This is a genomic window from Rhizorhabdus histidinilytica, from assembly GCF_900167915.1.
Taxonomy (GTDB): domain Bacteria; phylum Pseudomonadota; class Alphaproteobacteria; order Sphingomonadales; family Sphingomonadaceae; genus Rhizorhabdus; species Rhizorhabdus histidinilytica.
Genome location: NZ_FUYM01000004.1, coordinates 222,823 through 336,004 on the forward strand (window position 1 = coordinate 222,823; position 113,182 = coordinate 336,004).

Annotated in this window: 102 protein-coding genes and 1 tRNA gene (2 of these 103 running past the window's edge); 35 read left to right on the plus strand and 68 right to left on the minus strand. The window is 66.1% G+C overall.

The annotated features are described in order from the left end of the window. The 5 genes in view from B5X82_RS10585 to B5X82_RS10605 are tightly spaced (at most 22 nt apart) and all read right to left on the minus strand, a layout consistent with a single transcriptional unit that may run on beyond the window. Positions 1-1,722 carry the 5' portion of a DUF1156 domain-containing protein gene (locus B5X82_RS10585; RefSeq protein ID WP_079648124.1) on the minus strand. Its footprint begins 1,080 nt before the window's first position, so only the first 1,722 of its 2,802 coding nucleotides appear in the window; the start codon lies at positions 1,720-1,722; the stop codon falls past the left edge of the window. Further along, positions 1,706-5,935 carry a sacsin N-terminal ATP-binding-like domain-containing protein gene (locus tag B5X82_RS10590; RefSeq protein ID WP_079648125.1) on the minus strand — a complete coding sequence of 1,410 codons (4,230 nt, stop codon included), beginning with the start codon at positions 5,933-5,935 and terminating at the stop codon, positions 1,706-1,708. The genes B5X82_RS10585 and B5X82_RS10590 overlap by 17 nt, the downstream gene beginning before the upstream one ends. Next, entirely contained in the window at positions 5,932-6,162 is a 231-nt protein-coding gene (locus tag B5X82_RS10595; RefSeq protein ID WP_176152528.1) for a hypothetical protein, read from the minus strand. The genes B5X82_RS10590 and B5X82_RS10595 overlap by 4 nt, the downstream gene beginning before the upstream one ends. Positions 6,163-6,170: 8 nt before the next feature. After that, positions 6,171-9,674, minus strand: coding sequence for a protein NO VEIN domain-containing protein (locus B5X82_RS10600; RefSeq protein WP_079648126.1), 3,504 nt, complete (start codon positions 9,672-9,674; stop codon positions 6,171-6,173). Between the two features lie 22 nt (positions 9,675-9,696). Further along, entirely contained in the window at positions 9,697-10,581 is an 885-nt protein-coding gene (locus B5X82_RS10605) for a WYL domain-containing transcriptional regulator (RefSeq protein WP_079648127.1), read from the minus strand. Positions 10,582-10,764: 183 nt separating this feature from the next. Between B5X82_RS10605 and B5X82_RS10610 the strand changes: the two genes are divergently transcribed. From B5X82_RS10610 to B5X82_RS10620, 3 genes are read left to right on the plus strand one after another with little or no spacing between them, the layout of a single operon-like run. Next, positions 10,765-13,419, plus strand: a complete 2,655-nt coding sequence (locus tag B5X82_RS10610; protein WP_079648128.1) for a PD-(D/E)XK nuclease family protein — start codon at positions 10,765-10,767, stop codon at positions 13,417-13,419. Positions 13,420-13,436: 17 nt separating this feature from the next. Beyond that, positions 13,437-16,811 (plus strand): UvrD-helicase domain-containing protein, encoded by a 3,375-nt coding sequence (locus B5X82_RS10615; protein ID WP_235862674.1) that lies wholly within the window; start codon positions 13,437-13,439, stop codon positions 16,809-16,811. A gap of 14 nt (positions 16,812-16,825) precedes the next feature. Then, complete coding sequence (locus B5X82_RS10620) at positions 16,826-20,167, plus strand: DEAD/DEAH box helicase (RefSeq protein WP_079648130.1); 3,342 nt, start codon at positions 16,826-16,828, stop codon at positions 20,165-20,167. 42 nt (positions 20,168-20,209) lie between these two features. Here the strand turns inward: B5X82_RS10620 and B5X82_RS10625 are convergent, their stop codons facing one another. From B5X82_RS10625 to B5X82_RS10640, 4 genes are all read right to left on the minus strand, one after another. Beyond that, positions 20,210-23,395, minus strand: coding sequence for a helicase-related protein (locus B5X82_RS10625; RefSeq protein ID WP_079648131.1), 3,186 nt, complete (start codon positions 23,393-23,395; stop codon positions 20,210-20,212). Continuing rightward, complete coding sequence (locus tag B5X82_RS10630; protein WP_079648132.1) at positions 23,392-25,245, minus strand: phospholipase D family protein; 1,854 nt, start codon at positions 25,243-25,245, stop codon at positions 23,392-23,394. Before B5X82_RS10630 ends, B5X82_RS10625 begins: the two co-directional genes overlap by 4 nt. Beyond that, positions 25,242-26,414 carry a DUF6361 family protein gene (locus tag B5X82_RS10635; RefSeq protein WP_217699577.1) on the minus strand — a complete coding sequence of 391 codons (1,173 nt, stop codon included), beginning with the start codon at positions 26,412-26,414 and terminating at the stop codon, positions 25,242-25,244. The genes B5X82_RS10630 and B5X82_RS10635 overlap by 4 nt, the downstream gene beginning before the upstream one ends. Positions 26,415-26,476: 62 nt before the next feature. Continuing rightward, positions 26,477-27,697, minus strand: coding sequence for an ATP-binding protein (locus B5X82_RS10640; RefSeq protein WP_079648134.1), 1,221 nt, complete (start codon positions 27,695-27,697; stop codon positions 26,477-26,479). Between the two features lie 489 nt (positions 27,698-28,186). Between B5X82_RS10640 and B5X82_RS10645 the strand changes: the two genes are divergently transcribed. Further along, a complete protein-coding gene (locus B5X82_RS10645; RefSeq protein ID WP_079648135.1) occupies positions 28,187-28,417 on the plus strand; it encodes a helix-turn-helix transcriptional regulator in 231 nt (76 codons plus the stop codon). A gap of 226 nt (positions 28,418-28,643) precedes the next feature. Here the strand turns inward: B5X82_RS10645 and B5X82_RS10650 are convergent, their stop codons facing one another. The 3 genes from B5X82_RS10650 to B5X82_RS10660 are packed head-to-tail and all read right to left on the minus strand — an operon-like array spanning position 28,644 to position 32,042. Beyond that, a complete protein-coding gene (locus tag B5X82_RS10650; protein ID WP_079648136.1) occupies positions 28,644-29,579 on the minus strand; it encodes a plasmid partitioning protein RepB C-terminal domain-containing protein in 936 nt (311 codons plus the stop codon). Continuing rightward, positions 29,572-30,480: a plasmid partitioning protein RepB C-terminal domain-containing protein gene (locus B5X82_RS10655; RefSeq protein ID WP_446692751.1), complete on the minus strand. Its 909-nt coding sequence runs from the start codon at positions 30,478-30,480 to the stop codon at positions 29,572-29,574. The genes B5X82_RS10650 and B5X82_RS10655 overlap by 8 nt, the downstream gene beginning before the upstream one ends. Continuing rightward, entirely contained in the window at positions 30,477-32,042 is a 1,566-nt protein-coding gene (locus tag B5X82_RS10660; protein WP_268878227.1) for a recombinase family protein, read from the minus strand. The genes B5X82_RS10655 and B5X82_RS10660 overlap by 4 nt, the downstream gene beginning before the upstream one ends. Positions 32,043-32,160: 118 nt before the next feature. Between B5X82_RS10660 and B5X82_RS10665 the strand changes: the two genes are divergently transcribed. From B5X82_RS10665 to B5X82_RS26360, 3 genes are all read left to right on the plus strand, one after another. Then, positions 32,161-32,811 (plus strand): Fic family protein, encoded by a 651-nt coding sequence (locus B5X82_RS10665; RefSeq protein WP_079648138.1) that lies wholly within the window; start codon positions 32,161-32,163, stop codon positions 32,809-32,811. A 189-nt stretch (positions 32,812-33,000) separates the two neighbouring features. Beyond that, positions 33,001-35,685, plus strand: coding sequence for a UvrD-helicase domain-containing protein (locus tag B5X82_RS10670; protein WP_079648139.1), 2,685 nt, complete (start codon positions 33,001-33,003; stop codon positions 35,683-35,685). Between the two features lie 123 nt (positions 35,686-35,808). After that, positions 35,809-36,090, plus strand: coding sequence for a JAB domain-containing protein (locus tag B5X82_RS26360; protein ID WP_235862675.1), 282 nt, complete (start codon positions 35,809-35,811; stop codon positions 36,088-36,090). A 49-nt stretch (positions 36,091-36,139) separates the two neighbouring features. On the opposite strand, the gene B5X82_RS10680 is transcribed toward B5X82_RS26360, so the two are convergent. Continuing rightward, the gene (locus B5X82_RS10680) at positions 36,140-36,730 is read right to left on the minus strand and encodes a hypothetical protein (RefSeq protein WP_079648140.1); all 591 of its coding nucleotides are present in this window, start codon (positions 36,728-36,730) and stop codon (positions 36,140-36,142) included. A 267-nt stretch (positions 36,731-36,997) separates the two neighbouring features. Between B5X82_RS10680 and purB the strand changes: the two genes are divergently transcribed. Together purB and B5X82_RS10690 are read left to right on the plus strand one after the other, a co-directional pair. Continuing rightward, entirely contained in the window at positions 36,998-38,296 is a 1,299-nt protein-coding gene (purB, locus tag B5X82_RS10685; RefSeq protein ID WP_079648141.1) for an adenylosuccinate lyase, read from the plus strand. A 91-nt stretch (positions 38,297-38,387) separates the two neighbouring features. Further along, positions 38,388-39,410: a glycosyltransferase family 2 protein gene (locus B5X82_RS10690; RefSeq protein ID WP_079648142.1), complete on the plus strand. Its 1,023-nt coding sequence runs from the start codon at positions 38,388-38,390 to the stop codon at positions 39,408-39,410. On the opposite strand, the gene proC is transcribed toward B5X82_RS10690, so the two are convergent. From proC to B5X82_RS10730, 9 genes are all read right to left on the minus strand, one after another. Further along, positions 39,407-40,213: a pyrroline-5-carboxylate reductase gene (gene proC / locus B5X82_RS10695; RefSeq protein ID WP_079648143.1), complete on the minus strand. Its 807-nt coding sequence runs from the start codon at positions 40,211-40,213 to the stop codon at positions 39,407-39,409. The two genes, B5X82_RS10690 and proC, sit on opposite strands and share 4 nt — an antisense overlap. A 4-nt stretch (positions 40,214-40,217) precedes the next feature. Continuing rightward, on the minus strand, positions 40,218-40,730 hold the full coding sequence (locus B5X82_RS10700; RefSeq protein WP_079648144.1) for a type III secretion system chaperone family protein: 513 nt from the start codon (positions 40,728-40,730) through the stop codon (positions 40,218-40,220). A 96-nt stretch (positions 40,731-40,826) separates the two neighbouring features. Beyond that, entirely contained in the window at positions 40,827-41,087 is a 261-nt protein-coding gene (locus tag B5X82_RS10705; RefSeq protein WP_079648145.1) for an accessory factor UbiK family protein, read from the minus strand. Between the two features lie 33 nt (positions 41,088-41,120). Beyond that, positions 41,121-41,678 (minus strand): TspO/MBR family protein, encoded by a 558-nt coding sequence (locus tag B5X82_RS10710; RefSeq protein WP_079648146.1) that lies wholly within the window; start codon positions 41,676-41,678, stop codon positions 41,121-41,123. Continuing rightward, the gene (locus tag B5X82_RS10715) at positions 41,675-42,436 is read right to left on the minus strand and encodes a TlyA family RNA methyltransferase (protein ID WP_079648147.1); all 762 of its coding nucleotides are present in this window, start codon (positions 42,434-42,436) and stop codon (positions 41,675-41,677) included. The genes B5X82_RS10710 and B5X82_RS10715 overlap by 4 nt, the downstream gene beginning before the upstream one ends. Positions 42,437-42,453: 17 nt before the next feature. Beyond that, a tRNA-Val gene (locus tag B5X82_RS10720) sits at positions 42,454-42,529 on the minus strand. 76 nt (positions 42,530-42,605) lie between these two features. After that, on the minus strand, positions 42,606-42,887 hold the full coding sequence (locus B5X82_RS10725; RefSeq protein WP_079648148.1) for a hypothetical protein: 282 nt from the start codon (positions 42,885-42,887) through the stop codon (positions 42,606-42,608). Continuing rightward, positions 42,884-44,149, minus strand: a complete 1,266-nt coding sequence (locus B5X82_RS26365; protein WP_139385085.1) for a phage head spike fiber domain-containing protein — start codon at positions 44,147-44,149, stop codon at positions 42,884-42,886. Before B5X82_RS26365 ends, B5X82_RS10725 begins: the two co-directional genes overlap by 4 nt. 202 nt (positions 44,150-44,351) lie before the next feature. Beyond that, positions 44,352-46,727, minus strand: a complete 2,376-nt coding sequence (locus tag B5X82_RS10730) for an HAD family hydrolase (protein ID WP_079648149.1) — start codon at positions 46,725-46,727, stop codon at positions 44,352-44,354. A gap of 184 nt (positions 46,728-46,911) precedes the next feature. On the opposite strand from B5X82_RS10730, the gene B5X82_RS10735 reads away from it, so the two are divergent. Then, on the plus strand, positions 46,912-48,804 hold the full coding sequence (locus tag B5X82_RS10735; RefSeq protein ID WP_079648150.1) for a hybrid sensor histidine kinase/response regulator: 1,893 nt from the start codon (positions 46,912-46,914) through the stop codon (positions 48,802-48,804). Here B5X82_RS10735 and B5X82_RS10740 read toward each other — a convergent pair. Continuing rightward, positions 48,770-49,264: an NUDIX domain-containing protein gene (locus B5X82_RS10740; protein WP_079648151.1), complete on the minus strand. Its 495-nt coding sequence runs from the start codon at positions 49,262-49,264 to the stop codon at positions 48,770-48,772. The two genes, B5X82_RS10735 and B5X82_RS10740, sit on opposite strands and share 35 nt — an antisense overlap. Positions 49,265-49,437: 173 nt before the next feature. Here B5X82_RS10740 and B5X82_RS10745 point away from each other — a divergent pair, with 173 nt between their 5' ends. Next, a complete protein-coding gene (locus B5X82_RS10745) occupies positions 49,438-51,153 on the plus strand; it encodes an ATP-binding protein (RefSeq protein ID WP_079648152.1) in 1,716 nt (571 codons plus the stop codon). 3 nt (positions 51,154-51,156) lie between these two features. Here the strand turns inward: B5X82_RS10745 and B5X82_RS10750 are convergent, their stop codons facing one another. Continuing rightward, positions 51,157-51,606 carry a DUF3617 domain-containing protein gene (locus B5X82_RS10750; RefSeq protein WP_079648153.1) on the minus strand — a complete coding sequence of 150 codons (450 nt, stop codon included), beginning with the start codon at positions 51,604-51,606 and terminating at the stop codon, positions 51,157-51,159. Between the two features lie 187 nt (positions 51,607-51,793). On the opposite strand from B5X82_RS10750, the gene B5X82_RS10755 reads away from it, so the two are divergent. Together B5X82_RS10755 and B5X82_RS10760 are read left to right on the plus strand one after the other, a co-directional pair. Beyond that, entirely contained in the window at positions 51,794-52,684 is an 891-nt protein-coding gene (locus tag B5X82_RS10755; RefSeq protein WP_079648154.1) for an iron-containing redox enzyme family protein, read from the plus strand. A gap of 166 nt (positions 52,685-52,850) precedes the next feature. After that, entirely contained in the window at positions 52,851-53,117 is a 267-nt protein-coding gene (locus B5X82_RS10760) for an SEL1-like repeat protein (protein ID WP_079648390.1), read from the plus strand. Between the two features lie 12 nt (positions 53,118-53,129). Here B5X82_RS10760 and B5X82_RS10765 read toward each other — a convergent pair whose 3' ends face one another. Continuing rightward, positions 53,130-53,372: a hypothetical protein gene (locus B5X82_RS10765; protein WP_079648155.1), complete on the minus strand. Its 243-nt coding sequence runs from the start codon at positions 53,370-53,372 to the stop codon at positions 53,130-53,132. A gap of 135 nt (positions 53,373-53,507) precedes the next feature. On the opposite strand from B5X82_RS10765, the gene B5X82_RS10770 reads away from it, so the two are divergent. After that, positions 53,508-55,313, plus strand: coding sequence for a gamma-glutamyltransferase family protein (locus B5X82_RS10770; protein ID WP_079648156.1), 1,806 nt, complete (start codon positions 53,508-53,510; stop codon positions 55,311-55,313). Here the strand turns inward: B5X82_RS10770 and B5X82_RS10775 are convergent. The 4 genes from B5X82_RS10775 to epsC all read right to left on the minus strand — a co-directional run bounded on the left by B5X82_RS10775 (position 55,307) and on the right by epsC (position 59,582). Then, positions 55,307-56,710, minus strand: coding sequence for an alanine/glycine:cation symporter family protein (locus B5X82_RS10775; protein WP_079648157.1), 1,404 nt, complete (start codon positions 56,708-56,710; stop codon positions 55,307-55,309). The two genes, B5X82_RS10770 and B5X82_RS10775, sit on opposite strands and share 7 nt — an antisense overlap. 117 nt (positions 56,711-56,827) lie before the next feature. Continuing rightward, the gene (locus B5X82_RS26370; RefSeq protein WP_125724851.1) at positions 56,828-57,313 is read right to left on the minus strand and encodes a hypothetical protein; all 486 of its coding nucleotides are present in this window, start codon (positions 57,311-57,313) and stop codon (positions 56,828-56,830) included. Positions 57,314-58,009: 696 nt separating this feature from the next. Continuing rightward, the gene (locus B5X82_RS10785; RefSeq protein WP_223811384.1) at positions 58,010-58,621 is read right to left on the minus strand and encodes an RBBP9/YdeN family alpha/beta hydrolase; all 612 of its coding nucleotides are present in this window, start codon (positions 58,619-58,621) and stop codon (positions 58,010-58,012) included. Beyond that, positions 58,608-59,582: a serine O-acetyltransferase EpsC gene (gene epsC / locus B5X82_RS10790; protein ID WP_079648160.1), complete on the minus strand. Its 975-nt coding sequence runs from the start codon at positions 59,580-59,582 to the stop codon at positions 58,608-58,610. Before epsC ends, B5X82_RS10785 begins: the two co-directional genes overlap by 14 nt. 130 nt (positions 59,583-59,712) lie before the next feature. On the opposite strand from epsC, the gene B5X82_RS10795 reads away from it, so the two are divergent. The 4 genes from B5X82_RS10795 to B5X82_RS10810 are packed head-to-tail and all read left to right on the plus strand — an operon-like array spanning position 59,713 to position 62,204. After that, a complete protein-coding gene (locus tag B5X82_RS10795) occupies positions 59,713-60,090 on the plus strand; it encodes a winged helix-turn-helix domain-containing protein (protein ID WP_079648161.1) in 378 nt (125 codons plus the stop codon). 60 nt (positions 60,091-60,150) lie between these two features. Beyond that, positions 60,151-60,903, plus strand: a complete 753-nt coding sequence (modA, locus tag B5X82_RS10800; protein WP_079648162.1) for a molybdate ABC transporter substrate-binding protein — start codon at positions 60,151-60,153, stop codon at positions 60,901-60,903. 3 nt (positions 60,904-60,906) lie between these two features. Next, positions 60,907-61,572: a molybdate ABC transporter permease subunit gene (gene modB, locus B5X82_RS10805; protein WP_079648163.1), complete on the plus strand. Its 666-nt coding sequence runs from the start codon at positions 60,907-60,909 to the stop codon at positions 61,570-61,572. Beyond that, positions 61,569-62,204: an ATP-binding cassette domain-containing protein gene (locus B5X82_RS10810; RefSeq protein ID WP_079648164.1), complete on the plus strand. Its 636-nt coding sequence runs from the start codon at positions 61,569-61,571 to the stop codon at positions 62,202-62,204. The genes modB and B5X82_RS10810 overlap by 4 nt, the downstream gene beginning before the upstream one ends. A 179-nt stretch (positions 62,205-62,383) precedes the next feature. On the opposite strand, the gene B5X82_RS26780 is transcribed toward B5X82_RS10810, so the two are convergent. Both B5X82_RS26780 and B5X82_RS10820 read right to left on the minus strand, forming a co-directional pair. Next, positions 62,384-62,614, minus strand: a complete 231-nt coding sequence (locus tag B5X82_RS26780) for a hypothetical protein (protein ID WP_176152529.1) — start codon at positions 62,612-62,614, stop codon at positions 62,384-62,386. A gap of 107 nt (positions 62,615-62,721) precedes the next feature. Next, the gene (locus tag B5X82_RS10820) at positions 62,722-64,395 is read right to left on the minus strand and encodes an MFS transporter (RefSeq protein WP_079648166.1); all 1,674 of its coding nucleotides are present in this window, start codon (positions 64,393-64,395) and stop codon (positions 62,722-62,724) included. Positions 64,396-64,648: 253 nt separating this feature from the next. On the opposite strand from B5X82_RS10820, the gene B5X82_RS10825 reads away from it, so the two are divergent. Both B5X82_RS10825 and B5X82_RS10830 read left to right on the plus strand, forming a co-directional pair. Continuing rightward, positions 64,649-65,158, plus strand: coding sequence for a PilZ domain-containing protein (locus B5X82_RS10825; protein WP_079648167.1), 510 nt, complete (start codon positions 64,649-64,651; stop codon positions 65,156-65,158). A 160-nt stretch (positions 65,159-65,318) separates the two neighbouring features. Then, the gene (locus B5X82_RS10830; RefSeq protein ID WP_079648168.1) at positions 65,319-65,684 is read left to right on the plus strand and encodes a PilZ domain-containing protein; all 366 of its coding nucleotides are present in this window, start codon (positions 65,319-65,321) and stop codon (positions 65,682-65,684) included. A gap of 18 nt (positions 65,685-65,702) precedes the next feature. Here B5X82_RS10830 and B5X82_RS10835 read toward each other — a convergent pair whose 3' ends face one another. After that, positions 65,703-67,127, minus strand: a complete 1,425-nt coding sequence (locus B5X82_RS10835) for an amino acid permease (RefSeq protein ID WP_079648169.1) — start codon at positions 67,125-67,127, stop codon at positions 65,703-65,705. Positions 67,128-67,129: 2 nt separating this feature from the next. Continuing rightward, positions 67,130-68,089 (minus strand): prolyl aminopeptidase, encoded by a 960-nt coding sequence (gene pip, locus B5X82_RS10840; protein ID WP_079648170.1) that lies wholly within the window; start codon positions 68,087-68,089, stop codon positions 67,130-67,132. A 22-nt stretch (positions 68,090-68,111) separates the two neighbouring features. On the opposite strand from pip, the gene B5X82_RS10845 reads away from it, so the two are divergent. The 4 genes from B5X82_RS10845 (at position 68,112) to B5X82_RS10860 (ending at position 73,258) form a co-directional block, all read left to right on the plus strand. After that, entirely contained in the window at positions 68,112-69,371 is a 1,260-nt protein-coding gene (locus tag B5X82_RS10845; protein ID WP_079648171.1) for a M24 family metallopeptidase, read from the plus strand. Positions 69,372-69,436: 65 nt separating this feature from the next. Continuing rightward, on the plus strand, positions 69,437-70,909 hold the full coding sequence (locus tag B5X82_RS10850; protein ID WP_079648172.1) for a CYTH and CHAD domain-containing protein: 1,473 nt from the start codon (positions 69,437-69,439) through the stop codon (positions 70,907-70,909). Positions 70,910-70,919: 10 nt separating this feature from the next. Beyond that, on the plus strand, positions 70,920-71,528 hold the full coding sequence (locus B5X82_RS10855) for a murein L,D-transpeptidase catalytic domain family protein (protein ID WP_079648391.1): 609 nt from the start codon (positions 70,920-70,922) through the stop codon (positions 71,526-71,528). Between the two features lie 131 nt (positions 71,529-71,659). Next, on the plus strand, positions 71,660-73,258 hold the full coding sequence (locus tag B5X82_RS10860; RefSeq protein WP_079648173.1) for an NAD(P)/FAD-dependent oxidoreductase: 1,599 nt from the start codon (positions 71,660-71,662) through the stop codon (positions 73,256-73,258). Here B5X82_RS10860 and B5X82_RS10865 read toward each other — a convergent pair. Together B5X82_RS10865 and B5X82_RS10870 are read right to left on the minus strand one after the other, a co-directional pair. Continuing rightward, entirely contained in the window at positions 73,242-73,463 is a 222-nt protein-coding gene (locus B5X82_RS10865; protein ID WP_079648174.1) for a DUF2093 domain-containing protein, read from the minus strand. The two genes, B5X82_RS10860 and B5X82_RS10865, sit on opposite strands and share 17 nt — an antisense overlap. Before the next feature lie 9 nt (positions 73,464-73,472). After that, positions 73,473-74,531: a potassium channel family protein gene (locus B5X82_RS10870; RefSeq protein WP_079648175.1), complete on the minus strand. Its 1,059-nt coding sequence runs from the start codon at positions 74,529-74,531 to the stop codon at positions 73,473-73,475. Positions 74,532-74,635: 104 nt separating this feature from the next. Here B5X82_RS10870 and B5X82_RS10875 point away from each other — a divergent pair, with 104 nt between their 5' ends. Continuing rightward, positions 74,636-75,571, plus strand: a complete 936-nt coding sequence (locus tag B5X82_RS10875; RefSeq protein WP_079648176.1) for a DUF808 domain-containing protein — start codon at positions 74,636-74,638, stop codon at positions 75,569-75,571. A 7-nt stretch (positions 75,572-75,578) separates the two neighbouring features. On the opposite strand, the gene B5X82_RS10880 is transcribed toward B5X82_RS10875, so the two are convergent. Continuing rightward, positions 75,579-76,574, minus strand: coding sequence for a GlxA family transcriptional regulator (locus B5X82_RS10880; RefSeq protein ID WP_079648177.1), 996 nt, complete (start codon positions 76,572-76,574; stop codon positions 75,579-75,581). Positions 76,575-76,701: 127 nt separating this feature from the next. On the opposite strand from B5X82_RS10880, the gene B5X82_RS10885 reads away from it, so the two are divergent. Both B5X82_RS10885 and B5X82_RS10890 read left to right on the plus strand, forming a co-directional pair. After that, on the plus strand, positions 76,702-77,529 hold the full coding sequence (locus B5X82_RS10885; RefSeq protein ID WP_079648178.1) for an alpha/beta fold hydrolase: 828 nt from the start codon (positions 76,702-76,704) through the stop codon (positions 77,527-77,529). A gap of 52 nt (positions 77,530-77,581) precedes the next feature. Continuing rightward, the gene (locus tag B5X82_RS10890) at positions 77,582-78,358 is read left to right on the plus strand and encodes an SDR family NAD(P)-dependent oxidoreductase (RefSeq protein WP_079648179.1); all 777 of its coding nucleotides are present in this window, start codon (positions 77,582-77,584) and stop codon (positions 78,356-78,358) included. A 7-nt stretch (positions 78,359-78,365) separates the two neighbouring features. Here the strand turns inward: B5X82_RS10890 and B5X82_RS10895 are convergent, their stop codons facing one another. From B5X82_RS10895 to bufA2, 3 genes are read right to left on the minus strand one after another with little or no spacing between them, the layout of a single operon-like run. Then, positions 78,366-79,112: an HvfC/BufC family peptide modification chaperone gene (locus tag B5X82_RS10895; RefSeq protein ID WP_079648180.1), complete on the minus strand. Its 747-nt coding sequence runs from the start codon at positions 79,110-79,112 to the stop codon at positions 78,366-78,368. Then, complete coding sequence (gene bufB / locus B5X82_RS10900) at positions 79,109-79,945, minus strand: MNIO family bufferin maturase (protein WP_079648181.1); 837 nt, start codon at positions 79,943-79,945, stop codon at positions 79,109-79,111. Before bufB ends, B5X82_RS10895 begins: the two co-directional genes overlap by 4 nt. Before the next feature lie 46 nt (positions 79,946-79,991). Further along, positions 79,992-80,267: a BufA2 family periplasmic bufferin-type metallophore gene (bufA2, locus tag B5X82_RS10905; RefSeq protein ID WP_079648182.1), complete on the minus strand. Its 276-nt coding sequence runs from the start codon at positions 80,265-80,267 to the stop codon at positions 79,992-79,994. Between the two features lie 221 nt (positions 80,268-80,488). Between bufA2 and B5X82_RS10910 the strand changes: the two genes are divergently transcribed. The 3 genes from B5X82_RS10910 (at position 80,489) to B5X82_RS10920 (ending at position 82,190) form a co-directional block, all read left to right on the plus strand. Beyond that, a complete protein-coding gene (locus tag B5X82_RS10910; RefSeq protein WP_079648183.1) occupies positions 80,489-80,872 on the plus strand; it encodes a response regulator in 384 nt (127 codons plus the stop codon). A gap of 10 nt (positions 80,873-80,882) precedes the next feature. Continuing rightward, positions 80,883-81,164 (plus strand): HNH endonuclease signature motif containing protein, encoded by a 282-nt coding sequence (locus tag B5X82_RS10915; RefSeq protein WP_079648184.1) that lies wholly within the window; start codon positions 80,883-80,885, stop codon positions 81,162-81,164. A 381-nt stretch (positions 81,165-81,545) separates the two neighbouring features. Continuing rightward, a complete protein-coding gene (locus B5X82_RS10920) occupies positions 81,546-82,190 on the plus strand; it encodes a GNAT family N-acetyltransferase (protein WP_235862656.1) in 645 nt (214 codons plus the stop codon). Here B5X82_RS10920 and B5X82_RS10925 read toward each other — a convergent pair. The 5 genes from B5X82_RS10925 to B5X82_RS10945 all read right to left on the minus strand — a co-directional run bounded on the left by B5X82_RS10925 (position 82,187) and on the right by B5X82_RS10945 (position 87,859). Then, complete coding sequence (locus tag B5X82_RS10925; protein ID WP_079648185.1) at positions 82,187-83,314, minus strand: PQQ-dependent sugar dehydrogenase; 1,128 nt, start codon at positions 83,312-83,314, stop codon at positions 82,187-82,189. The two genes, B5X82_RS10920 and B5X82_RS10925, sit on opposite strands and share 4 nt — an antisense overlap. Positions 83,315-83,336: 22 nt before the next feature. Further along, on the minus strand, positions 83,337-83,765 hold the full coding sequence (locus B5X82_RS10930; RefSeq protein ID WP_235862657.1) for a hypothetical protein: 429 nt from the start codon (positions 83,763-83,765) through the stop codon (positions 83,337-83,339). Positions 83,766-83,849: 84 nt separating this feature from the next. Then, positions 83,850-85,262: an amidase gene (locus B5X82_RS10935; protein WP_079648187.1), complete on the minus strand. Its 1,413-nt coding sequence runs from the start codon at positions 85,260-85,262 to the stop codon at positions 83,850-83,852. A 27-nt stretch (positions 85,263-85,289) separates the two neighbouring features. Then, positions 85,290-87,101, minus strand: a complete 1,812-nt coding sequence (locus B5X82_RS10940) for a DUF885 domain-containing protein (protein WP_079648188.1) — start codon at positions 87,099-87,101, stop codon at positions 85,290-85,292. 104 nt (positions 87,102-87,205) lie between these two features. After that, positions 87,206-87,859 carry a hypothetical protein gene (locus B5X82_RS10945; protein ID WP_079648189.1) on the minus strand — a complete coding sequence of 218 codons (654 nt, stop codon included), beginning with the start codon at positions 87,857-87,859 and terminating at the stop codon, positions 87,206-87,208. A gap of 111 nt (positions 87,860-87,970) precedes the next feature. Here B5X82_RS10945 and B5X82_RS10950 point away from each other — a divergent pair, with 111 nt between their 5' ends. The 3 genes from B5X82_RS10950 to B5X82_RS10965 all read left to right on the plus strand — a co-directional run bounded on the left by B5X82_RS10950 (position 87,971) and on the right by B5X82_RS10965 (position 89,656). After that, entirely contained in the window at positions 87,971-88,498 is a 528-nt protein-coding gene (locus B5X82_RS10950; RefSeq protein ID WP_079648190.1) for a hypothetical protein, read from the plus strand. Between the two features lie 658 nt (positions 88,499-89,156). Next, positions 89,157-89,423, plus strand: a complete 267-nt coding sequence (locus B5X82_RS10960; protein WP_079648192.1) for a hypothetical protein — start codon at positions 89,157-89,159, stop codon at positions 89,421-89,423. Next, positions 89,420-89,656: a hypothetical protein gene (locus B5X82_RS10965; RefSeq protein ID WP_079648193.1), complete on the plus strand. Its 237-nt coding sequence runs from the start codon at positions 89,420-89,422 to the stop codon at positions 89,654-89,656. The genes B5X82_RS10960 and B5X82_RS10965 overlap by 4 nt, the downstream gene beginning before the upstream one ends. 11 nt (positions 89,657-89,667) lie before the next feature. Here the strand turns inward: B5X82_RS10965 and B5X82_RS10970 are convergent, their stop codons facing one another. The 5 genes from B5X82_RS10970 to purT all read right to left on the minus strand — a co-directional run bounded on the left by B5X82_RS10970 (position 89,668) and on the right by purT (position 93,955). Continuing rightward, positions 89,668-90,462: a sulfite exporter TauE/SafE family protein gene (locus tag B5X82_RS10970; protein WP_079648194.1), complete on the minus strand. Its 795-nt coding sequence runs from the start codon at positions 90,460-90,462 to the stop codon at positions 89,668-89,670. 380 nt (positions 90,463-90,842) lie between these two features. After that, positions 90,843-91,157 carry a UrcA family protein gene (locus B5X82_RS10975; RefSeq protein ID WP_079648195.1) on the minus strand — a complete coding sequence of 105 codons (315 nt, stop codon included), beginning with the start codon at positions 91,155-91,157 and terminating at the stop codon, positions 90,843-90,845. A gap of 160 nt (positions 91,158-91,317) precedes the next feature. Further along, on the minus strand, positions 91,318-92,340 hold the full coding sequence (locus tag B5X82_RS10980; RefSeq protein WP_079648196.1) for an aldo/keto reductase: 1,023 nt from the start codon (positions 92,338-92,340) through the stop codon (positions 91,318-91,320). A 47-nt stretch (positions 92,341-92,387) separates the two neighbouring features. Next, positions 92,388-92,771, minus strand: a complete 384-nt coding sequence (locus B5X82_RS10985; protein ID WP_079648197.1) for a RidA family protein — start codon at positions 92,769-92,771, stop codon at positions 92,388-92,390. Then, on the minus strand, positions 92,768-93,955 hold the full coding sequence (gene purT / locus B5X82_RS10990; RefSeq protein WP_079648198.1) for a formate-dependent phosphoribosylglycinamide formyltransferase: 1,188 nt from the start codon (positions 93,953-93,955) through the stop codon (positions 92,768-92,770). The genes B5X82_RS10985 and purT overlap by 4 nt, the downstream gene beginning before the upstream one ends. A gap of 161 nt (positions 93,956-94,116) precedes the next feature. Here purT and B5X82_RS10995 point away from each other — a divergent pair, with 161 nt between their 5' ends. Next, positions 94,117-95,286: a GGDEF domain-containing protein gene (locus tag B5X82_RS10995; protein WP_079648199.1), complete on the plus strand. Its 1,170-nt coding sequence runs from the start codon at positions 94,117-94,119 to the stop codon at positions 95,284-95,286. Here the strand turns inward: B5X82_RS10995 and B5X82_RS11000 are convergent, their stop codons facing one another. From B5X82_RS11000 to B5X82_RS11075, 17 genes are all read right to left on the minus strand, one after another. Beyond that, positions 95,287-95,634, minus strand: coding sequence for an ArsC family reductase (locus B5X82_RS11000; RefSeq protein ID WP_079648200.1), 348 nt, complete (start codon positions 95,632-95,634; stop codon positions 95,287-95,289). 37 nt (positions 95,635-95,671) lie between these two features. Continuing rightward, positions 95,672-96,973, minus strand: a complete 1,302-nt coding sequence (gene hslU / locus B5X82_RS11005) for an ATP-dependent protease ATPase subunit HslU (protein WP_079648201.1) — start codon at positions 96,971-96,973, stop codon at positions 95,672-95,674. Between the two features lie 38 nt (positions 96,974-97,011). Next, positions 97,012-97,563, minus strand: coding sequence for an ATP-dependent protease subunit HslV (gene hslV, locus B5X82_RS11010; RefSeq protein ID WP_079648202.1), 552 nt, complete (start codon positions 97,561-97,563; stop codon positions 97,012-97,014). Positions 97,564-97,676: 113 nt separating this feature from the next. Further along, positions 97,677-98,012, minus strand: coding sequence for a DMT family protein (locus tag B5X82_RS11015; RefSeq protein ID WP_176152542.1), 336 nt, complete (start codon positions 98,010-98,012; stop codon positions 97,677-97,679). 46 nt (positions 98,013-98,058) lie between these two features. Further along, a complete protein-coding gene (locus B5X82_RS11020; RefSeq protein WP_079648204.1) occupies positions 98,059-98,775 on the minus strand; it encodes a cistern family PEP-CTERM protein in 717 nt (238 codons plus the stop codon). A gap of 127 nt (positions 98,776-98,902) precedes the next feature. Then, positions 98,903-99,220, minus strand: coding sequence for a hypothetical protein (locus B5X82_RS11025; RefSeq protein WP_235862658.1), 318 nt, complete (start codon positions 99,218-99,220; stop codon positions 98,903-98,905). Then, complete coding sequence (locus tag B5X82_RS11030) at positions 99,207-100,829, minus strand: AMP-binding protein (protein WP_079648206.1); 1,623 nt, start codon at positions 100,827-100,829, stop codon at positions 99,207-99,209. Before B5X82_RS11030 ends, B5X82_RS11025 begins: the two co-directional genes overlap by 14 nt. Then, the gene (locus B5X82_RS11035; RefSeq protein ID WP_079648207.1) at positions 100,826-102,412 is read right to left on the minus strand and encodes an AMP-binding protein; all 1,587 of its coding nucleotides are present in this window, start codon (positions 102,410-102,412) and stop codon (positions 100,826-100,828) included. Before B5X82_RS11035 ends, B5X82_RS11030 begins: the two co-directional genes overlap by 4 nt. Positions 102,413-102,414: 2 nt before the next feature. Continuing rightward, positions 102,415-103,818: an aldehyde dehydrogenase family protein gene (locus tag B5X82_RS11040; protein WP_079648392.1), complete on the minus strand. Its 1,404-nt coding sequence runs from the start codon at positions 103,816-103,818 to the stop codon at positions 102,415-102,417. A 50-nt stretch (positions 103,819-103,868) separates the two neighbouring features. After that, positions 103,869-106,118, minus strand: a complete 2,250-nt coding sequence (locus tag B5X82_RS11045) for a TonB-dependent receptor (RefSeq protein ID WP_079648208.1) — start codon at positions 106,116-106,118, stop codon at positions 103,869-103,871. Continuing rightward, the gene (locus B5X82_RS11050) at positions 106,115-106,591 is read right to left on the minus strand and encodes a c-type cytochrome (protein ID WP_223811388.1); all 477 of its coding nucleotides are present in this window, start codon (positions 106,589-106,591) and stop codon (positions 106,115-106,117) included. The genes B5X82_RS11045 and B5X82_RS11050 overlap by 4 nt, the downstream gene beginning before the upstream one ends. Positions 106,592-106,599: 8 nt before the next feature. Then, the gene (locus tag B5X82_RS27040) at positions 106,600-106,794 is read right to left on the minus strand and encodes a hypothetical protein (protein ID WP_235862659.1); all 195 of its coding nucleotides are present in this window, start codon (positions 106,792-106,794) and stop codon (positions 106,600-106,602) included. Positions 106,795-106,801: 7 nt separating this feature from the next. Next, complete coding sequence (locus B5X82_RS27045) at positions 106,802-107,071, minus strand: c-type cytochrome (protein WP_235862660.1); 270 nt, start codon at positions 107,069-107,071, stop codon at positions 106,802-106,804. Next, complete coding sequence (locus B5X82_RS11060; RefSeq protein WP_079648210.1) at positions 107,068-107,625, minus strand: methylamine dehydrogenase light chain; 558 nt, start codon at positions 107,623-107,625, stop codon at positions 107,068-107,070. Before B5X82_RS11060 ends, B5X82_RS27045 begins: the two co-directional genes overlap by 4 nt. A 26-nt stretch (positions 107,626-107,651) precedes the next feature. Further along, positions 107,652-108,245: a methylamine dehydrogenase accessory protein MauD gene (gene mauD, locus B5X82_RS11065; RefSeq protein WP_079648211.1), complete on the minus strand. Its 594-nt coding sequence runs from the start codon at positions 108,243-108,245 to the stop codon at positions 107,652-107,654. Further along, positions 108,242-108,742, minus strand: coding sequence for a MauE/DoxX family redox-associated membrane protein (locus B5X82_RS11070; protein ID WP_079648212.1), 501 nt, complete (start codon positions 108,740-108,742; stop codon positions 108,242-108,244). The genes mauD and B5X82_RS11070 overlap by 4 nt, the downstream gene beginning before the upstream one ends. Before the next feature lie 5 nt (positions 108,743-108,747). Continuing rightward, positions 108,748-109,911 (minus strand): amine dehydrogenase large subunit, encoded by a 1,164-nt coding sequence (locus B5X82_RS11075; protein WP_079648213.1) that lies wholly within the window; start codon positions 109,909-109,911, stop codon positions 108,748-108,750. Positions 109,912-110,070: 159 nt separating this feature from the next. Here B5X82_RS11075 and B5X82_RS11080 point away from each other — a divergent pair, with 159 nt between their 5' ends. Further along, positions 110,071-110,739 carry a TetR/AcrR family transcriptional regulator gene (locus B5X82_RS11080; protein WP_223811389.1) on the plus strand — a complete coding sequence of 223 codons (669 nt, stop codon included), beginning with the start codon at positions 110,071-110,073 and terminating at the stop codon, positions 110,737-110,739. A 12-nt stretch (positions 110,740-110,751) separates the two neighbouring features. Here B5X82_RS11080 and B5X82_RS11085 read toward each other — a convergent pair whose 3' ends face one another. After that, entirely contained in the window at positions 110,752-113,013 is a 2,262-nt protein-coding gene (locus tag B5X82_RS11085) for a N,N-dimethylformamidase beta subunit family domain-containing protein (RefSeq protein ID WP_079648215.1), read from the minus strand. Between the two features lie 4 nt (positions 113,014-113,017). Then, a protein-coding gene (locus tag B5X82_RS11090; RefSeq protein WP_079648216.1) for a hypothetical protein crosses the window boundary here: on the minus strand, positions 113,018-113,182 show its 3' portion. The gene runs 195 nt beyond the window's last position; the window shows 165 of its 360 coding nt (coding positions 196-360); its start codon lies beyond the right edge, outside the window — the gene reads right to left on this strand; the stop codon is at positions 113,018-113,020.

A 113,182-nucleotide genomic window follows, 5' to 3' on the forward strand; every position in this document is an offset into this window, starting at 1 on the left:
TGGAACAGAAATTGTGCTTCCGAGATCGGGGTATATATCTTTTATGTTTCTCCTAAGCCAAACATAGAAGTAATCGGACAGGTCAGCATAGGCAATATTATCGTAGTATGGCGGATCGGTTGAGACTACTGCGCCATCTGGCAAACGTACATTCTGCGCATCGTGCTGAATCTCAGTCCCGACAGAATTTGGTCCCAAGCCAGAAAGGGCTTTCCAGACCCAATCAACAGCGCCGAGAAAATTCCCTGTGCTATCACTGAAGACGTTACATTCAGCAAAATCCCAAGTCATCGGGATCGCCTGTCTAGCAAATGTGAAGCGAATAAACTCCGATGACGACCATGTGGCTATAGAGCTTCCAGCGTCGGCAAGCCGGTCAATCGCAAACGACAAGTATACACTGACCGCTTCAGCGTAGGCATTGGCGCCCTTGCCTCCGTCGCGCAACGGGGTGCGATCCGAAGAGAGACTATTGGCGAGCGCATCCGCCTCGATCTGCGATCGAACCTCATGCACCAGATCGCTGAAAGTATTCAGAGCCACTAACTGCCGGTCGGTGAACAAATCGCCGAAGGTCGTTAGACCGTAATCTACGGTCCAGAAATTCCGGGGATCATTCGGAAGCCCGGTTTGCGGTTTCCACACGGGGCTTGCCGACAGAGCAAGCGCTTCGTGCCCCTCCGGGGGCGCGACATAGGCCCGATTGCGATTTCCCTCCGCGACAATGGCGATCAGCGTCTGACCCATTTTGCCAGCACGCCCGCTGCTCTTCACGTAGTCTGGGGTGATGGCGGTATCGGACAATAGGCATCGGAAATTCGCGCCACGTCCAGCCTTGGTCCCCTCCTTGGCCGCCGCAATCTCCGCCTTGGTGCCGCCATATCTGATCCGATAGGTGATGGTCTTAGCCTGTTTGTCGACCATCGGCTCTACCCACGTTTCTTTCCCAGCCTTGGTGCTGAGCAAGAAGCTGGACGCGATCGGAACCGGCACGTCGGAGAACGCAGGATCGGGGCTGGGCACCGTTCGCGCCCAGATCCAGGCAATTACGGTTGCCTTGCCGCCACCATACTCCTTCGGCAGATCTACCTGCGGGTAGAGATGCCCGATGCGTTCCCACGCCTTCTCGCGCATCCATTCGCCATAGTATTTGACGTCCTCGGCCAAGCCCTCGGCGTTGCGGTAGAATTGCCGATCCTTCGCACCGGGATGGATCGGCTCCTTGTTCTTGAACTTCGGCGGGATCTCGATCATCGCCTTGCCGATCATCACCGCGACCGGATTCAGGTCGGATCCGTAGGCGGGCAGGCCCAAGCGCTGCGCCTCGAGCGGAATGGTCGCGCCGCCGGAGAACGGATCATACACCGGAGGCAGCACTCCGCCGCAGCTCTTGCGGATTTCGGCGCGAGCGCGCTCCAGCACCTCCTCATTGGTCGAGTTCTCCCACTTCACCAGTTCCTCGATGATGCCGAACAGGCGCTTGCGCTCAGCCTCCTGAGCCTCGTGCGTCGGGAATTTGTCGAGGTCGCTCGACGGGTCATCGACAAGCTGGGCGAACAGCACCGCGCGGCACGCCGCCAGCGGCCGGCGTGCCCACCACAGATGCAGCGTGGAGGGATGCCCATGCCGGATCGACTTTTCCCGCGCGGAAGCGGCGTTGATCGCTTCGAGGGGTATCGCAACCTCGATCAGCTTTTTCTTGGTGTTATTCGTCGAGGTCATAAACAAGCCTGTAGGTTGCAGGGTGAATGGTCAGCTCGCCGCCATCGCGCAGTGCGCGCAGGCGGGCGCCCGTCATCTCGACAGGATCACCCTGGGGGTTGATGAGAATGAACGAATAAAGGTCCGGCTTCTGGTCGAGCAGGCCCCAGACGTCGGCCTCTAGCTGGAGCGGTTCCTGCTCCAGGCAATGGTCCTTTGGATAGTAATGGCGCTGAACCTCGCCGCCCGCCGAGCGGCGCTCCCACGGAAAGCGCGCGCCGTTGCCGCGGCCGATCCAGCTCCCGTCCGCATGGAAAAAGCGATCCTCGCCGTCGGCCTTGTAGCCCTGGGCCAACGCAAAGCGCGCCATCACGCTCGGACGTGGTGGCTTCGGCGCGGCGCGGGGCTTGGTGGCCAACTCCGTTTCAATCAGCTCTTGATTCGACTTCCCTGTCTGCGGCGCGAGTTCGGGCTGCGGCGCGGGCTCATCCTCTTCCGCCGGACGAAGATCATCCATGTCGACCGGCTCGGCGTCGCTGCGCGCGTCTTCGGCAACCTGGTCAACGTCGCCATCACCGCCGGGAGCGGCGGCGGGCTGGACCTCGACGGTCTGCGCGGCGACGACATGGTCAGGGCCGAGCGTGAAATTCTCCTCGAGATAGTCCTTGATGTCCTCGGGCGAGCGCTCGAACGCGTAGGCCAGTGCCGCGCGAATATCGGCGCCCAAGCTCCTGCCGATCTCTTCCGGGACCCGCTTGGCGAGCTTGGCTTTGGACAGCGGGCTGACGAACAGCTTGCCGTCGAGCCACAGGATGTCGGTGAGCCTCGCCGTACCGGCGGGCACACCGTCGAGATAGGGAATGACCTCCAGCTTGGCGGTCTGGACCCAGCTTGTCGCCGCGATCGCCGCCGCCAGCGCCCGCACGCGCTCGGTTTCAGCGGCATCGGCAAGCTCGATCCGTCCGAGCTGGGTTCCAAACGCCGTCAGCCAGGCACGGCATTCTTCCATGCTCGCCAGCAGCGACGGCTGGTTGAAGCGTTCCTCGACGAGGTCCGACAAGGCCGGCAACGCCAAGAATGGCGGCGCCTGGACGGTTTCCCCCGACAGGCGCTGGAAGTCGGCAGTCTTGCGCTTGACCCATTCGTGCAGGTGGCTCCACCGGAACAGGGTCTGCATGCTCAGGCCATAGGCGAGCGTCTCGACCGGCGCCCATTCGCCGACGAGGTTCAGCCAGTGCCCACGCTCTTCCCAGATGCGGGTCGGGTATCGGACCAGCAAGGTGCGGACCCGCCGGGCGTCGTCAGCCGACAGCACCTTCCCAGAGGGAAGCGTCCCAAGCCATTGCAGCGCCAGATCCGCGGACGGGCGATCTGCGACACCGATACGATGCCACAGGCTGAGATCGAGCACGGACGCACGCACGACGGCGGCGCCGGGAACGTCCTCCTCGTCCCCGGCGAGGAAGATGCCGCCTGACATCACCCACGTCCCGTCCTGGGCGAGGATCAGCTTCTCGGCCTTGAAGGCGCCTTTTATGCTCTGCGCGTCCGCGGTCGAGCATCCGTCGAGCATCTGATCCAGGCGGCGATACCATTTCTCGACCTCATGCGCCGGAGCCTTGTCGGATTTCGCCAGGGCGCGCAGCCGGTCGAGCAAGCGGCCGGGACCGCTCGGCGTGCTGCGGACGCCGAGAAGATCAAGCAGCGGGCGCGTCGTTTCCCGATCGAGCAGTCCATGCACGAAGGGCTCGACGTCGATCAGCGCCTCCGTCTCCGGTGTCCTGCGCACCAGATCCGCCGGAAGCTGGATCATATTGCGGGTGTCGGGAAGGCACGGCTTGGCCCGCAGCTTCAACAGCCAGTCCGGCAGCAGCCGTTCTGACGTGACCGACCGCGTCGAACCCGTGGTCGCCACCTGCGAAAGGCGAGCGCCGACAGCGCGCGACCAGTAGGTATCGCGCTGATCCAGGATCTTGCCGACGATCTTCGCCCAAATGCCTGCGTCGGTCTTCGACAGACCCTCCCAATGCCGCCAATAGTCAGGGGCGAAATCCCAGTCCTCAATGACGAACTGGTTGGTGACATAAGGATAATAGAGCGCACTCCGCGCGCCACGCGCTTGCGCCTCCGCCATGAGTTGCTGTCGTCCGTAGATGGTCTGGCGCTTCTGAACCAACGGCGCCATCGTCTGGAGCCCCGAACGGCCCGACGACACCCAACGCAGCCAATCCTCCCGCGTGCAGGACTTGAAGCTCGCCACATAGTCGCGATGCAGGAGCTGCGTCTTTTGGGCAGCCTCGGGCAGCAGCTCTTCCAGCGAGCCGCTTTCATCGAAAAGCACGCCCTTGCCGATGGCCCGCAGCTTCAGATCGGCGCAGGCAAAGCGAAAGGCGTCGCCGACCGTCACGCCCAGCTTGGCCGCGATCTGAGCAAGTTGGACGCACTCGGCGAGCTTCGGCTGACCGGAGCCGAAATAGTCGGCGGCGACCCGCTCGATCACCGCGTTGACGTCGCTCGTCCCGTCGAGGCCGATCTCTTCCAGCACCGCGAAAGCCGCCTCGACCGGATCGTTGCGGCTTTCTCCCTCCGACTTGTCACGGCGCTGTTCGGCGAGGAACCGGGTCCAGTTCTGGTTGAGGACGATCAGATGGCCCGCGAGAAACTCCCAATCCTCCTCCGACTGAAGCAGCTTCTTCTCGCCGAGTCGCACGATCTCCGACGCCGCGTAGAGCACCTCCTTGCCTTGCACGGGCACGATCCGCAGGGCGTCGGCATCGTGACACTGCCAGCCTGTCACCTCGGGCGCGATATAGGCCCACAGGTTCAACAGATGCCGCCAGGTCGCAGGCCGAGGCAGGTGATTGCTGCGCAGGCGCTCGAGCAGATCGGACTTCGAGAACTCCTCGACCAGACGCCAGTTGACGAGCTTGGTCCGGTTCTTGGCGGAGACATGCTGGCACAGCGCCGGCCTGGACTTGGCGTCGAGCAGCGCCATGGCCTGGTCAGCGGGCCAGATGTCGAAGATCGGCCGGGGAACAGTGATCGCGGCCTTGGCGTCGACCAGTCGCCCCTCTTCGGTCAAAAGCATCGGCCGGCCTTCGATCGCCGCATCAAACGCCAGCTCGACGATCGCGCCGCACGCCCCCTCAAGCGTCGTCGCCTCGCGGTCGACATCGGGCAGCAGACCATAGGCGTCCGCGCGATCCCGCGCGCTGGTCCGCGTCTGCCCCAACCACTCCATCATGGCGCTAGCGGCCAATTCTCCGGCGCGGTTCAGGAGCCAGCGGTTGGTCGGCGAGGTCTCCGGGTCCTTGATCTTGAGACGCGCTGGGTCCTGGATGAAGGGCGCGTTGCAGGCGAATGGTAACGCCGTTTCGACGCCGGTCGGCAGCACGACATAGAGACGGCCTTTCGCGCCCAGCACGATCTCCACCCGGCAGGGCGGGAAATCACCGCTGTCCTCTGCCCCCAGCATCCGCTCCTTGCGGATTTCATCGAGCGCTTCGGCCGGGAAGGCTTGCTCGCCCGACCGGACGACCAGGAACGGGTCATCCGCTTTCTCATCCAAAGCCATCCATTCGCTCTCGGCGATGGGGCCAGGTCCGAGACTCTGCCAATGCACCTCGCTGTCGCCGATCCGGAGGCGGCGGATTGTCTTGAAGAACAACAGCGACACCGGACTCTTCAGCCACTCGTCGAGATTCTTCTCGACCTCCCGACGCAGCAGCGGGTTGGCGATCGCCACTTCGACGCGCGTGGTTCCGGATGTCAGGTGACGGGCGTCGATCCAGTGCGGCTCGGTGAACCGCGCGCGCTCGAAAGCGACCGCCAGGGTCGGCGTGAACAGCTCGACCCGATCGCCCAAGCTGAACGTGCTCTTGAATCCGATCCCCCGGAAGCCGATCGTGTGCAGCGCACGCTTGTTGGAATAGCCGAAGCGGCAGATCGAGGCGAAGTGGGCCTCGATGAAATCCTCGCCATTGTGCTCGAACACGAAGCGGTCGTTCTCGATCGACACCCGCGCTTCGCTGGCGCCGGCGTCGTCGGCGTTCTGGAGCAGTTCGGACAGGATATGGCGCGGACTCTGCACCTGCTTGAAGAGCTGGTGCCAAGGCCCGGCAAGCTCCGGGTCCGCCTCAAGCTGATCCCAGCGCCGGATCGCACGCTCCTGTATCGGCCGAAAGTAGCCGGGAGGATCGGTGATGATGGCGTCGATCTGGCGATCCGCGCTCATCGCGGCGGCTCCAGCGTCGACGGCGTGGCGGCCGGTTCGGTTTCGTGTGACGGATAGATCAGGACCGGTACGCGCCCGCCGCCGCGCAGTGCATCGACCTTGCGAAACCGCTCCCATTTGAGCGATCCGAAGGCGACGAAACCGGTGGCGGCGGCCATTGCCTGCCCCGATTGAAGGTGCTCGAGCGGCACAGGGGTAAGGATGGAAGAATCCGAAATGCCGGTCATCTCGCCCCCTATGCCGGCTCTTGCGCCCGCTCCAGCAGGCGTCGGAGGTCAAACTGGATCGCGGTTTCGAGGAACGACGGTTCCCGTTCCACGAGCGGGCCGCGCACATAGCGCGGCGTATGGGCAGAGCCCGCGGCAACCTGCACAATGGCCAGAATGAACTTCTCCGGCTCGTGCAGAGAGGTGATGATCTCCTGCCGCGTGACCATCACGCTGTCGGCGCCGTCGATGCGCCCCTTGACCTCGATGAAGCGCAGATGCCCCGACTTCGGATCGTGGGAAGCGATGTCGTAGCCGATCTTCTGGGCGGAGACGTCGGCCGGCTCATTGCCCAGCGCCCGCTCGGCCGCCATGACGGCCTCCATCGCCGCAAGCTCGATCGCCCGGCGCGCAGCCGGGTCTTCCGCGAAATGGTCCGGAACGCATGGCGCCTGCCGCGCCTCCAGCAGCCCACGCGGGACGACGACCATCCCGCCCCGCACGCGCGGCGGCTGCGATGAGATGAACCGCTCCTGTTCAAGCTGAGCCATGCGGCGCTTCTGCCGATCCGCCAGGTCTTCGGCCCGGCGCTGGGCGTTCTGCCAGTTCACCCGCGTCTTCTTGCCGGCGCGCTCCTCCTCCTTCAGCTCGAAGGCGCGCGAGTCCCAATAATTGATTTCCTTTTTGAGCCGGGCGCGCACTTCCTGCTCGACCTTCTCGATCTCGGGCAGGCGCCGCGCCTTGACCTCGGCGACGTGGCCCTGGGCCAGCTCCACCGTCGCGAACCGGATCGCGGCCTTCTCCAGATCGGTGGTTAGCCAGCTCTCATCCAGAAGGTCACGCACGCTGGCGACCTCCTCTGGCGTGGCGGGGCGCAGATTCAAATGCGGCGCGAGGCCGGCGTTGACGGTGTTGCCGGCCTTGTCGATGGCCGCGAACTGGAGCCGCTGCGAAATCACATGCGGCTTGCCGGCGCTGGTGACGCGACCGTCCTGGACCGTGTGCTCCAGCAGGAAGATCGCCGACAGCGCGTCGCCGGCGTCGGTGTCGTCCACCAGGATCGCGCCCTGCCGCATGATCTGCTCATACTGCTCGCGGATCAGGCTGATCACCGCTTCGAGCAGCGGATGGCCCGGGCAGACGAAGGCGGCGACCGGCTGCTGGTTGATCTTGTCCTTCTCGAAGCAAATCCGCTCATACTGCGTCTGGAGCGGCGCGCCGGTTCCGATCTGGCGATCCCGCTCACGGATGCGCACCGGGACGTGCGTGATCTCCCAACGCCCTTCTTCGCGGCGCTTGATCCGGCCGCCGAGATGCTGGAACGCCTCGACGAAGAAGCTCTGGATGTGGTGCGGCTGCAAGCGCAGCGCCTCGGCCCGCTCCATTTCGAGCCGCAGCTCCTCGACCTTCGCCTCCGGCATGGTGTCGTTGGTCAGCGCACGGCGGCGCAGCAGTTCGAGCAGATGTGCCTGGTCGACCGCGCCGTCGACCTGCTGGAAGAGGCGCGCCTTGACGTCCTCCTGCTCGCCATACTGGATCGCCTCGAACAGCAGATCCTTGAGCGCCACGCCGTCGAACAGTTCGCCGAGCACGTCATAGACACGGCCGCCCAGCGCCTCGCGCGCAGCCTCCAGCTTTTCGAGCAGCCGCGCGTAAACTTCGCCCTCGCGCGTATCGGCCGCGACGAGATTCCAGAGGTGGCAAACCTCGGTCTGGCCGATGCGATGGATACGGCCGAACCGCTGCTCGATCTTGTTCGGGTTCCACGGCAGGTCGTAGTTGACCATGAGGTGGCCGCGCTGAAGGTTCACGCCCTCGCCGGCCGCGTCGTTGGCGATCAGGACGAGCATGTCCCTGTCCTGCATGAAGCGTTCGACCACCTTGCGGCGCTCTTCGCGCGACACGCCGCCATGGATCACCTCCACGGCCTCGGGATTACCGAGCCGCGCCCGCACCTTGTCGAGCAGGTAGTGCAGCGTGTCCTTGGGCTCGGTGAAAATGATCAGCTTGCGGCGATTGCCGGCCGCGTCGATCATCAGATCGTCGTCGAGGATACGATTGAGCTGGCTCCACTTCGTATCCACGCCCGAACGCAGCACGCCAAGGGCCATCGTCTCTAGGCCCTTCAGCGTCTCGACTTCCAGCGCGAGCTGCTCGACCGTCTCGGCCGTCGTCGCGCCCGTAGAGATCAGATCCTCAAGCTCGTCGATCTCCTCCTGGCCGTATTCCTCAAGGTTACGGAGCATGTCGGCGTTGACCGCCGGTTCACTCGCCCCGGCCCGGCGGCCCTTGGCGGCCAGGCGCGCTTCGCCCAGCTCGTTCTCCAGTCGTTCGCGGCGACGTTTGAGGGACTGGTAGATGGCGGCCGGCGACGATGCGAGACGCCGCTGAAGGATCTGTAAGGCGAAGCCGACATTGTTGCGCTTCTTCCCGTCACCCTCGGCGAAACGCTGCACGCGGTTCATCTCGGTGCGCACATATTCGGTGACGGCGGTATAGAGCGCAGCTTCCCCTTCCGAGAGCTGATACTTGACCGTGCGCGCTCGCCGCTCGGGGAAGAGCGGCCGGCCGTCGAACTTGAGCAGCTCCTCCTTGGTCAGCCGCCGCATCATGTCTTCGGTGTCGGCATAGTGGACGCCGTCGCGGAACCGGCCCTCGAAACGATCGCCGTCGAGCAGCGCCATGAAGAGCTGGAAATCCTCTTCCTTGCCGTTGTGCGGCGTCGCCGACATGAGCAGCAGATGCCGGCAGACCTGACCGAGCTTCTGGCCGACCTGATAGCGCCGCGTATATTTGACCTCGCCGCCGAAATAGGTGGCCGACATGCGGTGGGCTTCGTCGCAGATGATCAGGTCCCATTCGCGCGCGCTCATGAGCTTCTCCTGAAGCTCTTCGTTGCGCGCAAGCACGTCGAGGCGGACAATCAGCCGATCCCGGTCGCTGAACGGATTGCCCGACCGCGAGTTCTCGATCATGTCGCGGGAGAGGATGTCGAACTCGAGATTGAACTTCTGGCCGAGTTCGTCCTGCCATTGCTCGACCAGGCTGCCGGGCGCGACGACGAGGCAGCGTTCGAGATCACTGCGGGCAATCAGCTCCTTCATCAGCAACCCGGCCATGATCGTCTTGCCGGCGCCGGGATCGTCGGCGAGGAGGAAGCGAAGCGGCTGCCGTGGCAGCATCTCGCCATAGACCGCCGAAATCTGGTGCGGCAGCGGATCGACCAGACTCGTGTGGATCGCCAGATACGGGTCGAAATAATGCGCCAGCTTGATGCGGTTGGCTTCCGTCACCAGACGCAGCAACGCGCCGTCGGCGTCGAACGACCAGGCCCGGCCGCTCTGCTCGACCTCAAGCCGGTGCTCGTCGTCCCGATAAAGAACCGCCTCGGCCACCGAACCATTGTGATCGCGGAAAACGACGCTGATCGCCTGATCGCCGATCCAGTCCACCGAGATCACGTGCACGGCTTGCGCCGAGGCGATGCCCCGCACGGATGCGCCGTTCTTTATTTCCTCAAGCCTTGCCGCCATCAGCCGGCGCCCCCCGGTTCTTTCATAGCTGAAGCTCCGCCCTCTCGAGCGCAGCCTCAGTTTCTTTGCGGTTTATCGTCACGATGTGCTGTGTATGGGCGCTCTGTTTCGTAGCGTCACCAAGCAAACCCAGGCGCTTCAAAACATAGAAGAGCATCGCGTAGCGAACCGTGAGCACGCCGTTTCCCTGATCCAGCCCATAATCCTTGGCGACAACCGTCTTCTGGCTCGGCGTGAGTGCTGGATGCGGGCCAATAATAACGTCGAAATAGTTGTTCCAGAGCCAATCCTGTTCGCCGGGCACGCCCGGCTCTCCCTTCGCCCCAACCTCAAGAATGCGCGGCAGCAGGAAATCCTTGAACTTGTGCTCAAGGTGGCAATACGCCCGCGTGTGCCAGCGGAAGCCGTCATAGCCGAAGGCGTGCGGCGTGATCCGGCGCCAGATGGGGTCCGGCCGCGCCTTGTTCATCGACTGGTAGAAGACGTCGACCGAGACGCCTTCGCGGCTGGCGTCGAGAATCTTGCGCAGGACCTCGATGTCGATGTCCCGCCTGGGGGTCAGCGCGACATCGGCGCTGGGAAGCGCCGCAATCCACGAATCGCTCGCGGGCACAGCCCCTTCGGCGACCGAGCGAAGCTGCGAGAGATAAATGTAGGGGTCCGGCTCAAGGAAGCGCAGAACGAACTTGTCGGCGGCGACATAGCGCTTGGCGCGGGTGTCATACTCCATGTTTCCTGGCGCGCGCTCCTGATAGAGCGTCAAATCCTTGGAAGCCTGCGGCACCGAGACGCCGAACGCCTCGACGAGGTCGGCCCGGTTGATCGAGCCCTCCCAGAACAGCCGAAACTCGATGAACTCGAGTCGGCGGCCCACCCCCCATTTCAACGCCGTCACGGCCTCCGCCATTTGATTCCGCCTCGCATGCGTGGGCATAAAAACTATATGGACAACCAGTCCTCGTCCGTGTAATTATTATTCCCATCACCGGCTTTCGTCAATGGGCAATCGGAAGCAGACAAGGGGGCGAGACATGCAGCGGCACAGCTTGAAACGTCGGATCGCGAGCACGCACCCGGAAGGAGGGCGGCCATGACCATCGCGCATCGGTCCACCCTGATCGTTCACGGCCGCCTCGCGATGCGGGAGAGCCGGCTGGCGGCAGGCCGCGGCGGTCGTCACGGCCTCCAGGTCATGTCGTTCGAGCAGGCCGCCGTCCGGCTGGCGGGCGGCTTTGCCCGCCCTATAGACGACGAAAGCCTGCGCGCGGCCATCCAGGCGGCCCTGCCCGCCACGCCGATGGGCGAGATGGAGGGCATCAAGGCTCTTCCCGGCATGGTCGACGCGGCGGCCGACACGCTCCACAAAGCCTGGCGCGCGGGCATCGATCTTTCCGCACGGGCGGCCGACCATCCGCGTCTCGCCGCCATCGCGCACCTGGAAGCGGCCGTCCTCGGCCAGCTTCCGTCCGGCATGATGCGTCCTCTCGACATCGTCGCCGCCGCGACCGCCCGCATCGCTCATGCGCCGGCGGTCCTCGGCCCGATGGAGATCGTCGGCCTAACCGAACTCTCGCCCTGCTGGCGGCCGCTGCTCCAGGCTCTCACCGCCCATATCCCGGTGCAGTGGACCGCCGGCCCGAGGAGCGTTCCCGCATGGCTGGACGGCAGCGGCGTCACGGTCGCGCGCGCGCCGGCGCAAGCGCCGGGGATCAGCGCCGTCAGCGCGGCGACCGCCTACCACGAGGCCATCGAAGCGATGCGCTGGGCGCGCAGCCTGCTCGCCACGGGCGTCTTGCCCTCGGAGATCGCCATCGCGACCGCCTCGCCCGCCGACTATGACGATCATTTCCTGGCCCTGCGCGCCGACGCCAACATCGACCTGCATTTCGTCCACGGCGTCCGCACCGTCGCCACCCGCGAGGGCCAGGCGGCCGCGGCGCTGGCCGACATCGTCGTCCGCGGCCTGTCGCAGTCGCGGCTGCGGCGCCTCGCGGCGCTCTGCCGGGACAGCGGGCCTTTCGAGACGTTGCCCGAAGGCTGGCTGCGGGTCCTGCCGACCGATGCGCCGCTCTCGACGCCGAGCGCCTGGAGCCGCCTGCTGGTCCGGTTGACGCCGGAAGACTGGCCCGACGGCGCCGACCATGTTCCAGCGCTGCGCACTGCGGTCGAGATCCTGGCCAAAGGACCGGACGCCGCCAGCGAGATCGGAGAAGCCTTCCTCAAGGGCCGCGCACTGGCGATCTGGCGCAAGGCGCTGCTCGCCGGCCCCGCCGCCTCGATCGACGCGACGCTGGAAACCCTGAAGCAGGATGACGGGCTGGAAGCCTGCGTCTGCGTCGCCTGGATGCCGGCCAGCGCGCTTGCCGCGTCGCCCCGCCGCTTCGTGCGGCTCCTCGGCCTCAATTCCTCGCGCTGGCCGCGCGGGATCGCCGAGGACCGCCTGATCCCCGATCATATCATCCCGACCCCGGTGCTCGACCCGCTGCCGGTCAACCTCGCCGACCGCCGCGATTTCGAGACGATCCTGGCCACGACGGCCGATACCGTCGTTCTCTCGCGCGCCCGGCGCGACAGCGACGGGCGCCTCCTGGGCCGCAGCCCCCTGCTCGCCGGACGTGGCGACGAAACCTATCTGCGCCGCAACGCGACGCCGGCGCACGCCTTCAGCGAAACCGACCGCCTCATGGCCCGGCCCCAGGAGTTCGCCGCTGATCCGCAAGCGGTGGGCGCGCAGGGCTGCTGGCGCGACTGGCGGCAGGCCGAGATCACTCCCCATGATGGGCTCGTGCGGGCGGATCATCCGCTCGTTCTCGCCATCCTCGGCCGCACCCAGTCGGCCAGCTCGCTCCGCCGCCTGCTGCGCAACCCGCTCAGCTTCGTGTGGGTCTATGCGTTCGGGTGGCGTGAACCGCAGAGCAGCGCCGAGCCGCTCGTGCTCGACGCGCTCGGGATCGGCGATCTCGTCCACATGGTCCTCGACCGCGCCTTGCGCGACCTCGAAGCCGCTGGCGGCCTTGCCTCCGCCGACACGGGAACCATCGAAGCAGCGGTGGCGCAGGCGGTGCAAGCCGTCGCCGCCGATTGGGAAAGCGAGCGCCCGATTCCGCCGGCCGTCATCTGGGGGCGCACCCTCGACGACGCCCGCGTGATGGCCGGTCGCGCCCTGTCCTACGGCGATGAAGTCCTGCCCGGCGCACGCGCCTATGGCGAAGTGCCGTTCGGCGGCTCACAGCCGAAATCCGACGCGGAGACGCCTTGGGATCCCAGCACGCCGGTCACGATTCCCGACACGGGGTTCAACATCGCCGGCTACATCGACCGGCTCGACATCTCGAGCGATGGCAAGCGCGCGCTTGTGCGCGACTACAAGACCGGCCGGCCGCCGCGGAGCGATATCCGGCTCAACGGCGGACGCGAGCTTCAGCGTTGCCTCTATGCCTTCGCGGTGAAGGCGCTCCTCGGCGACGACGTCGCCATCAGCGCCTCGCTGCTCTACCCGCGCGAGTCCGTCGATCTTCAGCTCGACGATCCCGAGGCTGTGCTCGCGGAGATCACCGACTATCTGCGCGCGGCCAGGGCGAGTCTCGCCGGCGGCGCGGCCCTGCCTGGCCCGGACACCGGCGGCGACTATGACGACCTCGCCTTCGCCCTGCCGGCCAACGCCAGCGCCACCTATTGCAAACGCAAAATGCCGGCCGCGACGGAGCGGCTGGGCGAAGTCGCTCAGGTCTGGGAGGCGGAATGATGAGCAGCGTGTCGAAGATGCTGAAGGACGACGGCGCCCGCCGCGATTCGATCAGCCTCCATGATCGTTCGATCCTGGTCGAGGCCGGCGCGGGTTCGGGCAAGACCGCCGTTATGGCCGGCCGCATCGCCGCCATGCTGGCCGCAGGCGTTGCGCCGCGTTCCATCGCCGCAGTCACCTTCACCGAGCTTGCCGCGAGCGAGCTGCTGTCGCGCGTCCGCGAGCTCGTCGCCGACCTCTCGGCCGGAACGATCGCGACCGAACTGCGCGTGGCCCTGCCCGATGGGCTGTCCCAGGCCCATCGCGACAATCTCGCCGCCGCCAGCGCGGCGATCGACGAAATCACCTGCTCGACCATCCACGGCTTCTGCCAGCGGCTGATCAAGCCTTATCCGGCGGAAGCCGACATCGACCCCGGCGCCAGCGTCATGGATCGCAACCAGGCCGATCTCACCTTCCTCGAAATTGTCGATGGCTGGCTGCGCGAACGCCTGTCCGGCGGCCAGGGCGGCATCCTGGCCGAGATGGTGCTGCACAGCCCCGGCGAGACCGTGGCGCTGATTCATAAGATCGCCGAGAATCTGCGCCGCCGCCCTACGCTCGCGGCCCCGCCCGTCTCTCCGGTTGACGGCCATCTGACGGCGTTTCGCCAGGTCGCTGCGAACTTCGCGGGCTTCATGGATGGGATAACGGCGGCCGAGCCCGAAACGGTGACGATCGTCGAGCACCTGACCGGGATGGCGATCGCCGTGGCGAACGGCCCCGATCCCGTCACACCTGCGGGCCTCGTCCATCTCCTGACTTCGCGGCCCCACCCGGACCTTTGCACAAAGGCCGGCGCCTTCGCCTCCTACCGCAAGAAGGGCAAATGGGCCGCCGCGGCCAAGCAGGCCGGTCTCTCCAAGGCCGACGGCGATCGGCTGAACGACGCCGCCGAGACCCACTACACCGCCTGCTGCGACGCCTGGGCCGCGCTTGCGCAGGCCGCCGCCGGCCATGCCCTGGCGGCGCTGATCGACGAGGCGCGTCCGATCCTGCAGCGCTATCGCGACCACAAACGCGCCAGCGCCCAGCTCGATTTCGACGATCTGATTTTCGCCGCGCGCGACTTGCTGCGCGACCATGACGCCGTGCGCCGGGCGCTCGGACAGCGCTTCGCCCATGTCCTGGTCGACGAGTTCCAGGACACCGATCCGCTGCAAACCGAAATCTTCTGGCGGCTGTGCGGCGAGCCGGCCAATGGCAATGACGACTGGACCCAGTTCCGCATCCGGCCCGGCGCGCTCTTCCTGGTCGGCGACCCCAAGCAGGCGATCTATCGCTTCCGCGGCGCCGACGTCGGAGCCTATGTGCAGGCGCGGGACGCCTTCCGCGCCCAGGATCCCGACAGCCTCTTGTCGATCTCCACCAATTTCCGCTCCTGCGCCTCGATCCTCACCTTCGTCAACGAGCGCTTCGAGGCCGTGCTCTCGGCCGATGGGCAGCCGGGCTTCACCGCTCTGGACCCGTTCCATGACGACCGGGGCGGCCTGTGCGTGGCGGCCCTCGACATCGCTGTGGCGGATGAAAACGGCAAGGCCAGCGCTGAACAGCAGCGCGACGCCGAAGCCGACGCCATCGCCGAGCTGTGCGCCCGGCTGATCGAAAGCCACCCCATCATCGACCGGCGCAGCGGCGCCGAGCGCCCCTGTCAGCCCGGCGACATCGCCTTGCTGGCGCCGACCGGCGCGGAGCTGTGGCGCTATGAGGAGGCGCTGGAGCGCCGCGGCATCCCCGTGGCGACCCAGGCCGGCAAGGGGCTGTTCCGCCGCCAGGAAATCCAGGACCTGATCGCACTGACCCGCGTTCTGGCCGATCGCCGCGACACGCTGGCGCTCGGCGCGCTGCTGCGCGGGCCCTTGGTCGGCCTCACCGAGGAAGACCTGCTGGACGTCATCTGGGCGCTTCCGCGCTCGGAGGAGCAGCCGGATCGGATTCCGCGCCTGGATCTGAGCATCGACCCCGCTGTCATCGCGCACCCGCTTGCGCGCGAGGTCATCGAGCGGCTGCAATCGCTGTCCCGGCGCGGCAACAGCACGACCCCGCACGAGCTGCTCTCGCAGGCCGTGGACGTGATGCGCGTCCGCCCGCTCCTCCTTGAGCGCCATCGCGGCCAGGCCGAGCGCGCGCTCGCCAATGTCGATCTCTATCTCAGCCTGTCGACCGGATACGCCGTGCGCGGCCTGCGCGCCTTCGCCGAGGCGATGACCGCGGCGTGGTCGGACGAAGCGCGCGCGGTGGAAGGACGGCCCGACGCGCAGGAGGAAGCGGTCGCGCTGTTCACCATGCACGCGGCCAAGGGGCTGGAATGGCCGATCGTCATTCCGGTCAACACCATGACCGGAGTCGTGGCGCCGGAAAGCGCCGTTATCGACCGCCAGACCGAGACCTTCTACTGCCCGGTCCTCGGCGTCACGCCGGAGGGCTACGAAGCCGCCCGCCAGGCGGAAAAGGAAGAGCTGGACCGCGAACGCATCCGGCTCTGGTATGTCGCGGCCACCCGCGCCCGCGAGCTCCTCGTCCTCCCCCGGCTTGACGCCACGCCGTCGAAGTCGGCCTGGATCGGCCTCGTCGATCTGTCGCTCGCCGACCTCCCCGGCCTGGACCTCTCCCATCTGCCTGCCGGCCTCACGGCCGCAGGAGCGGGCATAGGCAATACCCAGACGCGCGCGAGCTTCGCCGCCGAAGCCGAAGCCATCGCCGCCGCGCAGACGCGGCTGACCTGGCTGGCGCCCAGCCGCGACGAAAACGCCGCCGGGACCGTGCTGCGGGAAGAGGAGGCCGCGCTCTGGGTGGGGGCGGCCGACGATCAGCCTCCCGAACTGGAAGCCGCCGCCCTCGTGCAGGGTGGCCGCGAACGCGGGCTGATCCTCCACAAGCTCATGGAAGAGGTGCTGACCGGCGAAACCTCGGAGGCGGAAGCCGCCCTGACCGAACGGGCGGCCGACCTCATCCGCGCGCTCGGCCGATCTCCGGTCGCCGACCCGGCGACGGGGCTGTCGGCTGAAGAACTGGCGGCCTGCGTCGTTCGGACCCTGGCCCTGCCCGACATCGCGGCCCTGCGGCCGGGACTTCTGGCCGAATTTCCTGTCTATGCCGCGCAGGCGTCCGATGGCGTGGAAACCGCAACGGCCGGGATCGCGGACGCCCTGACCGTTGGCGAGGATCGCCGGCCCGTCGTGGTCGTCGACTGGAAGAGCGACGTGAATCCCGAGGCTCAGACGCTCGACCACTATCGGGCTCAGGTGCGCGCCTATCTCGACATGACCGGCGCCGAGCGCGGGCTCATCGTTCTGATGACGAGGGGAACGGTGATCGCCGTCTCGCCCTCGCCCCAGACGGTGGCGGCCTGACGGAGGGAGACACGATGGCCTCCCGCAAGCGTCCCACCGGCTCCAACCAGGACGATCTCTTCAATCCCGAGGTCGAACTCCTGCTGCCGGCTCGGCTTGCCATTGATGGCAAGGTGCTGGGAAGCCCCGTGCGCCAATTGGCGGTTCCGGCGCGGCGGGTGCGTTGCCGGCTGCGCCCCTTCGCCGTCCGCCGCGTCAATGGTTACGAAACGACCCTGCAATCCGGCGAGATCCTGAAGATCATCAGCGCCAAAACGGCGACGTCGTTGGAAGCCGATCTCGTCCTTCTCGTGCCCGGCGCAACGGAGCCGGAACGGATCGCCGAAGCGCTCGAACTGGGTGAAGGCCGCTGGACGAATGCACCCCCGACCAGCATCGACACGCTGGATCGTTCCGCGCGCGCCGAGCGTCTGAAGGCTGTCTCCGCTTCCTGGCTCGATGCGATTCATCTGCGCGAGGGACGAGCCGCGGTGGACGGTCAGCCTGCGCAGCCTGGCCTGCGGCGTCCACAGATCGGCGCGCTTCACGCCGCGCTGGCCCACGCGACGCGATCGACGGATCCGGCCACCATCGTCATGCCGACGGGCACGGGCAAGACCGAGACAATGCTGGCGCTCAATGCCAACCGGCGGTTCGAACGCCTTCTGGTGGTGGTGCCTACCGACGCGCTGCGCGAGCAGATCGCGGGCAAATTCGAGACCTTCGGTGTCCTGAAACAACAGAAATGCCTCGATGAGACCGCAGCCTTCCCTTTGGTCATGCGGCTCGCACATATCCCGACCAGCCAGGCCGACGTCGATGAAATCTTCGACAGCGCCAACGTCGTCGTCACCACGATGCAGATCGCTGGCCGGGCGGAAGCCCCGGTTCAGGAGCGGATGGCGGCCCGCGCATCGGCGTTGTTCATCGACGAGGCCCACCATATCGGTGCGCCGACCTGGTCGCGATTCCGCGGCCTCTTCATCGACCGTGACCCGCCGCTGCCGATCGTCCAGTTCACCGCCACCCCGTTCCGCGAGGACGGCCGGCGCGTCGACGGCGAGTTCATCTATACCTACCCGCTCAAGAAGGCGCAGGCCGAGGGCTATTTCAAGCCGATCCGGTTCGAGGCGGTGTTCGGGCTCGACCAGCCCGATGCAGACCTTGCGATCGCCGAGAAGCTCGGCGACGTCCTCCAGGCCGATCTGGAGACCGGCCTCAATCATCTCGCCATGGCGCGTTGCCAGACGATCGAGCGGGCCAAGGATCTCCACCAGCTCTACAGCACGCTGTTCCCCGAGTTCCGTCCGGTCATCGTTCACAGTCAGCAGTCGATCCGCGAGCGCCGCGCGAACCTTGCCGCGCTGCGGCGTTTCGAGAGCCGGATCATCGTGTGCGTCGACATGCTCGGAGAAGGCTTCGATCTCCCGGAACTGAAGATCGCGGGCCTGCACGATCCGCACAAAAGCATCGCCGTCACTATCCAGTTCGTCGGCCGGTTCACCCGGCAGGATCCGCGCCTGGGCGACGCCACCGTCATCGCCAACACCGGCGTGGACGACATCGATCGGTCGCTCGCCAAACTCTATGCCGAGGACGCCGACTGGAACGCCCTGGTCGAGGCGCTCAGCACGGCCAAAATCGACCGGCAGGTTCGGCGCGCCGAGATGTTCAAGGGCTTTGTCGGCGATCTCAGCGACATTCCCTTGCAGACGCTCGAGCCGAAGATGAATGCCGTGATCTATCGCACGGCTTGCGACGCTTGGGAGCCGCTGCGGGCCGAAGACCTGTACAATCCCGGCGTCTATCTCGGCATGAAGGTCAACCCGCATCAGCGGGTGGCCATCTTCGTCACCCGCTCGGAGGAGCAGGCGGGCTGGACGAGCGCACAGCATGCGACCAACGTCATCTGGGACCTGCATATGATGCACTGGGACCCCGACAAGAAGCTCCTCTATATCAGCAGCTCGGCCAAAGGCCCCTATGACCGCCTGGCCAAGGCTGTCTGCGGTGACACGACACGGCGCGTCGAAGGTGAGGAAGTCTTCCGCAGTCTTCACGGCTTCAATCGCCTCATCCTGCGCAACCTGGGCCTCACGCACCATCAGGGCCGTGGCGTGCGCTATTCGATGTATATGGGCGTGGACGTCGCCGACGGGTTGGACACCGCGAAATCGCAATCCCGCATCAAGAACAACGTCTTCGCGACCGGCTTCCTCGATGGCGTGCCGGCCTCGCGCGGCTGCTCGGCCAAAGGAAAATTCTGGTCGATCTCCCCGGTTCGCGACCTCACCGACTGGGTCGAGTGGTGCGGCGACATCGGCGCAGCCGTCAACGATCCAGGCATCACCACCGACGGCGTCTTCAAGAGCGCCATGCGTCCCCGCCAGATCAATGAGCGGCCGGGCGTTCCGCCCGTCGCAATTCACTGGCCGGAATCCCTGCTGACACAGATCGAGGACCGGATCGAGATCAGCTTCGACGACATCGCCGCGCCGTTCGCGGAATGCGACATCGAACTCGTGGGCCACGAAGCCACCGGGCCGCTGCGCTTCGCGGTGCGCAGCGACACGCAGATCGCCGAGTTCGAAATCCTGTTCGCCGAAGGCGGCGCCCGTTATCCGCAACGATCAGGGCCGAAGGCGACGATCAAGGTCGGCGGCAAGGTGAAGACGCTGTCGGAATCCTTCGGCGACGACTCTCCGCAGATTGATTTCGGAGACGGCTCTCTCCTGATCTACAGTCATCTCTATGCCCTGCCCGATGGTGTTAAGGTCGAACCTTATCCCTCAGATCGGATCGAGGCTTGGCACTGGTCGGGGACAAATATCCGAACCGAATCTCAAGGATCGGAGAAACGTGCGGATTCCGTCCAGCGGCGCGTCATCGAGACCCTGCTCGCCGACGGGGATGCTTACGATCTGATCTTCGACGACGATGGCGCCGGCGAGATCGCCGATGTGGTGACGCTTCGCGTCACCGAAGGCCTGGTTCAGGTCACACTCCATCACTGCAAGTTCTCGAGCGCCGACACACCCGGCGCCCGCGTGAAGGATCTCTACGAAGTGTGCGGGCAGTCCCTGAAATCCGCCCGCTGGCGCGACCGCCCCAACCGCATGTTCACGCACATGCTCAGGCGCGAGAAACTGCGCCTCGAGAAGGGGCAAAGCACTCGCTTCGAACATGGGAACGCCGCGTTCCTCAAACGGCTGAAGGCGAGCTGGCAGGACTATCGCTACGAATTCGACGTTCGCATCATTCAGCCCGGCCTGTCGCGGGCGGCGATCACCGAGGAAGGGCTGCATCTGCTCGCCGGTGTAGAGACCTATCTGCTGGAGACCCGCGCGATGAAATTGCGGGTCATCGGCAGCGCATAGCCGCCGTCGGGAACGCCTCGCGGCTCTCCGATCAGCCTGGCATCAGGCGCTGATGGCGTCGGCATCGGTCATCGGAAGGTCGGTCGCCGATGCAGGCGCGACCATGCTGCCGTCATCGAACGCCGGGGCGCTCGTCTCCGCCGTCTGACCATGGCCGTTGGCCGATGGGTCCGGGGCGACCCACTGCTGTTGCCGAAGCCCCATCGCGGAAAAATCGAGGACGAGCGGTTGCAGCAGCGCACGGGTCGCTTCCCCGCCGCGCGACAGCACGTCGATGAAATCTTCCTGGTTGGGCTGGCCGAGAGCCAGCCGATAGATCATGCGCTGTTCGCGAAGTTGAGCGAACCGCAGCATGTCCCGGCCGAACGGACGCTCGAAAACGTGCCTGCGGATTTCGGCGCCATCGAGCACCCACCACGGCCGAAGGCCGCTCTTGTCGACAAAGCGCTCCGCGTGCCGTTCCACGCATCGCCAGGGAGAGCCTTGGTCCACGGCGGGATCGCCAAGCACTTCGTCGCGCAACTCTTCCGCCAGCTTCCGTCTGACCGACAGGCCCGCATAGCGCTGGATGCGGCCTTCGCGTTGCTCGAGATCGAGAGGGTTGGAGGAAAGGTCCCAATGAACCACGTGCGAACACCAGGGATGGAAATCCAGCCCCTCCTGCCCAACCGATGTCGTCGCCAGGACATGCGGCCAGAAGGGCGTGTTGAAGCTTCGGCGCACTTCGTCTGGACGCGCCGCGGCGGCCTGCGTCACGCCTCCCTTCACCTTGGCCACTGGCTCGGCTTCGGCGTCGCCAAACGGCACGGCGACATGACAGCGCACAGGTATCTTGTGCGGCTGCCCGCCGATCCCGTGAAAACTGAAACTGCCGGCCCGGAGGCCGAGCGACGCCTTCAGATCCCTGGCAAGACCCGCCGCGCCTCCATGGAGATTCTGGGCGCGAAGCCAGAAATGCTCGTCGAGAACGCTCTCGAACCCGCCGTCGACCACCGCGCCCATGACTTGCTCGACCGCGTTCTTGCCCGGCAGCGATGACAGTATGACCGGGTTGTCGAGATAGGCGCGCAGGCCCTGCCAACTGAGCTGGACTAGTTCGGGGTATCGCGCGGCGTCTAGGATCGTGGGGTCATGGCGCCGCAGAGCCCGGCCGAGCACGACGCCCGGCGCGCCAATGGCATAGTCCACGAGGTCGGAAAGCTCGACCGGGGAAAGCCCGTCGATCGGCGGCGCCTGACGCCATTTTCGCACCCCCGATTGCGCGGCGCGATCATCACCGATCGCGCTGCTCCATCCCGCCGCCGACTGCTCCGCAACACCCGCCATGCGTTCGATGGACGCCAGGACGCGGGCAATCGATCTGTGACGTCGGCGGGCCTTGACCGTGTCCCGTTCGACAATGCCTCTCGGCAAAGCAGCGAGAATCTGCCGGCGAACTTCCTTGCGGACAGCGCCGAGTGGCGCGCCCGCCTTTGCGAGCGGGTCGGTGTTACGGATCAGCCATGGCGAGGGATGGAACGCCGCCATCACGGGGCCAGGCACTGCCGCCAGCTTGAAGCGGCGCCGCCTGTAGGCTTTTTCGTATCCTCCTTGTTTCCGGGGAAGACAGCGCGCCTCGATCCCGAAGCTGAGAAGCGCTGCGACGCTGGGGGGCGTTGCACGGAACCGGCTGAACATAAGGAGCTTGGGATCCGCTCCGGCTTTCGGACCGGACCTCGCCGCCGCCCACCCCCCGCGAAGCGGCCACCATGCAAGCGATGGGGCGACCCAGGGCAAGGACAACAATTCGGGCGGAGCGACACCGTTCAGCGCACGAAGCTTGGCGTCGGGCCAGTCAGCCGGCGCGTTGAGTTTGTTGCGACGCTCGCGCGTCATTCGCGTGAGCTTCGGCGCAGCCTTGATTCTGGCCTTCTTCCAGGCCGCATAGCGCGGCCCGAGCGACTGGGCCGGCAAAGGAACCGACGACCAGTAGGGCAACGCTTCGTAGCGCATCTGCTCGGCGAAGCTCTCCGCCAGATGCCGATAAACCTGAAAATCCTCCGGCAGAGGGTCGGCATGAAGAAACTTCGTGCCAGCGAGCGGATCGGACGAAGCCACGCTGTCCCGCTCCGTGCGCGACATCACCGGCGTCATGAGCTGCCGAAGCTCATCCCGGAGCCGACGCGCTTCCGCCACCTCTTCCATCAGTTCCGGGCGGCTTACATCGGAATGAGCAGCGATGGCGCGCAACTTGTCGCCAAAATCCGCAAAGAGATCCCTCGCGCGATCGCGCGCGGCCGAGCCGGCGAGAAACTCGATCAATTTCAGAAGCTCCGCATGAGCAAGCGCGCCGCGCGCTTCTTCCCATCGCGTGGTCAGATACGGATATGGCGTGGCGCTCAGCAGCAGGATCGCCGGCGGCCTGGCCGAGCCTTCAGGCTCGAGGAGCGCCTTCAGAAGCGGGTCGGCGTCCTTCTCGTCGAGAAGTTGCCGATAGCGCTGGAACTCGTCGAGAATGACGAGATCCGGCGGTTGATGGCGCAACGTCGCCAGCGCCAAGGCTCGCCGGAGACGGCCAACGAAGGTCGTCGGTCTGAGCGGCTTGATCTTGCGCTCGATGTCCCCGTGCAGCGCCAGATCGAGCATCGCACGCACAGGTTCGCCGAACTCGACTTCCAGCGCCTCACGGAACCTCTGCCGCAAACCAGGTGGCGCCGCAGCGAACTTCTTCTCGGCGTCCGTGACAGCCCCGTCCCAGGAACCGCGCGCACTGAGCCGCAAGATGTCGGGATCGAGATCGCGGGCGAAAGCGGGATAGCTCTGTTCGAGCAGCACCTTCAGAAACGCCCGCTCTTCCTTACGTCCGCCGGTCAGGCGCGCCTTCGCGCCCGGAAACGAGGTCGCAGGCGTGAGTGCATAGATCAAAACCGGGGTGGCCGGCCGCTTCTCGACGGCGATCAGCGAAAGCCGATCGGGCGTCTTGATCGCATCCTGCAATTGGGACTCGCCCAGGAAGCCGACGACCCGGCTCTTGTTCTGGTGCGAAACAGCGTGCCCGTTGGCGATGTAATAGATGGTCAAGGGACGGCGGCCGTCCTCGGCCATGCGGCAAGCCAGCTCCTTAGCCACGACGGTTTTTCCGAGGCCGACCTCATCGGCGACCAGAAAACGCCGCCGGCTCCCAAGGTCCGCAAAGGACGCAAACGCCGCGTCGACGGCCGCCTTCTGAAACGGCTTGGGCGCGCTCATCGGCGCTTGCCCTTGATTTCGGCAACCCCGAGCCCACTGCGAAGCTTGCCCCACAGATCATCGAAGCGGCGCAGCATATCCCCAGTCTGGGGGTCTTCCTGCCTGGCCTCCTCAAGCACGGCGGGCAGATATTGCGATACCCGCTGCTCGATCTCGCGGAACTTCTCGGGATCGCGCGCCCATGCCGCCAGCATCTCCTCCAATGTCGGCAGCGCGGAATCGAGCGCCGGATTCATTTCCGGATTGCCCCGATTCCGTAGTTCGTCACTCGTCCAGTCGCCTTCCCCCTCGCGCCCGTCGTCCGCCAGCAATCCGGCCAGCCACAAGAGGAACCCTCTGGCTCCCAGAAAGCGCACGAACGCGGCACGGTCGCGATCTTCCCCAAATGGCGGATCTGCAGGCGCGCGTTGCAGCCAGGAGAGTCCCTTTCCTCCACGGCTCACGCGCAGCCGAACGAACTCGCTCCGCTCGGCGGGAGCAATCGGTCCCAGAGGCACGGTGGTTTGCCCGCGGGGCCACGCAACCAGGTCGCCGTAGAGCGTGCCCACCTCGAGCGCGATGTCCGGCTCGTCCGGATGAGGCCCGCCTGGATGGAGATCGGAACGATGCGCGAGGCGTGCGCCCTCATCGTCAAAGCCGAGCTGCACCGCCCATCGGGCTGCGACCTGCGCACGCGCGCGTTCGAGCGCCTCCTCCTCCAAGGCAGCGGCGTCGGGCGCATGTTCCACGAGGGGCGCCTCAACCAACCGGGCGGAGCCGAGAAGGGCTTTCAGCCCCCTCTCGACCGGCTCCGTAACGACCAGCTCGGCGGTGACTTCGGCATTACGGCCCGTCCAGGCGCGCATGGTCGCGTTCGCGCTGCCGAGCCATAGCCGCCGCTTCTGCCCCGACCGCATGAACAGCAACTTCGCATGCAGGCCTCGGCCGAGTTCCTCCTCCTCGTCGGCAGCGGGATCACGGTCGGAGGCCGCCACGGCAAGCTCGGCATCGGACTCGGGGTCGCCGGGGGGATAGTCCGGCGCGTCCAGCGCGAGCAGATCATCGAACGCCGCCAGCGAGGGACCAATCCGTTCGATCTCGCGCATGGTCGTCAACAGCACCCGCCGCGTCGGTTTCGGCCCCTGAGGCGCTTGCCGGGCGAGGAACGTCTTGTCGATGAACGGGCTCACCACCACGACTTCATCCGTTCCTGCCGGCGGCACGGGAACCGCCAGGTTTCCATTTCCGTCTGACCAGCGAAGCCGCTCGACTCTCACGCCTGCCGGAGCGCGCCACGCTACCTTCGCGACGGCCGCGCTCAATGCGGCGGGCCGCACGCCCTTGAACCCCGCCCTCTCGGCCAGCGCACGCGCCACCTCCTCCGCGCCCGGGATGAAAGCGCCGCCCTTCTCCCCGGATAGGAGCAGCAGGCCGATGTCCCGGTTCACATTTTCGGTGAGATTGCGGCTCCCGATCCAAAGGCGCCAGCCGGTCTTCCCGTCCGCATCGCGCGTGCGAACGAGCGCCGCCTTGGGATGCCAGCTATGGGTTGCTTCATCGAAATCGACTTCGCGCACGAACTGGTCTAGCACCGCCGCGATACGCGGTGTCCGACGCATTTTCGCAACGCGGCCCCGCTGGACGATAATGCGCACCTTTCCGCGAAGACGTTCAACCGCGTCGGCAAAGTCGGATGGGCTGCCGCGGCCCGCGTCGGTGTCCTTTCCGGCCAGGGCGAGCAGCGTTGCGCCGATCGATCCCAGATCCGCCGAATAGGAGGCCAGCAAGGCCAGCTCGACATTTTCGTCGGGACCGGGGCGCAGACCCTCGAGAAACGAGAGCGCCGGCCAGTTGTCGATGGTCCCGCTCATTCGGCGTTCGCCAGATCGTCTAGGAGCGTGCTGACCTGCTCCCATCGATAGTGGAGAGGTCCAGCGAGCCCATGCTCGTCGTTCGACCACTCAAGCCGCCGCGCGCGTCCGTTAGGCGTCAAGGGAAGCCGCGCACGAGGCCCCTTTCGGGCTTCGGCCGCCGCATAGACCCCGAAAAGCGGGCGGGGATCGGTCGATTTCGAAACGATCCAGTCCTTCGTCGCCGTCACGACGGCGCGCAACTTCGACGGCAGCACGCCTATATCTGCTTCGAGCGCGTCGACATCGAGTTTGGCCGCAACCGCGCCGTATTCGGCAACGGTCGAAGCGAGATGATCGCGATGGCGGGTTGACGCCTCCCGATTGTCGTCGGCCTCGACGATATGTTCGAGAAGCGCGTCGTAGATAGCTCGGCCCACGCCGGCGAGATTGGCCGCCTGCTGCGCCCGCGCGAGCGGCGCCCGGTCAGGACCGGCGATCGCACGGGTCTCGGGAGCCCACATTCCCGGCGGCGATGCGGCCTCCGTCCGAACAAGACGTGCGAGCAAGGAAAGCTCATGGCCTCCGCTGTCGCGCAATTGCGCGAGGCGTTCGCGAAGAAAGGCGGCCTCCGCTACCGCCAACCGGAGAGTTATCGATCCACCGGTCCAGCCAGACGGGCGCCCGGGCAGCGGGACGAATGGCGGATCGAAGCCGAGGAGTGGCTGTCCGTCGTCATCGGTCGCCGCGCTCACGCTCTTCAGCAGTCTATGTGCATGCGCCCGAGAGATCGTCCGCCCGTCCAGGCGCGGGCGCAGGATTCCCCACACCGCGAGCGCATTCCAATATACGGTCGATGGCGGCTGACTGGACGGTTTGGGGAAAACACGACCCCCAATCACCTGGGATTCGCCGGCCTCCCGAAGCCGCCCGGCAAGCACCCTTTCGCGTTCGCGCAGGGCACGTTCGGCCGCCGGTCCCGTCAAACCCGCAAGGTCTTCGAACAACCATGGCACGAAGATCGCGTAACGCGCCCGCGTATGCAGGACCGATGTGCCCGGGAAGAAATGATCGGCATACCGCTGATGGATGGTCAAAAAACCGATCTCGTCGCGCACGCCCATGGATTCTTCGTCCATTTGCGCCTTGGCGCGGGCCAGCGCCTCACGGGACAAATAGGTCCACCCCAACGCCGGCTCGACATGCGAAGCGCGTCGCGCGTGCGGCGATCTCGTCGGTCGAGACACCGCCGTCAGCTCCATAGTGAGGATAGAGGCGCCGCTGCCAACCGGTCGCCAAACGGCACAACGTCCGTGTTATCGTAGAGAACGGCACCGAATGCGAAGCGGTCCCCGCAAGCGTCGGCCAGGGCGCGCAAGCCGGAAAAATCGCCAGCTTTGACCGTGGCGCTCGCCTTCACCTCGATGCCGGCGATCGTCCCGTCATCGCGCTCCAGCACGATGTCCACTTCGCGCATATCTCGATCGCGAAAATGGTGCGGCGTCACACGCAGGTCCGAGGCCGTCATCAGCTTCAGGACCTCCGAGAATACGAAGGTTTCCAGCAGCGAGCCGAATGTCCCGCGATCGGCCTTGACCCGATCGAAGGTGAGCCCGCGCGCGGTCGCCAGCAGCCCGGAATCGAGGAAGTGCAGCTTGGGCGTCTTGACGATCCGCTTCAGCGCATTGGTGAACCAGGGTTGCACGGTCGCGATCAGGAACACCTGCTCGAGCAGGCCGACATAACGCTGGCTGGTCCTGTGATTGACGTTGATGCCGGCGGCAAGCTGCGAATAGTTGGCCAGCTGCCCCGAGTGTTCGGCCAGCAGACGCACGAATTTCGGGAGTTCTGTCAGCTTCTCGACCTCGGCGATGTCGCGGAGATCGCGGGTCAGGATCGAGGTGAGATAAGAACGCGCCCAGTCCTGACGCCGCCGTTCGCCGTCACGGCTGATCGCTTCGGGGTAGCCGCCGCGCAGAACGAGCTGGACCAGATCGTCACCGACGATCGCATCTTTGTGGCCCTGTAGCTTCCCCTCGAAGAGGCGCTCCAAAAAGGTCGGCGCGCGCGCTTCGATCTCGGCCCTGGCGAGCGGGAGCATCTGGATGGTCTCCATCCGCCCGGCCAGGCTGTCGGCGACTCGCGGCAGCGTGAGGACATTCGCGGAGCCTGTGAGCAGAAATCGGCCCGGGCGATAATCCTCGTCGACCGACTTCTTGATGGCCAGCAGCAGGTCCGGCGCGCGCTGGATCTCATCGATGATGGCTTTGTCGAGGCCCCGGATGAAGCCGGCGGGATCGGATTGCGCCGCTTCGAGGACCGTCTGATCGTCGAGCGTGATATAGCTCCGCCCGGCTTCCCCCATCTTCCGGACGAGCGTGGTCTTGCCGGCCCGGCGCGGTCCCACGATCAGAACCACCGGGGTGTCCGCAAGGGCTTCCTCCACCCGCTGCTCCACGAACCGCTCGAACATGCCAACTCCGAATCTCGGCTGATTGGCACTATCAGATACGGCAGATTTGCAGTCAATGACCCGCTGATTGGTATTTCCATGACCGCCATTTGATAGCGCAAGGGAGAATGCCTCCCGAATGGAGCATCATTCGTCAGCCCTAGCTGCGCGGAGAAGCGTCCCCGCACCGCCCAGCCTAAACGCAGCCTCACAGCCCATCGCAGAACCAAGTTCTGTGCGCTCCGCTTGACGCTGTCACGCTTTGCGAATGGGAAGATCGCCTCGGCTTCCCCGCCTATTTGTATCCATGGCTAGCCGCGTGCCCTACGCCTGACGATTGATACTTCCCTGGCTACGTCCGCACGCTCATGGTCGGTCATGCAGGAGCGTGCGCCATCAAGGCTCGGCCAGCGTGTCGGCGCCTCTGAACGACCGACGCATCCCGGGAATGCGTCTCGCGCTCAACCATCAGCGATTATCAACGGCAGGTCTTCTGCCGAAGGAGGGCGTATGTCAGAGACCACATTCCTCACGCCGGAAGAGGTAGCCGAACGCTATCGCGGCAGCGTTTCTGTCGGCACGCTTCGGAACTGGCGAGCGATGAAGATCGGGCCGTCGTTCGTAAAAATCGGCAAGGCGGTTCTCTACCGGGTCGATGAGCTTGAGGCGTGGGACGACAGGAACCGTGTCCAGTGCCGCGCCTCAAAGCGAATTGAGCAAAGCGCCGGGGATCGCGCGTGATCCCTCGGCACAAATGGCGGGCGCGCCGGTCGGCCCTCCCGGCGCGCCCGTCCGTCTTCAGTTCATGCGGGGCAAACCGCCCCTCATGCGGCTGGACCATATGACGGCCAGCCTGATGGGCCTCATGCGGGTTCGCCGCCATTCCCACCGCCATGCTTGATCCGCCCCGGAGTGCGGCTTCTCCCATGGTCCCCGCGCTTATCGGGTCCGGGTCCCCATATTGAACTCAGGCGCCTGGTGTTTCCGCAATCGCACCAAGCGTGTCGATCTCGGCGATCTTTTGAAACTCGCTGAGATAGTCCTGCTGATACGTCGCCAGCCAGCGGACCACCCGATCGTTAGCAAGGAGCTTGGCGATGTATCCGCGCGCGACCGTCAAATGCAGATTGTCGATGCCGTAGGTTTCCTCAACCGACTTCACCTGGGTCTGGAGCGCCGCCAGCTCCCGTTCCATCCGTGCGATCTGTTGGCCCGAGGGCGTCGGCTTGCCGCCGCCTTTTCCCTTCCTGGTGGTGGCAAGCTGGCTTTCAGATGTCGCAGCGCGCAGCGCGCGCGCGAACATGACCGAGAAATTGTTCTGGCCAATCATCAGGTCGGCAGCCTCGATCTGCCTGACCGCCGTCATCTGACGCAGGATGTCGAACACCTTCATCGAGCAGGGCGTGTCTTTCAGCATCTCGGCGGCCTCGGGACTGATCCCTTCCAGCAATCGGGAACGCCGCAGCACGGACTGCACCCGGAGGTTCAGGGCATCGGCAATATCGGCGGACGACACGCCTCGATCCATCGCGCGCGCAATCATCCGATGTTCCTGGATCGGCGGGATGCGGTTGACGCGCTTGTTGTAGGTATAGGTGTCGTCCTCAGAGGCGAGCAGGCACTCGGCCTCCGCAATGCCGAGCTCCTTCAGCGCCTCCAGGCGAAGATGGCCGTCCAGGAGAAACCAGGCGCCGGCATTCGTCCCATCCGCCATGACGACCGGCGCCTCGATAAGGCCGATCGCCTTGATGGAACTGAGAACCTGCGAATAGGACCGGCTTTCCTTGGCGCCGTTCGGCAACGTCTTGAGCGGAACGATTGCCGCGACGGGGATCGTCAGGAAATCCTGCTCGAAGGCGAGACGAATACGCCCGTCCTCCTGGCTCTTCGGTTCGTCAGGCATGGTCGCCTCCTGACACGCGAGCTTGGAGCGCCCGAGGCATGGTCGCCAACCCTTCCGCTCTCAGCAGGTTGATGAAGCCGTCGTTGGAGAGCAGATCCTTCAGCGCCTCGACGACGAACAGCAGCCGGGTCTGGGTGAAATCCGACTTTTTGACGAGCAGGCGCTGCTTTTCGGCCTCACGCTGATAGACCTGCATGAGATCCGCGGCCGTCAGTCGGCGGGAGCCGGTGTCTTTCCGACCCAGCCGCCCGGCAGGCAAGCCGCCCTTGCGTTGGCTCCGCATCCGCATGTCGAGCAGGCGGCGCACGGCGGCCAGCTTCTTGCCTCTAAGCTTGCCGGTCTCATAGGCGTCAAGGAGCAGGCTCTGCGCCTCTTCCGTCTCGGCCTTGGAAATCTCCATCGCCAGGGTGATCGGAATGAGCCCGGTCTCGACCGCGGCCACCAACCGCTCCTCGCCACGCTCGAGAAGCGAGGCGATCATATTCACCCACGATGCCCCGACGCCGATCTTCTCAGCGATCTCGGTATCGGTGTAGCCACGGGAGCGCAGAGCGCCGATCTCCTTCATGAGGTCAATCGGGCGTGGGGTGCGCCGCGCGATATTTTCGACCAGGCTCATCACGAGGCACTCGCTCTCATTGGCCTCGATCACCACGGCCGGAATCTCGGTCTGGCCCAGCATCTGGAAGGCTTCCAGCCTGCCTTCACCGCAGACGAGATCGTATCTCGGCCCTCCGGCGCCATCACGGCGGCTCACCGTAATGGGCCGTTTCAGGCCGATGGCTTCGATGTTGTTCACGATCTCCCGATGCTGGCGCTTGTTGCGCGCGCGCGGGTTCAAAACCGTGATCCGGGAGATGGGGATCATTTCGATCCGCTTCGGGCGGACGGCAGGCATCATGCGGCCTCCCCAAGAGGAACGGGCGTAGCGATGTCGTAGAGAAGCTCGAGGCCGTCGAAGCGGTAGGCATCGAGGTCGAGCGCATTCTCCTCTCCCAGCCGGAGCTTTTCGGAGAGCATGTCGATACGCGGGAAGAGGTAGTAGTCGAACGGTGCGCGATTGGCGCTGTCCATCCGCACGATGATCGTGATGTCGGGCGCAAGCGAGGTGTCGAAGCGCAGATTCCACCGCAGCAACCCGGTCGGCGTCTCGACGCACCGGGCCACCACAACGGAGAGGCTGAACTCGCCATTGACGATCACTCGGTCGGTCTGGAGATCCTGCCAAGCGGCGCTGCCCGTAGCCCGCAATCCGTCGAGCACCTCGCGGAGAATTTCGGGATGGAGCTTGCGCAGCTCGCGGTTGATTTCGACGTAGCGGTAATCGCGATCGGGCGTGAAACCCACGAGGGTATAGGCGCGAAGCAGACTGCCGAAGCGCGAGCTGTAGGCGCTGCTGGATGGCATCCCCTCGCATTCGTCGATGACGATCCCGGACAGCAAACCCTTCTGTCGGTAGAGTTTCCGCAGAGATTGCAGCATCTCCTCGTCGCTCAGACGGAAGGAGCGCGCACTGATGATGGTCCTTGCCGCCTCGAACAGTTCGCGTTCGACGACGGCCGCGAAGGCGTCTGGCGACCTGATCCACATCTCGGGATCGTTTTGGACGCGCTTCTTCTTCAACTTGAAGGAACGGCGATTCCACACGTTGTCGCCGATATACTTCTCATTGATCAGAATCTGGTGGACCGTTCCCCTGGTCCAGGGGCGTCCAAGATCGGTCGGAATGCCTCGTCGGTTGAGGTCGGCCGCAATTTCCCTCTCGCTGTAACCCTGATGGACGAAAGCTCGGTAGATGCCGCGCACAAGCTCGACCTCTTCCGGCGGGCCGAGCGTGAGGATCACACGATCGGTCTGGATGCTCTTGTGCTCCCCCCGGTCGAGGACACCTTTGACGACGCCATGCTCGTCGACCAGGGTTCGGCGCAGGCCGAAGCCGGCGGGTCCGCCCTGGCGGTAGCCCTTCTCGATCAACCGGCCCTGGCCCGCGAACACCTTGGTCGATAACTCGCGGCTATATTCACCGGCCATCGCACGCTTGACGCCCTTGACGATGGTCGAGATCGGGCTGCCGTCGTTGTCGAATTGCTCCGCGCAATACTCGACGGCGATGCCGGCACGCCGGCAGATATATTCGTAATAGGCGCTCTCGTCGGCGTCCTGAAAGCGCCCCCAACGGCTGACGTCATAGACGAGCACCAAGGTGAAATCGGTGCTCCCGGACTGCACGTCTTCGATGAGCTGCTTGAGCGCGTCGCGCCCCTCTATCTTGAGGCCACTTTTCCCGGCGTCGGCATAGGTCCTGACGATCTCTATTCCGCGGGCCTCAGCATATTGCTTGATCGCTTCGGATTGGTTTTCGGTCGAGTATTTTTGATGGTCCGTAGACATGCGGACGTATTCGGCAGCCCGAAGAGGGCGGTCAGGCTGTCCTGACTGATCATCGTAAAGTCGCTGGCCCATCACATTGCGCCGTCCCGAAACTGTCTGCGGCGGTCCGGGCGACCTACCGCCGCTGCATTTGACGGGCCTCTGCCGCCACTCCGCACGGGAACCAGTCTAGCTGCGGAGGAAACGGAAGATGTTGCCGAATACGGGCAGGAAATTTCCCCTTTGGACAGGCGTGCTTGGCGGGCGCGAAACCTACGCGCAGACCATCGCCGAGTTGCTGCGCAAGGAGCACGGAGACAGCCGCCGTGCGATCAAGCAACTCATGCGGCAGACGGATGCGAGCGAGCGGACCGTCAAGCATTGGCTCTCAGGACAACACGGGCCGGATACGGTGTATTTCCTACGCTTAGTAGTTTCGTCGCCTGTCATCAGGGCTTTCGTTCTTGGCCTGCTCGAAGGCCCGGCGGCGATCCCGCTCACCGGCCCGGTCGATCGCATTTCCCTCGCCAGAGCCCGTGAAGCCTATGCGGCCGGCGAAGCCGCTGGCGGAGGGCCGGCAACGAGTGCGCGAAAAAATGACCCTGAACGTGGCCCTGAACGCGACCCTATAAATGTCCCTGATCGGACCGAGATCAACGAGCGACAACATTGGTTCCTGGACCGAGTCGCCGCGGGTCGCTGCCACGCTAAGGAGATCGTATCAGTTTGGGCGGTCAGTCTGAAAACCGCGCGGCGGGACATCGCCGTGCTCAAAGCGGCTGGCCTCATATGCTACGTTGGATCGCCGAGGAAAGGGCAATATCGGCTAACTGGCCGGCGGCGCCCGCTTCTTGCTCGATGATCGTGGCGCTCAGATGACCTTGGCGACGATGACGCATAACGACTTTGGAACTGCACCGTGACTATATGGGCTGGTGCAAACACGAAACGGCATTGATTTCAAACGAGTCGCCGCGCTGACAGCTTTTGCCATCGCGCACAGCGATGCGTTCACGCGGCCAGTGAAATTTGTCCCCAGACGGGGGCGTGCATGATCGAATGGATTATCGGCGCGGCGCTTCTCGCTGGTGGTCTCTTCGGCACCGGCAAAACGAAACGACCCGGCGCTTCACCGGCTTCGAGCCCGCGCGAAGACTACCCTGCCAAGGTCTCGGAGTGGCGATCCCGCTGGCAACCAACGGTCGATCGCTCGCGCTGGATCCCCAAAAGTATGGCATCGCGCATTATCGCGCGCTTCCCGCCGCCCAAGCGATCTGGGATGTCCTTTCCGTGGCTTGGAGGCGATCGCTTCGAGCAGGAACTGCTCGCCGAATTTGCAACGCACAATGTTGCCTATCTGGCGCGACAAAAGGAGCGGCTGAAGCCATTCTTCGATACGGTAGAGAAGAACCCTCTCACCGACGATCAAATGGACGGCTGCATCTGCATGGACGATGCCGTGCAGATCGTGGCTGCGGCCGGGTCGGGCAAGACATCGACCATGGTGGCCCGGGTCGGCTACGCCCTTCACGAAGGCCTGGTGAAGCCCGAGCAGATACTTGTTCTTGCCTTCAACCGAGCCGTCGCCGAGGAACTCCAGTCGAGGATCAATGCCAGGTTGGCGGGATTCGCCGGTATTGATGCGGTCACGGTCAAGACGTTCAACGCCTTTGGTCTGGGCGTGATCGGCAAAGCCACGGGGCGTAAGCCATCACTGGCGGAATGGGCCGAACCGGGCCGCGACGGCGCCATGATCGTCGAAATCATTGATGATATGCGATCCAGCGATGACAAGTTCCGCCACGATTGGGACCTGTTCCGCACCGTTTTTGGTCGAGACATCGGCTCGTGGAACGAACCGGCGCAGGCCAACGCCTACCGCGATGGTCGGCGGGGTATCCTCACCGCGAATGGCGAAATCGTCAAAAGCGAAGAGGAACGGATGATCGCGGACTGGCTGTTCTACCACGGCGTCCACTATCAGTATGAGCGGCCCTATGAGCACGACACGGCCACCGAGCATCATCGGCAGTATCGCCCGGACTTTTTCTACCCCGAGATTGATCTCTATCATGAGCATTTCGCGCTCAACGAAAAGGGGCAGGCGCCTGCGCATTTTGGCGGCGATTATCTGGACGGGGTCCGCTGGAAACGCGAACTTCACGCCGAAAAGGGCACGCGGCTCTTTGAAACCACGTCCTACGAAATCAGAAACGCTGACGGCTTCGCAAACCTTGCCGCGGAGCTCAAACGCAGCGGAATCCTGCTTCAATACGGCCCTGATCGTCAGACCAAGGGCCAACGCCCCGTCACGACCGAACAGCTTGCCGCTACGATCAGAATTTTCCAGCAGCACGTCAAAAGCAACGGCCTCTCGCACCAGCAGCTCCGGGAAGCCGCGGCGAAGGACACGCGCGGCCATGCAGACCGGCTGACCCGGTTCCTGGCGCTCTTCGAGCGGATTGCGGACGAATGGGAGCGGCGGCTGCGGGAAGCCGACTGCATCGATTTTGACGACATGCTGCTGATGGCGATTGACCACATCGAGAGCGGCCGTTTCGCCAGCCCCTATATGATGGTGCTGGCCGATGAGTTTCAGGACACCTCACGGGCCAAGGTGCGCCTGCTAAAGGCCCTGCTGACGAACGCCGGGGAAGAAGCGCATCTCTGCGTCGTCGGCGATGATTGGCAGGGCATCAACCGCTTCGCCGGCGCCGACATCTCCGTGATGACCGAGTTTGAAAAGGTGTTCGACAATTCGACCCGGCTCATGCTGAGTACGACCTTCCGCTGTCCCGCGCAGTTATGCGAAGCCTCAAGCGCTTTCGTTCAGGCCAATCCCCGGCAGATTAGAAAGACGGTCGAGACGACCAACTCCTATACGAAGAAATCGCTGCATGCGTTCGCCGCCGAAACCCAGTCCCTCGCGCTGGCTCGGCTCGAGCAGGATCTGCAGAGCATGTATGATTTCGCGCGGAGCGGCCGACTGAACACCGATTCCGGCGACCGTATCAGCGTGATGATGCTCGGCCGGTACAACAATGACGAACCGCGAGGGTGGCAGCGCTGGAAACGGCGCTTCGGCGACCTTCTGAGCATTGAATATCGCACGGTCCATTCTTCTAAGGGCCTGGAAGCCGACTACGTCATGCTCCTGAACGTCGTTGAGGGCATGATGGGCTTTCCAAGCCAGATTACCGACGATCCGATCCTCCAGATCGCGATGCCCGAACCCGACCCATATCCCTTGGCTGAGGAGCGCCGCCTCTTCTACGTCGCGCTCACGCGGGCTCGCCGCCAAGTGCGCATTTACACCCTGTTCGATTCGCCGTCCCGCTTCCTGATCGAACTGGCGAGAACGGGCGCGGTGGAGATCGAAACGGAGGAAGGCGTCCTGAGCCCCTGCCCGAAGTGCGGCTGCGGCACCATGAGGCGGTACGATGGCCAATATGGCCCGTTCGAGGCGTGCAGCACCCACCCTCGTTGTGATTTCAAGCGCAACCTCTCGGTGGAAAGTCCCCGTGTAGCGGCGCCGTCGAACCGGGTGAGAATCGCACACCCGATGTCAGCTGGAGATTCCTGTCCCACCTGCGGCGATGGATTGATGGTCGTTCGTTCCGGCGGAGCATATCAACCGTTCCTGGCTTGCTCGGGCTATCCTTCGTGCAAAACTACCGCTGCCCTTGACGGAGGCACTGAGGGTGGCGCAACTCGGGCTCGGACGTTGCCCGGTTGATGATCTAGCCGGAACCGGCTCGCGGACGGCCCCAGAGGCTCCACCGAATCGGCGAGATAAAAGCGTGAGCTGGAAGTGATTGGATTCAGCGCCGTGCATCAAAGGAATTCATTGAGCGCGCCGGTGATCGATTGTGACGATCACAATAGCGCATCAAACGCCGCTCCCCAATCCCGGCACCACCTTCAGGCGACCATAAAAAAATACAAAAAAAATCAAGACGATAGTGAACGCCGTGGGATTATCCACAATCATCCGTCGGGCGATCCCCAACCGAGCCGGCAGGACGTCGACCTGACCCGGGAACTCATCGCCGCAGCCAAACCGCTGGGCATCGCGATCCATGATCATGTCGTGGTAGGGACGAGAGGGCAGGCCAGCCTGCGTGCTCTCGGACTGCTATGAAAAGGGGCGGCTCAATGACCGCCCCTTTCCTCCTCCAATCATAGACGCGTCAAGCCGACAGGAAGATCGCCAGCTCGTTGGGCGATATCATCCGGTCCTTGTCGGTATCTGCCTTGGCGAAGTCACTCGCGGTCTCGTTGAGGACCTTGACCGCAGGTAAGTCCGCCTTCTTGCTGGCCTTTGTCTTTTCGACTTGCGCCGTCATGTCCTGGCCCTTGGCGGCCATGACCCAGTTACCGAATTCGAGCGGGGTCAGCTTGCCCTTGTTGCCTTCATCATATTTGGCCCATTCCGCGTTGACCTTGGCAGCGGCATCGGCCGTCGCCGTCTGCTGGGCGGGAGGCGTCGGAGACGCGGCCTCGGCAGTCGCTGGCGCGGAAGTGGTCGGCGTGCTCGCAGCGTCCGCTGCGGGTACCGTCGATTGAGCCACGGGCGGCGCGGGAGCAGTCGCATCGGGGGCAGCCGGGGCAGCCGCCGTCGTGTCGGCAGGAGCGGCACTGTCGGCAGGAGGCGGAGTTGTCTCGGCTGAAGGCGGAGCGGCCGCGGTATCGGGCGCGGGCTCCGCACCCGTGCTTTGTGCGAAAGCGGCGCCCGGCAGGGCAAGCAGCGCGGCTCCGCCCATCAGCATCAGCTTGTTCATGTCGTCTCTCCTGGCATCGGATCGAAAATCAATCGGATTCGGGTATGTCCCGACATTCTGATCAAACCCGCGACCCGACGCCGAGTTGCTCGATTCGGCGCTGCAACGGCGCACCGTGTCCCGATCCTGGGTGGAACGGGACATTCCACCGGCCAAATGCGCGCGACCGGCCGGCCAGGGACATGACGTCCGCAGCGCAATTGCTCCCAACACCCCCCTCTGCTAGGCGCGCGACGCATACCGACACGCCAAGCATGAGGACGAGCTATGATCCCCCGCTATTCCCGGCCGGAGATGGTCAAGATCTGGGAACCGGAAACGCGCTTCCGCATCTGGTTCGAGATCGAGGCGCATGCGACCGATGCGCTGGCGGAACTGGGGGTGGTGCCCAAGGAAGCCGCCAAGGCGATCTGGGAAAAGGGCGCTTTCGAGGTCGACCGCATCGACGCGATCGAGGCCGAGGTCAAGCACGACGTCATCGCCTTCCTCACCAACGTCGCCGAGCATGTCGGCGAACCCGCGCGCTTCATGCACCAGGGCATGACCTCGTCCGACGTGCTCGACACCTGCCTGGCCGTCCAGCTCGCCCGCGCCTCGGACATCCTGATCGCCGATCTCGACAAGCTGCTCGAGGTGATCAAGCGCCGTGCGTTCGAACATAAGATGACGCCGACGATCGGTCGCAGCCACGGCATCCATGCCGAGCCGGTGACCTTCGGCCTGAAACTCGCTCAGGCCTATGCCGAGTTTGCCCGCAACCGCGAACGGCTGATCGCCGCCCGCAAGGACGTCGCCACCTGCGCGATCTCCGGTGCGGTCGGCACCTTCGCCAATATTGATCCGCAGGTCGAAGCCCATGTCGCAGAGAAGATGGGCCTGACCGTGGAACCGGTTTCGACCCAGGTCATCCCGCGCGACCGCCACGCGATGTTCTTCGCGACGCTCGGCGTGATCGCCTCGTCGGTCGAGCGGCTCGCGACTGAGGTTCGCCACCTGCAGCGGACCGAAGTGCTGGAGGCCGAGGAATATTTCTCGCCGGGCCAGAAAGGCTCCTCGGCGATGCCGCACAAGCGCAACCCCGTGCTGACCGAAAACCTGACCGGCCTCGCCCGCCTGGTGCGCGGCTATGTGACCCCGGCGCTCGAGAATGTCGCCCTGTGGCACGAGCGCGATATCAGCCACTCGTCGGTCGAACGCATGATCGGTCCCGATGCCACCATCACGCTCGACTTCGCGCTCGCACGTCTCACCGGCGTGATCGACAAGCTGCTCGTCTATCCGGCGCGGATGCAGAAGAATCTCGACCGGATGGGTGGCCTCGTCCATTCGCAGCGGGTGCTGCTGGCGCTGACCCAGGCCGGGATCAGCCGCGAGGACGCCTATCGGATCGTCCAGCGCAACGCGATGAAGGTGTGGGAATCGGATGGTGAGCTGTCGCTGCTCGACCTGCTCAAGGCCGATCCGCAGGTGACCGCCGCGATCAGCGAGAAGGAACTCGAGGAGAAGTTCGACCTCGACTACCATCTCAAGCATGTCGACACGATCTTCGCGCGGGTCTTCGACTGAACCGTCGATTGTCAGCGGACGTCATGAGAGGCATGGTTCGCCAAGCCGTCCTCCATGGCGGATCGGACCGGCACGGAGCGATACGCGACGCATGATCCCCGCGCCGATCCTGGTGCTGATCGTCAATTACCGCACGGCGGCGCTGACCGTTCAGGCGATCCAATCCGCGCTGCCAGAGGTAAGATCTCGCGGCGACGCCCATATCCTGGTCGTCGATAACGGATCGGCCGACGGTTCGGCTGCTGTGCTGGCGGAGGCCATCGCCCGCCTCGATGCCGGCGATTGCTGCTCCTTGCTGGCACTTGAGGATAATCATGGGTTTTCGGCTGGGAACAATGCGGGCCTGAACCATTATCGGCAGGCTGTCGCTGCCCAAGGCGACGCGGCCTGGCCCGACTATGTCTGGCTGCTCAATCCCGACACGATCGCAGAGCCCAAAGCGCTTGGCGCTCTTGTCGACTTCCTGATCGAACACCCCCAGGCCGGCTTGGCTGGAGGACGATGCCTAAGACCCGACGGCTCGGTCCGGGACAGCGCCTTCCGTTTTCACACGCCGTGGAACGACCTCATTACCGCGCTCGACATAGGCCCGCTTCGCAAGCTGCTGAGCCGCCACGACGTGGTCATGCCGGTTGGCGATCATCCTTGTCGCTCGGAATGGCTGTCCGGCTCGCATCTGATGATCCGCGGCACGGTGTTCGATCGTATCGGCCTGTTCGATCCCGGCTATTTCCTCTATTTCGAGGAGACGGATTTTTGCGCGCGAGCCGCCGATGCTGGTTTCAAGGCGTGGCACGTTCCCGCCAGCCGGATCATGCATCTTGGCGGCAGGTCGACGGGATTGACCGACCAGCGGCCGCTGGAGCGCCGCCCCCGCTACTGGTTCGCATCGCGCGCTCGCTTCATGATCCGTCGGCACGGACGCACCATGACCCATCTAGCCAATCTGCTGTGGATATGCAGTTGGCCGGTCGGAACTTTCCTCGCGCGGCTCAGGCGCCGTCCGCGGCCGAACCCGCCCCGCTTATGGCTCGACTTCATCTGCCATAATTATGGTGTCGGGGGAGTGATGTATCGGGCCGCCTCAATCCCGCCCCCGTCGGCCGAGTCCTAACCGGAGCGCGCGGCGGCGGCCAACTCGGCGTTGCGCTCCGCTGCCGCCAACAATGTCGCCCGCATCAATGCCTTCAACGCTTCGTCGCGATCGAGGACATTCAGCCCCTCACGCGTCGAGCCCCCCGGGCTGGCGACCCGATCCGCCAGAACCGCCGGCCCCTCGTTGGAACTGGCCGCAAGCAAGGCCGACCCCTTCACCGTCGCCGTCGCGAGCCGTAATGCCTGGGCCGCCGGAAGGCCAAGCGCCTCTCCGGCCTGCGCCATCGCCTCGATGAAGCGGAACAGGAAACCCGGCCCGCAGCCGGACAATGCCGTAACGGCGTCGAACAACTTTTCATCGTCGACCCATTCGACCAGCCCGAGCGATGCGACCAATCCAGCCGCCTCGCTTCGCGCTCCGTTGTCGGCATCCGACGAATAGAGGGCGGTCACGCCCTCACCGATCGATACCGGCAGATTGGGCATCGCCCGAACGATAGCGTCCGCGCCTACTACGTTCTTCAGCGTCGTGGTTTCGACACCAGCCAAGATGGACAGCAGCAGACGCGGCGCCCCGGCCTTCGCGGCGAAGAGCGGCGCGACATCACCCAATTGCTGGGGCTTTATCGCGAGAACTAGAATGTCGGGCTGCTCATCGCCTGAAGGAAGCTCACGCAGCAGCGTCACCCCGTTCGGCACCTCGGCCACATGGGGATCGATGACCGTGACCGGTCGCGCCCAGCCGGGCGACGCCAGCCAACCACGCAGCATGGCGCCGCCCATATTGCCGGCACCGATCAGCCAGAGTGCCCCCGTCGCCATCCGGTCAGGCCTCGCCCTGAGTGTCGATCATCGCCGCGGCGATCGCTTCCTGAGGAGACTTGTCGCTCCACAACACGAATTGGAAAACGGGATAGAAGCGCTCGCATTCATCGATGCCTGTCTCAATCAGCGTTTCCGCCTGTTCGAGCGTCAGAATCGCATCGCCTGCCTGATTCTCCAGCAGAGCGGCATGGCGGAACAGCACCATCGAGGAACTGGTCCACATCTCGAAATGCCCAAGCCAGAGTTGCTCGTTGATCAGACCGATCGTCTCGTACATCGCCGCCCGCTTGTCGGCGGTGACCCGAATGTCGGGAAGCGCGAGGAATTGCAGGACGCGGTCCTCCTCGCGCCATACCGCCCTCAGCTCATACTGCGCCCAACTCCCCTGGAATTGAGCAACGATTTCCTCGTCTCCGGCGCGCTGATAGTCCCAGCCGCGAGCCGCGAAATAATGCTCGAGCATGTCGATGGGCGCGCTGGCGTCGCGCGCGGATTCAAAGTCGTCCACGTCCATTCGGGCTCTACTCCGCTGCCCAGAGCGTTCTTTCCGTGGCGCGGAAAGCGGTTCGGTTCAACCCGCGCGGGCTACAATTCTGTGGATAGCTGCGGCTCAGTCATCCTTCTTCTTGCCCGCGGCGGGCGACAATGCGTCCAACCGCGCCTTGAGTTCCTCGACCTCGTCGCGTGCCGTAGCGGCCATCGCCTTCACCGCGTCGAATTCCTCACGGCTGACGAAATCGAGGCCGCCGATCCACTCCTTGCTGCGCTCCTTGAACGCAGCTTCGGCTTCACGTCCCATGCCGGCCAGCGTTCCGGCAGCACCGTTCATGAACTTCACGAAATCGTCGAACAGGCGATTTTCGGACTGCATGGTCAATTCCTTCCTTCGCCGCCCTTGCGGCGGTCATTGAATGATTATCTGGGTATCTCCACGGATCGGCACAAGGGTAACCCCATTGGGGTTGCGCTCATGGATCTGCCAATTCAGCACCCCCGCGAACACCAGCCACGCCAGATAGGGCAGCATCAACATCCCCGCTGCCGGCCGGATCCTCCAGAAAGCCAGCGTCGTCGCACCCGCCCATAGCAGGATGGCGGCGATCAGCCCGAAGGCCAGCATGATCCTGTGCATCGCGAAGAACACCGGCGACCACGCCAGGTTCAGGCCGAGTTGGATCAGGAACAGCGTAATCGCGACCCCACGTCCCCTGGCCCCACGCGCATGGAGGATCATCGCCAGCGCGAGGGCCATCAGGACGTAGAGGATCGACCAGACGGCGCCGAACACCCAGGCGGGCGGCATCAGCGCCGGCTTCGCAAGGGCCTCAAACCACGGATTGCCCTCGTCCGAATTGGCTATCCGGCCGGAAATCGTACCCAACAACAGGATCGCAGGAACGCAGACCAGGGCCCAGCGCATAAAGGCGACCCGCAACTGACGAGGCGAAGCCAGTTCGGTCATGAGGGCTGTCTCCGCCCAGTGTCCTGCCGGACTGCTCCGATCAGGAATTCGACATTGCCCTCCGGCCCCGTGATCGGGCTGGCCGTCACGCCGGCAACCTGCCAGCCCTGACCCTCGACCCAGCCGGCGACCTCGACGCAGACGCGCTCATGCACGGCCGGATCGCGCACCACCCCGCCCTTGCCGACCTCCTCGCGACCCGCCTCGAACTGCGGCTTGATCAGGGCGACCAGATGTGCGCCCGCTCGTGCGAAACCCAGGGGCGCCGCCAGCACCTTGGCCAACGAGATGAAGCTCGCATCGCACACGATGACGTCGACCGGTTCGGGAATATGCTCGCTGGTCAGGAAACGCGCATTGGTCTGTTCGTGGACCACCACCCGCGGATCGTTGCGCAGTTTCCAGGCCAGCTGGTTGGTCCCCGAATCCACTGCATAGACCCGCTGGGCGCCACCGTTCAGCAGGACGTCGGTGAAGCCGCCGGTCGAACTGCCGACGTCGATCGCGATCGCGCCTTCGACGCTCCAACCGAAATGCTCGAGCCCATGCGCCAGCTTGATCCCGCCCCGCGAGACCCAGGGGTGGTCGCGCCCGCGCACCTCGATCGCGGCATCCGGCTTGATCGGCTGGCCAGCCTTCTCGATCTTGCGTTCGCCGGAGAAGACGAGCCCCGCCAGGATCAACGCCTGCGCCCGCGACCGGCTTTCCACCAGCCCGCGATCCACCAGCAACTGATCGGCCCGCACGCCCGCCGCCATGACGTCTCTCTATGGAATGGTGGGCGGTGACGGGCTCGAACCGCCGACATCTTCGGTGTAAACGAAGCGCTCTACCAACTGAGCTAACCGCCCGAGTTCCGGGAGCGCCGACTTACAAGCTTCTCGTAAGATCGCAAGAATAAAGTCCGGTAACCAAACCCTCAATAGGCTATGTCCGACACGGCGCCATCCAGACGCGAAACGGCGTCGCGGGTGGAGGAATCATGATGTTGGCGATAGCATCCCATCGATCGAAATTACCGAGCACGGGCACATTGACATCCTCGACAATCGGGGTTTCGCCATCATAGTCGGTCACGATCGCATAGGAGCCGATCCGGTCGAGACAAACGTCGAGAACCGGGTCGTCACCTTCCGCAATCAGTTCAGCGGCGATCAATGTCGCATCCATCGTGGCCCGATCGACAGCGCGCAGATAGAGATCGATCATGCGGTAAGCCTTTGAAGATCAGCGTTGGGAAGACGGCGATTATAATAGGTGATCGAGCGGATATGGCCATTAAGGGCCGAGGCGCCCGGCCCTCCGCCGATCGTCATCTGGCTGGCCGCCGGCGGTATTCCGCTGCCATCAACGGACAGCGTGCCGCCGTTCATACACGCAGCAAAGTCATCGAGCGCATAGGCTAGGGCCATCGTATATCGCGTCCCCGTGACTATTGAACCCACATTAGCAAAGGAGAAGACGGTAGTACCACCAGACGCTCCAAGCATTCGGCCTATCGTCGAACTGTACAAAATCATCCGACTACTCGCCGAGCCGACGTCCAAACTGACCATGCCCCGATCCGTGCTGTCGATGGCCGGGTTTCGATCGAATGCGACAATGATCGATCCTGCCGCCTGATTATACCAGCCCGCAAAACCCGCTCCAAAAACGACCGCGGTGTCAGCCGCACGCGTCGCTGCGCTCGTACTAGTCGGAATGTAGGATGTCGTAAGAGCTCCCGCCTCAACCATGATCCCACTTACCTTGAAGGTCCGGGTACTGTTGGCTGCATATTTGATCACGCCGCAACTGGAGCCGGGGGCCGCGCTCGTTGTAATTGCGAGGCTAACTCGATAAAGACCGCCGCCATAATCCTCCACCTTTCCGCCATTTGCAGCCGTCGGGGCAAGTACAGTTCCCCCAAGATTAAATACGAAGTCGTTGGCAGGATGCTGGGTGGCATTATTTCCGAAAGCCGGAGCGCCACCATCATCCATTCGGACAAATATGCTGATCACACGCGGCAGCGATGCAGGAACGGCGTAATTAGTCACATAAAAATACGGACTGGATATCCCATCATATCCAAAGGCAAGCCCGGTTCCTGAGATCAGCCCGGCAAACGTCGTTATTGTGACGAGAGGGCCGCGACTAGGAGGAAGCCCGTCCATGAACTCGCTTTGAATAAGAAAATTCGTCCGCGGCTCCTCAATCAGTAAACCCCGCGCCTCCAACGTGACCGGATCATAATCAAAGCGCGGCACATTGTTGCCAACCACTTCGATCTGCCCCAACGCGTTGACGCGAGTCGCTGCCGAACCCCGCGTGAAGGTGATACGACTATCAAGCGCCTCGCTGGCCACGAAATCAAACGCCATGCCAGGCCCACTATTCGGTCCACCCGCCGGAAGTCCGCTACCAAGCCCCAGGCCGAGCTCCGGATTGCGCAAGCGCGCAAGCGAACGGGAATGAAAATCAACAGTCATGATGTCACTCCGTAAGGACGAAAGGAATGGACGCGCCCTCTCCCCGCGCGGGCTGGTTCGCCACGCGCGTCCGGCCGCTCCGGAACGAGAAGGTCCTGAAATGGAAAGAGTGGGAGGCCGCCCGCGCAGCTCTCCCACTCTGGATTTCCGTCTATCGTCCTTTTACGGGAATGTCAAGAACAAAAATGGAATATACAGACCATCACGCCGCCTGGCGCGCCTCGCTGGCGGCATCGCGCCGCACCACCGGCCGGAAGGCGACGCACAGCTTGTAGTCGCCCTCGCCCGCCGCCGGCAGCGGCGGGATCAGCAGCGCCGCGTTGGGCGTGCAGCGAAACAGGTCGCCGGCGATCGGCTCCAGCCCTTCGCGGACATAAGGCGCATCGATGTCGGGCCGGTCGCTGGGACCGGGCTCGGCGCCGATCGGGTCGATCGGCTGGAAGCTGACGTCCTCGATCTGCACCGCCTCGTACAGGCCGCCGAGCAGCACCGCGACGGTCAGGTCGCCGCGCGCCGGCACGGTCAGGCGGCAATAGCCGTCATGGGTCGGATAGGCGTCGATCTCGACCAGGCAATCCTCGCGGGCGTTGGCCAGGATGACCGGCACCGGCGTCCCGCCCGCCTGGAAGTCGCCTTCGCGCACGTCGAGCCCGCTGCGCACGATCCCGAACAGCGCAAGGTTGAGCGCCAGGCCCTGGTCCTGCAACTCGCCGGGCAGGAACATCCGCGCCGTGCTCTGCACATAATGGAGCCCGCGCCGCCGCAGCCCGCGCGTCGCCCGCGCGCCGTCGAGCATCCTCAGATGGCTCGACGATCCCATATTGGCGTCATGGGTGAAGTCGCCGATCACGGCCACTTCCTCGGCCGACGGCAGGTACATCAGCCGCGCCAGCACCGCCGCCGCCATCCGCCGCCGGCAATCCTCGTCGTCGGACGCGGCCGTCCGGCCCGCCGCGGTGGCTGCCCGGCCATAGGCGATCGCGCCCGCCTGGATGCGGTCGCGAGTGGCGCTCTGCCCGCCCTTTTCGCCCGCTGTCTCGTGGATCGGCTTGCCGTTGGGATGATAGTCGACCACCGACCCTTTGGACTGGGTGCAGATCTGCTCGATCACCGCGATCGACGATCCCAGCGCCGCCAGCGTCTCGCGCCCATAATGGCGCTTGTCGAACCAGCCCTTCTTGTCGAGCCCGCTCACCCTGTTCTCGCGCAACAGCATGTAGCGCCCGGCAGTCTCGACGTTCATCCTTGCCTTCAGCACCGGCGCGATCCGGTCCTGCACGCTGCCATGATAGCCCAGGTCGACGATCATCAGCAGGTCGCCGTCCTGCACGCCGGCGCGGCGAACATGCGCGATCAGCCGCTCGGCGTTGCGCGCCGACCGGCGGACGACCTTCGCCGCGACCTCGCTCGTGCAGGCCGCCCGCTCCAGATCGAACACGTCACCCTTCGGCCCCACCAGCGCCCGCGCCTCCTCCGGCCGGAGCAGCAGCAGGCCGGCCAGCACGTCGAAGCGATGCTTGCCGGCATCGCGCTCGATCATCGCCCGTACCGCCGCCTCGTCGACCAGGCCGGCCCGGCCCGCCGTCAGCCGGCTGATCGAGATGTCGCCGATCGGCAAGCCGGCATCGAGCGTGTCGAACAGCTTCATCGGCAGATAGCCGTCGCGCATCAGGAACAGTGTCCGAACCGGACGGTCCTGGCCGTGTGCGAGCGCCTCGGCCTCGTCGCGCACCCATTGAACGAAGCCGTGCAGCAGCGGCCCGATCACGTCGTGGCCCAGCACGAAATCGGGCTCCTGTTCGACGCGCAACGACAGCAGCGGACGATGCGGCTGCAATGCCGGAACCGTCTGTCGCGTAGCCGGATCGAGGATCACGGCCGCCAGCGCCTCGTGACGCAGCCGCGTCTCGGTGCGGGCGTCGAACTGGACGAAATGGGCGGTGGCGATGCCCAGCGCGGCCGGCGCCTCCTGGTCGGCATGGATATTGTCGCCAAGGTGCAGCACCGCCCCGGGAGCGACACCCAGCGCGGCGATCACCGGCGCGAACAGGCCTTCGGGCTTGCTGATGCCATGGTCGGACGAAGTGAATATCCGGTCGATCGCCGCCGCGACCTCGGTTCCCGCCGCTCGCTCGATCAAGGTCCGGAGCTGCGCGGCGCTGAAATAGGTGTCGCTGACCACCGCCACCGTCAGCCCCTTGGCCTTGGCCGCGCGGATCAGCGCCACCACCGGCGCGAAACCGAAGCAGTGCCGCGCTTCGGCGTCGATCTCGCGCTGGACAGACGCGGCGATCGCCGCCGCATCACCGCCGGGTGCCAATCGCGCGTGGATCGCCTCGATAGAGACCTCGTTCCGCCCGGTGAGCAGCGCCTGCCCCTTGCGCGCCTGGCGCTCCGCGAGCACGCGCGGATCGATCGCCCCACCTTCCAGGCCCAGATCGGCGAAGACGTCGGACGGCGCCTGGACATTGCGCCAGAGCAAGGTGTCGAAACAGTCGAGCGACAGGACGTTCACGCCCGCGGGCGCTCTGTCCAGCAGGTTGGGGATTTGCTGCGCAGTGACGCTGATCTTCATCATTCTTCCATCCGGCGGTAGACGGTCTCCTATCGCCGAGCGGTCCTAACATCGCGTTAACCATGAACGGTGTGACGTCGAAGTGCCTTGTGCAGAGGAAAATACATTGCGGGTGGAACAACATCCGATCTGCGGGGGTTGATCGTCCTCAGGGCCGCCGTGCCCTGGAGGGGGCCTGCGGAGTCAAATGAAGGATTTATCGAATTTCGACGTGCAGGCGACCGAGCAACGCTATCAACTCCTCGTCAACGCCGTCAGCGATTACGCCATCTACATGCTCGATCCGTTGGGCCACATCCTGACGTGGAACGTCGGTGCCCGGCGTTTCAAGGGCTATGAGGCCGAAGAGGTGATCGGCGAGCATTTCTCCCGCTTCTTCACCCCCGAGGACCGCGCCGCCGGCGTTCCCCAGACCATGCTCCGCACCGCATTCGAGGAGGGCCGTTTCGAAGGCGAGGGCGAACGCATCCGCAAGGACGGGAGCATCATCTGGGTCCATGTCGTCATCGATCCCATCCTGACCGAGGATGGCGAACTGCTCGGCTTCGCCAAGATCATCCGCGACATTACCGAACGGCGCGCAACCGACCGCGCGCTCTTCGCCGCCGAGCAGCGTTTCGGCAAGCTTGTCCAGAGCGTGAAGGACTATGCGATCTACATGCTCGACCTCGAAGGGCGGGTCACCAATTGGAATACAGGCGCGCAGGCGATCAAGGGCTATCGCGCGGACGAGATCCTGGGCACGCATTTCTCGCGCTTCTACACGGAGGAGGATCGCATCCGCGGCGAGCCGGCGCTGGCGCTCGAAACCGCATTGCGCGAGGGTCGCTACGAACGCGAGGCCGAGCGCGTTCGGAAGGACGGCTCGCGCTTCTGGGCGCATGTCGTTATCGATCCGATCCGCGATGAGGATGGGACACTCATCGGTTTTGCCAAGATCACCCGCGATATCTCGGAGAAACGCCGCGCGCAGGAGGAGCTGGAACAGGCGCGTGCAGCCGTATTCCAGTCGCAGAAGATGCAGGCGCTCGGCGAATTGACCGGCGGAATCGCGCACGACTTCAACAATCTGATGACGGTGATCCGCGGCTCGGCCGAGCTGCTCCAGAAGGAGGACCTCGCCCCCGAGAAGAGGCGACGCTACGTCCGCGCAATCACCGAAACCGCCGATAAGGCGACCGCGCTCACCTCCAAGCTGCTCGCCTTCGGTCGGCGTCAGTCGTTGAAGCCTGAGGTTCTCGACCCGGGCAGCCGTCTCGACGCCTTCGGTGAGGTGCTGGCCCGCACGCTCGGCAGCCATATCGACGTACGACTCGATCTCGCGCCTGATCTATGGTCGATCGAGGCCGACGCCGCGGAGCTGGAGACGGCGCTCCTCAATGCGGCGTTCAACGCCCGCGACGCCATGCAGGACGGCGGCACGCTCACCATCTCCGCCCGCAACCTCGTCGAGGAGAATGCCGTCTGCATTGCCATCATCGACAACGGTCAGGGGATTCCGGCGGAGATACTGGAACGGGTGTTCGAACCGTTCTTCACGACGAAGCCGGTCGGCAAGGGCACCGGGCTCGGTCTCAGCCAAATCCACGGCTTCGCTGCCCAGACCGGCGGCCGCGCCGAGATCGAGTCACAACCCGGCCTCGGAACCACCGTCAGCCTCATCCTGCCGCGGACCGACAAGCGGCCCGACAATCGGGCAGCAGTGCGCTCGGCGATCGCAAATTGGGAAAGGCTCGACGTCCTTCTGGTCGAGGACAACGACAATGTCCGCCAGTTTGCGCGTTCGATGCTGCGTGAACTGCGTGCGGACGTCACCGACGTCGAGAGCGCCGAGGCCGCACTCCACCTCATCGGGCAACATCATTTCGATCTGGTCTTCTCCGATATCGTCATGCCGGGCATGAGCGGCCTCGACCTGGCTCGCCAGCTGCGCAAGTCGGCGCCTGACCAGCGCATCCTGCTCGCCACCGGCTACAGCCGCGAGGTCGCGGGCGGCGAGGCAGCCGGTTTCCACATCGTCCAGAAGCCCTATGGCGCTGAGTCGCTCACTGCGGCGATCTCGCTGGCGCTGGCGGACTGAGCTTCGCCACGGCGTCCGACAGGCGTTCGAGCAGCTCTCCTTGGCTGGCGAGCATCATGCCGCGCGCCTCTTCGATAGCGAACCATCGCGCCGCGTCGATCTCGGGAAAGCTCTGCATCCGTCCGGTCCGCGGCGGCCATTCCATCTCGAAGCTGTTGCTGCGTACCGCCGCCGGGTCGAGATCGGCCTCGACCGCGAAGGCCTCGACGATCTTCCCGCCCGCCTGGCGGATCTCGCCGAGCGGCACCAATTCGCCCGCGATCGCCATGCCCAGCTCCTCCTCCGCCTCGCGCCGCGCCGCCGACGCGGCATCCTCGCCAGGCTCGATCAGGCCCTTGGGAATCTGCCAGGCACCCGCATTCTTGTTACGCCAATAGGGTCCGCCAGGATGGACGAGCAGAACCTCGATCGCTCCGCCGCATCGGCGTAATATCAGCAGGCCGGCACTCCTTTGCGCCATCTCATATCCCCGGAATGGACCACGATCATCCCGTCCGTGCGATGCCACGTCAACATGGACGGAAGCCGCTCCCCAGCGGCGGCAAAATCGTTACGTCGGAGTATCGGATGGAATTCCCAGCGTTGCGCGAAATATGCTAAGGCCGCCGTGCGTGTTGCGTTGGGGGTTCGGTGATGCGGTCGTCCGGGGTCGATGACGATAGCAGTGCGGGCGATTGTCTCGCCGGGCGCTGGTCCCTCCTTGCCTCGGCGATCGAACGGCTCGGCGGCGCGCGGACCCTTGAGGAGATCACCTCTATCCTCCGCGGATCGGCACGCGGCATCGCCGGCGCGGATGGGATCGCCATCGTTCTCCGCGACGGCGACCTGTGCCATTATGTGGCGGAGGACGCGATGGCGCCGCTCTGGTCGGGCCAGCGCTTCCCGGCCGAAACCTGCATTTCCGGCATGGCCATGCGCGATCGGCAGCCGATCGTCATTCCCGACGTGATGGCCGATCCGCGCGTCCCGCACGCCGCTTATGCGGTGACCTTCGTGCGCAGCATGGCGATGATGCCGATCGGCACGCCCGATCCCGTCGCTGCGATGGGCGCCTATTGGGCAGAGGCGCGCCAACCCGACGAGACCGCGGTGACCCTGCTGCACACGCTCGGCCGGGCGGCGACGACCGCACTGGAAAATGCGCGGCTGCTCGATGCGCTCGGCGCATTGAATCGCGCGCTCGATGCGCGGGTCGCCGATCGCACCGCCGAGCTGGAACAGGCGCGCGACATGATCCGTCAGTCGCAGAAGATGGAGACGATCGGCCAACTCACCGGCAATGTCGCCCATGATTTCAATAATCTGCTGACCCCGATCGTCGGCAGCCTTGACCTTATTCTTTCGGGCATGCCGCTCGACGAACGGGTGCTCCGCACGGTGCGCGTGGCGATGGACGCCGCCGATCGGGCGCGTCTGCTGGTCGATCGCCTGCTCGCCTTCGCCCGCCGCCAGCCGCTGGCGCCCAGCCCGGTCGACTTGCGCGTCCTGATCGAGAGCATGCGCGACCTGCTGATCACGTCGCTCGGGGTGCGTGTGGCGCTGACGATAGACATCGAGGCGGAGTTGCCCGCCGTCCGCGGCGATCGCCACCAGCTCGAAATGGCGCTCCTCAACCTCGCGGTGAACGCGCGCGACGCGATGCCCGATGGCGGTGTCCTCTCGATATCCGCGCGGCGCGCGCCGGCAGCCGGCCGCCCATCGGACCTTGCGGAGGGCGACTATGTGCGCATCGCGGTCACTGACAGCGGCCGGGGCATGGACGAGGCCACCCGCGCCCGGGCGACCGAACCCTTCTTCAGCACCAAGGAGGCCGGCCACGGCACCGGTCTCGGCCTCTCCATGGCGCACGGCCTTGCCGGACAGCTGGGCGGCACGCTGCGGATCGACAGCGCACCAGGCCTCGGCACGACGATCGGCATTTGGCTCCCCGTCGCGACGGGGGCGGCGAAAGCGCCGCCGCCCCGCGAAGCGCCGCGCCTTGTCGGGAAGGAGGGTGGTCTCGTCCTGGTCATTGACGACGAACCGCGCGTTCGTTCGGCTACGGCGGAGATGCTTGGCTCACTCGGCTATGACGTGGTCCAGGCCTCGAACGAGCGCGAAGGGCTCGACCTGCTCGACCATGGTCTCGATCCCGTCGTGGTCATCACCGACCACATCATGCCCGGCATGACCGGAGCCGAGCTGGCGTTGCACCTCCGCGCCACCCGTCCAGCGCTCGCCGTGCTGATCATGTCGGGCTATCAGGGGATCGATCTTCTTGCCCCCGACATTCCCCGGCTGGCCAAGCCCTTCCGCCACAAATATCTCAGCGCCGGAATCGCCGCGGCGCGGGAGCTGGCGGCAGCCTGAACCCTATTTGCCCGTGCAGGGCCCCAGCCGCCGGCCGCTGCTTGCCGACGTCATCCGCATGTTCATCCTGCCGCTCATTACAGCGGTCGACGTGACGTTGAACGACGTCGGGCTATATTTGCCGTTCGCCTGGGCGGTCATCGTCCCGCCATTTTGCGAACAGGTCATCGCGGTCGAGATCACGCCGCCCGTCATCGAATATTTGGTGAAGCGACACGATGGGTTCTGCTTGAGCATCTCCTGCGGCCCCTTCGCCGCCTGTTCGGGCGTGATGCAATAGGTCTGCCGCGTCGTCTTGCCCTTCATCATCGCAGCCACCTGCGGCGGCGCCCCGGGCATGTCGATCGACTGGACGGTGACGGTGGATTCCCACTGGCCCGGCTGAACCTGCGCATGCGCCGCAGCGGACAGGGCGGCGGTACAGGCGAAAGCGATGCAATATGAACGTCGCATATGATTCTCCCCTGCCCCCGGCGGCAATCTGCTCCAATGCGAAGGCGTTGGAAAGCCACTCCCCCGCGGCACTGAAAGGGCGTATCCAGCACCCGCCCCCCACATCTTGATCCAGATCAGTCGGAACCGCCGCACCCGTCCGGTCGTTCTTCCGAACAGATCAAGACATTGATTTTCAGGATCAAAGATGGCCACCCATTATCGATGCGACGCCATGGACCGGCGTTCGCAATTCCTTGCCGACGACTTTCAAAGAGCGCTGGCGCACTGGAACCGCCGGCGGTTGCAGCCGCGCCTTCCCGATCGGGAAGACCGGCGCTTCGACGATGACATGCGCATGCAGCGGCTCGAACGCGCCTTTCTCGAAGAGCTTCGCGACGAGGTATCGGCTGACGCGGCGGCGGCGCCCACCCATCCCGACGCCTTCGTGGCCTGGTTCGAGGATCTGAAACAGACCGGTCCCGGTCAGGGCGATCCGCTCTTTCCCTGGCTGGCCGAACACGCCACTCGCGACGAGCTTCGCTGGTTCTTCGAGCAGGAAGCCGCTGGTGAGGCCGGGTTCGACGACCTCGTCGCCTATACCCAGGTCAAGCTGCCGGTATCCGCCAAGCTCGAACTCGCCCGCAACTATTGGGACGAGATGGGGCGCGGCAATCGCGCCGGCATGCACGGCCCGATGCTCGATGCGCTGGTCGAGACGCTCGCCGTTGCGCCCCGGATCGAGACCACCCTCTGGCAGAGCCTCGCCCTCGCCAATGCGATGACGGCGATGGCCACCCATCGCGACTATGCCTGGCATTCGGTCGGTGCGCTCGGCGTCATCGAGCTCACGGCACCGGGGCGATCGGCGCAGGTGGCGAAGGGACTGCGGCGGATCGGCCTTTCCGACCGGGAACGCCGCTATTTCGATCTCCACGCCGTGCTCGACGTCAAGCATAGCGCCGACTGGAACAGGGAGGCACTTCACCCGCTCGTCACCGATGATCCCCGCCGGGCGACCGCCATCGCCGAAGGCGCTCTCATTCGTCTACGCTGCGGCGAGCGTTGCTTCGATGCCTATCGCGCTCGTCTCTGGTAGGCGACACATAAACCGCAGGACATCCGCTGGAAACGCTTGCGCCGATATTGAGGGCCAATCTTGCAGACCACCCGTTCTTCGGCACGTTCGACCAAGGTCTAATCGGTCGTTAACCATTTCTTTGGCGTCTGGTCTTCAATCTCCGCGATGAAAGGAGTTGAAGATCATGGGAAGCTCTCTTGCCGGTGCCATCCTGCTGTGCGCCAATGACAGCGACGCGCTGCTTGATCTCGGTTTCGCTTATTCGACAGGTTCGAACGGCTATCCAGTGGACCTCGTCACCGCCCACAAATGGTTCAACCTCGCCGCACTGGCGGGGTCGCCAGAGGCGCAGCACTGCCGCGCGGACATCGCTGGCCAGATGTCGTCACGCGAAGTCGCCGAGGCCCAGCGCCAGGCCCGCACCTGGCTCGCCGACCGCGCCCTCCACTGACGAACGAAACCCCTAGATCACGTCGGCTTCGGCTACGACGGGACGGCTTTCGCGGGTGCCGCGGACCCGGCTTTCGGGATTGTCGGGCTCCGACAGCAGGACGACATGGTCCTCATGCACCTCGACCAGCGTGCCGACGAACGGAAATCCTTCCAGGCTTCCGGTGACGCGATAGCTCACCACATCGCCCGCCTTGAAGGTCGCGGGGTCGAAATTGAACTCGAACGGGCAGCTCCCGTCACCCATATTCTGCATGATCGTCTCTCCTCGCCGCGATGGTAAGGGGAATCGGGGCATGCCATCAAGCGCCTGGCCCGCCGCTTCCCAATCGAACAGGGCGCCGATAGAAACCGGTTCATCCCGTCGACGCCTCCACACAGGACAGCGACCATGAACCGTCGGACCTTCCTTGCCACCCTCCCCGCCGCTGCGATCGCCGCCCCCGCCTTCGCCGAAGCCACCGTCCCTCCCGCCCGCTGGACCGCCGGCGCCGATCGTTTCGAACGGCCCGACCTGCGCGGCGGCGACCGTCCGGTCGGCGCCAGCTTCGCCTCGCGGACGGCGGCCTATGGCCTGTCGGGTGCCGCCGGCACCGCCCACCCGCTCGCCACGCTGGCCGGGATAGAGATCCTGCGGAAGGGCGGCTCGGCGGTCGACGCGGCGATCACGATCAACGCCTGCCTCGGCTTTCTCGAACCCACCTCCTGCGGCATCGGCGGCGATTGCTATGCGATGCTCTGGGACCCGAAGGTCGGAGCGGTCATGGGCCTCGCCGGATCGGGCGCCTCGCCGCGCGGTCTCGATCTCGAAACGGTCCGCTCGCGCGCGAAGAACGGGGCCCTGCCGCCGCTCGGCGCGATCACCGTGTCGGTCCCCGGCACCGTCGACGCCTGGGGCATGCTCCATGCGCGCTACGGCAAGCTCAAATGGGCCGAGCTGTTCGAACCCGCGATCGACCTCGCCGAGCGCGGCGCGCCGGTGCCCGACATCATCGCTTATTATATCCGCCGCGCCCTCGTGAACTTCAGGAAGCCCGGCGCGGGGATCGAGGAGATCGACAACGCGTTGCGCACCTATGCGATCGGCGGCGAAGGCCCGAAGGCCGGCGGCGTCTTCCGCAATCCCGATCTCGCCCGCACCTATCGGATAATCGCGCAGGGCGGCCGCGACGCCTTCTACGAAGGGGAGATCGCGAAGACGATCGACGCCTATTTCCGCCGCATCGGCGGCTGGCTGCGGCGCGAGGACCTCGCCGCGCATAGGGGCGAATGGATCACGCCCTGCAAGACCGATTATCGCGGCGTCGGCGTCCATGCGCTCGGCGCCAACACGCAGGGCATCGCCACTCTGCAGATGCTCAACATCCTCGAGCATTTCGATCTCGAAGCCGCCGGCTTCCAGTCCCCGCTCTCGATCCACCTCCAGGTCGAGGCCAAGCGCCTCGCCTATGAGGACCGTGCCCGCTACTATGCCGATCCGCATGCCGCGAAGGTGCCGGTCGACTGGCTGATCTCGAAGGACTACGCCGCGCAGCGCGCCCGGTTGATCAACCCCAACGGCATCATGCGCGGCATCCGCCCCGGGCAGGCGCCGTCGCAGGGCGACACCACCTATTTCACCTGTGCCGACAAGGATGGGATGATGGTGTCGATGATCCAGTCAAACTTCCGCGGCATGGGATCGGGTCTCGTCGCCGACGGCCTCGGCTTCATGTTCCAGGATCGCGGCCAGCTTTTCGCGCTGCGGGACGGTCATCCGAACATCTACGCCCCCGGCAAGCGCCCGTTCCAGACGATCATCCCCGGCTTCGCGACGATCGGCGACCAGCCCTGGATGAGCTTCGGCGTGATGGGCGGCGACATGCAGCCGCAGGGGCAGGTCCAGATCGTCGTCAACCGCCGCGACTATGGCCTGGAGATCCAGGCGGCGGGCGATAGCCCGCGCTGGCACCATGAGGGCTCGTCGCAGGCGATGGGCGAGGACGCGCCCGATCTTCCCGTCACCGGCCTGCTCCGCCTCGAAAGCGGCGTCCCCGAAAAGACCCGCACCGCGCTCGCCGCGATGGGCTGGACGATCGGCGCTTCCGACGGCGGCTTCGGCCGCTACGAGTGCATCGAGAGGCGGACGGACGGCCCGGACCGCGTCTATGCCGCCGCGTCGGAGATGCGCGCCGACGGCTGCGCCCTCGCCTACTGAGCGCCGCTCCCGGGTGCGACATCCCCGCGGCGCGCCCTCGCCCGATAGTCCCGGACATCGCGCCGCAGTTCGCCCGCGCATAGGTAGAGCGCGATGACGTTCGGCACCGCCATCAGGAAGAAGCTGCTGTCGATGATGTCGATCACCCGCCCCAGGTCGATCACCGCGGCCGGCGGCAGCGCTACGACGTAGAGGAGCTTGTAGCTCCACTGCGCCTTCGGCCCATGTCCGAACAGATAGCCCCAGGCCTGCAGGCCGTAGAAGCCCCAGGCTACCAGCGTCGAATAGGCGAACAGTACGACGACGATCGCCAGCAGCCAGGGGAACCAGCCCGAGACATGCGCGAAGGCCGCGCTGGTGATCTCGATCCCCTGCAATCCCGGATCGTTCCAGGTGCCCGCGACGACCAGCGCCAGCCCGCCCACTGCGCAGACGATCATCGTTCCCAGCAGCGGTTCGAGCAGCGCGACCATTCCTTCCGACACCGGCTCCTCGGTACGGGCGAGGCTGTGCGCCATCACCGCCGATCCGACCCCGGCCTCGCTTGCGAACACCGCGCGCCGCATTCCCGCCACGAAGGCGCCGATCGCCCCGCCCGCTGCCGCGTCGAAGCCCCAGGCGCCGTGCCAGATCCGCGCCAGCGCCGCCGGCACCTCGCCCGCATGCAGGATCAGGATCGCCGTCACCCCGGCCAGATAGACCGCAACCTTGAGCGGGGTCAGCCGCTTGGACACCTCGCCCAGCCAATGCGCCCCGCCCAGCGTCACCAGCGCCACCGCGAAGGCGAGGCCGATGCCATAGGCCCAGCCGTTGCTGATCCCCGTCACCACGCTGACCTGCGCGAAGCTCTGGTTGACCTGCACCATCGGGATCGCCCCGAACAGCGCGAAGAAGGCATAGAAACCGCCAAGCGCGATCCCCAGCCTCGGCAGCCCCTTGCGCGCCAGTACCGCCTTCAGCACGTACATCGGCCCGCCATGGACATGGCCGCGCGCATCGGTGACGCGATATTTCAGGCCCAGCGTCACCTCGGCCATCTTCACGGTCATCGCGAACCAGCCGATCACGAACATCCACAGAATCGCGCCAGGGCCGCCCATCGTCAGCGCGACCGCGACCCCGGCGATGTTGCCCAGCCCGATCGTCCCCGCCAGCGCCGTGGTCAGCGCCGCGAACTGGCTGACGTCGCCCTTCGCCTCGCCCGCGCGCGGCTGGTTGCGGAGGACGCGCAGGGCATGGCCGACGCAACCTATGTTGGGGAAGCCGAGCCAGATCGTGAAGAACAGCATCGGCACGGCGAGGTAGAGCACGATCAGCTCGATCTCGACGCCGAACAGCGGCACCTTGAAGAACACCGCGCCGGTCAGCACGTCGACGATGTGATTGAAGCTTTCCATCACGAGAGGATGAACGAGTGCGGAACCGATGTCATCCGCCCCGCTTTCCGCGGCGCTCCGCCGGAAGCATCACTCCCCAATGCGCTGACCACCCCGAACGAGCGCATTTAGCTGAACTCAGATACCGGTCGATATCGGCGATATCATCGCCCGCCGTCCGGCATATCGGGGCTTCCTCGTCATTTTTCGTCGAGGTTTCGGTGCTGATTTCATGCGCGGCCATAAAGGAAAGGTCATGCCGGCTGGATTAATCTCCAGTTCCGCCATCCAATGCTCATCAATATCAGTATATCTCCGAAGAACCTCCTTCTCGCAATCACGAAATCCCTTATCCAGTTCTCCGATCGAAAGACATTTTTTACTCTCATCTGCGAATATGAGATAATTTTCTTCATAAGTCCACTTATCGACTTTCTGGCTGGAGATGGCCGTGATCGCTTCCCACGATATGAAGCCTTTCCGTCGATAATAATAGAAGATCATCTCCTGCAGCGTGATACCGGTATCATCCCAGGATATGATATAGGGAGGAGGATCGAGAAGTTTTCGGAATCTACCGAAAATATCGATGAAGAAAATCGTACAGCTCTTCACCAATCTCATAACCGACCTCCCCTCCACCGATCGCTCCCGCCACGCCCAGGACGGGTATAGCGACGGGTGCCCCCAGCCCTGTGAAACCGCCGGCAAGGGCTCCGCCGGCCCCACCCGCCACTCCGCCGATCACTGCCCCGACATTCGCAACCCCAGCCCTCCATAGATTCTCTGCCGTCGCGATATCCGCAGCGGCAAAACCAGTTCCCGCCAAACCCGCTCCCCTGCCGACCCGGCCCATGATGCGAGCAGCCTTGTTGACTTTCGGATTGGTGACATTAGGTCCCCATAAGAACCCTCGCGGGCAGCAGTGCTCGGCCTGATTGCCTTCACCAACGCTCGGATTTCTCGGGGCGTAGGTTCGCGCCAGTACTCCTTCAACGCTGCGCGACCCGCATTGTCAAACCTGTTCAGCTTTGCGACATCGGCTACATATTTCTCCCGCACACGAGCGTTTTTGTCGAGCAATTGCGCCGACCGCGCCGCTCCTCCAACAATAGCTCCCTGCCCCTCTCGTTCAGTCGCATGAGGTCGTTCCTGATCCCGATAGATGATCCTCCCGTCCTCATCGACCCGGTACGGCCGGGGCGGAGGTCCCCATGGGTTGGGCAGGGTGACGATGCCCTTGTAGCGGTCATAGTTCGGATCTTTGGCCATTCGACTCTCGATGTTCCACAATAGAACATAGAGAGAACAAATGAAATCCTACTTTGCAAGCCCTTTCGGCCGGTGCGCCGGAGGACTGGTCCGAAACGGCGCATTCCCCTCGATCAGTTCCTCCAGCAGCACCTCGCCGTCCGGCCAGTCGCCAAGCCCCGACCGGGCGTTGATGTGCCCGGCATGGCCGGCATCGACGAAGCGGCTCCCCCAGGTCCGCGCCAGCGCCTCCAGCCGGTCGAACGCCGCATAGCGATCGTCGCGGCTGGCGACGAGGATCGACGGGAAAGGCAGGGCCGCGGCCGGCGCCGGCGCGAAGCGGCGGACGAAGGGGTGCGCGTCGGCCGCGTCGACGTCGGGCGGCGCCACCAGCAGCGCGCCGCGGATTCGCGCCAGCCGCTCGTGCGGGGCGCCGAGCGCCCACCAGGCGATCGTCAGGCATCCCAGGCTGTGCGCCACCAGCACCAGCGGCCCGTCGGTCATCGCCAGCGCGGCGTCGAGCCGCTCGGTCCAGATGCGCCGATCGGGCTCCGACCAGCAGCCGAGATCGACGCGGCGGCAATCGTCGCGCTTCTCCTCCCACAGCGTCTGCCAATGGTCGGGCCCCGAATTGTCGAGGCCGGGAACGATCAGGCAGAGCGGCCCTTCATGCGCCATCATCGTCTCCCGTGAGCCGGAGCAGTTCCGCGATCCCGTCGCGATGCGCGCGCGCCTGGCTGATCACGCTGCCCGGCGGCACGCTGGTCGTCAGCCAGACATTGCCGCCGATCGTCGATCCCGCACCGATCGTCACCCGGCCCAGGATCGTCGCCCCGGCATAGATCACCACGTCGTCTTCGACGATCGGATGCCGCGCGAGGCCGCGGCGCAGCGCCCCGTCGGCATCGGCCGGGAAGCTCCGCGCGCCCAGCGTCACCGCCTGGTAGAGCCGCACCCGCCGGCCGATGATCGCGGTCTCGCCGATCACCACGCCGGTGCCATGGTCGATGAAGAAGGCTTCGCCGATCGACGCGCCCGGATGGATGTCGATCCCGGTGCGCGAATTGGCGATCTCGGAGATGATCCGCGCCACCAGCGGCGCGCCCAGCCCGTGCAGCAGATGCGCCAGCCGATGATGGACGATCGCCAGCACGCAGGGGTAGCAGATCAGCACCTCGTCGACGCTGCGCGCCGCCGGATCGCCGGCATAGGCAGCCTCGACGTCGGTGTCGATCAGCCGCCGCAAGCGCGGCAGCTCCCGCGCGAAATGGCCGATGATCCGCCCCGCCTCGCCATCGACGAGATGCGGATCGGCGGCCCCCACCGAATAGCCGAGCTCGAGCCGGATCTGGCCGTAGAGCCGGCTCAGCGCGGTCTGCAGCGTCTCCGCGACGAACGCCTCCTCATTGTGCTGGCGGACGAAGCTCGGCCCCAGCCGCAGCGGGAACAGCGCCCCGCACAGCGCGATCATGATCTTGTCGATCACATGGCGCGACGGGAAGCCGGCGGCGCCATGCTCGGCGTGGCGCTTGTGCGCGTTGCGCCAGTCCTCGCGCGCGTCGCGAAGCTCCGCCGCGATCAGGTCGATATCCCAATAGTGACCCGCGGGCGCCTCGATCGGCTCGTCATGGGCGTCGCTCATTGTCCCCTCTTTCGAAAGCATGACGCGGGCTTAGTCCCCACGCGGTCAAACGAAAGCAATTTTTCTCTATCAAATTGATAGAAAATATATCGGAACTTCAGGAAGCTGGAACGGCCTGCTAAGCAGGGCCATGGTTCCCCGGCTCGGTCCCCTCAAGCTCAAGCCGCAGATCTTCTGCGGAGACGAACCCGCCATCGGTCCGGGCAAGGCCGATCTGCTCGACGCGATCGACCGCGAGGGGTCGATCTCGGCCGCCGGCCGCGCGCTGGGGATGAGCTACCGGCGCACCTGGCTGCTCGTCGACAGCATGAACCGCTGCTGGGCGGAACGGCTGGTCGAGACGACACCGGGCGGCGGACAGGGCAGCGGCGCGCGGGTCACGCCGTTCGGCCACCAGGTGCTCACCGCCTATCGCGCGCTCGAAACCACGCTGCTGGCGGCGGCCGACAGCAGCGAGTTCAAGGCCCTGACCACCCTGCTGCGCGAGCATCCCTTGCCGACGGCCTGACGGCGCTTGCCATATATTGCGGGATATAGCATGTCGCGACGATCGCGCGGAGGTGGTCCCATGCCTGTCATCGTCCTGGCCTTTCGCTGGCTGGCCCTGCTGGGCGCTGCCTTCTCCGCTCCGCTGCTCGCTGCCGAGACGCAGGTCGCCGTCGCCGCCAATTTCACCGAGCCGGCCAAGGCGATCGCCGCCGCCTTCGAAAAGGCCACCGGGCACAAGGCGCTGCTCGCCTTCGGCGCGTCGGGCGGATTCTACACCCAGATCAGCCATGGCGCCCCGTTCGAGGTCTTCCTCTCCGCCGATGCCGATCGTCCGGCCAGGGCCGAGCAGGAGGGTCTCGCGGTACCCGGCACCCGCTTCACCTATGCGGTGGGTCGGCTCGTGCTCTATTCAGCGACGCCCGGCCTCGTCGACCCGGGCGGCGCCGTGCTGAAGCGGGGCGGGTTCGACAGGATCGCGATCGCCGAGCCGGCCACCGCGCCCTATGGCCTCGCCGCGGTCGAGACGATGCGCCGGCTCGGCGTCGAGGCCGCGCTCAAGCCGAAGATCGTCACCGGCAGCTCGATCGCGCAGGCCTATCAGTTCACCTCGACCGGCGCAGCCCAGCTCGGCTTCGTCGCGCTCAGCCAGGTCGTGGCGGTGCGGGGCGGATCGCGCTGGATCGTCCCCGCCGGCTTCCACGCCCCGATCGAGCAGCAGGCCGTGCTGCTCAGGACTGGCGAGAAGAACCCCGCCGCCCGCGCCTTCCTCGCCTTCCTCAAGGGCCGCACGGCGCTCGCGATCATCCGGCGCTACGGCTATGCGGTCCGATAGCTGATGGGCCTCGTCCTCGCGACGACCGCCGAACTGGCGCTCGTCACCACCATTCTGCTGCTGATCATCGCCACCCCGCTCGCCTGGTGGCTGGCCCGCTCGCGCTGCTGGTGGAAGGAAGTGGTCGGCGCGATCACCGCCCTGCCGCTCGTCCTGCCGCCAACGGTGATCGGCTTCTACGTGCTGATCGCGCTCGGCCCGGCCAGCCCGCTGATGGCGCTGCTCGAACCGTTCGGCATCCGCACCCTCGCCTTTACCTTCACCGGCCTCGTCATCGGCTCGCTCTTCTATTCGCTGCCCTTCGCGATCCAGCCGCTGCGCACCGCCTTCGAAGCGATCGGGGATCGCCCGCTGGAAATCGCCGCGACGATGGGGGCCGGGTCGCTCGATCGTTTCTTCACCGTCGCCCTGCCACTTGCCCGCCGCGGCTTCCTCTCGGCGGCGATCCTCGTCTTCGCGCATACGGTCGGCGAGTTCGGCGTGGTGCTGATGATCGGCGGCAACATCCCCGGAAAGACCGAGGTGTTGTCGACCCGTATCTACCAGCTTGTCGAAAGCCTCCGGTTCAGCGAGGCGCATCGCATCGCCGCCGTCCTCGTCCTCTTCTCCTTCGCCGCGCTGCTCGCCCTGCTGCTGATCGATCGCCGTATCGGGACGCCCCGGCCATGACGATCGCGGTCGCGCTCGACGGAAAGCTCGGCGGCGCCTTCGCGCTGCAAGCGATGTTCGAGGTCCCCTCCTCCGGGGTCACCGCGCTGCTGGGCCCTTCAGGCTCGGGCAAGACCAGCGTCCTGCGCGCGCTCGCCGGGCTCGATCGGATCGCCGGCACGATCATCGTCGACGGCGAGGTCTGGCAGGACAGCACCACCTTCCTGCCGCCCGAGCGGCGCCGGGTCGGCTATGTCTTCCAAGGCGCCGGGCTGCTGCCTCATCTCTCTGTCGCCGCCAACCTCGCTTATGCCGAGCGCCGCGCCGGTCCCGGCCGCTTCGCCCGCCACGTCGTCGTCGCCCGCGCCGGCATCGCACCACTGCTCGACCGCCGCCCCGCCTCGCTCTCGGGCGGCGAGGCCCAGCGCGCCGGCATCGCCCGCGCCTTGCTCGGCCAGCCGCGCCTGCTGCTGCTCGACGAGCCGCTATCCGCGCTCGACACCGATGCGCGCGCCGACCTGCTCGACTGGCTGGACGAGCTGCTGGCGGAGATCGCCATCCCCGTCTTCCACGTCACCCACGACCACGCCGAAGCCGCCCGCCTCGCCGCCCGCACGATCAGGCTGCGGGATGGCCGGGTGATTCTGTCCTGATCGGATCAGCGTACCATGAGAAAACCGAAGACGAGGGGCGGGCCAACGAGAATGATCGCCAGAACCCACGGCCAACGCAATTCGCCGAAGCGCGCCAGGCAGAACAGGACGATCGCGTCGGCGACGAGATTTCCCTACATTGGAAGCTTTTTTTTCAAATGCCCCGAAGGGAATCGCGCTCAATCCAGTCGGCTGGCCGTGATAGATCGAGTGGTGCGGGCGGAAAGGCTGGCCGATGCCTTGGCGGCTCGCACCGTCAGCGCCGTCTCCATCGCCGCCGCCTCGCGATCGAGGCTGGCCGCGACATCGAGCAGGCGCTGCTTGTCCGCCTCGCCGAAAGCATTGTCTGCAAGCTTTCGCGCCTTGGCGGCTTCCCGCCGCAACTGGTCTGCGCTTCCCGAACTGGACACGTTGTTTCTCTCGACGCTAAGTTACTCACAATAAAGGCGCCTTGAACCGTTCGACATGAACAGATCGTTACGCGATCGTCGATTTTACAATATTTTGCAGTTCTCCGCTACGCCGAGCGTGTCGGATCGTTCATCTGTGCGTCGACGGTTACTGGTTCGTGCCGGCGGGCACTCGGCAGCGATCCCGTCTGCCGCTCGATCATCCGGTGGACGCGCAGCGGCACCCCCTCCTTCTGGAGCTGGTGCAGTTCGGCGCTGTTCTCGGCATCCGCATGGGTGCGGCGCTGATTGTGCCGGATATAATCGTGCCAGGTCGCGACATGGTAGCGTTCGACCCACAGCTCGGGCTCGTTGAGGTCGCGCAGCAGCGTCCAGCCGTGCGCGCCGTCCCGCCGGCGGATCCGGCGCCGCTCGGTCATCGCGGTGAGGAAGGCGACGATGTTGTGCGGCTCGATCCGATATTCGATCGTCACCACCACCGGACCGCTGCGCGGTTCGAGCGGGACCGCCACCTCCGGCTCCTGCCATTGCTTGAGCGGCGTCAGGTTGAGGTCGTCGACCTGTGGCAATGGCATCGCGAAGCCGATCAGGACGGTGCCCGCCAGGAAGGCTGCGCTGACCAGCAGGCCGGCGGCGACGCCATGGCTGTCGGCGATCATACCCAGCACCCAGGCGCCGATCGCCATGCCGCCGAACGCCGCCATCTGGTAGACCGACAGGGCGCGCGCGACGACCCAGCGCGGCGAGGCGAGCTGGACGCTGATGTTGAAGGTCGACAAGGCCAGCACCCAACTGAAGCCCGCCAGCATCAGCGCGACGATCGTCAGCAGGAAGAAGGGGCTGACCGCGGTGATCGCGGTGCCGGCCGCCAGCATCAGCGTGGACATCCGGACGATCTGCTCGGTCGACAGCCGGTCCCGTGCCGGCCCCGAGGAGAGGCCGCCGAGCACCGCGCCGACGCCGAACGCGCCCAGCAGCAGGCCGTAGGTCAGCGCCCCGCCCTTCACCAGATCGCGGGCGACCAGCGGCATCAGCGCCGAGACCGCATTGGCCGCGAGACCGAACGCCATGGAGCGGCTGACGACCAGCCGCAAATTGGGCGACATCGAGACATAGCGCAGCCCCGCCCCCATCGCCATGAACAGGCCTTCGCGCGGCAGCAGCCTGGGCGCCTGCGGTCGCCGCCAGCGCAGCAGCACGACGATCAGCCCGATATAGGACAGGGTATTGGCCAGGAACGCCGCCGCAGCCCCCGCGGCCGCCACGACCGCGCCGCCGACCGCCGGCCCGGCGGTCCGCGCGGTGTTGAACCCCATCGAGTTCAGCGCGACGGCGTTCGGCAGTTGCTCGCGCGAGACGATATCGCCGACCGAAGCCTGCCATGCCGGACCGCTCACCGTCGTCCCGCAGCCGATCAGGAAGGTGAAGCTCAGCAGCAGCCGTGGCGTCAGCCAGCCCTGCCAGGCGAACAGCGCCAGCGCCGCCGAGACGCACAACATGAAGCTCTGCGCCGCCAGCATCACCTTGCGGCGGTCGAGATTGTCTGCGACCGCCCCGGCCCACAGCGCCAGCAGCATGAACGGCAGCACCGTCGACGCCTGGACCAGCGCGACCATCTTCGGGGATGGGGTCAGCGACGTCATCATCCAGGCGGCGCCGACCGACTGAATCATCGCGCCGAAATTGGATACCAGCGAAGCGATCCAGATGGCCCGGAAAATGGGAACGCCGAACGGAGATGCCGGTCGCGATCGCGGGGCCGATTGCAGGTCGGATGCCATGCTGTTCCAATGCAGGAGCGGCCTGCTTGTGCCAACCTGTTTCGCTACCCGGCTTCCGCCGCCGGGTCGGCGCGGCCCCCCATCCGGCCCAGGAAGGCGGCGTCATTGATAAAAAACACCATCAAATCCGCATCCTACGTGGTTTTACGTATAGGATAACCCCCGGGTCGTTCCAAAGGTGGGGCATGAGCATCTTCGATGACGAAAGCGGTCCGGGGGAATCGCTTTTGCTTGACCGAATAGCGGACCGTTGATGACCAGTTTTGCCGTGGAATCCTCCGAACGTCGCCGGGCGTTCCGCTTTGCCATCCGCCACCAGTCGCGCCTGCGGCTGACCCTCGAGGGCGCGGCAGATGGCGAAGAGATCGATGGCGTCATGCTGACCGACATCTCGCAACAAGGGCTGATGGCGGCGGGGGCCGGCCATCTCGTGCCCGGCGCACAGATCCTGCTCGAGGTCCCGCTCGTCGGCTGGCGCGAGGCCGAGGTCATCTGGATCGCCGAAAATCGCGCCGGCTGCCGCTTCATCGAGCCGCTGAGCTTCGACGAGTTGCGTCTGGCTGCCGCGAGCAGCGAACGGCTGGCGCTGGAGTTCCCGTCGCTAGGCGCCGACATCGCCCAGCTTCCGGCACTCTCCGGTACCGCGGGGGACGAGGATGGAGAGGATGGTGAAGATCCGTCGGGATCGAAGCCATGGCTCTTGCCGGCGGGGCTGCTGGTACTGGCGCTGCTCGTCGCGATCGGTTTCATGATCGCCTATTGATCGGCCGCCGCCATATTCGACCATCGGATGAGCATGGGCGATCTTGTGATCAGGCTTAGCGCCGCATTCACCAATTCCCCTAAGCCTTCATATGCCGTCGGCATCTAATCCGTTCCATGCCAGCCCGACGTTCAGGCCGGCGTGTGAGGATTGCGTACCCATGTCGATAGCGTCTGCCCTTGGCTTGAAACGGCGGCCTGACCTGCGCCGGAACGAACGTAGTCGCGTATTCCTGACGGCAAAGATGCTGGTGTCGGGCCAGCCCTGCCCGATCCATCTGCTCGACCTGTCCCGCCATGGCGCACTGGCACATGCGGCCGACCCGCCGCGCGACGGGGAGATCGTCTGGGTCGTCTGCCGCGGGGTCGAGTTGCTGGCGCGGACGGCGTGGATCAGGGGCAACCGCTTTGGCCTTGCCTTCGATTCAGGCCTGCCGACCGCCAAATATGAGATATTGCTGAAGGAAGGCCGCCGCGCCCTCTCCGCGCAGACGCCTATCGTCGCCCAAGGGCCCGTCGCCGCCTGACGGGCCTGGGCCTCCATATCAGCCGACGCGGCCTTCCGCGCCCTGCCCCGCCTTCGCCAGTCGGCTGTGGTGACGCGCATAGCCTAGGTAGATGAGCAGCCCGACGACGTTCCAACCCAGACACCAGAGCAGCGTCTTGGCCGGCAGGCTGGTGAACAGGTAGAGGCAGCCAAGCACCGCGCCCAGGCCGACTGCCAGCGCGGCCGGCGCCCGGAAGGGCCGCCGCAGGTCCGGCCGGCTACGGCGCAGCACGATCAGGCAGGCCCCTACCGCCATGAAGGCGATCAATGTGCCGGCATTGGCGAGTGCGGCGATCTCTCCGATCGGCAGCAGCCCGGCCAGGATCGCGACCAGGATCGCAGTCGCCGTCGTGATCCGCGCCGGCGTTCCACGCTTGGAGATCGCCGCCAGCGAACCCGGCAGGAAGCCGTCGCGTGCCATCGCCAGGAAAATCCGGCTCTGGCCATAAAGAAAGGCGAGCAGCACCGTCGGCAGCGCGATCACGGCCGCGGTCGCAACGACGTGCGCGACGCCTGGCCGGCCCAGTTCGCGCAGGATCAGCGCCAGCGGCTCGGGGCTGTCGGCGAAGCCAGCGAAGGGGACGGCGCCGATCGCCGCGGCGGCGACCAGCACGTAGATCAGCGTACAGACCAGCATCGACCCGACGATACCGATCGCCAGATCGCGCTCGGGCCGCTTGGTCTCCTCGGCCGCCGTCGAGATCGCGTCGAAGCCGTAGAAGGCGAAGAAGATGATCGCCGCCGCCGCCATCACGCCGCGCTGGACGCCGTCGGGCCCCGGGGTCGAACCGAAACCATAGGGCATGAACGGGCTGAGATGCGCAGCCTCGAAATGCGGCAGCGCGACCGCGACGAACAGCGACAGCGTCGCGATCTTTACGATCACCAGCACGGTGTTGACCCGCGCGCTCTCGCGCGTGCCGAGCAACAGCAGGCCGGTCACCACCGCGATGATGAAGATCGCGGGAAGATTGACCAACCCACCCAGCTCCGGCCCCTGGGTCAACTCGACGGGAAAACCAAATCCGGCCAGCAAGGGCGAGGCGTAGCCTGACCAGCCTACCGCGACCGTTGAGACGACCAGCGAATATTCAAGGATCAGGCTCCATCCGACCACCCAGGCGATGATCTCGCCGAGCGCCGAATAGGCGTAACTATAGGCACTGCCTGCCGCCGGCATCATCGCCGCCAGCTCGGCATAAGCCAGCGCCGCGCAGGCGCAGACCGCCCCCGCGATCGCGAAGGAGAGCAGTACGGAGGGGCCGGCACGATCGGCGCCTACGCCGATCAGCGTCAGGATTCCGGTCCCGACGATCGCTCCCACACCGAGCGCCATCAGGTGCGGCCAGGACAATGTCGGCGGCAGCCGGTCGCCATGTCGTTCCGCCCCGTTGATCGGCTTGCGCCGCATGAACCCCGTCATTCCTATCCTCTCCCTGCGAAGCGATCGGTCGCCTTTATCAGCTGTTCCAATATGCCCGGCTCCGAATAGGCATGGCCGGCCCCCTCGACCAGGTGGAAATCCGCCTCGGGCCAGGCCTTGTGCAAGGCCCAGGCATAATGGAGCGGACAGGGCATGTCGTAGCGGCCATGGACGATCACGCCGGGGATGTCGCGCAGCCGCCCGGCATCGCGCAGCAACTGGTCCGGCTCCAGCCAGCAATCGTGGAAGAAATAATGGTTCTCGATCCGCGCGAAGGCGATCGCGAAATGGTCGTCGCCATGCTGGTCGGTCAGCGCAGCGCTCGGCAGCAGCGTGATCGTCTCGCCCTCCCACAGGCTCCACGCCTTCGCCGCCTCGATCTGCGCGGCGGGATCAGTGCCGGTCAGCCGGCGATTATAGGCCGCGACCATGTCGCCGCGCTCGCCCTCGGGGATCGGCGCGACGAAGCGCTCCCACTTGTCGGGGAACATCTGCGACACGCCCCACTGGTAATACCATTGGATCTCGGCCCGCGTCGCCGTGTAGACGCCGCGTAGGACCAGCTCGCTGACCCGCTCGGGATGCGTCTCTGCATAGGCGAGCGCCAGCGTCGATCCCCAGCTTCCCCCGAACACCAGCCACGCCTCGACGCCGGCCATCGCCCGCAGCCGCTCGATATCCGCGACGAGATGCCAGGTGGTGTTCGCGTCAAGCTCGGCATGCGGCGCCGATCGCCCACAGCCACGCTGGTCGAACAGCAGCAGGTCGTAGCGCGCCGGATCGAACAACCGCCGATGGTCGGGCGAGCAGCCAGCACCCGGCCCGCCGTGCAGGAACACCGCTGGCTTCGCGCCCGGGGTCCCCACCCGTTCATAATAGATGCTGTGCCCGTCCCCGACGTCGAGCATCCCGCTCGCATAGGGCTCGATCGGCGGATATAGCTGGGTCGACAGTGCTGACATGGTTGCAAACTAGCGGAGTCGCATGATGCGCGCCAGCCGACGAGAATTGCTGATCGGAGGCGGTCTTGCCAGCCTCGCCATGATGGCCGTCCCGCCCGCCTGGGCGGCCGGCAGCGCCGCAGGTCTGGCGCCGATGACCGGCAGCGCCAAGCCGATCTCCACCCAGGAACGGCTCGGCCGCATCGCCCGGGCGCAGGAGCTGATGCGCGCGCAGGATATCGGCGCGCTGCTCGTCGAGGCCGGGTCGTCGCTGCTCTACTTCACCGGCATCGACTGGTGGCGCAGCGAACGGCTGACCGCGGCGATCATTCCGGCGGACGGCGACGTGCTGATCGTCACCCCCGGCTTCGAGGAGCCTTCGATCCGCGAGAGCCTCGCCGTGCCCGGCGACGTCCATGTCTGGCAGGAGGACGAGAGCCCGATCGCGCTGATCAGCGACTTCCTGCAGCGGCGCAAGCTCGACAAGAGCACGATAGCCGTCGAGGAAACCGTCCGCTTCTTCGCGGTCGACGGGCTGCAACAGGCGCTGCCCGACGCGCGGCTCGTCTCGGGCGCATCGGTGGTGCGCGGCTGCCGGATGATCAAGTCGCCTGCCGAGCTGGCGCTGATGCAGCTCGCCGCCGATATCCAGATCGCCGCCTTCCGCCACGTCGCGCCGCGCATCGAGCGTGGCATGAGCCAGCAAGACATCCAGGCGATGCTGATCGCCGCCAGCCGCGCGCTGGGCGGGGAAACCGACGGCGGCCTGATCCTGATCGGCGAATCCAGCGCCTATCCGCATGGCTCGCACATCCCGCGCCGCGTAGCCGACGGCGAGGTCATCCTGTTCGATGCGGGCGTCACGGTCCTCGGCTATCAGTCGGACATCTCGCGGACGATGGTGTTCGGCCGCACGGCCGATGCGAAGCAGCGCCTGCTGTTCGACCAGGTCCGGCGCGGCCAGGACATCGCGATGGAAACCGCGCAGGTCGGCACCCCGGCCGGCAAGGTCGACGACGCAGTCCGCGCCTATTACGCCTCGCTCGGCTATGGCCCCGGCTACAAGCTACCCGGCACGCCGCACCGGACCGGCCACGGCATCGGCATGGACGGGCATGAGCCGGTCAACCTCGTCCATGGCGAGACGACACCGCTCGCCCCGGGCATGTGCTTCTCTAACGAGCCCGGCATCTACATCCCCGGCGCCTTCGGGGTCCGCATCGAGGATTGCTTCCACATGACGGCCGATGGTCCGCGCTGGTTCACCCGCCCGCCCGCGTCGATCGATCGGCCGTTCGATTGAAGCGAAGGCGCGTCATGACTTTGACTTGCGGTCGTCATAGGATGGCGTGACCGATCGGGAGGGATATGGACGAGCCCGTCGAAATTGAGCTGAAGCTCGACTTTGATCCCGCCGACCGGGATCGTCTCGCGGCCTGTGCTCTGTTCGGCCCCGAACCAGCGGCGCCGCGGCGGCTCGCCGCCACCTATTTCGACACGCCCGGCTTCCACCTCGACAAAGCGGGCTATGCGCTTCGCATCCGCACCGGCGGCGGCGAGCGCATCCAGACGGTGAAGGCGGCGTCGGGCGAGACCGCCGGCCTGTTCGTGCGCGGCGAATGGGAACGCCCCGTGCCTGGCGACGAGCCGATACTCGACGAGAAATCGGGTCCCCTCGTCCAGCTCTTCGATGCCGCGCTGCTCGCCCGGGTCGAACCGGTCTTCACGACCGCCGTCGACCGCATCGAGGGGCCTCTCGATCGCCCCGACGGCAGCCGTATCGACTATGCGATCGACCTCGGCGAGGTCCGCGCCGGGACACGCGGCAGCGTGGTGTGCGAGCTGGAGCTGGAGCTCAAGCGCGGAGCCCCGCAGGCGCTGTTCGATCTTGCCCGCGCGCTCACCGAGCTGGTGCCGCTGCGGCTCGGCGTGTCGACCAAGTCCGAGCGCGGCTATGCGCTGGCCGACAAGGCCTTCACCGCCGCGGTGAAGGCCGAGCCGCTGAAGCTCGACCGGGCGATGGCCGCCGGCGACGCCTTCGCCGCGATCGCCGCCTCCTGCCTCCGCCAGTATCGCCGCAACGAGGACCTGCTGCTGCTGTCGGGCGGGGTCGAGCAGTTGCACCAGGCCCGGGTCGCCTTGCGCCGCCTGCGGACCGCCTTCTGGCTGTTCGGCCCGTTGCTGGACGGCGACGATCGCGCGGCGGCGTTCGCGTCGGAGCTGCGCTGGCTCGCCGCCGAACTAGGCGGAATCCGCGACATCGACGTGCTGGTGCCGCGCCTCGAAGAGCCTGCCCGCGCGGCCCTGTTCGCGATCCGCGAGGACCGCTTCGGCCATCTCCGCACCCTGCTCGACAGCAGCCGGGTCCGGTTGCTGCCGATCGAGCTCGCCGAATGGCTCGTGCTGGGCCGATGGCAGACCGATCCCGCCGATCCTGATCTGCGCGACCGCCATATCCGCGCCTTTGCCGGCGATCGGCTCGAACGGCTGCGCAAGCGGATCAAGCGCGCGGGCAAAGGCCTCGCCGATACCGACGACGAGCATCGGCACGAAGTCCGCAAGGACGCCAAGAAACTGCGCTATGCGGCCGAATTCTTCGTATCGCTCTATTCCGGGCGGAAAGCGCGCCGACGGATGGAGCGTTTCCTTGACCGGCTCGAGGCATTGCAGGACAAGCTGGGGCAGCTCAACGACATCGCCGCCGCGCCAGGGCTGTTCGCCACCTTGGGCGTGGAGGCGACCCTGCCCATGCCGGGCAAGAAGGAACGCAAGCGCCTGCTCGACGATGCCGAGGATTGTTTCGAAACCCTCATCGACACCAAACGTTTCTGGCGCGACTGATCCCGCCTTCCTGCTGACCCGCCGGGCGCTGGTCGCGGCGGCCCTCGCCGTGCCGGCCGCCGCCGCCTTCGCCCGCCCCCTGGGCCTGGCCGCTGCCGCGCCGATGATCGATCCACGCCTGGTCGACCGCGCTCTCGCTGCGCTGTTCCGCCATCACCGGCACATCTGGTCGCGCGACATGATCGCCATCGCCGATTTCGGCCTTCCTTCCTCGGTTCCGCGCCTTTTCCTCGTCGATATCCTGCGCGGCACGGCGACCGCGCTGCTCGTCGCCCATGGCAAGGGGTCCGATCCCGATCATGAAGGCCGGCTCCAGCGCTTCTCCGACGTCGTCGGCTCCGCCGCCACCTCCGAGGGCGCCTATCTCACCGGCGACGCCTATGAGGGCATTCACGGCCCGTCGCGCCGCCTGATCGGCCTCGATCCCACCAACGCCCATGCCGAGGAGCGCGCAATCGTGATCCATTCCGCCTGGTACGCCGATCCCGACATGATCGCGAAGCAGGGCAAGCTCGGCCGCAGCGACGGTTGCTTCGCCGTCGGGGAAGCGGATATCGCGACCGTCCTTGCCCGTCTCGGCAAGGGACGCCTGCTCTATGCCGGGAGGATCGATGGCTGACTGGTTTCGCCGCAACCTGGGCTGGATACGAGGCGTGCTCGGGCTGCTCGCCTGGTTCGCGATGCTCTACTTCATGTTCTGGGACGTGCTCTGACGTTGCAGCGTCGCGCTCGGGCTCGTAAAGCCGCGCGATGCTCCGCATTTCCGAAATCAAGCTGCCGCTCGACCATCCGGCCGAGGCGCTGCCCGCCGCGATCGTCGCGCGATTGGGGATCGCGCCCACCGATCTGCTGAGCTGGGAGGTCGCCCGCCGCGCCAACGACGCGCGCCGCAAGTCGGCGATCCTGATGGTCTATTCGGTCGACGTGACGCTTGCCGACGAGGCCTCCGTCCTCGCGCGCTTCGCGGACGACAGCCATGTCCGCCCGACTCCCGACACCGGCTATCGCTTCGTGGCGACGGCGCCGGCCGATGCCCCTCGCCCGGTGGTGATCGGCGCCGGCCCCTGCGGACTGTTCGCCGGCCTGATCCTGGCGCAGATGGGTTTCCGCCCGATCATCCTCGAACGCGGCAAGGTGGTGCGCGAGCGGACCAAGGACACCTGGGGCCTCTGGCGGCGTAGCGTCCTCAATCCCGAGTCGAACGTCCAGTTCGGCGAGGGTGGCGCGGGCACCTTCTCCGACGGCAAGCTCTACAGCCAGATCAAGGATCCGCGCTTCCTGGGCCGCAAGGTGCTGACCGAATTCGTCAAGGCCGGCGCGCCCGAGGAGATTCTGACCGAGGCGCACCCGCACATCGGCACCTTCCGGCTCGTCTCGATGGTCGAGAACATGCGCGCTACGGTCGAGGAACTGGGCGGCGAATATCGCTTCGAGCAGCGCGTCGTCGATTTCGACATCCGTGACGGCCGGCTGCGCGGGCTCCATCTCCACAATGGCGACTATCTTGAGACCGGCCATGTCGTGCTCGCCATCGGTCACAGCTCGCGCGACACCTTCCACGCGCTCCATGATCGCGGCGTCCATATCGAGGCGAAGCCCTTCTCGATTGGCGTCCGCATCGAGCATCCGCAAAGCTGGATCGACCGGGCCCGCTTCGGCCAGTGCGCCGGGCACCCGGACCTCGGCGCGGCGGCCTATGCCCTCTCGCACCACTGCGCCAACGGGCGATCGGTCTACAGCTTCTGCATGTGCCCCGGCGGCCGCGTCGTCGCCGCGACCTCGGAGGAGGGGCGCGTCGTCACCAACGGCATGAGCCAATATTCGCGCAAGGAGTTCAACGCCAATTCCGGCCTCGTCGTCGGCATCGACCCCGAACGCGACTATCCCGGCCATCCGCTCGCCGGCATCGCCCTGCAACGCCATTGGGAGGAACGCGCCTTCGTCGCCGGCGGGTCGAGCTACGAAGCGCCCGGCCAGCTCGTCGGCGACTTCCTCGCCCGCCGCCCCTCGAGCGCGCTCGGCGCGGTGACGCCGTCCTACAAGCCGGGCGTCCATCTGACCGACCTGTCGCTCTGCCTGCCCGACTTCGCGATCGACGCGCTGTGTGAGGCGCTGCCCGTCTTCGGCCGCCAGATCGCGCGATATGACGACCCCGACGCGATCATGACCGGGGTCGAGACGCGCACCTCGTCGCCGATCCGCATCACCCGCGGCAAGGATTTCCAGAGCCTCAACGTCGCCGGCCTGTTCCCGGCGGGCGAGGGCGCGGGTTATGCGGGGGGCATTCTTTCCGCCGCCGTGGATGGGATCAAGGTGGCGGAAGCGGTGGCGCTCAGCCTCGCCGGCTAAGATTAGCCGCGCCGCCCGCCGCATAGGCGGCATGGGCCTCGGCCGGCCCGCGATAGGCCTCCTGATGGTCGACGCTCCAATAGCGCAGCTCGTTGAGCGGAATCCGTTCCCCCGTCACCGCGCACAGCACATGGTCGCCCCGTTGGACGATGGAGAATTGAGGCGTGTCGTAGCGCAGGATCGCGAGCTTACCGGAGAACAGCATCGCGCCATCCTACAGGACAGGTCCGCGCGACGAAACCCCGCCTTCACCCCTCGGCACCACCTCGACGATCTGGTCGCCCGCTTCCAGCCGGCCGGCGGCCGCCTCCCAGAAGCCGTGAGGCGTTCCGTCGCGGTAGATGCGCAGACCGAGGCCGGTCGCAATTGCCGCTAGCGGCTTGCCCACCTCCTCGGCCGACACCAGCCGCTCGCGCAGCGTCACCCGGCCGTCGGCATTGGCGAGGTCGGCCATATAGTCGGCGATGTGCGGGCCATGGGTCGATCCGGCGAGCAGCAGCCCGGCGAAGCTGGCCGGATTGATCACCGTATCCGCCCCCGCCTGCCGGGCCAGCGCCTCATTGTCCTCGGACCGGATCACCACGCTGATCGGCACGCCGGGCGCCAGCCGCCGGGCGGTGAGCACGATCAGGATCGAGGTATCGTCCCGTCCGGCGGCGACGATGATCGCCTTGGCCTCGGCGATCCGCACCGCCTCCAGGATCGAATTGCGGGTCGCATCCCCGTCGATCACGTTGGCGCCGCTTGCCTCGGCGGCGCGCAGATTGTCCTGGCGCGGATCGATGACGACGATCTCGGCGGGCTTCAAGCCGCGTCGGATCAGTTCGCTCGCAGCTTCCGATCCGGTGGTGCCGTAGCCGGCGATCACGACATGGCCGCGCAGCTTCCGCTGGATCACGCTCATGCGCCACTTCTCCCAGACATGCTTGAGCAGGAATTCATAGGCGGTCCCCAGAAAGATCAGCCAGACGAACAACCTGACCGGCGTGACCACGAAGGTGTCGAACAGGCGGGCCCGCTCGGTCACCGGCACGATATCGCCATAGCCGACCGTGGTGACCGTGATCATCGTGAAATAGAGCACGTCGACGAAGCTGATCGCGCCGTCGATATTGTCACGCAGCCCGCCCCGGTCGATCCAGTGCCCGGCCAGCGCGACCGCGATGAGCGCAAAGGCCAGCGCCACCCGCCACAACAGCGACAGCCATACGGGCGTCCCGCTCTTGCGGTGGAGAAGCAGCCTCTGGTCACGGCGCGGCCTTGGGCGGAGCACGGGGTTCCTTTCGTTCCGGCGGCCGCGACGGAGACAGTTCGCCTTTGACCCGTTCGCCGCTCCCTCTACAGGGATGCACCAAGCAGGGTCAGGAAGGAAGATCGATGGCGTCGGGACTGGTCGCATTGTTGGACGACATCGCGGGATTGACCAAGCTCGCCGCGGCCTCGCTCGACGATGTCGGCGCGGCGGCGGGCAAGGCCGGGAGCAAGGCGGTCGGCGTCGTGGTCGACGATGCCGCGGTCACGCCGCGCTACGTCACCGGCCTGACGCCCGATCGCGAACTGCCGATCATCGCCCGGATCGCGGTCGGATCGCTCCGCAACAAGTTGCTCATCCTGCTGCCCGCCGCGCTGCTGCTCAGTGCCTTTGCGCCCTGGGCGGTGACGCCGCTGCTGATGCTCGGCGGCGCCTTCCTCTGCTTCGAAGGGGCGGAGAAGGTTATCGAGGCCATCGGCGGCCATCATCCCGTCGAGGAGCATGTCGCCACCACCGACCCCGCGACGCTGGAAAAGGAACAGGTATCGGGCGCGATCCGCACCGACCTGATCCTGTCGGCCGAGATCATGGCGATCGCGCTGGCCGAGGTCTCCAGCCAGACGATCCCGATGCAGGCAATCGTCCTTGCCGCGGTCGGCATCGCGATCACCGCTGGCGTCTATGGCGTTGTAGGGCTGATCGTGAAGATGGACGATATCGGCCTGCATCTCGCCCGCAAGCCGGCGACACGGACGCTGGGCTGCGCACTCGTCAAGGGCATGCCGGTGGTGATGCGCTGGCTGTCGATCATCGGCACCGCCGCGATGATCTGGGTGGGAGGCGGCATTCTGGTCCATGGCCTGGAAGTGCTCGGCGTCCCCGCCCCCGCCCATCTTCTCCATCATCTGAGCGAGGCGGCCGCCCATGCGGTGCCGGCCGGTGGATCCATCATCGGCTGGCTGGTCACGGCGATCGGGTCGGGCATCGCCGGCCTGGCGATCGGCGGCGCGATCGTCCCGGCCGTTCACCTGATCGGAGCCCTCCGCGGCAAGGGGCACTGAGTCGCGCCTAGGCGGCGGCGGCCACCTCGCCGCGACCGACGCCGAAACGCTGGCGGTAATCGCCCGGCGACAGACCGATGATGCGATGGAACAGCTTGCGGAAAGCGGCGGCGTCCTCATAGCCAACGGTCCAGGCGATCTGCTCGACGGGGCGCCTGGTGAACTCCAGCAGTTCGCGCGCCTTGCCGATCCGCAGATGTTGCGAATATTCGGTGGGCTTCAGCCCGGTAGCCGCCTTGAACCGGCGCAGGAAGGTCCGCTCCTCCATCCCGGCCTGAGCCGCCATGTCGGCCACGCTGACGGCCCGAGCTCCCTTCGCCTGCAACCAGTGCTGAACCTTGAGGATCGGTTCGTCGCCATGCGTCATGCGTGGTGAGAAGCTGCTGTAGTGGCGCTGCTCCCGGCCGGCCGGGTCGACCAGCAGGAAGCGTCCTGTCTCCACCACCACGGTCGGCCCGAACAGCCGGTCGACCAGCTTCAGGCCGAGGTCGGTCCACGCCATCAGCCCGCCGGCAGTGATGATGTCGCCGTCCTCGATCACGATCTTGTCGGGATCGAGCAGCACGTCGGGAAAGCGCTCGCGAAAGGCGTTCGCGAACATCCAGTGGGTCGTCGCTGGCCTGCCGGACAGCAGCCCGGTCGCCGCCAGGACAAAAGCCCCGCCACAGTTCGACGCCAGGGTCGCCCCCTGCGCATGGCGGTCGAGCAGGAAGCGGGCATAGGGCGCCGCCTCCACCGCATCCATCACGCCGCTCAGCCTCCCGGGCACGATCAGATAGGTCGGGCTACCCGGTTCGCCGGAATGCGTGTCGTGGCAACGGGCGAATCCGCCGGCATCCTGCAATCGCCAATGGCTCACCCGGATCGGCTCTCCCCCATGAATCCTGGCGAACTGGCCCGCGATGTCGATCAGGTCGGTCATGCCGTGAACCATCGCCAACTGGCATCCAGGATAAAGGACCAGGCCCACCTCGGGCCGCATCGCCGCCGCTTTTCCCGCCATCGCCAGATCCTTTGTCGGTTTTGCCTCGGATAATGTCGAATCCGCCAATCCCGACCATGCCGCATCGCGCCTATCCCTTCAATCACCGGCGGAAACGCCTGAGCATTCAAGCAGAGGGAATAGCGACATGAATACGATCACCACCAAGGACGGCACCCACATCTTCTACAAGGACCTGGGTCCCCGGGACGGCCAGCCGATCATCTTCTCCCACGGCTGGCCGTTGACCGCCGACGCCTGGGACGCCCAACTCGTCTTCTTCGCCGGCCAGGGCTTCCGCACCATCGCCCATGACCGCCGCAGCCACGGCCGCTCGGACCAGGTCTGGGACAACAACACCATGGACCAATATGCCGACGATCTTGCCGAACTGATCGAACGGCTCGACCTGCGCGACGTCATCCTGGTCGGCCATTCGACCGGCGGCGGGGAGGTCACCCGCTATATCGGTCGGCACGGCACGGCGCGGGTCGCCAAGGTCGGTCTGATCGGCGCGGTCCCGCCGCTGATGCTGAAGACCGAGGCCAATCCGATCGGCCTGCCGATCGAGGTGTTCGACGGCATCCGCAAGGGCACGTTCGACAATCGCTCGCAATATTTCAAGGACATCACCATCCCCTTCTACGGCTATAACCGCGAGGGCGCCGTGATCTCCGAAGGGATCAGGGAGGATTTCTGGCGGCAGGGCATGATGGGCGGTCTGAAGGGCCAGCTCGACAGCATCCGCGCGTTCTCCGAAAGCGATTTCAGCGAGGATCTCAGGAAGTTCGACATACCGACCCTCGTCCTGCACGGCGACGATGACCAGATCGTGCCGATCGGCGCCTCGGCGCTGTCGACCGTGAAGATCGTCAAGCACGCCGTCCTGAAGGTCTACGAAGGCGCCGACCACGGTCTGACCCAGACCCATCAGGACCGGTTCAACGCCGATCTGCTCGGTTTCATCAAAGCCTGAACGATCGATCCCCTCCCGATCCGGGAGGGGACGTCTTGCAAAGGAACCCGCCATGACCACCAAGGCCCTCATCACCGGCGCTTCCAGCGGGATCGGCGAGGTCTATGCCGATCGCCTCGCTCGACGCGGCCAGGATCTCGTGCTCGTCGCCCGCAGCACCGCCAAGCTTGAAGCCCTCGCCGCCCGGCTCCGCGTCGAAACCGGGGTCTCGGTAGAGATCCTGCCCGCCGATCTCGGCAAGGCGGAGGATCTCGCCAGGGTCGAGGCCAGGTTGCGTAGCGACGAGGCGATCGACACGCTCATCAACAATGCCGGCATCGCCGGCGAAGGCCCGTTCGCCGATGCCGATCCCGCCTTCCTGACCGGCCTCATCAACCTCAATATCGTCGCCGTCACCCGGCTCGCCGCCGCGATCGCCCCGCGTCTGGCTGCCAACGGCGCCGGCACGATCATCAATCTCACCTCGGTCACCGCGCTGATGCCTGACGGCTTCACCGTCGTCTATCCGGCGAGCAAGGCCTTCGTCCTCGCCTTCACCGAAGCGTTGCAGGTCGAATTGGGTGCGAAGGGCGTCCGTGTCCAGGCGGTGCTACCCGGCATCACGCGCACCGCGATCTGGGAGGAGGAGCAGCTATCGGGGATCCCGGACGAAATGGTGATGGAGGTCGACGAGATGGTCGACGCGGCGCTGGCCGGGCTCGACCAGGGCGAGAGGATCACCATCCCCTCGCTGCCCGACACCGCCGATTTCGACACCTATCTGGCGGCCCGGATGGCGCTGCGTCCCAATCTGTCACACCGACACGCCGCGGATCGCTACCGGCGCTGAGATTGGCTCAGTCGATCCCGACGACCAGGCCGTCGCCCATCCAGCGCCCCAGAAGCTGACCGGCGGCGGCCACGCCGTCCTCTTCCTCAAGCTGCTCGAGCATAGCCGCGCAGATCGAGCCGAAGCCCACCCCCGATCGAGCCAGATCGATCGCCTTCGCTTCGGCCGGTTCCAGGGTACGGAAACAAGGCATCAGACCCTTGCGCCACACCAGCATCGTCACCGGTTCCGCCAGAAGCGCTGCCACCGGCGGGACCTCGCCGGCCGACAGCGCCGACCAGATCGCCGCAGCGTTGCTTCGGAAAACATGCGTCGTCAAAGTCGGCGACAGGCGCAGCACGGCCCGATCCCAATCGATCCCGCCCAGCCGGCCCGGATCGACCGGCGCGGAGTCAGGGCCGACAAAGGCCTCGGACAAGGCAAGATCGAGCCAACCCAGTTCGGCGATCTCGGGATCGTCGCCGAACAACAGCTCCAGCGTCTCCGGAAAATCCCCGGCATAGGCGTCGAGCGTCCAGGCATGCGGCGGCGTGACATCGATATGCGCTGCCGTCGTCGACCGGAATCGTTCGTCACCGATCCACAGACGCACGCGCTCGAACACCTCGGCCAGACAGTTCGCCAGCGCCGCACGATAATTGTCGTGATAGACTTCGAGCCCGGGCCGCACCGCCTCGCCGATCCGCAGCGCGGCATCATCCGAGGATTCGGACAGCCACGCGCGGAAATCGCGCTGCATCGCGAGCAGGCTCATGCCGCCCGCCGCATATGTGCGCCGGCCATGTCGCGCGCGGCCTGCAACTCGTCGAGCAGCTCGGCGAGCGGCGGGATGTCGTCGTCGCGCTCGATCATCGTCGCGACCGGCCCCAGCCTGGCGATCGCGGCCTCGTAGAGCGTCCATACCGGCGGCGGCACCGGCCGGTCGTGCGTGTCGATCAGCAGCGTGCGCCCCTGGCTGTGCCCCGCGAGATGGATCTGCGCGACCCTGTCGGCCGGGATGCCGGCCAGATAGGCCTGCGCATCGAAGCCGTGATTGGTCGCGCTGACGTAGATATTGTTGACGTCCAGCAGCAAGCCGCAACCGGTGCGCGCGCACATCGCGTCGAGAAATTCCCACTCGGTCATCGGCGCGTCGAAGGCGACGTAGCTCGACGGATTCTCGATCAACATTTCCCGGCCGAGCACGTCCTGCGCGACCGCGATATTGTCGCAGACCACATCGAGCGCCTCCTCGGTATAAGGCAGCGGCAACAGGTCGTGCGAATTGAACCCCTCGATCCGCGTCCAGCACAAATGGTCGGACACGAACAGCGGATCGACGTCATCGACCAGCAGGCGAAGCCGCGCCAGATAGTCGCGGTCGATGCCGTCTGCCGATCCCACCGACATCGATACGCCGTGCAACGCGACGGGATGGCGCTCACGCACGCGGCGCAGCACATCGCGCGGCCGTCCGCCCGGCACCATGAAATTCTCGGAGATCACCTCGACGAAATCGACCGCGACCGGCTCGTCGCCATCGAGGAAGTCGCCATAATGCGGCTTGCGCAGGCCGAGACCGAAGAGGAGGTGGGACATGCCGGACATCGCGGGAAACCGGCCGGGTGGACGAGCCACCCGGCCGCTCCGGACCTTATTTCTTCTTGGGCTCGGTGGTGGTGCCGCCGGCCGCCTTGCAGGCGTCGGCGGTCATCTCCTTATAGCCCTGGCCCTTGCAGGCGTTCTGGCCCTTGCACGAATGCTCGGCGGTGGCGCAGTCGGACGCGCCCTTGCAGCTGTTGACGCCATAGCAATGAACGGTCTTTGCTTCGGTGGTGGCATCGGCCAGCGCGGGCGCCGCCTGCATCGCGGCGAAGGCGATGAGGGCGGCGGAAGCGGCGGCGCTGACGCCGGTCTTGACGGTGGACATCCTTCATTCTCCCCTGGTTCATGCCTTGGGTGGCGCGGGCAGATACGGTGCGGCCCGAGACCGGGTTCCAACTGCCCGATGATTATTTCATCGGCATCGCACCATCGAGACTCTTTCATATCATGCCGCGCCGCCTGCCCCTATAGAGGGGCGCACTCTGGATTCCGTAACGAAAATCAGGCACCGGAAGATGCAACGACACGCCGGTGGGACGAGCGGAGTTGCAGGGAAGAAAGAATTCGGCCCGTGGCAAGGCAACCGTCCTCGTCGTCGAGGACGAACTGTTCGTGCGCATGATTGCGGTCGATGCGATCGAGGATGCCGGCTATGCGACGATCGAGGCGCAGGATGCCGACCAGGCTCTGATCCTGCTCGAGGTGCATGACGAGATCGACCTCGTCTTCACCGACATCAAGATGCCTGGAACGATCGACGGCCTAGGACTGGCGCTTCGGGTGCGCGAACGCTGGCCGGGGCTGCCGCTGATCCTGACCTCAGGCCATCTCCGGCAGGAAGATGCGACGGTGCCGGCCTCGGTCCCTTTCCTCCAGAAGCCCTATCGCGCCGCTACGCTGCTCGCCGAACTGGCGCGCCTGCTCGACTAGGGCCAGCGCGTTGACGAGCGATCTTCGCTGCTGGCTGTGCGACCGCCCTCTCGGCCGACGGATCGAATGGCATCATCCGCGCCCGAAAAGCCGGGGCGGGCGCGACACGGTGCCACTCCATCCGATCTGCCACCGCACCATCCATACCCATTTCAGCAATGCGGAACTGGCACGCCTGCCCGCCGATCCCGGCCCGGTCCGCCAGCATCCGGAGGTCGCCCGCTTCCTGGCGTGGATCACCGACAAGCCCCCCGATTTCCATGCTCCGACCCGGACGTCCCGGCGCCGGTGACCGAAAAACGGGCCTGCGATACGGAACCCCAGCGATGGGCGGACGGTTTTACCGTCAGGCCGGAAAGCCCCCTCTACCCCCGGCTTTTTTAGGAGACGAACCCGCCGGGACCACGGCCCGGCGGGTTTTTCCCTTTGTGTATCGCTACTTTGCGCCACGCCTCTCGCGGATCGCCTGAAAATGCGCTATAGCCTGCAACAGGGCACAATGCCGCGCATATTCGGGGGCGGTTTGTGCTTGAGCGTGCCCCGCCCCGCCGTCCTCCAGGGCGGGGCGTCACGCCCCTAAAGCCATTCGTCCGGGGGCCATCCTTTGCCATCTTCGTCGTCCGGCGCATCCTTGAGCGCGCATCCTCTCGATCGTCCGATCTGGGAGGCACTGGTGGACCGACACGCTGCCTTCGCGCGCGGCAATCCACGGGCATGGCGCTATCGGCCGGACATCAGCCCCTTCGCCGCCGCCCGCGACAGCTCGATCGAAGCGCAATCGGCATTGGCGGGGCTGCTCCCCTCGGACGCCCCCCTCGTCCTGCTCGAAGCCGGTTCGATCGCCGTTCCGCCCGGCGCGATCGTCGAGAAGCAGGCTGTGGGCGTCCAGATGGTCGCCGAGGCGCTCAAACCCGCCCCCTCCGACGACCGGGTCGTGCCGCTCGGCGATGCCGACGCGGCCGAGATGCTCGCGCTCGCGACCCTCACCGAGCCGGGCCCCTTCCTGTCGAACACCCACCTCTTCGGCGGCTTCATCGGCATCCGGATCGACGGACGGCTCGCCGCGATGGCGGGCGAGCGGTTGAAGCCGCCGGGCCATTGCGAGATCAGCGGCGTCTGTACCCATCCCGACTTTCGCGGACGGGGACTCGCCGGCCTGCTCTCGACCATCGTGGCCAACCGGATCGCGGCTCGCGGGGAAGTCCCCTTCCTCCACGCCTATGCCAGCAACACCGGCGCGATCCGGCTCTACGAGTCGCTTGGCTTCCGCATCCGCTGCGAGGTTTCGGTGCTCGCCCTGCGGCGTCCCTCGATCTAACCCACCGGCGTCAGCCGCAGCAGCCGCCCGCCGGCCTTGTCTTCCAGCACGTAGACGGCGCCGTCCTGCCCCTGGTCGACCGCCCGGATGCGCTGCCCCATCGAGTAGCGCGCCTCTTCCTTCGCACCATTCTCGCCCAGGTCGACGAGGATCAGCATCTCGCCCGACAACGCGCCGACCAGCGCCTTGCCGCGCCATTGCGGGAAGAGCTTGCCCGAATAGACCAGCAGGCTCGACGGCGAGATCGACGGGTTCCAGCTCACCTTCGGCGCTTCGAACGCGGGCCGGGTCGGATGATCGGGGATCGGCTTCCCGTCATAGTGATCGCCGTTGGAAACGATAGGCCAGCCATAATTGCGGCCCGGCAGGATCAGATTGACCTCGTCGCCACCCTTGGGCCCCATCTCCGCTTCCCACAGACGCCCTTCCAGGTCGAACGCCAGGCCCAGCGGATTGCGGTGCCCATAGCTCCAGACCGCCGGGTCGCCCCCCTTGGCCGCGAGCGGATTGCCGGGCACCGGCTTGCCGTCCATCGTCAGGCGGACGACCTTGCCCAGCACGCCGCCAGGTTCCTGCGCGGGCGTGAATTTCTGCCGCTCGCCCATCGAGAAGAAGAGATGGCCGTCGGGCGAGAAGGCGATCCGCCCCGCATAATGGCCGCCGCTCTTCAGCGGATGCGCGCGATAGAGCGTCGTCACGCCCTCCAGCCGCGCGCCGCCGAGATCGCCGACCAGCTTGCCGCGCGCCAGGACGATACCGTTCGGCGATCGCGGCGCCGAATAGCTGAAGTAGACCAGGCCGTTGGTCGCGAAGTCGGGATGCGCGACGACCTCGCCCAGCGCGCCCTGCCCGCTCGAATCGACGGCGGGCACCCCTTCGACCGCGGTACGCCGCGCGCCGTCGGGCGACAGCAGCAGCAGCCGGCCCGCCTTCTCGGTGACGAGCATATGGCCGCCCGGCAGGAAGGTCATCGCCCAGGGGCTGTCGAAGCGCGCGACCTCCTCCGCCTTGAATGGCTTGTCGGCGAAGGGCCTTGCCCCCGTGATCGGCGCCTGCGCGGCGATCGCCGGCACGGCGGACATTGCGGTGAGAAGGAGGGCGAAGGACAGGACAGGACGAGGCATCGATCGTGCTCCTGAAAAGCGGTCAGTGCCGCGCTTCGCTCGGCCGCGCAGCCCGGGATTCGCGTTTCCGTTCGCTCGGCGGGATATGGGTGATCGTCGCTGCATATTCAGCGAACAGCACCAGCACCCAGATCTCGACCCCCTTCCATTGGCCGCTGACCACGCCCGAAAAGACGTCGAGCAGCAGGAAGACCAGCGCCACGATCCGGAACCAGCGCATGCTGAACGCCGGTATGTCGGCGCGCAGCGACGCCGTGACCATCATGAACAGGCTGAACAGCCCGGCGATGATCTGCGACGTCAGCGAGGTGGCGATGCGGAGCTGGTCGAGCGCGGTGATGAACCAGAACAGGCGCGATATCGCATATTGGCTCTGCCGGGTCAGCTGACACAGCTTGATGATCGGCGGCACGAACAGCGTCTTGCCGACCCACACATCGATATCCACCATGCTCATGCGCGCGATATAGCAGGACTTCGCCCTTATGCCACAGCCTGGCGTTGCCTGCCGGCGGCCTCGAACACCGGTCCGACGCTACGACAAGGCGCGCGGTGGGCCCCGATGCCAGTCGCTGGCCTGCTGGAAGGCGATTCCGGCGCCGAGCAGCAAGGCTTCGTCCGCCGGCCGCCCGACGAGCTGGAAGCCCAGCGGCAGGCCCTCCGCGTCGAAGCCGCCGGGCAGCGCGAGCGCGGGATGGCCGGTCACGTTGAACGGCTTGGTGAAGCGCGCGCCCAGCGGGTCGGCATGCCGCATCGCCCCGTCCCATTCGTCCAGCGTCGGCGTGTCGATCGTCAGCACCGGCAGGATGATCAGGTCGGCAACGCCGAACAGCGCGTCGAGCTGCCGGCGATAGGTGGCCCGAACCTCCTCGAAACCGTCGACGTCGCCGGCCGGCATCGCCCGGCCCCGCTCGATCGTCGCGGCGAGACCCGGCCCGTAATCCTCGCGATGCGCCGGATACCAGGGGGCATGGACCTTCGCCGTCTCCCACGCCTGCAATCGGCCGGTCGCGGCGAGCAGCTCCGCAACCAGTGGCAGCGTCACCTCTACCGTTGTCAGGCCGAGCTCGCCGAACAGCCCGACCGCCCGCTCGATCGCGCCCCGGTTCTTCGATCCGGTCTGCTCCAGGGCATGACGATCGACGCCGATCCGCACCCCTGCGAGGTCGACGACGGGGTGCCGGCTCTCGCCCTGCCCGATGGCCGTCATCGCCGCCGCCAGATCGGCGACGCTGCGGGCGATCGGCCCGACATGATCGAGCGACGGCGCGGACTCGAACACGCCTTCGGCATCGACCCGCCCATAGGTCGGCTTGAACCCGCTCACCCCGCAGCATAGCGACGGCAGCCGGATCGACCCGCCGGTATCGGTCCCGATCGCCACAGAGCATAGGCCCGCCGCCACCGCCACGCCGGCGCCGGTCGACGACATTCCGGGAAAGAGGTCGGCCCGCCACGGATGGCGCGGAAACGGCCGGTCGGCTGCCGGATCGACGAAGGCGCCTGCCGTCGTGTAGGTCTTGCCGACCAGCACCGCCCCCGCTTCGCGCAGCCTCGCCACCACGCCGGCGTCGCGCCTGGGCAGGCGATCGGCGAAGCCGCGTAACCCCGCCGTGGTCGGCATGTCACGGGTCAGGCAGAGGTCCTTGACCGTCACCGGAACGCCGTGCAGCGGGCCGCGGTCGATCCCGGCCGCCAGCTCGGCCTCCGCCTGCCGCGCCGCGGCGCGCGCCGTCTCTCCCGCCAGCGCGGTGAAGGCGCCGAGCTCCGGATCGAGCCGGGCGATCCGCGCCGAAAGGCCGCGTTCGACTTCAGCGGGCGACAGCGTCCGGTCGCGATAGCGCCTGCCGAGTTCGGCGACATCGAGATTGAACGCTTCGTCGATCGGCGTTCCCTCCGCGCCAGAGAAGAAACCCTCGGTCGCCGCGCCGAGGCGGGCATCGTCCAACTGGACGATGTCGCCCCGATCGGCCCGTCAGGCCAGCAGCGCCTTGGTCCGCGCCTCGACCAGCCGCTCCATCACGGTCAGCGGCATCGCCCCGCTCTTGAGCACGTCGTGGAACCGACGGATGTCGAAGCGGTCGCCGAGCGCCTTCTCCGCATTGGCGCGGGCGCGCACCCAGGCCATGTGCCCGACCTTGTACGAACAGGCCTGCCCCGGCTGGGTGCAATAGCGCTCCACCTCGCGCTGCGATCGCGGCTGCGCGAAGCCGGTGGTGTCGACCATATAGGCGGTCGCCTTGTCGCGCTCCCAGCGTTGGGTGTGGATGCCGGTGTCGACCACCAGCCGCGCCGCGCGGAACAGGAAGGACTGGAGATAACCGGCGCGTTCGAGCGGATCGGCATAGCTTTTGAGCTCGTCGGCAAGCTGCTCGGCATAGAGCGCCCAGCCCTCGCTATAGGCGCCGAAGAAGCCGATCTTGCGCAGCGTCGGGATGTCCTTCGATTCCTGCGCGAGGCTGATCTGGAGGTGGTGGCCCGGCACGCCCTCGTGGAAGGTCAGCGCCGGCAGCGTATATTTCGGCCAGTCGCCGACGTCCTTGAGGTTGATGAAGTAGATGGCCGGGCGCGACCCGTCGAGCGTGGCGCGCTTGTAATAGCCGTTCGACGCCCCGTCCTGGATCTCGACCGGCACCGCCCGGATCTCCAGCGGCGCGGCGGGCACATGCGAGAAATAGCGCGGCAGCTTCGCATACATCGCCTTCACTCCCTCGTTGAGCGAGGCAATCAGCGCGGCGCGCCCTTCGGTGCTGTCGGGATAGAGCTGCCTGGGGTCCTTGTTGAGCGCCGTCAGCCGCTCGCCGATTCCGCCCTTGGTCAGCCCCTGCCCCTTCAGGATCGTATCGAGTTCGGCGCTGATCTCGGCGACCTGCTCCAGGCCCATCTTATGGACCTCCTCGGGCGAGAAGCTGGTGGTGGTCGCCTGGGCCAGCGCCGCTGCATAGATCGCCTCGCCGTCGCGCAGCCGCCAGACGCCCGAGCCCGGCGCGGTGGTCGCGCGGAGCTGCTTCATCAGCGCGATCTGGCGGTCGAGTGCGGGATAGACCTTGTCGCTGACGATCTTTTCGGCCGGGCCCGCGAAATCACCCGCAATGCCCTTTTCCTTGGCGCGCCGCACCAGCGATCGCACCAGCGTGCTCTCCGCGGCAGGCGCCCCGCGCAGCTTCTCGAGCTGGCCGATCGTCAGGTCGATCGCGAAGTCCGGCGCGGTGATGCCGCGCGCCGACCGCTCCTTCTGCACGGTGCTGTCGGTGTCGAGCACCCCGCCCAGCGCGTCGAGCCGCGCCAGATAGGCGTCGCAATCCGCCTTGTTCGCGATCACATGCGCATCATTCAGGAAATCGGGGAGCTGGAAATAGGCGCCGCCCTGCTGGAAGATGCGATAGGGCCGGATCACGCTGTCGATCGCGAACCGTTCCGGCGCGACGGTCTGGTTGCGCAGCGAATAGCCGACGATCTCGCGGTTGAGCGCCGCTGCTTCGGACAGGCCGGCGGTCGGAAAAGCCTCCACCTCGGCCAGCCATTTCTTCGCGCGGGCGAGATCGTCGCGCATGCCCGCGTCGCTATTGTCGTCGAGCTTGCTCTTGGCGGCCGCCCGCTCGCCCTTGTCGTAACCGAGCGCGGTGCAGAACTGGGGCGAGTTGTCGAGCGTGTCGTTGAAGATCCGGTCGAACAAGGCATTGAGCTTCGCATCGGCCCCGCCGGTCTGGGCGGCGGCAACGGTCGGTCGCAATCCGGCGATCAGGGCGGCGGTGCCGGCCGAGGCGATGAAGGTACGGCGATCCATGGCGATCCCTCTTCGGTCAAGTTTTTGATATGGATCGACAATAGGCGCAATATCCGTCCGCGCGCCAGAGCCTCTCGCCGCCGCTCGATCGCCGCTCCGAACCGTCAGGCCAGCGCGGCCAGCCCCAGCACCGCCGCCTCGATCCGCCGCCGATCCTCCTCGCCGGCCGGCCGGCCATCCCGCCGCGCGGCGATCAGCCGGTCGAGCCAGGCAGGGCCGAACTCGAAATGATGGTCGACGCACAGGCTTTCGACCGCCCGGCGCACGTCGCGCCCGCAATCGTCGAGGATCGCCAGCCGGCGATTGAGCGCTGCCTCGAGCTGCGCGGCGCGTTCGATATCGCCGGTGGCGCCAGCCGCGCCCGACCGCACCACGCCGCGCCCGGCCAGTTCGCGATAGAGGCCGCCGCTCGGCGCGAGCTCGGCATAATGCGCCCAGTAGAGCTTGAAGAGCACCCGTCCTGCATCGCGCATCGCCGCGCCGTCGCGGGCCGGGTGGTCGAGCAACCCCGCCAGCCAGGCGCGGCCGACGGCATCGACCGCCTGGCCATGATCGCCCATTCCGATCGCGGCGGCGGCCTCCTCCGCCTTGCCGCGTTGCCACAGCCGTTGCGTGGCCGGGTCGAGCGGTCCGGCGCGCAGCGCGCGGTGCAGCCGCAGCTCCGCCGTCCCGCGATCGAGGCGCGGCCCGCCGATGGCGATCAGCCGCCCCGCCTTGTTCCGTGCCCCCGCCTTGCGCTTACGCCCCGCTCTGGCCATGGCCGATCTCGCTCCTCGTCGCTGGTCGCCGGTCGTCCCGCCGACAAATTGGTTGAACAATCTTGCACAAGATTTACGGATATCCTCGACCGGTGACCGAGGAGTGAGTCGATGTCCCTGCCTTTCGAACGCATGCGCCTGCTGCGCGCCCGTTCCGGGCTCTCGATGCGGGCCTTCGCGGCGCTGCTCGGCAGCCCGCTCGACACCCGCTATGCCTATTATGAGGAACGCCGTTTCACCGGCCTCCTCCCGATCGACGCCGCCCGCCGGATTGCCGCCGCGCTCCATCCTTATGGCGTGGAAGCGCGGGAGGTGCTGGCGCTCGCCGGTCTGTCCGACGATGAAGCCGCGGCCGACATCGCCGTACAGGCGCCCACCGTCCAATATCTCCGCCTCGACGTCGCCTTTCCTAGTGAAGAAGCCCTGACCCGCATGTTCGAGACCATGCTGGAGGACGAGGTTCCCGCCGAGCATCGCGACGCGCTCGCGCGAACGCTTGCGCGGCGTCTGCCATCCGCGCTTCAGCGCGCGACAACATCGCCGCCCGTGCCGGTTCGGGCGCATTGGCCTGCTCCCGGCGAAGACGCTGCATCGCCTGCCAGGCGTCGTGGGCCTCGCCGGCCAGGATCGCACATCTGATGTCGCAGGCCGGGCAGTTGAGATGGCAGCCCGGCGACGCCCGATAGACCGGCTCGCCCATGAATCGACTCACATTTGTTCTTGTTATGTTCTATCCTATCCGTCCGATCCTACATGTCTAGGATTTTTCCTATCGGCTGTGTAAAAAAATGCCCGCGGCGGGGAAACCGCGGGCAGGCCGCCTATCGGACCTGACGGGGAACGTCGCGGATCGAACGATAGGGTTGCATGGCAGCCGAGGGGGAGCCCGCCGGGGGATTGGCGCCGGACATGATGGCGGCTGGTTCCGCCCGGAAGGACGGGGCGATCATCCAGGCCGGCGGTCGGGGCCGCTGCCGTTCGATGGGGGGAAACCCCATTCCGGCGAGAGCGTCGGCGGTGAGGTCCTCCGCCTGCTCCATCCAGTCGGTCGTCATCATGTTCATCGCGACTCACCTTTGCCCATAGCGTCCGCCTCACCGCTGTGCGCCTTGGCAATGAACAAGAAAATAGGACCTCCTCCGAAGTTACAATTGTTCACACGGCCGTAGCCGAATCCCTGATTTTCCTACTTAACAAGGTTTAACATATCCATATGTCCGCAGGCAGGCGGTCCCGGAATTTCGATTGACTTTGTACAAGAATATTGTATATCGATACAACTCTTTCCGGAGCCGTGATGACCTTCCTACCAACCATCGACGCCGGTTGCCGCGAGGTGATCGAGATCGACGCGCTTCAACGCGCGCTGCGCAATCTCCGCCACTGGTCGGCGACGGCGGCGGCCCGTCGAGGCTATGTCGATGATCGCGACCGGCGCCTGTTCGCCACTGCCGCCGGGCTGCGCGATGCGGCGTGGGCCGACTGCCTCCACGCCGCCTATGATCTGTTCGAAATCGACGCGATCCACGGTGCCTGGATCGAGGCGGGCGGGCACGAGGCATGAGCGAGGTCCCGGCACATCGCGGGCTCCGGCTCGCCTCGGTGCTGTCCGTCATCGCGCAAGCGGAGGAGGATGCCCGCCATTACGACCTGTTGCCAGGCAATCGCGACCGGCATGCGGAGGCCGCGCAGCAGGCGGACCGATGCGCGGAGACGAGCCGTTCGCTCGCCCGCCGGCTGATTGAGGATGCTTTTCCGGGGGTGAGCTGGGCGATGATCGAACGCGCCGCCCTTTAGAAGCCAGGACGCTAAACGGTCACCAGCTTGATGCCGGTGATGAACAGCACCACGGCCAGGCAGCGCTGGATGATCCGCTCGTCCAGCCACAGCGTCAGCCGCGACCCGATGACGATGCCGGGGATCGATCCGATCAGCAGCATGCCAAGCAGCCGCAGGTCGACGCTTCCGGCGATCAGATAGCCGATCCCGCCGACCAGGGTGAGCGGCACCGCATGCATGATGTCGGTGCCGACCAGTTTCCGCGCGGTCAGCCGCAGCGGATAGAGCATCAGCAGCAGAGTCGCCCCCAGCGCCCCCGCGCCGACCGACGTCAGGGTGACGAGCGTTCCCAGCACCGCCCCCGCCGCTACGGTCAGGATCGGTTGGAACCGGATGAAGCGGCGCGCCTTCGCCTCGTCATCGGTGTCGATCATCGCGTGGACGAGTTGGCGGCGGAACAGCGTCGCGAACGAGGTGATGATCAGCATGCCGCCGAGCAGGGTGACGATGAGCCCGCTCTTCTCCTGATGACCGCCGAATTCGAAGAGCAGCAGCAGGGTCAGGATCGCCGCGGGGATGCTGCCCAGGCACAGCCATCCGACGATGCGATGGTCGGCGCTGTTCTGCCGGTGGTGGACGATCGAGCCGACCGTCTTGGTCGCCGCCGCGAACCACAGGTCGGTGCCGACCGCCGTCGCCGGCGCGACCCCGAACAACAGGATCAGGATAGGAGACATCAGCGATCCGCCGCCGACGCCGGTCATGCCGACGATCGTCCCGACCAGGAGGCCGGCAAGTGTGTTGAGCCAATCCACGGGAATCATCGACCCGGCGATCTCCGGCGAGAGGCCGCACCTCCGGAACGAGGTCGACGGGGCGGATCAGCAAATCGCTCAGCCATGGCCCACATCGTTGTAAGCTGGGAGGCGATCCGTCAATCCGTGAACTATAGCGGCCCGCGGCGCGCGCGACTGCCGGCGGACGACGATCGCGATCGGGCCTGTGCCGGCCAGCCGCCCGAATTGGTCCATGTGCCCCTTCACGGACCCGCCTCTACCCACAGCGTCACCGCCGCGCGCCAAAGGAAAATTTGCCTCGCGCCTAGGAAATGTGCGGCTTGCGCCCCCCAACGGCAAAGGCCGCCAGGGAAGGCTGGAGGACCTTCGTCTGGCGGCCTTGCCGGAGGCCATCGATGGCGCCCGGATCAGCGGGCGGCGAGCTTCAGTTCCGAAACCTGGCCGGTCATGGCCAGCTTGGCCTTGGCGGCGCCGATCGCATCCTGGCGGCAGTTGGCGACCTTGATGCTGGTGGCGACGTCGGCCTGGCCGCAGACCTCGTACGCCGCGCGGCGGATGCGGGCGTCGAGGCGGGCTGCGCCGGTCTCGCTCTGGATGTCCAGATCGCCATAGGCGACGGAAACGCTCACCGGCTCGGCCCGCAGCGGGGTCGCCGCGGCGACGGTGACGAAGGTGGCGACCAGCGCGAAGGTGCCGGCGACGGTGTTCTTGAAGGTCTGCATTGTAACGTCCCTTTCGATGTGCGTTGTGGATGCGCATCTCTCAGCAGGAACCGTGCCAAATGCATTTCCCTTGAAAAAACTGTGATTTTATAAACAGCGCGTCAAGAATCTTTGCCAAATATTGCCATTATTATCCAATTTTTGGCAAATTGCGCCCCGCTCAGCGGGACCGGATCGACTGACGATCGAACATCCAGCCGGGATATTCCGCGGGCATCGCGCTCGCCGCGTCGAGTGCCGCCAGCTCCTCCGCGTTCAGCACCACCTCGGTCGATGCGATATTGTCGGCAAGCTGGTCGGCGCGCCTGGCGCCCACGATCACGCTGGTGACCGCGGGTTGGTGCAGCAGCCAGGCGAGCGCGATCTGCGCCACCGAGACGCCCTTCGCGGCAGCGATCGGACGCATCGCATCGATCACGCCACGCGCGCGTCCGCGATCGACCGGCGGGAAATCGAAGGCGGCGCGACGCCCTTCGCCGCTCGTCTCGTTGCCGATGTCGAACTTGCCCGACAGTAGCCCGCCCGCCAGCGGGCTCCACACCATCAGGCCCAGCCCTTCCGATCGCATCATCGGCACCAGTTCGCGTTCGAGGTCGCGGCCTGCGATCGAATAATAGGCCTGGAGCGAGGCGAAGCCGGCAAGCCCGCGCCGCTCGCTGATGCCCAGCGCCTTGACGATCTGCCACGCCGCCCAGTTGGACACGCCGACATAACGCACATGTCCGTGACGTACGAGCGTATCGAGGGCCTCGATCGTCTCCTCTATCGGCGTCGTCGCGTCGAAGCCGTGGACCTGGTAGAGGTCGATATGGTCGAGGCCGAGCCGGGTCAGGCTGGCCTTGACCGCCTCCATGATGTGGTAGCGCGACAGGCCGACCTGATTGGGCCCCTTGCCCATCCGTCCCATTACCTTCGTCGCGACGACGATCTCGTCGCGCGCGATGCCGAGATTGCGGATCGCCCGCCCGGTGATCTGCTCCGACCGTCCTTCGCCATAGACATTGGCGGTATCGACGAAGTTGATCCCGGCATCGAGCGACTGGCGCAGCAGCTGATCCACGTCGCCCTGCTGAAGATTGCCGATCGGCGCCCACATCCCTTCGGAACCGCCGCCGAAGGTCATCGTGCCGAGGCACAGCTCGGAGACGTGGAGGCCGGTCCGGCCCAGGGGTTTGTAGCGCATCGCGTCGTCTCCTCAGCTTGGCGGCCGGGGAGAGCCCGCGCCGCGTTTCAGCGGCGCCGCAGCGCCGTCACCTCGATCTCCACCTTCATCTCGGGCCTGATCAGCCCGACGATGAGGGCGGTCGCCGCCGGACGGATCTCGCCGAAGACCTCGCCCAGCACCGGCCCGACCTCGTCCCAATATTCGGCCCGTGTGAAATAATAGGTAGCGCGGACCACGTCGGCCATCGCGAAACCGGCACCGTCCAGCGTCCGGGCGATCAGCGCCAGCGCATTGCGCGCCTGGTCGGCGGCGCTGTCGGGCATGACCCGTGTCTCGGGATCATAGCCGGTCGTTCCCGCCACGAACGCCCATTCGCCGTCGACCAGCGCGCGGCTATAGCCGACTTGCTTCTCGAACGGCGATCCCGAGGAGATCAGCTGACGCGTCACTGGACTTCTCCCGCATAGACAATGCTCAGCTTCGCCACGGCGGCGCGGGCCGCCGCACGGGCGTCGTCGGCCGTTCCCTCGCGCGCCAACGCCAGCGCCACGCCCATGCGACGATTCGGCCGGGTGACGGGCTTGCTGAACAGTCGCACGTCGGTCTCGACGCCCGGCGCCGGCGCCAGGGCTTCAGCCAGCCCCTCGATACGAAAGTCCTCGGCATGGCGATCGGCCAGCAGCACCGCCGAGGCCGACGCGCCGTTGAGGTGGATGTGCGGGATCGGGAGGCCGAGGATCGCGCGGGCGTGCAGGTCGAACTCGGTCAGGTTCTGCGAGATCAGCGTCACCATGCCGGTGTCGTGCGGCCGCGGCGACAACTCGGAGAAGATCACCTGCTCGCCTGCGACGAAGAACTCGACCCCGAACAAACCATAACCGCCGAGATCGTCGACCACCTTGCGCGCCATGTCCTGCGCGGCGGCGAGCGCGGTCTTCGACATCGGCGTGGGCTGCCAGCTCTCGCGATAGTCGCCCAGTTCCTGGCGATGCCCGATCGGTTCGCAGAACAGCACGCCCTGGCGCGTCCGGATCGTCAGCAGCGTGATCTCATAATCGAAGGCGATGAACGCCTCGACGATCACCCGCTGCCGGTCGCCACGCATCCCTTCGACCGCATAGTCCCACGCGGCATCGACGGCCTCCTCGGCAGTGACGATGCTCTGTCCCTTGCCCGACGAGGACATCACCGGCTTCACCACGCAGGGGATGCCCACCGTCTTCACCGCCGCGCGCATCTCCTCGAGCGTCTCGGCATAGAGGAAACGCGAGGTGACGAGACCCAGTTCGTTCGCGGCGACGTCGCGGATGCGATCGCGGTTCATCGTCAGCATCGTCGCGCGTGCGGACGGCACCACCGAATAGCCCTTGTCTTCGAAATCGAGGAGCACCTCGGTCCGGATCGCCTCGACCTCGGGGACGATATGGTCGGGCCGGTGCTTCTCGATCACCGCCGCGAGCGCCTCGTCGTCCAGCATCGAGAGGACCTCATAGTCGTCGGCGACCTGCATCGCCGGCGCCTTCTCGTAGGAATCGCAGGCGATGACATAGGCGCCGAGCCGCTTGGCGGCGATGGTGAACTCGCGGCCGAGCTCACCCGAACCGAGCAACAATATCCTGGCGACAGGCCTCATAAGGGGAATCTCCTCGCCAAGGGCGCATAGACAGGAAAAGGCCGCAGGTGAAGCGGCCGCCGCTTCGACCAAAGACCTATCGTCACAGCCCAACTTCATTTTACGCCACATTCCGGAAGGGCTATGAAGGCCTGGGGTTTTCGGGGGGAGTTTCCGGCCCGGTGTCGGTGGATTTCTTCATCTTCGCGGTGCTGCTGCTCGTCAACGGCCTGCTCGCGGTGGCGATGCTGTTGGCGGCGCGGACCTTGGGCCAGCCGAAGATGGCGATGCTGCTCGCCGCCGCCTTCGGCGGCAACGTGCTGCTCTATGCGAGCGACGCCACCTATTTCTTCCTCTTCAAGGGGGACATCTGGGTCAACCTCGCGGTCAGCGCGATCGCGATGACACCGCCGATCCTCGCCGCCATGGCCTATCGGATGCGGTCCGGCCTGCCCTCGCGCACGCTTCCCCTCGTCGCGACCCATGCCGCCGGGCTGCTGCTGATCCTGTGGTACAGCATCGTCGATCCCGACCGGGGGATGCGGAGCGCTATCGTTCCGCTCTACGCCGCGGCGGTGCTGCTGTTCGGCGTGACGACCGCGCTCGCGCATCCCGGCCGCAAGCTGCGGCTGGGGGAACGGCCGATCATCTTTACCTGCTTCGGCCTCGCCGCGGTCGAGCTGGCCGGCGGCATCGTGCTCGCGGCGATGGGCAACGGCGAATCGGCCGCCCTCGACCGCGCCTATACCTACATCGTCTTCCTCGGCTTGCCGGCGATGACGGTCGGAGCCGGCATCTTCTCGCTCTACCTGATGGGCGGCGACCTTGCCGAAAAGCTGCGCCTGACCGCCGAGACCGACTCGCTGACCGGAGCGCCGAACAGGCGGGCGGTCGAGGCCGTCGGCGTCCGCCTGATGGAGGAGGCACGCGCCACCGGCCGGCCGCTGTCGATCGCAATCTGCGACGTCGACCATTTCAAGGAGATCAACGATCTCCACGGCCATGGCCATGGCGACGAGGTACTGTGCCGCCTCACCGACCTGTTCCGCGAACAGCTCGGCGGCGCCGGCCATTATGGCCGCTTCGGTGGCGAGGAGTTCGTCCTGCTCTTCCCCGGCAGCGACGCCGAGACGGCCCGCGTCCTGGTCGAGGCGTTGCGCACGCGGATCATGGCGGTGCAGATCGGCGACCTCCCGCTGCGGCTGACCGCCAGCTTCGGCGTCGCGGCGATGAGCGCCGACGACCATATCCTCGCCGACATCCTCAAGCGTGCCGACCGGGCGCTCTACGCTTCCAAAGAGAACGGGCGGAACCGGACGACCGTGGATCGCCAGGCCCAACCCGCTTTCTGATCAGCCGAGCTTGGCCTCGTAGAGGTCGGGCTTGAAGCCGACGAGCAGCTCGCCGCCGGCGTCGAGCACCGGCCGTTTGATCATCGAGGGCTGCGCCTCCATCAGCGCGATCGCCTTGGCTTCGTCGATGTCGGCGCGGTCGGCGTCGGGCAGCTTGCGGAAGGTGGTGCCCGCGCGGTTGAGCAGTACCTCCCACCCCACCACGCCGGCCCATTTCTTCAGCGTCGCACGATCGATCCCGGACGCCTTGTAGTCGTGGAAATCATAGCCGATGCCGCGCCCTTCCAGCCAGGTTCGCGCCTTCTTGATCGTGTCGCAATTCTTGATGCCGTACATGGTGATGGTCATCGGTCAGCATTCCCCTTTCGATCAGGCCCGCAGGCCGTCAGAGCACGTATTTCGAGAGGTCGGTGTTCCGCGCCACCTCGCGAAGCTGCGCGTCGACATAGGCGGCATCGATCGTCAGCGCCGTGCCCTTGCGGTCCTCGGCGTCGAAGCTCACCTCCTCGAGCAGCTTCTCCATCACCGTCGACAGACGGCGCGCGCCGATATTCTCGATCTGGCCGTTCACCTCGGCGGCGATCTTCGCGATCGCGGCGATGCCGTCGTCGGTGAAGCCGATCTCGACGCCCTCGGTGCCGATCAGCGCGCGATACTGCTCGGTCAGGCTCGCCCGCGTATCGGACAGGATGCGGACGAAATCCGCCTCGGTTAGCGCCTTGAGCTCGACCCGGATCGGCAGGCGCCCCTGCAATTCGGGCAACAGGTCCGACGGCTTGGCGACGTGGAAGGCGCCCGACGCGATGAACAGGATATGGTCGGTCTTGAGCGGCCCATATTTGGTCGCCACCGTCGTCCCCTCGATCAGCGGCAGCAGGTCGCGCTGCACGCCCTCGCGGCTCACCGATCCGCCGCGCACGTCGCTGACCGCGATCTTGTCGATCTCGTCGAGGAAGACGATGCCGTTCTGCTCGGCGTCCTGCAGCGCGACCCGGCTCACCTCGTCCTGGTCGAGCCGCTTGTCGGCCTCCTCGTCGACCAGCTTGGACCAGGCGGCGCGGACCGTCATCTTGCGGCGCTTGGTTCGCCCCTGGCCGAACGCCTTGCCCATCATGTCGCTCAGGTTGATCATGCCGACCTGGCCGCCCATGCCGGGGATCTCCAGCGGCATGCCGCCGCTGTCCTCGACCTCGATCTCGATCTCCTTGTCGTCGAGCTGATGGTCCTCGAAGCGCTGGCGGAAGGCCAGCCGGGTCGCCTCGCTGGCGTCCTTGCCGACCAATGCATCGAGCAGGCGGGCCATCGCCGCCTCCTCGGCCTTGTCCTTCACCGCCGCGCGGCGGCGCTCCTTCTCCAGCCGCACCGCCTCCTCGACCAGGTCGCGGGCGATCTGCTCGACATCGCGGCCGACATAGCCGACCTCGGTGAACTTGGTCGCCTCGACCTTGACGAAGGGCGCATCGGCCAGCTTGGCGAGGCGGCGGCTGATCTCGGTCTTGCCGCAGCCGGTCGGCCCGATCATTAGTATGTTCTTCGGCGTCACCTCGTCGCGGAGGGTCTCGGGCAGCCGCTGCCGGCGCCAGCGGTTGCGCAGTGCGACCGCGACGGCCTTCTTGGCGTCGGCCTGGCCGACGATGTGCGCGTCGAGCGCGGCGACGATCGCCTTGGGGGTGAGATTGTCGTTCATATTTTCATCCAGAGTCCGTTCGACACGAACGGAGGGGGTTAGTTGGCGCTGTCGAGCGTCTCGATCGTCAGGCTGTCGTTGGTGAAGACGCAGAGATCGGCGGCGATCGCCATCGCCTTGCGGCAGATCGTCTCGGCATCGGCCTCATAATCGACCAGCGCGCGCGCCGCCGACAGGGCGAAATTGCCGCCCGACCCGATCGCCGCGACCCCGCCGATCGGTTCCAGCACGTCGCCATTGCCGGTCAGGATCAGGGTCACCTCCTTGTCGGCGACGATCATCATCGCCTCCAGGTTGCGGAGATATTTGTCGGTCCGCCAGTCCTTGGCCAGCTCGACCGCGGCGCGCAGCAGCTGCCCGCCATGCTGCTCCAGCTTGCGTTCGAGCCGGTCGAACAGCGTGAAGGCGTCGGCCGTCGCGCCTGCGAAGCCGCCGATCACCGACCCGTCGCCCAGCGTACGCACCTTGCGGGCGTTGGGCTTCATCACCGTATTGCCCATCGAGACCTGGCCGTCGCCGATGACGACCACCTTGCCGCCCTTGCGCACCGACAGGATCGTGGTGCCGTGCCATTTGGGGAGTTCGCTCATATCCGTCCTATTAGCGATTTCGAGGCTGAAGGAACCAGCCGGCGTGGAAATCGCGCCCATCTATGCTTTGCAGGGGCGGATATGGGGTGGCTTTTCCGCGAGTGCAATCGCGATCAGTTCCGGCCCAGGAACATGAAGCAGGCGGCGCCGATCATGCAGGCGAAGGCGCCCAGATGGCGCCAGCCGAGCTGCTCTCCGAGTACGACCACGGCGAACAGCGCGAACACCAGCAGGGTCACGATCTCCTGCGTGATCTTGAGCTGGCCCGCGGTCCAGCCATGCAGATAGCCGATCCGATTGGCCGGCACCGCGAAGCAATATTCGACCAGCGCGATGCCCCAGGAGGCGAGGATCACGATCCACAGCCGCGCATCGGTGAACTTCAGATGGCCGTACCAGGCGACCGTCATGAAGATGTTGGAACAGATCAGGAGCAGCAGCGGCGTCAGCGTCATGACAGCTGCCATGACGCCGAACGCGGCCGTTGGGAAGGGGTCAGGCGGCCTGCGGCAGCGCGATCGGCCGGCGCTGCTGCTGGCGCAGCATATGGCCGACCAGCCCGAAACCGACCAGCAGCATCAGCCAGGTGCCGGGTTCCGGCGCGGTGATCGGGTTGCCCCCCCCGCCGCCGGCCAGTGATCCCAGGCCGACGCCCGAGCTTGATCCGTTGACCGTCGGATTGATCGACTGGAAGCGAACCGCGAAATTGTCGAAGGTCACCGATTCCATGACGTTGGCGAAGGTAACGGCGAAGGTGCCGACGCCCGACTCGTCGGGGTTGGAGCTCAGGCCGCCGGGACCACCGGTGCAGCTTCCGTTGCCCGTCGCAATGAAGCACAGGTCGAGACGCCCCACGCCGACCGGGAACTGACCGTCCAGGTCGGTGTACTGGTAGGCACCGGTCGCCGACAGGCTGGTCACGGTGCCGCTGGTGTCGACGCCGAACGAGCGGATGCGCGAATCGACGATCGAGTTGTTCGTCATCGTGTAGCTGAAATTATAGGTCAGCCCGTTATTGCTCACGCCATCGAAGGTGAAGTCGGCGAACGCGCTCACCTGGTCGGTCCACGCCTCGTTGACGAAACCCGCGTAATCTATGGAGAAATTATAACCGCTATTGGCGGAATTGATGACCACGGCGGCCGACAGCGGCATCGCCGAAGACAGGACCGCGACGGCCGCCACAGCCGCCTTTCGAATCATACGCAGCATATACACACCCCCGATACCGTCCGGCCCTACCCGTGCGGCAATGGCGTATTCATAGCACAGTCGCGAAACGATCACCAACGCTTTACGCCGGATCGGCCTTTGCCTCGGGGCGTTGTTTACATTCGGACTAGTGTCCGGCTGGCTTCGAACTGGCCGGCTGCGGCTCGGACCAGCATTTCTCGCAGCGACGCCAGCAGGTCGTGTTCGGCATCAGGTCGCGCGCGCGCGGCCCTCCGGGATGTAAGGCGAGCCCGGCGACGATCTCGGGCGCGATCCCGTCCGGCGGAACCTTGTGGCAAAGCAGGCAGCGCTGGCGATAGGTCTCGCGGGTCAGCACCGGTTGCTTCGGCTTGTGCGCCGACGCGCCATGCAGCGCGCCCAGCGACAGCCCCGCCGCGATCGCCAGCAGCGCCAACGGTCGCACCGGCCGTTCAGGCTGGCGCATCGGCATCGACCGACAGTTCGGCCACCATGATCTCGCGCATCGCGAATTTCTGCACCTTGCCGGTAACGGTCAGCGGGAACTGCTCGACCAGCCGGACGTGGCGCGGCACCTTGTAATGCGCGATATGGTTGCGGCAGTGCGCGATCACCGCCTCCACCGACAGCGTGCCGCTGCGCGAGATCACCCAGGCGCAGACCTCCTCGCCGAACTTCGCGTCAGGCACGCCGAAGATCTGCGCGTCGACGATGTCGGGATGGGTGAGCAGATGCTCCTCGATCTCGCGCGGGTAGATGTTCTCGCCGCCGCGGATGATCATGTCCTTGATGCGGCCGACGATCCGGCCATAGCCCTGCTCGTCCAGCGTCGCCAGGTCCCCGGTATGCATCCAGCCGTCGGCGTCGATCACCTCGACAGTCTTTTCCGGATCGCCCCAATAGCCGAGCATCACCGAATAGCCGCGCGTGCACAGCTCCCCCGGTTCTCCCAGCGGCACGGTCTTCCCATCGGCATCGATCACCTTCGCCTCCAGGTGCGGCTGCACCTGCCCGACGGTCGAGACGCGCAGCTCGATGGCATCGTCCCTCCCCGACTGGAAGCTGACCGGGCTCGTCTCGGTCATGCCATAGGCGATCGTCACCTCGCGCATGTTCATCCGGTCGAGCACCGCGCGCATCACCGAGATCGGGCAGAGCGATCCCGCCATGATGCCGGTGCGCAGCGTGCCGAGATCGTAGCGTTCGAAATCGGGATGCTCGAGCATCGCGACGAACATCGTCGGCACGCCGTAGAGCGCGGTGCAGCCCTCCGCCGCCACCGTCTCCAGGGTGCTGCCCGGATCGAAACCCTCGCCGGGGAAGCACATGGTCGCGCCATGGGCGACGCAGGCAAGATTGCCCATCACCATGCCGAAGCAATGGTAGAGCGGCACCGGGATGCAGAGCGTGTCGGCCGGCGACAGGGCGATGCGGTGCCCCACCATATAGCCGTTGTTGACGATGTTGCGGTGGGAGAGCGTGGCCCCCTTGGGCAGGCCGGTGGTGCCGCTGGTGAATTGGATGTTGGTCGGGTCGTCCGGCCGGACGTCGTTGGGCAGCGGCGCATCGCCGCCGGTCATGACCGATGAGAGTGGCCGGCATCCCGGATGCTCGCCCTCGCCGATCGAGAAGGCCAGCCGCAGCTCCGGCAGCGCCTCACGAACCTCGGCGAGCATGGCGACATAATCGCTCGACTTGAACGACCGGGCGAGCACCAGCGCCGCGCAGCCGACCATTTGCAGAGCGCGCGCCATCTCGCCGGCGCGATAGGCCGGGTTGATGTTGACCAGCACCAGCCCGGCGCGCGCCGCCGCGAACTGGACGAGCACCCATTCGATGCAATTGGGTGCCCAGATACCGATCCGATCGCCAGGATTCAGCCCCGCGCCGAGGAACCCGCGCGCGAGATCATCGACCCGCGCGAGCAGTTCGGCATAGCTCCATCTGATGCCCTGGTGGCGGACGATCAGCGCCGTCGCCTCGGGTAACCTTGTCGCTGTGGCTTCGAGCAGTTCGCCGATGGTCATGTCCAGCAGGGGCGGGAAATCGGCGCCCCTGACATGCGAATCGGTCATGCAGCGCCCCTCTCCCACTCGCGATCGCGCAGCTCCTTGCGGCGGATCTTGCCGCTCACCGTTTTCGGCAAGCTTGTGACGAATTCGATCTTACGGGGATATTTATAGGGAGCGGTAGTGGATTTCACATGGTCCTGGAGCATTCCGACCAGCGCTTCGGACGGCTCGAACCCGGCGGCGAGGACGACGAACGCCTTCACCACCTCGCCGCGGGTCGGATCGGGGCTCGACACGACCGCGCTTTCGGCGACCGCCGGATGTTCGAACAGCGCACTCTCCACCTCGAACGGGCCGATGCGATAGCCGGAGGACAGGATCACGTCGTCCGACCGGCCGACGAACCAGAAATAGCCGTCGGCATCGACGATCGCCCGGTCCCCGGTCAGGTACCAGCCGTCGCGCTTCGTATCGGCGGTCCGTTGCGGATCGTCGCGATAGCGGGCGAACAGGCCGGGCGGATGCCCCTCCGCGATGCGGAGCGCGACGTCCCCCTCGACATCGGCGGGAAGCCGGTTCCCTTCCCCGTCGATCACCGCCAGGTCGAAATCGGGCGCGGGCCGCCCCATCGATCCCTGGCGCGCGGCGCCCACCCGATTGGCGCAGAGCAGCACCGTCTCGGTCTGGCCATAGCCGTCATGGATGTCGCGGCCGGTCGCCGCCTTCCACAGGTCGATCACCTCGGGGTTGAGCGGCTCGCCCGCGCTCACGCAATGGCGCAGCGTGTCGAAGCGCCGGCCGGTCAGGTCGCTGCGGACGAACATGCGATAGGCGGTCGGCGGCGCGCACAGCGTCGTCACCGGCATGCGTTCGAGCAGGTCGAGCGTCGCGACGGGATCGAAACCGGGCGAATGATGGACGAAGATCGTCGCCCCCATCAGCCAGGGCGCGAACAGGCTGCTCCACGCCGCCTTGGCCCAGCCGGTGTCGGACAGGTTCCAGTGCAGGTCGCCGGGCTTGAGGTCGAGCCAGTAGGAGCCGGTTATGCGATGCGCAAGCATGTAGCCATGCGTGTGGATCGTCATCTTCGGCTGGCCGGTGGTGCCGCTGGTGAAATAGCACAGCGCATCCTCGTCGAAGCCGGTGTCGGCCGCCGTCGCGATCGGCGTCGCCGCTGCCCGCCGCTCGCCATAGTCGATCCAGCCGGAGCGCGGCCCGCCGACATGCAGGCGGGCAATGTCCTCGCCGGCCAGCGCCGTATCGACCCGCTCCGCCATCTCGCCGCTCGCCACCACGCAGCGCGCCGCGGCGGCCCGGTGGCGATAGGCGATGTCCTTGGCCATGAGCTGGGTCGTACCCGGCGAGGCGATCGCGCCGATCGCGATGCAGCCGAGCATCAGCTCCCACCATTCGATCTCGCGGTTGAGCAGGATCAGCACGGTATCGCCGCGCCCGACCCCGGCCTCGGCCAGCACCGCCGCCGCGCGGGACGCGGCGATCGCCATCTCGGCGAAGCTGCGCTCGATCACCGTCCCGGAGGGCTCGGTCCAGACCATGGCGGGATCGTCGGGCCGCAGCTCGGCCCAGCGCCCCATGACGTCGCGGGTGAAGTTGAACGCAGCGGGGCGATCCCCCAGATCCAGCATCGTCACTTCGCCTCGTTGATCACATGGATCTGGGTGAACTCGTGCAGCCCTTCCTCGGCGAACTCGACGCCCAGGCCCGATTGCTTGGCGCCGCCGAACGGCATGTTCGGCCCGAAGTCGAGATGCTTGTTGATCCAGACGGTGCCGCTCTCCATCCGCCCGGCCAGGTCACGCGCGGTCTCGCGGTCGGTCGACCAGACCGATCCGCCCAGCCCCATGTCGGACGCATTGGCGCGTGCCAGCGCGTCCTCGGCATCCTCATAGCGGATCACCGGCAGGATCGGGCCGAACTGCTCCTCGTCGACCAGCTTCGCGCCGTCGCTGATATCGCGGACGATGGTCGGCCGGATGAAATAGCCGGGGCGGTCCTCGACCACGCCGCCCGCGACGATCGTGCCGTTGGCGCGCGCGTCGGCGAGGAAGCCCTTCACCTTCTCATATTGAGCGGCGTTCTGCAGCGGGCCGATCTGGACGCCCTGCTTCAACCCGTCGTCGACGATCGCCTCCTCGGCGAGGCGGCCGAGCTCCGCACACAGCGCATCGTAGATGTCGGCATGGGCATAGACCCGCTTGATCGCGAGGCACACCTGCCCCGCGTTCAGGAAAGCGCCGCCGAAGATGCCCGGCGCGACCTTGGCGGGGTCGACGTCGCCCAGCACGATCGCCGCGTCGTTGCCGCCCAGCTCCAGGGTCAGCCGCTTGATCGAGGAGGCGGCGCTCGCCATCACCTTGCGGCCGGTCTCGGTCGATCCGGTGAAGCTGATCTTCGCCACGTCGGGATGGGTCGACAGCCGGCCGCCCAGGTCGTTCTGGTCGGTGACCACATTGACGACGCCGGCCGGGAATATCTCGGCCATCAATTCGCCCAGCTTGAGCGTGGTCAGCGGCGTGGTCGGCGCGGGCTTCACCACCATCGTGTTGCCCGCCAGCAGCGCCAGCGGCAGCTTGAACGCGACGATCAGCACCGGGAAGTTCCACGGGATGATCGCCCCGACGACGCCGAGCGGACGGCGGCGCTGCTCGACCCGGCGCCGGTCATTGTCCTCCAGCACCTTGACCGGCAGGTCGTGGGTCGCGAGCTGGCGGATGAAGGCCTGGGTATAGGCGATCTCGGCGGTCGCCTCGGCCAGCGGCTTGCCCTGTTCCTGAGTCAGCAGCCGGGCGAAATCCTCGGCCTGGGCCTCGATCGCGTCGGCCAGCTTCAGGATCAGCGCGCGGCGCTCCTCGATCGGCTTGGCGGCCCAGGCCGGGAAGGCCTTCTTCGCCGCGGCCACCGCCTCGTCGAGCTGCGCCTCGGATGCGCGCGGGCAGGTCGCCAGCACCTCCTCGGTCGCGGGGTTGATCACCTCCATCGTCTTCGCGCCGTCGACCAGACGGCCGCCGATCAGAAGCTTGTAGTCCGACATCATGCTCTCCTCGGCCGGGCCGCCCGGATGCCGGACGGCCCGGTCCTCTCCTAGAATTTATACCCGACGGTGACGCCGTAGGTCCGCGGGGCTCCGACATGGTTATAGTCGTAGCCAAAGCCGCCGACGAGATCGACGCGCGACGTGAAGTAGAAGCGATTGGTCAGGTTCTTGCCCCAGATCGAGGCGGTGAACGGCCCCCGCTCGAAGTCGATGTGCCCGCCCAGCAGCGTATAGGCGCGCTGCTTGAGCCGAGGGACGTTGAACACCTCGAAATACTGGCTCGATACGTAGCTGATGTCGGGGTGCAGGCTGATCTTGCCGGCATCCGAGTCCATCACGGTGATGTCCAGCCCGCCATTGGCGCTCAGCGACGGCGCATTTGACAGCTTGTTGCCGCTGACGTCGACGCCGCTCAATATACCCTTCTTGATCCGCGCGTTCAGCAGGCCTACGCCCGCCCGCGCCCCCACCCATTCATTGGCGCGGACGTTGAGCTCGAGCTCGCCGCCATAGATGCGCGACTTGTCGACGCTGACCAGCGTCTGCGCGGCGGTGAGCGGGCTGATGTTGATGAACTGCTGGTTCTTGTAGAGATAGTAGAAGCCGGCGAGGTTCAACGTCACCCGCCGGTCGGCGAGTTGCATCTTGGCGCCGCCCTCGAACGCATCGATCGTCTCGGGCTTGGCGACCGAGGCCTCGGACGGGTCGAAGAATGCCTGTGCGTTGAAGCTGCGGGCGCGATAGCCACGGCTGTAGTTGACGTAGAGCAGCGTGTCGCGATCGATCTTGTAGTCGAGCCCGATCTTGCCCGACAGGTTGTTGTTCTTGAACCGAAGATTGGTCGACGGGATCAGCGCTGCGACCAGCACCCCGTCCGCTCCGATGGCGTTGGAGGTGAGCCCCTTCTGACTGCCGTCATCGCGGGTGAAACGCAGGCCACCGCGCAGGGTGAAGCCGGCGCCGAAGTCGTAATGCATGTCGGTGTAGAGCGCATAGCTGTGCTTGAGCTGGTCGAAGCGGTTGACCACGCTGCACGCCGCCGGCAGCCCGGCCGCGCAGTCGGCCGCGTCGACCGTGCCGTTGCCGTCGATGTCGGCGTCCTTGAAGATGCCGAAGTCGGTGGTGTTGAACACCTTCTCGCGGTTGTAATAGGCGCCCAGGATGAACTCGAACGGCCCGCCGAAGCTGCTGGCGAGGCGCAGGTCCTGCGATATCTGCGTCGCGCGGTCGCCGTAGAATATCTCCAGCGTCTTGTTCGGCGCGCCGTCGGTGTCCTCGCCGAAGTTGAGCCGGCCCTTGTCCCATGACGACACCGACACGATCGCCAGGTCGTGGCCGATGTCGAAGGTCGAGGTCAGCGAGACCGCATAGGTCCGCGCGCGGCGGCGCGGCGTATATTCGGACTCGATCTGCCGCCGGCCGAGCCCGGTACGGAAATAGCTGCTGCCCTGGCCGAGCGATTCATACAGGCCGGCGCCCACCCCGTCGGGCCCCGGTGCCGCGAAGATGCCGTAGTTGTAGGGGTTCTGATAGCTGGTCGAGCCGCGCAGCAGGAAGGAGACGCCGTCCTGCGGCTCCCAGAGCAGCGACCCGCGCAATGCATATTCACGGGTGCCGTTGAGGTCGGGCTTGCCGGGAAGCTGGTTGCGGAACCAGCCGTCGGCGCGCGCGACGGTGAAGGCGAGGCGCGCTGCCAGCGTATCGCCGAGCGGCACGTTGATCGCGCCGTTCGCCTCGCGCCGGTTGTAGTTGCCGTAGCCGAGGTTGATATAGCCCTCGGTCTTGCCGATCTCGGGCTTGCGGCTGATCAGGTTGACCGCGCCGCCGGTGGTGTTCTTGCCATAGAGGGTGCCCTGGGGCCCGCGCAGCACCTCGACCCGTTCGAGATCGTAGAGCGCGACGCCGAGGAAGGCGAAATTACCCTTGTAGACCTCGTCATAATAGGTCGCGACGGGGCCCGACTGGTTGAGGCTGTAGTCCGACATGGAGACGCCGCGCAGTGCGAAGATCGGGGTGCCGTCGCCGACGGTCGAGGTAAGCTGGAGGTTGGCGACCTTGCTGACCAGATCGTCGGCCGAGCTGAGCCGCTGCTTGCGGACCGCGTCGCCGCCGATCGCCGAGATCGAGATCGGCACGTCCTGCAGGCGCTCGCTGCGCTTCTGGGCGGTGACGACGATCTCCTGCGGGTCGGCAGCCACGGTCTCGACCGCGGTCTGCGCCATCAGCGCCTGACCCGACAGCCCCGCCAGCAGCGCGGCCAGCATACGCGACCCCCGTGTCGAAACGATCTTCCTCATTGGACATCCCCTTTTTCATGTCTTGCTGGATCGACGCGTTCGCGCCTTTCGAGGTCGGCCATCAGCCGCGCGCGCGTCGCGGCCGCCTCGATCCGGAGCGGCTTTTCCCGCAGCTTCCGAATTTCGTCTGTCGTGTAAGGCTGGAACCCTTCCGGCACGTGCTGGGCGTCGAAGCGCTGCAGCGTCCAGTTGAGCAGTTCCGCCAGTTGGTCGTCGGGCAGCGCCGCCGTGGAGACGCCCGGCACCCGACCCAGGAATTCGCGGCCGCCCGGCACCGCCAGCAGGCGCGCCACCTGGCCCGTCATCGCCGGCGCGCTCGTTGGCGTGCCCTGCCCGTCCGGACGGTGGCAGCCCTGGCATTTGACCATCCAGTTGACGTGCGCGCGCTGCGGATTGGACACACCAGGCATCGCCGTGCCGATCGCCGCCGCGGCCCCGGCGGCCATTCCGATCCCCAGGATCGCAACGACCACCGCCGCCCTCATTTGCCGGTCAGCTTCGGCTGGAGGCGAGCCACCGCGGCGGCATCGAGCCCCGCCCCGCTGTCACGCGCTGTCTTGACCTCGGCGGCGGTGAAGGGCTTCACGGCATCGCCGCCGCCCGCGATCGTCGCGGTGACATGGCTGAGCACCGCCGCCACCGCCTCGTCGTCGAGACCGCTCTGGGCGGGCATCATCCCGCGATTAGGTCTTGCCCTCGACGGTGAGCGGGCCGGACAGCCCGCGTGTCACGGCCAGGGCCAGATAGCGGCGCCCTGCCACAGTCCCCGCCAGCGCACGGACGTCGGACTGGAGCGGCGGGAAAGCGCCGGGCACGCCCTTGCCGGTCGGCAGGTGGCAGGCGGCGCAACGCTGGTAGACCTTGGCGCCGTCGGCGGCGGCCGACGCCATGCCCGCCGGCAGTGCGAGGGTGGCCAGGGCAGCCGGCAGGACCATCGCGCGGCGCATGCTCATTTGCTCTCCAGCGCGGTGCCGAGGATGACCGCGGTCGAGCAATTATAGACCGATCCACTCTCGGTCCCGAGGCACCAGTTGATGTCGTTGTTCGACTGCGGGCGGACCATCGGCCGGTCGCTCTCGTTGCGGTTGCACAGGCAGCGCCCGCACGAGGATTTGCCGCAGCAATCATTGTAGCTGATGATGTAGGACCGGCCGTCGGCGGGGTTGAGGCAGGTGCCGATCCAGGTGATCGGCGACATCTCCGTCCCCGGCGGGCAGGCGCTCGCGGTGCCGCCGCAGCAGGAGCAGAGGAAGCCGTCGATCGCGCAATAGCGCCAGTAATCGCATTGGGTCTGGTCGCCCGGATCCTGCGGATTGCCGGTCGTCTGCGGCGGCAGGCCACTCTTGCCGCCGCCATGGGTGGAGGCGACGGCGCGCGACACCGGCAGCACCGGGATGACCGCCGCTCCCGTGATCGCTCCCCCGATCAGGGTGAGCAGGCTGCGGCGGGAGGTACGACGGGCGACCCTGCGCACCGCACGTTCGGCGAAACTGTCCATGTCCGACATATCAGCGGCCCCTTTCTCTATTGCGCTCAGGCGCCGGCCAGGAATTGCTGGATCGAAGCGACGCCGCGCTCCTTCGCCTCGAACAGGCTTTCCAGATGCTCGCGGTTGTTGATCAGGCCGAGCGAGGCGATCCTGCCCTGCTCGTCGAGCAGCACCGCATAAGGCAGCTTCGACACGCCGAGCGACCGGCCCAGCGTCTCCGACAGGACATAGGGAATGCCGGCCAGCTCCTGCTTCATCACCAGCCGGCGATGCTCGGCCTCGTCCTCGCCGTCGCTCGCCAGCACCGTGTCGACCCAGCCCGCCTCGGCGCGGGCGGCGGAGCGCAGCACCGGCATCAGCGTCTTGCAGATCGGGCAGTCGGGCGAGAGGAAGAAGAGGAGCTGGCTGCGGCCCTCGCGCCGACCGCCGATGCGGACCCGGGCGCCGTCGAGCGCGGTCAGTTCCATTTCCGGCCCCTTGTCGCCGACCGACACCTTCTGGTGCAGGGTCAGCGCGCCGGCCGGGGCGATGCGCTCGTGGAGCACGCCGACCTGGCGGGCGAGCGCCATGACCAGCACGCCGAGGACGCCGACCGCGATCCACAACATGATCTGAGATGCGAGTGCGAAACCGGTCATCGAGCAAGGCTCCTGCCAGTGGAGGAAACCGCGGCGAGTTCGCCGGCGGCCAGATAGAGGGCGAAGAAGGCGAGCGCCGCGAACAGGTCGAGCGCGCCCGGCATGGCGGCTGGCAGCAGCGCCGCGACGATCGCCAGCAGGGCGAGGACCGCGGCGCGGCGGACCGGATAGAGGGTGACGATCTTCGGCTGCGCGCCGAAGCTGCACCCGCAGTCGAAGGCGCGGCCGGCGCGATGGGCGCGCCACAGCAGCACCGCATAGGCGGTCCACAGCAGCGCGGCGACGATGGCCCCCGCCGGGCGCGCGGCCGGGACGGCCAGCGCGAGCCCGGCGCCCGCCTCGACCGCGGCGGCGGCGAGGCTGAGCGGCTGGCCAAGCGCAGGGGCGACGCCGGCCAGCCGGGCGGCGGCGGTGGCCAGCCGATCCCGGGCGGCAAGCTTGTGCGCCGCCGCCGTCAGCAGGACCACCGCAAGGAAAAGGGCGAGCGGGGACGCCATGGCGCTCACCGCGACGCCGTCATCGTCATCGGATCATGGACGACCTGCGCCAGCGTCCGCTGGAAGGCGCCGCTCGTCGCGTCATAGACGTCGAGCGACCCGTCGCTCCGCGACGCGACCAGCAGCGGCGCGCTTTGCGCGGTCACCTCGACCGACACGGCCGGATTCTGGAGCGGGATGCGCGCGACGCGCTGCTTCCTGGCGGGGTCGACCACCCACACCTCGCTGCCGCCATCCTTATGGCTGCCTTCCTTGCCGGCCGGGTTCATCAGCACGTAGAGCCGGCCCGCCGCATCGGCGCTGATCACCTGCCAGCCTCCCGGCCGCCATTCGCCTTCGGCCGTCTTCTCCTTGGGCATCTGGAACACGCCGAGATCGCGAGCCTTGGCATTGGCAAGGTCGAGCCCGTGGATATTGCCCTTGAAGGTGGCGAACCATGCGGTCTTGCCGACCATCGCAGGGGTCATGAACATCGGGTCATGGTCGATGTCGTTGATCGGTTTGCTGGTGCTGCTCGCCGCCACCTTGCCGGCAGTGTCGAGCTCGATGCTCGTCATTGTCCCGTCGGCACAGAGCGAGGTGAAGCCGCGCGGGCCGGTCGGATAGACCAGCGAGCATCCTGGCAGATCGATCTCGTTCAGGATCTTGCGCGCGTCGATGTCGATCACCGACACGGACGAGGCCGGCGTGAAGTTGAACAGCAGCGCCCATTTTTCGCCATTGGTGAGCTGGAAGCTGTTGCGCAGCGTGACGAACTGGCCGCGCTTGCCGCCGGGCAGGACGATCTCGCCCTTGGGCTTGAGCGTCGCCTTGTCCCAGATCGTGATCACGTCGGTCCGCTCGCCCCGCGTCATCCGCGAGAAGAAGGTCTCGGCGACGTAGATCTCCGGCCGGGTCGTCGACGGCAGCAGCGTGCCGAACTGCGCGACGGGCACCTGGCCCTTGAAGGCGCGGACGTCGGCGGCGACGTCGACGATTGCGGCGCGGCCGTCTGGCAGGCTGTTGAAGTGCAGGTCGTGCACATAGACCCAGCTCGCCGGATATTGCGCCGACAGTTCGACGACATTGGGGATGGGCTCGTTCGCCAGCGGCTCCGGATAGCTTGCCGCCTGGGCGGCCCCTGCCACGATCGCCAGGGCTGCCGCCCCGAGAAATCTTCTCACCTTCATCGACGACACCCTCTCGCGACGCTGCCGACTCCGGCGCGTTCGTGCGCAAATCTTTGTCACTTGACCAACTTGTGTCAAGCGACAAAAATCGTGTCTCGCCTTGTTGCTGTGGTGCCGTCGGATTAAGGCTGGGAGATCAGTGCTTTGGGGGTTGTCCCGTTGACCGAATCATTTGTCCCTGACCTGAAGATCACGCCTCGGGAAGGTGGCTATGCGCGTGGTCAGGAGGGGCTGGAACAGATTCTCTATGCCGCGCTCAACATCCTGGTCGAACAAGGGTCGAAGGCGCTGACCCTGCGCCGGATCGCGTCCGAGTGCGGGATGAAGGCCGGCAATCTCGCTTATTATTTCCCGTCGAAGGAGGAACTGCTTCGCGAACTGCTCAACGCGATCATCAGCAGCTATGAGGATGCGTTCGACGTCATCGTCCATGATCCGGCGGAACCGGCTGAGAAGCGGCTCGAACGGCTCGTCGTCCTGATCCTGGACGACATCACCACCAAGAAGACGACCCGTGTCTTTCCCGAGCTATGGGCCATGTCGAACCACGACCCCTTCGTGCAGGAGCGGGTGGACGAGCTGTACCAGCGCGCCCGCGTCGCGATTCTCGAGCTGGTCGAGGAGATCAATCCGGCGCTGCCGGCGAACGAGCGGGAAATCGTCGCACTGTTCATCTCCGCCTCCATGGAGGGGATGACGACCTTCGCGGGCTATGAGAAACCTTGGCGCGAACAGATGCCGGCGATCGAACGGATCGCGGTCAAATCCTTTCTGCACATCATCCATACGCTGAAGCCGGGCGAGATCGGCGCGATGACCGGCGCCTGATCCCGGACGGGATCAGGCGGGCAGAGGCTGGTCCGCCAGAAAGGCGTCGAGGACGTTGCGCATGACGCGTGCGACATTGTTCTCGCCGTCGAAGCAGGGCAGCGCCTGGCTCCAGGCGATCGACCCGGCGGCGAACACGGCACCGCCGTTGGGCGTGGTGAAATAGCTCATGTCGCCGCGCACCTGCGGGTCCTGGCTGCCGCCGCGTCCGGGGAAGGCGTAGCCGATGTCCTCCGACACCAGCGGATAATTGTCCGAATGGCCGAAGGACGCGGCCAGCAACCGTGCATGTGGCGGCGTGCCGAGCGCAAGGTCGTAGCGGTCCATCTCGATCCCTGACGCTCCGCCGAGGGCGAGGCCGAAATCGCCGATCGGCTCGTCCGCGCCGATCCCGGCGAAGATCCAGGCCATTGCGGGATCGAAACCGTCGGGCAGCCGCTCGAACGGCCGGCTCTCGTCCATGCCCTCGGTGGTGAAGCCCAGCCCGACCAGCTTCTGCGGTGCCCTGCCCCGCACCCGCCACAGGCCCGACCGCTCGCCGGTACAGGCGAGATAGCCCTCACCCGGCTCCGCCTGCCAGGCGCGCGATCCGCTTTCGAGCTTGCGTACCTCGATGCACCAGGGCTCGTCCTCGCGCAGGCCGGTCACCCAGTAATAGCCGTTGCCGCCCAGGTAGAGCAGCCGCCCGCCGCCGGTCAGATAATCCTCGGTCCCGTCGAGCATGCGTTCCGAATAATATTCGGGATGCGTGCCGGTCAGCACCGCGCGATAGGGCGCCAGCGCCGCCACGCCTTCGCGATGCAGGTCGTGATCGGTGAGGATCTCATAGTCGTAGCCGGCCCGCTCAAGCCACCAGATCAGCGACAGGTCGGCCGGAAAGGCCCAGGCCACGCCCGTCGCAGGCATCCGGTAGCCAGGTCGCATGTTGAGGATCGGCCGCCGCCAGGAGGAATAGCAGACCCCCGCCCCGTCGCTGTGGACGTCATAGGTCGACAGGCCGAACGGCGCGTCGGCGCTCCAGTGGAGGTCCTGCTCGCCCACCACCGGCGTATTGGCGCAGATCGCCTGCGCGATCGGCGCCTCGAAGGCGAGATGCTCGTTGGCATAGGCGAGATAGGTGAAGGTCGGCATCAGCACCGCGATCGGCGCGCGGGGCGCCGCTGCGCGGACGAAGAAGGGAACATGATCCTCCACCCCGTTCGACCGGACCCGCAGCGCATAGGCGCCGCTGCGCAGGTCGCGCGGCGTCTTCAGCCGTACGGTTGGCGCCCAGCCGCAGTCGATCAGCGCATCCTCATGGAAGGCGATGCCGCCATATTGGCCTGGATCGAGTCGGAAGCTGTCCTCCTTGCCCTTCCAGTTCCAGCCCTTCATGCCTCGGATCGGCCGATTGACTCCGATCGCGTCCAGGCCAAGTGGCCCCAGGTCGCGGATGACGTCTCCTATGCCGTCGTCCGAATAGCCCGCACTCGTATCCCAATAGGTGACGATGCCGGCCGCAGGCGGCATCCCGCCCGCCCGGATCGCCACGATCGCGGCCGCATCGAGCGGCCTGTGCTGCACACCGACGCGGTCGATCTTGCCGTTGTAGCAGGCGGTCGCCCCGCCTTCCGCCGATCGCACGCCGGCGATCAGGAACTCGGCCGACCGCGACGCGCTGAAGGCGATCCCGCCTTCATGGTCGGCCGCATCGTCATAATCATAGGGCGCGACCCGGCCGATCCGCGAGTTCCAACGGTCGACGCAGCCGAACTGGCGGAGCCCCGCCGTCCCGGTTTCCGCATCCCAATGTGCCGTGACGAAATACCAGCATCCGGGCGCGAGCCGCCGCGACAGCGCCAGCTCGGTCCGGCGCTCGCCGTCGCCCAGCCGCAGCCGCAGCACGCCGCCGGCGTCGATCAGCAGCACATAACCCTTCGCCGTCGCTTCGTCCCAGCAACCCGCGATCGCCTGCTCGCCCAGCCCCGGCCGCGACGGACAGATGAAGGCATGGATCGCGCCCGCGCGGAGATCAGCCAGCGCCGCGCCGCTGCCCGGCACCGTCGCGAAGGCCCCGCGCCGGGTCGCCTGCGGCACGATCGCCACCCGCGCGGGCAGGTCGGCGTCGATCTCCTCCTCGACGAAGCCGGGCCCGGCGGGATGGCGATCGCCATGGATCAGCCGCACCAGCCGGATCTCGGCATCCGCCGCTATCTCGGCGGACAGCATGAACTCAACCGCCTCGCCCGCCCTGATCGCCAGCGGATCGGCATAGCCGTACAGCCTGTTGCTCATCGTCTCAGCGCTCCAGCAGTTCGTCGATGCGGCGCAGGAAGACCGCGTGATAGGCTTCGTCGAGCGAGCCATAAGCTTCGTCCTCGACCAGCGACGGCGCCCCCCGCGTTCCGGAGAAGCGCACGAGACGATAGGAGGGCACCGCGGGATCGGGCTGGTACAGGCCGAG

What these genes read in the sequence shown, in the direction of transcription:
- B5X82_RS10590 (WP_079648125.1), bottom strand. Translation starts at nt 5,935, where the DNA reads ATGAGCGCGGATCGCCAGATCGACGCCATCATCACCGATCCTCCCGGC.
- B5X82_RS10595 (WP_176152528.1), bottom strand. Translation starts at nt 6,162, where the DNA reads ATGACCGGCATTTCGGATTCTTCCATCCTTACCCCTGTGCCGCTCGAG.
- B5X82_RS10600 (WP_079648126.1), bottom strand. Translation starts at nt 9,674, where the DNA reads ATGGCGGCAAGGCTTGAGGAAATAAAGAACGGCGCATCCGTGCGGGGC.
- B5X82_RS10605 (WP_079648127.1), bottom strand. Translation starts at nt 10,581, where the DNA reads ATGGCGGAGGCCGTGACGGCGTTGAAATGGGGGGTGGGCCGCCGACTC.
- B5X82_RS10610 (WP_079648128.1), top strand. Translation starts at nt 10,765, where the DNA reads ATGACCATCGCGCATCGGTCCACCCTGATCGTTCACGGCCGCCTCGCG.
- B5X82_RS10615 (WP_235862674.1), top strand. Translation starts at nt 13,437, where the DNA reads ATGCTGAAGGACGACGGCGCCCGCCGCGATTCGATCAGCCTCCATGAT.
- B5X82_RS10620 (WP_079648130.1), top strand. Translation starts at nt 16,826, where the DNA reads ATGGCCTCCCGCAAGCGTCCCACCGGCTCCAACCAGGACGATCTCTTC.
- B5X82_RS10625 (WP_079648131.1), bottom strand. Translation starts at nt 23,395, where the DNA reads ATGAGCGCGCCCAAGCCGTTTCAGAAGGCGGCCGTCGACGCGGCGTTT.
- B5X82_RS10630 (WP_079648132.1), bottom strand. Translation starts at nt 25,245, where the DNA reads ATGAGCGGGACCATCGACAACTGGCCGGCGCTCTCGTTTCTCGAGGGT.
- B5X82_RS10640 (WP_079648134.1), bottom strand. Translation starts at nt 27,697, where the DNA reads ATGTTCGAGCGGTTCGTGGAGCAGCGGGTGGAGGAAGCCCTTGCGGAC.
- B5X82_RS10645 (WP_079648135.1), top strand. Translation starts at nt 28,187, where the DNA reads ATGTCAGAGACCACATTCCTCACGCCGGAAGAGGTAGCCGAACGCTAT.
- B5X82_RS10650 (WP_079648136.1), bottom strand. Translation starts at nt 29,579, where the DNA reads ATGCCTGACGAACCGAAGAGCCAGGAGGACGGGCGTATTCGTCTCGCC.
- B5X82_RS10655 (WP_446692751.1), bottom strand. Translation starts at nt 30,480, where the DNA reads ATGATGCCTGCCGTCCGCCCGAAGCGGATCGAAATGATCCCCATCTCC.
- B5X82_RS10660 (WP_268878227.1), bottom strand. Translation starts at nt 32,042, where the DNA reads ATGGGCCAGCGACTTTACGATGATCAGTCAGGACAGCCTGACCGCCCT.
- B5X82_RS10665 (WP_079648138.1), top strand. Translation starts at nt 32,161, where the DNA reads ATGTTGCCGAATACGGGCAGGAAATTTCCCCTTTGGACAGGCGTGCTT.
- B5X82_RS10670 (WP_079648139.1), top strand. Translation starts at nt 33,001, where the DNA reads ATGATCGAATGGATTATCGGCGCGGCGCTTCTCGCTGGTGGTCTCTTC.
- B5X82_RS10680 (WP_079648140.1), bottom strand. Translation starts at nt 36,730, where the DNA reads ATGAACAAGCTGATGCTGATGGGCGGAGCCGCGCTGCTTGCCCTGCCG.
- purB (WP_079648141.1), top strand. Translation starts at nt 36,998, where the DNA reads ATGATCCCCCGCTATTCCCGGCCGGAGATGGTCAAGATCTGGGAACCG.
- B5X82_RS10690 (WP_079648142.1), top strand. Translation starts at nt 38,388, where the DNA reads ATGATCCCCGCGCCGATCCTGGTGCTGATCGTCAATTACCGCACGGCG.
- proC (WP_079648143.1), bottom strand. Translation starts at nt 40,213, where the DNA reads ATGGCGACGGGGGCACTCTGGCTGATCGGTGCCGGCAATATGGGCGGC.
- B5X82_RS10700 (WP_079648144.1), bottom strand. Translation starts at nt 40,730, where the DNA reads ATGGACGTGGACGACTTTGAATCCGCGCGCGACGCCAGCGCGCCCATC.
- B5X82_RS10705 (WP_079648145.1), bottom strand. Translation starts at nt 41,087, where the DNA reads ATGCAGTCCGAAAATCGCCTGTTCGACGATTTCGTGAAGTTCATGAAC.
- B5X82_RS10710 (WP_079648146.1), bottom strand. Translation starts at nt 41,678, where the DNA reads ATGACCGAACTGGCTTCGCCTCGTCAGTTGCGGGTCGCCTTTATGCGC.
- B5X82_RS10715 (WP_079648147.1), bottom strand. Translation starts at nt 42,436, where the DNA reads ATGGCGGCGGGCGTGCGGGCCGATCAGTTGCTGGTGGATCGCGGGCTG.
- B5X82_RS10725 (WP_079648148.1), bottom strand. Translation starts at nt 42,887, where the DNA reads ATGATCGATCTCTATCTGCGCGCTGTCGATCGGGCCACGATGGATGCG.
- B5X82_RS26365 (WP_139385085.1), bottom strand. Translation starts at nt 44,149, where the DNA reads ATGACTGTTGATTTTCATTCCCGTTCGCTTGCGCGCTTGCGCAATCCG.
- B5X82_RS10730 (WP_079648149.1), bottom strand. Translation starts at nt 46,727, where the DNA reads ATGATGAAGATCAGCGTCACTGCGCAGCAAATCCCCAACCTGCTGGAC.
- B5X82_RS10735 (WP_079648150.1), top strand. Translation starts at nt 46,912, where the DNA reads ATGAAGGATTTATCGAATTTCGACGTGCAGGCGACCGAGCAACGCTAT.
- B5X82_RS10740 (WP_079648151.1), bottom strand. Translation starts at nt 49,264, where the DNA reads ATGGCGCAAAGGAGTGCCGGCCTGCTGATATTACGCCGATGCGGCGGA.
- B5X82_RS10745 (WP_079648152.1), top strand. Translation starts at nt 49,438, where the DNA reads ATGCGGTCGTCCGGGGTCGATGACGATAGCAGTGCGGGCGATTGTCTC.
- B5X82_RS10750 (WP_079648153.1), bottom strand. Translation starts at nt 51,606, where the DNA reads ATGCGACGTTCATATTGCATCGCTTTCGCCTGTACCGCCGCCCTGTCC.
- B5X82_RS10755 (WP_079648154.1), top strand. Translation starts at nt 51,794, where the DNA reads ATGGCCACCCATTATCGATGCGACGCCATGGACCGGCGTTCGCAATTC.
- B5X82_RS10760 (WP_079648390.1), top strand. Translation starts at nt 52,851, where the DNA reads ATGGGAAGCTCTCTTGCCGGTGCCATCCTGCTGTGCGCCAATGACAGC.
- B5X82_RS10765 (WP_079648155.1), bottom strand. Translation starts at nt 53,372, where the DNA reads ATGCAGAATATGGGTGACGGGAGCTGCCCGTTCGAGTTCAATTTCGAC.
- B5X82_RS10770 (WP_079648156.1), top strand. Translation starts at nt 53,508, where the DNA reads ATGAACCGTCGGACCTTCCTTGCCACCCTCCCCGCCGCTGCGATCGCC.
- B5X82_RS10775 (WP_079648157.1), bottom strand. Translation starts at nt 56,710, where the DNA reads ATGGAAAGCTTCAATCACATCGTCGACGTGCTGACCGGCGCGGTGTTC.
- B5X82_RS26370 (WP_125724851.1), bottom strand. Translation starts at nt 57,313, where the DNA reads ATGAGATTGGTGAAGAGCTGTACGATTTTCTTCATCGATATTTTCGGT.
- B5X82_RS10785 (WP_223811384.1), bottom strand. Translation starts at nt 58,621, where the DNA reads ATGATGGCGCATGAAGGGCCGCTCTGCCTGATCGTTCCCGGCCTCGAC.
- epsC (WP_079648160.1), bottom strand. Translation starts at nt 59,582, where the DNA reads ATGAGCGACGCCCATGACGAGCCGATCGAGGCGCCCGCGGGTCACTAT.
- B5X82_RS10795 (WP_079648161.1), top strand. Translation starts at nt 59,713, where the DNA reads ATGGTTCCCCGGCTCGGTCCCCTCAAGCTCAAGCCGCAGATCTTCTGC.
- modA (WP_079648162.1), top strand. Translation starts at nt 60,151, where the DNA reads ATGCCTGTCATCGTCCTGGCCTTTCGCTGGCTGGCCCTGCTGGGCGCT.
- modB (WP_079648163.1), top strand. Translation starts at nt 60,907, where the DNA reads ATGGGCCTCGTCCTCGCGACGACCGCCGAACTGGCGCTCGTCACCACC.
- B5X82_RS10810 (WP_079648164.1), top strand. Translation starts at nt 61,569, where the DNA reads ATGACGATCGCGGTCGCGCTCGACGGAAAGCTCGGCGGCGCCTTCGCG.
- B5X82_RS10820 (WP_079648166.1), bottom strand. Translation starts at nt 64,395, where the DNA reads ATGGCATCCGACCTGCAATCGGCCCCGCGATCGCGACCGGCATCTCCG.
- B5X82_RS10825 (WP_079648167.1), top strand. Translation starts at nt 64,649, where the DNA reads ATGACCAGTTTTGCCGTGGAATCCTCCGAACGTCGCCGGGCGTTCCGC.
- B5X82_RS10830 (WP_079648168.1), top strand. Translation starts at nt 65,319, where the DNA reads ATGTCGATAGCGTCTGCCCTTGGCTTGAAACGGCGGCCTGACCTGCGC.
- B5X82_RS10835 (WP_079648169.1), bottom strand. Translation starts at nt 67,127, where the DNA reads ATGACGGGGTTCATGCGGCGCAAGCCGATCAACGGGGCGGAACGACAT.
- pip (WP_079648170.1), bottom strand. Translation starts at nt 68,089, where the DNA reads ATGTCAGCACTGTCGACCCAGCTATATCCGCCGATCGAGCCCTATGCG.
- B5X82_RS10845 (WP_079648171.1), top strand. Translation starts at nt 68,112, where the DNA reads ATGATGCGCGCCAGCCGACGAGAATTGCTGATCGGAGGCGGTCTTGCC.
- B5X82_RS10850 (WP_079648172.1), top strand. Translation starts at nt 69,437, where the DNA reads ATGGACGAGCCCGTCGAAATTGAGCTGAAGCTCGACTTTGATCCCGCC.
- B5X82_RS10860 (WP_079648173.1), top strand. Translation starts at nt 71,660, where the DNA reads ATGCTCCGCATTTCCGAAATCAAGCTGCCGCTCGACCATCCGGCCGAG.
- B5X82_RS10865 (WP_079648174.1), bottom strand. Translation starts at nt 73,463, where the DNA reads ATGCTGTTCTCCGGTAAGCTCGCGATCCTGCGCTACGACACGCCTCAA.
- B5X82_RS10875 (WP_079648176.1), top strand. Translation starts at nt 74,636, where the DNA reads ATGGCGTCGGGACTGGTCGCATTGTTGGACGACATCGCGGGATTGACC.
- B5X82_RS10880 (WP_079648177.1), bottom strand. Translation starts at nt 76,574, where the DNA reads ATGGCGGGAAAAGCGGCGGCGATGCGGCCCGAGGTGGGCCTGGTCCTT.
- B5X82_RS10885 (WP_079648178.1), top strand. Translation starts at nt 76,702, where the DNA reads ATGAATACGATCACCACCAAGGACGGCACCCACATCTTCTACAAGGAC.
- B5X82_RS10890 (WP_079648179.1), top strand. Translation starts at nt 77,582, where the DNA reads ATGACCACCAAGGCCCTCATCACCGGCGCTTCCAGCGGGATCGGCGAG.
- B5X82_RS10895 (WP_079648180.1), bottom strand. Translation starts at nt 79,112, where the DNA reads ATGAGCCTGCTCGCGATGCAGCGCGATTTCCGCGCGTGGCTGTCCGAA.
- bufB (WP_079648181.1), bottom strand. Translation starts at nt 79,945, where the DNA reads ATGTCCGGCATGTCCCACCTCCTCTTCGGTCTCGGCCTGCGCAAGCCG.
- bufA2 (WP_079648182.1), bottom strand. Translation starts at nt 80,267, where the DNA reads ATGTCCACCGTCAAGACCGGCGTCAGCGCCGCCGCTTCCGCCGCCCTC.
- B5X82_RS10925 (WP_079648185.1), bottom strand. Translation starts at nt 83,314, where the DNA reads ATGCCTCGTCCTGTCCTGTCCTTCGCCCTCCTTCTCACCGCAATGTCC.
- B5X82_RS10930 (WP_235862657.1), bottom strand. Translation starts at nt 83,765, where the DNA reads ATGGTGGATATCGATGTGTGGGTCGGCAAGACGCTGTTCGTGCCGCCG.
- B5X82_RS10940 (WP_079648188.1), bottom strand. Translation starts at nt 87,101, where the DNA reads ATGGATCGCCGTACCTTCATCGCCTCGGCCGGCACCGCCGCCCTGATC.
- B5X82_RS10945 (WP_079648189.1), bottom strand. Translation starts at nt 87,859, where the DNA reads ATGGCCAGAGCGGGGCGTAAGCGCAAGGCGGGGGCACGGAACAAGGCG.
- B5X82_RS10950 (WP_079648190.1), top strand. Translation starts at nt 87,971, where the DNA reads ATGTCCCTGCCTTTCGAACGCATGCGCCTGCTGCGCGCCCGTTCCGGG.
- B5X82_RS10960 (WP_079648192.1), top strand. Translation starts at nt 89,157, where the DNA reads ATGACCTTCCTACCAACCATCGACGCCGGTTGCCGCGAGGTGATCGAG.
- B5X82_RS10965 (WP_079648193.1), top strand. Translation starts at nt 89,420, where the DNA reads ATGAGCGAGGTCCCGGCACATCGCGGGCTCCGGCTCGCCTCGGTGCTG.
- B5X82_RS10970 (WP_079648194.1), bottom strand. Translation starts at nt 90,462, where the DNA reads ATGATTCCCGTGGATTGGCTCAACACACTTGCCGGCCTCCTGGTCGGG.
- B5X82_RS10975 (WP_079648195.1), bottom strand. Translation starts at nt 91,157, where the DNA reads ATGCAGACCTTCAAGAACACCGTCGCCGGCACCTTCGCGCTGGTCGCC.
- B5X82_RS10980 (WP_079648196.1), bottom strand. Translation starts at nt 92,340, where the DNA reads ATGCGCTACAAACCCCTGGGCCGGACCGGCCTCCACGTCTCCGAGCTG.
- purT (WP_079648198.1), bottom strand. Translation starts at nt 93,955, where the DNA reads ATGAGGCCTGTCGCCAGGATATTGTTGCTCGGTTCGGGTGAGCTCGGC.
- B5X82_RS11000 (WP_079648200.1), bottom strand. Translation starts at nt 95,634, where the DNA reads ATGACCATCACCATGTACGGCATCAAGAATTGCGACACGATCAAGAAG.
- hslU (WP_079648201.1), bottom strand. Translation starts at nt 96,973, where the DNA reads ATGAACGACAATCTCACCCCCAAGGCGATCGTCGCCGCGCTCGACGCG.
- hslV (WP_079648202.1), bottom strand. Translation starts at nt 97,563, where the DNA reads ATGAGCGAACTCCCCAAATGGCACGGCACCACGATCCTGTCGGTGCGC.
- B5X82_RS11020 (WP_079648204.1), bottom strand. Translation starts at nt 98,775, where the DNA reads ATGCTGCGTATGATTCGAAAGGCGGCTGTGGCGGCCGTCGCGGTCCTG.
- B5X82_RS11025 (WP_235862658.1), bottom strand. Translation starts at nt 99,220, where the DNA reads ATGCGCCAGCCTGAACGGCCGGTGCGACCGTTGGCGCTGCTGGCGATC.
- B5X82_RS11030 (WP_079648206.1), bottom strand. Translation starts at nt 100,829, where the DNA reads ATGACCGATTCGCATGTCAGGGGCGCCGATTTCCCGCCCCTGCTGGAC.
- B5X82_RS11035 (WP_079648207.1), bottom strand. Translation starts at nt 102,412, where the DNA reads ATGCTGGATCTGGGGGATCGCCCCGCTGCGTTCAACTTCACCCGCGAC.
- B5X82_RS11040 (WP_079648392.1), bottom strand. Translation starts at nt 103,818, where the DNA reads ATGTCGGACTACAAGCTTCTGATCGGCGGCCGTCTGGTCGACGGCGCG.
- B5X82_RS11045 (WP_079648208.1), bottom strand. Translation starts at nt 106,118, where the DNA reads ATGAGGAAGATCGTTTCGACACGGGGGTCGCGTATGCTGGCCGCGCTG.
- B5X82_RS27040 (WP_235862659.1), bottom strand. Translation starts at nt 106,794, where the DNA reads ATGATGCCCGCCCAGAGCGGTCTCGACGACGAGGCGGTGGCGGCGGTG.
- B5X82_RS27045 (WP_235862660.1), bottom strand. Translation starts at nt 107,071, where the DNA reads ATGAGCATGCGCCGCGCGATGGTCCTGCCGGCTGCCCTGGCCACCCTC.
- B5X82_RS11060 (WP_079648210.1), bottom strand. Translation starts at nt 107,625, where the DNA reads ATGTCGGACATGGACAGTTTCGCCGAACGTGCGGTGCGCAGGGTCGCC.
- mauD (WP_079648211.1), bottom strand. Translation starts at nt 108,245, where the DNA reads ATGACCGGTTTCGCACTCGCATCTCAGATCATGTTGTGGATCGCGGTC.
- B5X82_RS11070 (WP_079648212.1), bottom strand. Translation starts at nt 108,742, where the DNA reads ATGGCGTCCCCGCTCGCCCTTTTCCTTGCGGTGGTCCTGCTGACGGCG.
- B5X82_RS11075 (WP_079648213.1), bottom strand. Translation starts at nt 109,911, where the DNA reads ATGAAGGTGAGAAGATTTCTCGGGGCGGCAGCCCTGGCGATCGTGGCA.
- B5X82_RS11085 (WP_079648215.1), bottom strand. Translation starts at nt 113,013, where the DNA reads ATGAGCAACAGGCTGTACGGCTATGCCGATCCGCTGGCGATCAGGGCG.